The sequence below is a fragment of the Streptomyces sp. NPDC005878 genome, assembly GCF_040629815.1.
In the GTDB taxonomy this organism is placed as follows: domain Bacteria; phylum Actinomycetota; class Actinomycetes; order Streptomycetales; family Streptomycetaceae; genus Streptomyces.
Window position 1 is genome coordinate 57,672 of sequence record NZ_JBEXWK010000014.1, and the last position, 114,309, is coordinate 171,980.

The window sequence follows — 114,309 nt, forward strand, 5'->3', positions numbered from 1 at the left end:
GTGTTGGAGGTGCCGCGCGCGTAGTAGTTGGACTCGGTCTTGTACGTGTACGTCGTCACGTTCTGGTTGGGGTCCACGACGAAGTCGAGGGACCAGTGCCACGCCTGCTGGCACCAGGAGGTGTCGAACGTGTCCCCGTGGCAGGGCTCCCCGGTGTTGTTGCCGAAGACCGGGGCGGTCCAGGTGGAGTTGGTGGTGGGCGTGGTGGTGCTGCCGGGCGCGTGGTTGAGGCCGAAGTAGTACTGGGTGCCGTTGGTCGTGGTGACCTTCCAGTACTCGCCGTTCTGGGCGCCGTTCGTCGCGCCGGTGAGGCGCTCCACCCGTGAGCCGTCGTCGCCGCTCTCACGCCAGATGCCGGTGGTGTCGTCCTTCACAAGCTTGACGGTGCGACCGCCGAGCGACAGCGTCGCGTTGTCGGTCGCCCAGCAGTTGTCGCCGACCGTGTTGGGCTGGCCGTCCTTGGAGCACGGCTTGTACGAGCGCTCGACGTAGCCGGGCTGGTAGTCCCAGCCGTCGCCGATCCATGAGGCCTGGTTGTTGGTCGCGGCGGTACGGCCGTCGATGCTGGAGGAGTCGTACGACAGCGCCACCGAGGGTGCGGAACCGCCCAGCGGCGGGGGCACGCCGATCGGGTACGTCCAGGTGAAGTCGCCGGAGGAGGTGCCCGCGCTCCAGCTTCCGGAGGGGGAGAGCGCGGTGGCGCCGTAGGTGCCGCCGGCTCCGGCGGGGCCGGCCGTCGCGGCGAGCACGAGGGGCTGGGCGCTGCCTGTCGTGGCGGCGCCGGGCAGCGCGACGTCGGCCACCAGGCGGTGGTTCTCGAAGTCGTTGCGGAAAGGCAGGGGCTTGGACGTGCGGCATGCCGGGGAGTGCGGCGTCGTCATGGCGCAGGCGGGCAGCTGGACCAGCTGGAGGCGGGCCGCGTAGTCACCGCCGTAGGCGTCGGCGAAACCGGCGTAGTCCAGACCGACCGAGGCCTTGCCGCCCGTCTGGCGCGGCGCGCTGTCGGTCAGGGAGAACATGGCGCCATTGACCCCGGCGCGCTGGGCGGCGGTACGGCCCGCGACCGCAACGGTGACGGCTGTGGGTGTGGGTGTGGTGCCGGTGGCTTGGTTCGTGCGCTGTTTGGTCAGCGCGCCCGGGCGGCCGACCCATACCGGGGTTCCGGCCGCGTGGGCCGGGCCGGGCTCGGCGTAGGGCAGCCGCGTGACCGACTGCCGCGAGGGCGCCTGCGGGGGCGCGCTGTTGTCGGCCGCCGGGTTGACCTGGACACGGGTCGCGGACGGCCAGGTCACCGACAGCGGCCGGTACTTGGCAGGAGACGACCCGCGAGCACCGGAGGGCGCGACGGCCTGATGCGGCTCGACGTCGTGCCCCGGCACCGAGTGCGCCTTGTCCAGTGGCCGCGGCGACCACTGCTTGGGCAGATGGTGCCCCTGAGCGAGCACCGGCGCCCCGGACAGCAGCGTCAGAACCAACGCGAAACAGGCGGCCAATGCCACCGTGTCCCGGGTTCTGCCCGCACGTCGAATCCGGCCAAAAAATTGCGAGAAATACCCGCCCCTGCTTCTCACTACAGTCCCCACCCCAGCAAGCAAAAGAGACCGGAAAACTAGCAGCGGAAAGGTTCTGCCCACCCCATGCGAGCGCAAAGAGTGAGCAAATTAAGGACTCAAATCCCTTACTGAGGCGCTAGATGACCCAGATCGGACACTTCACAGAAGGTCCACCAGCCCACCACACAACAGGCAGGACAATTCAGGACGTTAGCCTCTACACCTGCACGATGAAGCCTGAGGCGTCCGTGCCACTCCCCATGGAGCGCAAGTCCGACTTAGCCGCTATACATCCATTCAACCCGTTGACGATGCAGACCGTCATGAAACCACGCGCTGAATGTCTGACTCCCCGTATATGCTCCCCGGGCGCTCGCTGAATTAGCGGGCTGAATTCCATATTCCGCAGCCATACAGGAGCAGCATGGGGACCGAAAGACGGCGTCGGCGAAAAGCGATCGCCTCGGCCTGGAGTGTGGCGGTGAGCAGCGCCCTGATATCCGTCGCATTCGGCGCCGGCCCGGCAGCGGCCGGCGGGGGGGACGCTCCCGCTCCTGTGAAGCCGAACCCCGTCGAGCACCCCGCCACCGAACCATCGACACCGCTCACCGGTCCGCAGGCCGCCGAAGCCGAGGCCGCGGCGCAGGCCAAGGCGACCGGCTCGGCCGTGCCCGTGCAGAGTGCCACCACCCCGACCAGTACGCTCACCGCCAACCCGGACGGGAGCTTCACCCAGAGGCAGAACGTCACTCCCGTTCGCGTGCGGAAGGACGGTCAGTGGACGCCGCTCGACGCCACTCTCCGGCGCGGCGACGACGGGTCGCTCACCACCACCGCGACTCCCACCGCGCTCGCGTTCTCCCCGGGCGGGACAGGCCCGCTCGCCAGGATGACCACGCCCGAGGGCAAACAACTCGCGCTCTCCTGGCCCGATCCCCTGCCCGCGCCCACCGTGTCCGGCAGAGCCGCCCTGTATCCGAACGTCCTTCCCGACGTCGACCTCCGCGTCACCGCCCAGGACCAGGGCGGATTCGCCCAGGTCCTGATCGTCAAGACCCGCGAGGCCGCCACGAATCCGAAACTGGCCACCGTACGGCTCGCCACCTGGACGACGAGCGGACTGACGCTGTCGGATGACGCACACGGCGGCCTGAGCGCCAAGGACGCCACGGGAGCCGCGGTCTTCTCCGCACCCACTCCGACGATGTGGGACTCCAGCACCGCGTCCGGCTCCGCCACGTCCGGCCTGTCGATGGCCCGCAACAGGGCCCTGGTACAGGAACGCACGGCCGCCGCGGGCGAGACCGGCTCCTCGCCCGACGGGCCGGGGGCCGGTGCCAAGCAGGCCGACCTGCGGGCCCGGACCGCCGAAGGAGCCATTACCCTCACCCCCGACCAGCACCTGCTCACCGCCGCCGACACGCACTACCCCGTGTACATCGATCCCAACTGGGAACCGGGCAGGACCGACAGCAACACCTGGGGCGCTGTCTGGGAGGCGTACAAGAACAGCGCCTGGGACACCGGAAAGTGGGGCAATCCGGGCGTCGGCTACCAGGGGTACCAGACCGACACCGGCATCGAGCGCGTCTACTACAAATTCAACACGTCCCCGTACGTAGGAAAGGTCGTCCACTCGGCCACCCTCACCATGACGGAGACGTACTCCGCCTCGATCGGCTGCGAGAAGTACGGGCTCAACGTCTACCGCACCGACTCCTTCAGCACGGGCATCACCTGGAACACCGCGCCCAGCGCCCACGAGAGGATCGGCAGCGCCTCGGTCACCGGCACCCGCAACAACGACTGCCCCGGCAACCAGCTCGCCGAGGCCGACATCACCTCGGCCGTCGACAACGCGGGTTCCAGCCTGGCGGTCGGCGTCTTCGCCGCCGACGAGAGCAACCGGGACGCCTTCAAGCGGTTCTCGACCAGCGCGTCCCTGGTCGTGCAGTACAACACCGTCCCCAAGGTGCCCACGTCACCCGGGACCACCCCCGCCTCCGTCTCACCCACCACGCCCGACTGCGGGGTGAACACCATCGGCTGGATCGGCGCGACCAACGCGGCCGGTGACGGAATCCACCTCCGGGCCACGGTCGCCGACGCCGACTCCGACCAGCAGGTCCGCGGACAGTTCGGGATCTGGGACGACTCGGACGGCAGCAGAAGCGTCATCGGCATGGGCGACAACGGCTCCAGTACCGCCTGGGTCTCCAGCGGCACCACCGTCGACAAGGCGGTCGGCACCCTCACCGACGGTCATCTGTACGGCTGGTACGCCCGATCCGACGACGGCATCAGCCACTCCGCCACCACACCCGTCTGCCACTTCCGCGTCGACGGGACACCGCCGTCGGAGCCGGCGGTCGCGTCGGACGACTACCCCGCCTCCGGCTCCACGGTCACGACGCATCACGCGGACGACCGGTTCGGCGGCACGTTCCGGCTCAGCGCCTCGGACGGCGGAAGCGGCGTCGACTACTTCGAATACTCCTTCAACCGGTCCCTCCCGGTCGGCGGCGCCACGACCGTCGACGCCGTGAACGGGACGGCTTCCCTGAACCTGACACCCGGCCACTGGGGCACGAACGTGCTCTACGTGGACGCGGTCGACAATGCCGGAAACCGCTCCCGGACGTACGAGTACGACTTCTACGTGCCGGGCAATCCGAACGCCAAGGCCGTGGCGGGGGATCTGACCGGTGACGGCCTGCCGGACGTCGCCACCGTGGACGGCGGCGGGAACATCCGCATGTACCCCGTCGGCACGGACGACCCGGCGCGCGGCGGTACTGTCGCGGCCTACCAGGCGCCCAGCAAGCTGCCGGCCACCGCCACGTGGGCCGGGGCCATCCTCGCCCACCGCGGCTCCCAACACGGCGGGCAGACCGTCGACGACCTGTTCGCCTACAAGGGCGGAGAGCTGTACCTCTACCTCAACCCGACGAACGGCGACTTCACCAAAGCACAGCTGGTGACGGTGACCCGGCCCGACTGCGCCTTCGATGCAGCCAAGTGCCGCAGCTATGGTGACAACTGGCAGCAAGTCACCCAGCTCATCGCGCCCGGCGATGTGGACGGAGACGGCGGCAACGACCTGGTCACCGTGGAGAACGGTGTGCTCTGGCTGTTCCACGGGGCCGGCAACGGCCGTTTCGTCAATCCGGTCCAGATCGGTGCCGGCGGCTGGCAGAGCATGACCGTCCTCGCCCCCGGCGACATCGGCGCCGCCAGCGGCGCCTCCCGTGACGGCCTGCCGGATCTGTGGGCGCGCGACACCACCACGGGCGCCCTGTACGCGTACTACAACCGCGTGGGCGACTCGACCGGACTGGGCGACATCACCACCCGCCAGCAGATCGGCTCCGGTTTCTCCGTGCTGGCCCATCCGTCGCTCACCTCCGACGGTGACCTCGACGGCGACGGCTACGCCGATCTCGTCTCCACCACCTGGGGCGGAAGCCTGATCGAGTTCCCCGGCCGGGCACCCGCGGCGGGCCAGTACCCGTTCACCGCCGCCGCGGACATCAGCCAGCGCGTCTGGGGCAAGACCATCCAGACCCTCGAGGGCTCTGCCTACCGGCCATACGCCAAGAACGACTACGACGGTGACGGCAGGAGCGATCTCACCGCCATCTCCGGCTCCGGCACCCTCTACTACTGGCACGGCAACGGCAACGGCAGCCTGCGCAACGGCGCCCGCTTGTGGCCGGTTGACGGCGACTACCTCACCTTCCGCGACCTGGCCCCGGGCGACCTCAACGGGGACGGCAAGACCGACCTCGCGGACATCAGTGGGGTGGGCACGCTCTACTGGAAGCCGGGTGACGGCAACGGCGGTCTCGGCGGTTCGGAGAAGCTGTGGCTCACGGAGGAGGACTTCAAGACCTTCCGGGATCTGACCTCCAACGACTTCAACGGGGACGGCAAGTCGGATGTCGCTGTCATCTCCGGCTCCGGCAACCTCTACTGGTGGGCGGGCGACGGCAACGGCCACCTCGGCACCGCCCAACGCCTCTGGCCCAACGAAGGCGATTTCACCACCTTCCGCGACCTGACCTCCGGCGACTTCAACGCAGACGGCAAAACCGACATCGCCGCGATCTCCGGCGCAGGCAACCTCTACTGGTGGGCAGGCGACGGCAACGGCCACCTCGGCACCGCCCAACGCCTCTGGCCCAACGAAGGCGATTTCACCACCTTCCGCGACCTGACCTCCGGCGACTTCAACGCAGACGGCAAAACCGACATCGCCGCGATCTCCGGCGCAGGCAACCTCTACTGGTGGGCAGGCGACGGCAACGGCCACCTCGGCACCGCCCAACGCCTCTGGCCCAACGAAGGCGGCTTCGCCACCTTCCGCGACCTCGCCTGACCCAGCCGCAGGGTGTCCCGGCCCCCAAGGGCCGGGACACCTGCTCCACCCCCTGACCAGCCCCCCCGGAAGGCCTCCCCACGTGCCTATCAGTCATCGTCACCGCGTCGCGCTGGCGATCGCCGCGCTAAGTACCGCAATCGGCGCTACCCCCGTACAGACGGCCATGGCTGCCGACGCCGGCGCCTCCGAAGCCGGACTGGATCTGAGCACCCCCAGCACGGTCTACGTCAACGGCACCCCCGGGGACGTAGACCTCACGGTCACCCGCCCGCCCGCCGGCGATACCTATATCCGGCTGGACCTCCACGGCGCCGGACTGGACCACATACGCATCGTGGACGATGCCGGTACCGACGTGCCGTCGCACTACGACGCGTCGGATGAGTCCAGGAGGATCTTCGAGATCGGAGCGGCCGACAGCGATCACAACGGTGTACCCGGAGCACCTCTGGCCGAAGGCACGACCCATCTGCACGTGGCCGCTGAATACGGCGTGGGCAACCACGTCTCCCTGTACGGCCGCCTCGTGGACGGTGCCAGCGGACAGTTCCTCGACAACGCCCTGGAGCAGGGCCCGATAATGATGCCTCTGTCGTCGCCGTCGTTCACGAGCAGTTGGGTTTCCCCGGGGCACGGCACCGGTACCAACGCGACCATCGTCGTCAGCGCGGGTTACCCCCAGCCCGCCCACATGCGACTCACCACGCACATGGGGGCCATGCCTTCGCCCCCGACGAAAACACACACCCAGCTGCGATTCACCGCGCGGCAGCTGGCAGCCGCCGGCTACAGCGCCACGAAGCTGACCGAGGGGGTGAGGGTCGAGTACTCGACGGACGGCTCGCAGTACGCCCGGGTTCCCTGGACGACCGATGCCAGTGGCGCCGCCGTCCTCGACTTCCCCGCGCGCTCGTGGGGAGCCGACAAGCCGGTCGAGGCAACCGAGGACCTGCGTCTGTCTGCCTCCTGGGGGCTTCCGGCCAGCTTCCTCAACGGCGCTTTCTGCACGTTCGCCGACGAAGGAAGAGAGGTACTGAGACAGGACCAGGAGTTCCAGTTCGAACACGACTACGTCCCCGCCTCCGCCAGGCACTCCTTCTACGGCAGGGACGCAGCCGGCGTCCTGTGGCAGTACAAGGAGGGCGAGTACCCCGAATACCACGGCCAGTACTACACCCCCCGCACCCGCGTCGGAGGCGGCTGGCAGGCGTACGACCTGCTGACCAAGGTCTCCACCTTCGGCGTCCAGGGCAACGGCGACCTCGTCGCCCGCGACCGCTCCGGCGTGCTCTGGTACTACGGGGGCAGCGGCGACAGCAGCGCCCCGTTCCTGTCCCGCAGCCGGGTCGGGGGCGGCTGGCAGATCTACGACACCCTTCTCGGCGCGGGCGATGTGACCGGGGACGGCAGGCCGGACCTCCTCGCCCGCGACCGGGCCGGCACGCTCTGGCTGTACAAGGGCACCGGCAACCCGAGCGCGCCCTTCGCCACCCGCACCCGCGTCGGTGGCGGCTGGAACACCTACACCATGATCACGGGCGGCTCCGACCTGACGGGCGACGGACGCCCCGATCTGATCGCCCGCGACCACAATGGTGTGCTCTGGCTCTACCGGGGCACCGGACGGGCCGCCGCCCCCTTCAGCGACCGCACCCGCATCGGCGGTGGCTGGAACATCTACACCGCCCTCTCCACGCCCGGAGACCTGTCCGGGCACGGCCACGCAGGCAGTCTGCTGGCCCGTGACCACGAGGGCAGGCTCTGGATCTACTTCGCCACCGGCAACGCCGACACCCCGTTCGGGCCACGGCTGCAGATCGGCGACGGCTGGAACACGTACAACGCCCTCATCTGAGCAGGCCACCGCTCCAGGTTCTGACTATCCAGGGGATACCGAGGCCGTGGGTGTTCCGACACCCACGGCCTCCTGCTGTCAATGGCGCTCGTACGGGACGGTGGGCTCCACCTCCCGGCACAGGGCCCGGAACGGACCGCCCGGCTGGTCGCCCCCGCACACTCGCTCTTCACCATCCGCACCCGCACGGATGGTTCCTTCGGTGTCTCGGAAGTCCCGTCTTCCGCCTCCCGGAGACAGTCGGGCCGTACCAGGGGGGAAATGAGCCATATGAGGCTGGGCTGCTGTGGATCTTTGCGAGTCACACAAGTATTGCGGGTCTGGCTCAAGCGACTTGGCATCAGTGGAAGGAACAGGCAAGTGGCAGAGACCGTGCGCTCACGGCGCCGACTCGCAGCTCACGCAGTCCTGACCGCGCTCGCGCTCTCCATTTCGGCCATGGCTGTCACCGGCTGTGACGCTTCCACGCCGAGCCGGTCGGCCTCATCGTCGACGCTTTCCAGCGATCCGCCCAGCGTGGACACGCCCATCTCGGAAGCGGGCAAGAAGGCCGAGCAGGTACAGAGCGCTGTCAACGAGGGGCTGACCCACTACTACAACAGCTTCGGCGAGGGGATCCACTCTCCCTGTACGCCGGCCGCCAGAACACTGTTCAGCGATAAATGCCGCAAGGCAGGGGAGGCGATCCAGTCCGTTGCCCGCGACGCTCTCAAGGACATCGGAGGTAGCGAGGGCTTCCCTACCTTGAGAGAGCAGGCCCAGATCACGATCGACGCCTTCAGTGGGTACCGGGAGACCCGCTGTGCCGGCAACCCGCAGGCGGCGAAGCCGCGATCACTGTGTGTGCATTACGGAAGCGTTCTGGCGCAAGCGCCGTCAAATCTGCGTGATGGGGTCACCCTGGGCCTCGCCGGAAAGTGAGGAGCCTCCGGCGGGGGCTTACTGGCACTGGCAAAGGCGTTGAACGTGGCGGTGGGTGGTCAGGCAGACGGCGGCGAGGCCGAGGAAGGTTTCGTGGATGTCGTCGCGTCGTTCCCAGCGGATCCGCAGGCGGCGGAAGCCGTGGAGCCAGGAAATGGTGCGCTCGACGACCCGGTGGAAGGCGCCCGGGCCGGTGCCGTGCGGCTCGCCCCGTCGGGGGATGACGGGACGGATCCCGCGCTGTCACCGGAGCCGGCGGTGTGTGTGCGTGGTTGTGGCCGCGGTCGGCGAAGAGCATGTCGGGCCGATGCCGTGGCCGGCCGACAGCACCGCAACGCGGGGAACTTGTCCAGCAGCGGCAGCAGCTGGGTGATGTCGTTGCGATTTCCGCTGGTCAGCGACACCGCGAGTGCGCAGCAAGAGAGAACAAGCACTGCCCGCCCGCAGCGCGTCCACACCGGCCGCGGCTACGACCACGCCATTGTGACCGGGTCCATAGGTTCGAGAACACGTCGGCGGCTGCCCGGCGCGGCATCGAACACGGCTCCGGTCTCGAGGTCTACCGCTGGGACAGACGTGGAGGGCAGCGATTGTGCTGTTGCGCTGGTTCCGGTGCCTGCGGATGCGCTGGGAGATCCGCGACGACGTCCACCGAGCCATCGTCACCCTGGGCCGCGCCGTCATCCGCTGGCGCCGGCTGGAGACCTCGTTGCGTACCCGGTCCTAGCGCTGGGCGTCGTTGGGGCCGTCGAAGTCGGGTATGTCCGTGGACAGCAGGTGTTCGGCGGCGTGTTCGAGGGCTTTGGCCGTCTCGGTGGAGCGGGGGAGCATGGTCTTCTCGTAGGTGCGGATGGCGTCGTCGACGGTGGCGGCGTTCGCGAGGGCGAGGGCTAGTTCGCTGGCGTCGAGCATGGCGAGGTTGACGCCGACGCCGAGCGGGGGCATGAGGTGGGCGGCGTCGCCCAGCAGGGTCACCGTCGCGCTGTGTTCCCAGGTGTGCGGGACCGGGAGGGCGAGGATCGGGCGGTCGATGTAGGGGCCGTCGTTTTCGGTGATCATCCGGCGCATGCGGGGTGACCAGTGGGCGTATTCGTCGCGGAGCACGGCGCGGACGCCGTCGGTGTCCTCGGCGGTCAGCCCGTGGGCGCCGATCCAGTCGGCCGGGACGCGTTGGATGATGTAGACGCGGATGTGGTTTCCGCTGTTGCGCTGGGCGAACAGCGCGCGTGCGCCGTCGGCTGCGTGGGCGCTGCCCGAACCGACCAGCTCGGCGATCTCGGGGTGTCGCTTCTCGACGTCGGAGAACCGTGCTTCCAGGAAGCTGACCCCGGTGTACTCGGGGACGGCGGGGGACACGGCCGGGCGCACCCGGGAGAAAGCGCCGTCGGCGCCGATGACCAGATCGGTCTCGATGCTCGTGCCGTCCGCGAAGTGCAATCGCCGCGGCCCGTCGGCGGGCCCGCTGATCGTGTCGAGAGCGCGACCCCACTGCACGGTACCCGGCTGCACGGAGCCGAGCAGCAGGTCGCGCAGCTGGCCGCGGTCGATTTCCGGCTTGAAGAGCTCGTCGGGCGCCGGGACTTGGTGGGACGTGATCCTGCCGGTGGGGTCCATCAGGCGCATCTCCTGCCCTTCGGGACGGGCGAGGGCGAAGAACTCGTCGAGCAGGCCGGCTTCGCGCAGGGCGACCTGGCCGTTGTCGGCGTGCAGGTCGAGGGTGCCGCCCTGGTTGCGGGCGTCCGGGCCCGGGTCGCGGTCGTAGACGGTGACCGCGATGCCGCGCTGCTGGAGGATGCGGGCGCAGGTCAGTCCGCCGGGTCCGGCGCCGATGATGCTGATGCCGGCACGCGCGGGGGCTGGGGAGTTCATGGTTGTTCCTGTCGGTCGGTGAAGAGGAGGCGTCGGGCGGAAAGAGCGGGACAGAGCGGGGCGGTGTGGTCCCGCGTCGGCCTCGGCCGGGTCATGCGTCGTGCGTCGTGCGTCTTTTTGATGCGCAGGAGGGCGACGGGCGGTGCGGTGCACGCGATGGCCACCGGTGAAGAGGTGCCGCTGAGGTACCCGCTAACCCACAAAAGCACAACGAGAATAAAAGTGCAACGACTCTACTTGGCGACCGGTTCGACAATCGGATACGCTCTCATCATGACCGCGCCCCCCGTCAGCCGCCGCGACCGCAAGAAGGCGGCCACCCGGCAGGCAATCGCCGACGCCGCCCTGCAACTCTTCCTGGAGCATGGCTACGACCACGTAGGCATCCGTGACATCGCCGACGCCGCCGACGTATCGACCGCCACGGTGTTCAAGCACTTCAGCGGTAAGGAAGCCCTGGTGTTCGACCAGGACCAGGACCGGGAGTCAGAACTGATCGCCGCGGTGCGGGAGCGCCCCTCGGGTCAGAGCATCCTCGAGGCTCTCCGACAGCACGTCCGCGACACCTGGCCCTCGATCGAGGCGCATCCTCAGGCGGCCGAGTTCACGCACCTGGTCGACTCCACACCGGTCCTGCGCGCGTACGCGGAACGGATGTGGACCAGGTATACCGACAGTCTCAGCGCAGCCATCGCCGACGAAGTCGGTGTGGACCACGACGACCTCGCCTGTGTGGCTCTTGCCCGATTCGTACTGGACATCCCGGCCCTCGCCCGCGGTCGGCAGGACCGCCGAGCCGCCGTCGAGGCAATCTTCGACATCCTCACCCACGGCTGGGAACCACCCACCAAGCCGCCCGCCCAGTAGCCATCGGCGTGCGTTTTCGGCCGCACACACTCCCCCGGCCGGCCATGAGTACTGACATCTTCTCGTTCAACAGGTTGGCTGCACGGGCAAGTTGGCGCTGTGCGCCCACGGGACGGGCGAACTCCTCCTGCGCATCTGACGATGCATGAGGCCGTCCGGGAACGGCTCGGGGCCGCGGCCGCGTACCGTCACCTTGAGGGTATGCATTGGTCGAACAGTCACCCAGGGGCGCACCATGGGAGCGGCCGGAACTCGGTGAGTGCTGGGACGTACCCGCTGTGGCGGCAACTCGCCGTCACCGTGGGGACTGCCGGACGAGGCACTGGCCGCTGTGATCACAGCGTCATTCGAGACTTCGCGCGTCTTCTACGGTGTCGCCGATCGCGGCGAAGAAGCGGCGCAAGAAGGCCCCCGCCGCCTCGCTACTGCCGCGGGCGACCCATCACGCGAGCTCCGGGTACGCCGGTGCCACTCACCGTCAGTGGGCCGCCGCGAGCCAGTCCTGGTAACGGGTGGCGGCCAAGCGGGCGCCGGGGCCCGGAGTGAGGACGTCGCCGGGGACGGCGGCGAACAGGCCGGCCCGGTCGTCGACGAGGACGGGGCGCCGGTCCCCGCGGGCGGCCAGCGTGAGGCGGCCGATCTCGTCGAGCGTGAACCGGTCGGGGCCGGCGACGTCCAGGATCCCGTCCAGCGGTGCACCGGTGGCCACCTCGGCGAGGGCGGCGACGACGTCGGCGCTGGCGATCGGCTGGATCGGTGTCGCGGGCAGGCGCACAGCGGTCTCGTCCGAGGTCCAGGACATGGTCGGTTCCATGAACTCGAAGAACTGGGTGGCGCGCACGATCGAGTAGGGCGTCGGGCCACCGCGCAGCAGTTCCTCCTGGAGCGTCTTGGCGCGGTAGTAGTCCAGTGCGGGGACCTGGTCGACGCCGACGATGGAGAGCGCGACCTGGTGGCGCACGCCTGCCCGCTCCCCCGCAGCCAGCAGGTTGCCCACCGAGGTGCGGAAGAAGGCGATCGACTGCTCGTCGAAGGTGGGCGAGTTGGTGACGTTGACGGCCGTGTGCGCGCCGGCGAGCACCTTGTCGAGGCCGGCCCCGGTCAGCAGATCGACGCCGGAGGAGAGTGAGGCGGTGGTCACTTCGTGGCCCCGGGCTCCCAGCTCAGCGGCGAGCTGGGAGCCGATCAGGCCGGTGCCGATGACGGTGATCTTCATGGGGTGCCTTCCCTCTGTGCACCGGGTGAGGGCGCACAGCTCAAACTCGGACATGTTCTATCCGAATAATACTCGGATATCCTTTGTCCGAGTCAATGGAGGCGGAATGAAGCTGTCGGGTGGCGTGGAGTGGGCGCTGCACTGCTGCGTGGTGCTGACCGTGGCGGCGGATCCGGTGCCGGCCGCCCGGCTGGCCACCCTGCACGACGTGTCGCCCAGCTACCTGGCGAAGCAGTTGCAGGCACTGTCCCGCGCGGGCCTGGTGCACTCGGTTCAGGGCAAGACCGGCGGCTACGTCCTCTCCAGGACGCCCGCAGAGGTATCCGTGCTGGATGTGGTGCGGGCCGTCGACGGGGCGAGCCCCGCCTTCGTCTGCACCGAGATCCGCCAACGCGGTCCGCTGGGCACTGCGCCGGAGCAGTGCACGGCGCAGTGCCCCATCGCCCGGGCGATGGGCGCCGCCGACGCTGCCTGGCGCGCATCACTGGCCGCTGTGACGATCGCCGACCTCGCCGCCTCCGTGGAGACGGACAGCGGCCCCGAGGCGCTGCCGACCGTCGCGGCTTGGCTCGCCCGCGATCCTGACTGAGCAGCCGTCGAAACCCTGCGGCGCGCGGTCGGCCGGAGCGGGTACTCGCCGAGCACTGGCCCGGGAGCCCGGCAGCGCCCGGTGCCCGACCGCCATGCGCGCCGACTGACCGACGTTGGGCATCTCCAACATCCAGGCGATGCGCGACCGGATGGGGATCAACGCCACGCAGCTTCGGCAGGACCGGTTCCTCGATGGGCAGGTACGGGAGACCGCGGACCCGGTCCGGCTGATCGGCCCGGCTGATGCGCTTGTTCGGCATCACCCAGCCCGCCCACGGCGATCCATTACGTCCGCCACCCACCCCGGGTACCTCACCATCGAACCCACCCAGGCATAGAGACCTCGAGCGGAAGGCCTTCCGCTATCGCGGTGCGATGGCTTTGAGCCAGTCCTCGACGGCGACGACATCGGCCCACTGCGGGAACAGCTTTTCGGTGAGGAACCGGTGCACCTCGGGGTCGGTGTCGAGGCAGGCATCCGCCAGGACGGTGAGGCCGAAGTCCAGGTCGATAGCGCGCCACAGAGTGGACAGCACTACAGCGCTGGTGGCGATGCCGGTGAGAACAAGGTTATTGATACCGCGCGCTCTGAGTACCAAGTCGAGGTCGCTGCCCGAGAACGCGCTCCCCCGCCTCTTGGTAACCACGATGTCCCCCTGCTGGGGCGCGACTTCGTCATGGATCTCGGTACCAGGCTCGCCCTCGGTGAACAGGCCGGCCCGCACGACGTTCATGATCACCTTGTTGCGAGGGCTGACTTCAGGATCACCCGGCCGTAACCCCATCACCACGTAGATCACGGGGATGCCGGCAGCCCGGGCACCGTCGATCGCACTGCGCAGGCGCGGCAGATATCCGGAACCATCGTCGGCGATGGCTACGACGTCCCGTTGGACGTCCATCACCAGAAGTGCACTGTTCGTCATGCTTGCCTTCTCTTCTCCGTGGGGAAACAAGATCAAGTCTCGTGGATCAAGCGAGCCGCGGTGGAGCTTTCGGAGATCCTCCGGAGCGTCGTGCCCGCAGTGCGCCCATGACCGGTGTCAGTTCTCATCGACACCTCATCTTCTTGCCCTGGGATCGCCAAGTGCTGGCGCTACTCGGTGATAAGCGGTGCCACATGTCAGTTGCGAGGCGCGAGATCACGTGGACACCCGTGTCCCCCCCACATGAGTCGCAGGGGTCTCTGGCTGGGTTCAACGGGATCCGTGGTCGGCGGCGAGCAGCCACAGACCACTCAGACGCTGCGCCGGAGAACTTTGCGGCGCGGACGTGTGCGCCTGAGCGTGATCACTCTTGCGCACACTCCTATACGGGTGTTATGCGTGGCCGCACCTTTTTCTGTCACCCCCCTGTTTGCGCTTGCGCACGCCCCCACCTGCGCCTTTAACGTCATTGCAGGGCGGCGGAAGAGGGTCGCACGAAACCACGGGGGATTACATGTACGCGCCGATCGCCGGCGGTTGCTGGACCAGGCGTGGCACCGTCTGTCTCTCCGCTCAGCGCCACCGTGGCATCCGCGGAGCCGACATCATCTTCATGGGCAGCTCGGGCACGGAGGGAGACGAAGACCGCCGAGGCCATGGGAGTCGGACAGGCCATGTATGTGTGGGCGGAGCCAGGAACGACGTCGTGACCCGCCTGCCGAGCAAGGAGGAATGGTGCGCCGCCACGGTCGACCCGCACGCCCCCTGTACAGCGAGGCCCGGCGCGGACCGGAGCGGTGCCATCAGTCCCAGGACCCCGATGAGAACCCACCACCGCATCGCCCTCGCGCTGTTGCTCACCACCGCCACCGGATGCGGGCTGCTCCCGCACCCACACTCCCCTGCCAGTAACCGCCCAGCCATGAACATGCAGAAGGGCGCCGATCAGGCCGACGTCATCCTGGGGCGGACCCTTGCGGCGATCAAGCCTGCGCTGCGCTGGCTGCACGGCCCCTCAACCGATGCCTCGTGCGCGGACGACCCCAGGGCTCCACAGAATTCAGGGGCCGTGGACCGCCGCATACAGATCCAGACCGTCGTCTCGGAGGTACGTCGCGGCACCCTGCTCGGCATCGTCGAGCGCGACTGGAGAACCCACGGCTACAAGGTCACCAATGTGAACTCCAACAAGCGGTTCCCCTCCATCGTGGCGTCCACGCCGGACAACTTCTCCGTAGAGGTATCGGTCGGCGGCGAAGGCCAGTTCTTCTTCAGCGTCAGCACCCCCTGCCTCACCCGGACAACCGTCGCTGCCCCCACCGCCCCGCCCAACACCCCCGAACGCGAGGGGCAATACCCTCTCCGGCCCTACATCCACGACGCCTTCTGGTCCGCCACCTCGACGCGTACGTGAACGACACACACCCCTCCCCGAAGCCCCCGGAGCCCCTGCCCCCCCATGAAGTCCTTCTTCGGTCCAGTGGCCGCATGCGTACTCCTCGCCGCGACGGCCGTCGGTTGCGGTGCGATCCCGAACAGTCAGACGAAGGGCGGCGGCACCCACGACCGCAGGAAACCGGCCATGGACATGAGCCAGGGTGCCGATCGGGCCGACGCGGTGCTCCAGCAGACCCTGGGTGCCATCACTCCGCCCCTGCGCTGGAACCACGGTCCCTCGATCGACAGTGGTTGCGGCAACATGCTGGGCAGGGACACGGGCACCGGTTCCGTCCATCGCCGCGTCATCACCCTGACCAAGGTGTCCGCCGAACGGCGGGGCAGCCTGATCGGCGTCGTCGAGCGCAGTTGGAAGACCCAGGGCTACAAGATCAACGGCGTGAACCCGAGCAAGACGATGCCCGCCGTCTACGCCAGCACTCCCGACAACTTCCACATCGCCCTGGAGGTCGGTACCACCGGCCAGTTCAGCTTCTCCGCCGTGACCCCCTGCCTCACCGAAACCCACTCCCTGCCCGCCCCCACGACCACCCCCAACACCCCGCAGCGCGACGACGTCCCCTTCCCGCCCCGCGACGACATCCACGACGACTACTGGTCAGCCCCGGTACGTACGTAGACCTCACGATCCACAGCGCCCGGCCGGCCCAGCGGGGGCCCGTTCGGTCCTCGGTCAAGGTCCCGCGGTCGCCGGGTCCTGGTCACTGAGCGAGAAGGGCGGGCCTCGCAAGCGGGCCCGCCCTTCTCGATGGCGCCTGGGGCCGGTCGGGCCCTACCCGCGGTTCAGACGGGCAAGGAGCAGGTTCGGGTCCGGCTCGGGGGCGAAGTACGAGGCGCTGGGGACGTAGACCGTATGGTCGCGTACCGCCACGGAGGTCGGGTTCGCGAGGCCGTCCTGCTGGGTGAGGACGACGGAGTGGGTGCCCTTCGGGCGTACCACCACGACCTGGTTGGCGGTGTTCACCGTGGCGAGGACCGTGTCTCCGTGGCGTGAGGTGAACGCGAAGTCGTCGATGCCGTCGAGGCCCGTCGCCCGGACGCTGGTCCTGCCCGCGGAGCCGTTGCGGCGTACGGGGATGCGCAGCAGTGTCCCCCGGTCGGTGTTGGAGACCCAGACGGCGCCGTCGTGGACCTTGATGCCGTTGGCGCCGAATCCCGTTCCGGACGGGACCGGGCGCAGGGCCTTCGTCGTGGCCCACGCCGTGCGCCTGCCCCCTGTCACCGGTGCGCGCCAGACGACTCCCAGCGCGGAGTCGGCGGCGTACAGCACGCCCCGGTGCTCGTCGAGGGCGAGGCCGTTGGGCAGCCCGTTCGGCGGCAGCTTCACGATCTGGTGGGGCCTGCCGCCGTGGGGCTTGATGCGCCAGATGCCGGTCTCGCTGGTGCCGGTGGCGTACGTGACGTAGAGGGTGCCGTCGTGGGCGCGGGCGATGCCGAGAACCAGCGCGTTGTGGACGAGGGGGGTGTTCGGGTCCGCGACGGCCGGCAGGGTGACGCGGCTGCGGACGTTCCCGTGCCGGGTGACGTTGGCGACCTGGCGGGCGAAGGCGAAGGTCAGATCGGCGGAGCCGTCGGGTTCGAGCGCGATGTTCTCGGGCGTCTCGCCCGCGGTGAAGTCGAAGTGGGCGACCACTCGCGGGTGCGACACGGTCGGCTCGTCACCGGATGCGGGAGCCGACGCGAGTACGCCGAGGGCGATGGCGGTCGCGGCGATACCGGCCAGGTACGGGCGTCGGGGCATGGGCCTCTCCTTGGGCTACGGCACGGGCCACCGGTGTGGCGCCAGGGGCAGAGTGCGGTACGCCGGGCCCCGACGGGCGGTGACAGGCGGAGTCACGGCCGGGAGATCGCTCTCGTGGGCTAGGAATCGATCGCCTGGGGGTGGGAGCGGGGGTGGGGGCGGGGACGGGAAGCGGGGCGGGGACGGGAAGCGGGGCGGGGACGGGAAGCCGAGGCCCGCTGACATGTCCGTTGTCAGTGCCCGGCCGTAGATTCCCGGCCATGGGTATCTACTTGGTCAGCATTACGCCCGACGACTGGGCCGACGAAGAAGTCCTCCAGCCCACGGCCCGCGCCCTCACCGCCGAGCTGGAACGCCTCGGACTGCCGCCGCTCATGCCCCCGCGGCGGCACGGCTTCGTCCCCGGGTCAGACACCACCTTCGAGGAGAAGCTCAACCGTCCGATGGGCAGTTTCGGCGCACTCTGCGAAAGACAGCCCGACGGCCAGGACTACAGCAACACCCTGCTCGGCTGGGACCTGCTCCTGCCGATCGCGCTCCCCCACCCCATCGAACTGCGGGTCGCGCCCCACGGCGACCCCACGATCGCCCAGTCCGCCCACACCGTCCTCGCCGCAACCCAGACGCTGGCCCGTCAGCTGGCACTGCCCCCGCAGATACCCGCGTACTGCGACAACCTCAACCTCACGAACTGGTTCACCGGCACGGAAGTCCAGCGGGCGGCCGCAACGCACCCGGGGCCCTGGCAGAACGACCTCGATGCCGCCTTCTACACGGCGGTGTACCTCCGCGCAGCCGAACACAGCCTGCGCAACGCATGCCCGCTGCACTACTCGTGACCCGTCCTCTTCCCCGGCTGCCGAGCCCGGTTTTCACCTTCGGGAGCCTGTTGGGTTCCCGGGCCTGGTCCCACAGGAGTCGGGCGGGGCACGATGCGAGGCCGCCCCCCGAGCACTCAGACGCCACACCGCAGAACTTGGCGGCGCGGACGCGTACGCCTGAGCGTGATCACTCTTGCGCACACCCGTATACGGGTGTTATGCGTGGCCGCACTTTTTTCAGCCACCCCCCTGTTTGCGCTTGCGCACGCCCCCACCTGCGCCTTTAACGTCATTGCGGGGCGACGGAAGAGGGTCGCACGAGACCATGGGGGAGTACGTGTACGCGCAGAGCTGGCAGCGGTTGCTGGACCAGGCGGGGCAGTCGGGACAGGCAGGGCAGCCGGGGCAGTCCCGACAGGCGGGTGCGCTGTCGCTCGCGTCGGCGGGACCGGCGCGTGGCGGAACCAGCGGTGGCAGTGGCGAGCTGAAGCACAGCGCCAAGCCGTGGTCGGACGCGGCGGGCACCGCCCACGCACTGCAGACGGACACCGCCACGGCCAAGGCGAAGCTCACCGCGGCACACGCCGGTGCCGAGGCGGGCACGGCCGGGCTGGCGAGTATGGCCGCGCTCACGTCCGTACTCACCTCGTGGGAGAAGCGGCTGACGGCCGTCCACACCGAGTGCGGCGCGCTGGAGCCGGTGCTGCGCCGGACGGCGTGGGCGCAGGGCGAAGTGGACGCGGGTGTGAAGTCGGCGCTGGCTCAGTTCTCCGCGCCGGCCGGCAAGGGCCGGTGACGGGGGTGCTCACCTGGCAGCAGCTGCACGACCTCAAGTGCGCCGAACTCCTCGACGCCGCCGACGGCTGGGGCGCCGTCAGCACCCAGGCCGACGCAGCCCGGGACCGGATCAGCAGCGAGATGATCCACGGTCTGGAGGCCACGCAGAAGGGCATGGCGTCCCCGGCCGCCGTCAACCGTCTGCGCCGCCTGGACCGCAACTACGACTACATCCGTACGGAGTGCGGTCTCGTCCGTACGACTGTGACCTCGCTCGTGTACGAACTGGTCGGGTTCCAAGGGCAGTTGAAGGACGCCCTGGACGATGCGGCGAGCCTCGGGTTCACGGTCGCGGCGGACGGATCGGTGAGCTACCCGGCCGGCGGCCGGAACGTGGTCACGGACCAGCCGGTCCCCGGCGGCAGCGCCGGCGCCGACACCCCGCTCATGTCCCGCCCGCCCACCCTCGGCGCGCTCCACCCCGGCCTGGCCGACCCCAACCCCAACCCCAACCGGGCCAAGGCCCAGGACATCGCCGACCGCATCCGCCGCGCACTCACAGCGGCCCGCGAGGCCGACGAACACTTCAGTACGGCCCTGAGCAGGTTGAAGGCCGAACCCGGCCTGGACGTCACCGAGGCGACCTGGAAGGACGCGGCCTCGGACCTGGCCGCGGTGCGCAAGCTCTCCGGCGACCGCCTGAAGAAGACCATCCCGACGAACGCCTCCCCCGCCGAGCGCCACGACTGGTGGACCCACCTGTCCCAGGCCCAGCGCGACGAATACCTCACCCTGTGCCCGGACGTCCTCGGCAACCTGGACGGCATCCCGGCCCTCGCCCGCGACGAGGCCAACCGCGACAACCTGCAGATGCTGATCGGCAAGCTGTCGGGCGAGGACAACGAGGCGGCGCGGGCGAAGCTGGCGGGGCTGCGGTCGATCGACGAGCAGCTCCAGGCGGCACCGGAGCCGGGCGTCCCGCCCATGTACCTGCTCGGAATCGGCGACCAGGGCAACGGGCGCGCCATCGTGTCCTTCGGCAACCCGGACACCTCCCGCAACGTCTCCGCCTACGTCCCGGGTCTCGGCACCTCACTCGACGCGGACTTCGCCCGCGGTGACATCAAGCGGGCCCGCCAGACCGCCAAAGGAGCAGGGTTCTACGACCAGTCCAGCGCCTCGATCGTGTGGCTCGGCTACGACGCGCCTCAGCTGCCGGCAGAAAAGATCGGCGATAATTTCGCCGTGATGTTCCCGTACCACGCGGTCGCGGGCTCCTCCGCCTACAACCAGTTCATGGCGGGCATCTCGGCGACGAATGAGAATGCCGATCCCCACATCACTGCCATCGGCCACTCCTACGGCTCCCTCACCGTCGGCCAGGCGGCGCAGCGGTCGGGCGGCATCCCCGGTGCCGACGACATCATTCTCGTCGGCAGTCCGGGCACCGGAGCCCGCACCGCCGACCAGCTGGGTGTCGGCAAAGACCACGTCTACGTCGGCGCCGCCAAGAACGACCTCGTCACCCAGCTGCCGAACTCAGCCGAAATCGCCAGTGCCCGGGAAGGCTTCAAGAACGGTTATAAGACCGGATCCCTCCTCGGGCCTGTCGCAGGACTGGGCTCGGGCCTCCTCGGAGCCTTCACCGGCTACGAGGTCGGTGACGCCGTGTCCGACGACAGCCAGATCTACTTCGGCACTGACCCCGCGAGCGCGGAATTCGGCGCCAAGCGCTTCACCGTGGCCGACGGCCCGCCGGTCGTGGACGCCGGGCATCTTTCCATCGGTGACATCGGGGCCCACTCGAACTACTTCAACCCGGATAAGGACGCGGACTCCGCCGACAACATCGCCAAGATCGTGGCGGGTCGAGGCAGTGAGATCAGCACTCAGGAGCCCCGATGAAACTCCATCGCCACGTCGTCACCCTGCTGCTCCTCGCGACAGTCACCGGCTGTGGCTCGCTCACTGACTCGGATATCACCGGAAGAGATCGACCCACCATGAACATGCAGCAAGGCGCCGAGAAAGCCGACGCCATCCTCCAGAACACCCTGGCCGGCATCACCCCGGGGCTCCGCTGGGTCCATGAGGCATCGGAGGACATCGGTTGCTCGGATTGGAAGAACGCCGGCACGGGCACCGGTTCCGTCATTCGCGGCATCATGATCATGACGGTCGTCTCTCCCGAGCGGCGCGGCGCGCTCCTCGGGGTCGTCGAACGCAACTGGACGGCAAGCGCGTACAAGATCACCCGGGTGAACCGGAGTAAGGAGCTCCCGTCCATCACGGCTTTCACGCCCGGGGGCTTCCAAGTACACGTGGCCGTGGGTGGCGAGGGCCAGTTCCGCTTCTCCGTCACCACCCCCTGCCTCACCGACTCTCCCGTCCAGAAGCCCACCACCCCCTCCAACGTGGACACCAACACCCCCGCCTACGAAGGCGGCAAACCCCTCCCCCGCCCCTACATCCACGACGACTTCTGGTCAGCCACGCCGACGCGTACATGAGCCGGACGGCCCGGCCGTAGCGTCCCCGCAGCCCGATACCCGACAGGCGCTGTGCGGCATCACTACGGCCCCGTGCTGGCCCCGTGGTCCCTCGAACTCGGTTGCACGCTCTTGGACATGTACATCGAAGACACCTCATAGCCGTTGCGCCGGTACAAGGCAATGGCTGCGGCGTTGCCCCCGAAGACGTTCAGATGGAGCGAAACCATGCCCTCACGGGCCACGAGTTCCTCGACGGCGGCGAGGATGGCCGATCCGTACCCATGGCGCCGGAACAGAGCGAGGACGTTGATGTCATACAGCCAGGCCGAGTCCGTGGTAGCCGCTGCCTGACGTGGGTCCGGGCCGATCCACGCGTCTCCCACGACCTGGCCCGCTGCGTTCTCCGCCACCACAAGGTGATGACCAGCGGTGTCACACCCGTCCGGGAGGAACTGGGCCGTGCCCCGGTGCGCCCGCTCTCGCGCCAGCTCTGCCGGCATGAACTTGCCCAGTTCGCGGGCCGTCTCGGCCTCACGATGCTCAGTCGCCGCTTCGTACTCCGACGGCGTCATTTTCCGCAGGGTGACCTTCGGCGCGTCCATGCCACCATCCTCAGCTGACGGCCGGTGACAGCGATACCGAGTTTCCACGCACGGCGGGTCGTAGCGGTCGTGGCCGGTACGCCACCACACGGCGCAGCACACTGCTCGACTCCACGACCGCTCGACCGCGCGCACGGCGAGCTCATGCTCCATGCGGGGGCGGTGGTCAGTACAGGGCGTGGCCGTACGCCGTGACCAGTCCGTCCAGCTCCGGGTCACCAAACGTGGCTCGCAGCTCCTCGAAGGCACGGGTCTTGTCGGGGCCGAAGCGGGCGACGTGGGCGGCGTAGCCGGCCGGGGTGAGGAATCTGGGGGGTGTGGACTTGCTGTGGAACTTGTCCGCGTACATCACCAACCGCTCCTCGGCGGATTCGGCCACGTAATCGGCGGCCGGCAGCGGCAACTGCTGGCGTTCGATGTCGTCCCTGGTCAGCCCCACACCCGTATGGCAGGAGCAGAACCGGCACACGGACTCGGGGAGCCCCTCCTCCGCGAGGAGGGCGTGGCCGAGGACGCCGTGGCGCAGGTAGTTGGCGTGATCTAGGCGGCCCGTACTGTCGTAGAGGCGGTAGACACCGATGTCGTGCAGCAGACAGCCCGCCCGTACCAGCTCGCGGTCCAGCCCCGCCCCGCAGCGGTCCAGCAGCCCTTCGGCGATCTGCCACACGATCTCGCAGTGGGTCCAGACCAGCTCGTACGCCTCCCGGGACGGGGCGTGCTTCTCATGGAGCTCGCGGCACTCGTCCACCGACAAAATGGTCATCGGTGCAGCTTAGCAATGCCGCGAGGGCGGTCACCGGAGGTGAGCGGGGCGCCCCGCTCACCTCCGGTGACCGCGCCCGCTCTCTCCGAATTCTCCCCGGGCCGTCACTCGCTCCCCTCACTCCTCCCGCAGGCTCGTGACGAGTTCGCGAGGCAGACCGTGGGTGTCGTGGAGGTACTGGAAGTCCTCGTCCCGCAGCGGACCTTGGAAACGGGAACGGGCCAGCACCTGTCGGCCCCGTACCAGGAGTCGGCTGAACCGGCGCTCCTCTTCGAGGAGCAGTCGGCGTACGTCGCCGGGGCGCACCTCCTGACGGAAGTGGTGCAGGGTGTGGGAGATCAGCTCCTCCGGCAGGTCTCCCAGGGTGCGCGACGGGTCGTCCCGCCAGAGGAGGGTGAATACGCGTCGCAGCAGGCGGCGGAGTACGTAGCCGCGTCCGGTGGCGGCGGGGCGTACGCCGTCGCCGAGTACGACGATGGCTGAGCGCAGGTGGTCGTAGACCAGGCGCAGCGACGGTTCGTCCAGCGGCCACAGGACCGGCACGACACGGCGCCAGGGGTCGAAGACATCGCACTCGAACACGGACGACTTGCCCTGGAGCAGCGAGGCCAGGCGCTCCACGCCGAGTCCGGTGTCGACGTTGCGCTGGGGAAGTGGAACCAGGGAACCGTCTTCCCGTCGACGGTGGCGCATCATCACGTGGTTCCAGACCTCCACCCAGCGGTCGTCGCGGGTGGGTGTCGACTGGGGCGGGCTATCGCCGCTCCACAGGAAGATCTCCGAGTCGGGACCGCACGGGCCTACCGGACCGTTGGACCACCAGTTGTCGTCCACGGTGAGCTCGACAGGTACGCCATGCTCCTGCCACACCTCAAGGGAAGCGGTGTCCGGGCCGGTCCGGTCGTCACCGCCGAAGACGGTGGCGTGCAGCATGCCGGGGTCGATGCCCAGTCCGTCGGTGAGCAGCCTGTACCCCCAGTCGAGGCTCAGCGAGCCCTCGTAATCGCCCAGCGACCAGGTGCCGAGCATCTCGAAGACCGTCAGGTGGGTGGCGTCGCCGACCTCCTCCAGGTCAGTGGTGCGCAGACAACGCTGCACGTTGACCAGCCGCCGGCCCAGCGAATGGGGGCGCCCCTCCAGGTACGGGGTGAGGGGATGCATACCGGAAGTGGTGAACAGCACCGGGTCGCCGGGGGGTGGCAGCAGCGTCGAGCCGCTGATCCGGCGGTGGCCACGCTCCTCGAAGTACTCGACGAACGTACGGACCATCGTCTCTGTGTCCATGGGACGGCTCCTTTGCTTCTGCGCTACTTCGCTTCTTCGCGTCACAGCGGGGAAGGCACCGGATAACGGGTCCGTGCTGGTCAACGCGTAGCGGCAGGGGGCCGAGAACGCCATGAACCACCGGCGGGCCGTTTCCGGTCGCCGGGGGAAAGGGGGGGAGGTCAGACGGCGGCAACCGGCGAGCGGGGCGCTCGCGCGGTCGCGGGGGTGGTTCGGCCGGTGACGTTCATACGAGGACGATAGCCCGCCCGGGCCGCGCGAGCGCGCGATTTTCCTTCCCGGCTGCGCGGACCGCGTACGTTTCGTGGGTACCCAGGCGCCGTGCCACGGAAGTTGACGCTCCGGACGTGTACGTCTGAGCGCGGTAGCTCTTGCACACACCCCGGAAACGGTGTTATGCGCGACCACCCGAATTTCTCCCGCTCCCCCGTTCGCGCTTGCGCATGCCCCCACCTGCCCCTTTAACGTCATTGGCGGGGCGACGGAGGAAGGTCGCGCGGGACCAGGGGGAGTACGTGTACGCGCAGAGCCGTCAACGAGGGCCGGAAACCCCTCCCTCCTCCTTGCCTCCACGACGACGTCTGGTCGGCCACGGCCGCCAGGCAGGCACCTTCATGAACGAGACGACCCGCTACATGCCCTCCCCGGAGCCCCGATGACTTCTTTCCTCCGTCCAGTAGCTGCATCCCTGCTGCTCGCAGCGATGGCCGTCGGTTGCGGCGTACTCCCGGACAGCCGCGCGGCGGGTGGCAGCGGCACCCACGACCGTAAGAAGCCGACCATGGACATGAGCCAGGGGGCCGAGCGCGCCGACGCGATGCTTCAGCAGACCCTGGGCAGCATCACCCCGCCCCTGCGTTGGTACCACGGCCCCTCGAACGACATCGCGTGCAGCAACATCCTGGGCAAGGGCACCGGGACCGGCACGGTCAAACGCCGTATCGCCATCCTGACCACGGTGTCCGCCGAGCGGCGGGGCAGCCTGCTCGGGGCAGTCGAGCGCAGTTGGAAGGCACACGGGTACAAGATCAATGGAGTGAACCCCGACAAGGAAATGCCCGCCATCTTCGCCACGACGCCCGACGATTTCCAAATCACCCTGCAGGTCGGCGCCACTGGCCAGTTCATCTTCTCCGCCGGGACTCCCTGCCTCACCCAGACCAGCAATATCCCCAAGCCCGCCACCACCCCCAACACCCCGCCACGCGACGTCCCCTACCCCGCCCCCGCCGACATCCACGACGACTTCTGGTCCACCACCGCCCCGGACGCAACGCCCTCTCAGGGGCACTCCCCCGCCGCCGGCCGCTAGAAGGCCCCCCGGGCGGAACCCGCGAACGGCGCCAGGAACTGCCCGTGTGCGCGCGGACTACGCGAAGTGCCCGTCATGCGATCCACGCCTCACCGCGTCGATGCCGGCCCAAACGCACGGCGGAGAACTCGTCCTGGTCGGGTCAGCCTCTACGCCCAGCCGTCGCAGCGCTTGAGAGATCGGGCTGCCGACAGACGAGAAGAAGGACTGACCCTCCGCCACCTCGATCGGTACCAACCCGTCCTCTCCCACTCAGCCAAACCGAACTCATGCGGCACCCCGACCCGACGGCCTGTTACGCCCAACAGCCCTCAGCCACACGACCATCAAATCGGACCGAAGCCGCAGGTCACCACGGGCCAGGCGTCCTTGAAGCGATCCGCCGTCGTACGAATCCATTCGACGGCGACGGCGATGTCGGCCAGCGGGTCCGGGGCACTTCGACGCCCGGCCCAGGCTGCCCACTGCGCGTACGGCCGGGGTCACGCGCACAGGGGCGAACACGAGGCCCCACCCCAAGGGGAGCGTGGCCGAGGGGTGCGTCACGTTCGGCAGTGCTGCACGCCGCCTGCCTCCCTTCCCCCTCCGCCACGCCAGCAGCGATGATCCCCTCATGGAAGAGATCGTTCTCATGGCAGATCCGCGCGTCGCGTCCATCCCGGTCCGGGAATGCGGCGAACGCCTCGTGGACATCCGTAGCAGTAGCCGCCTGCTCGTCGACGAACGCAAGCAGGACACCGGGGAGGCGTTCGCGTACCTGCGCAAGGGCGTTGTCGAGCGATTAGAGCAGGCCCAGTCGTCGCTCCCCGATGGGCTGCGGCTGCTGATCGTCGAGGGATACCGTTCCCCTCACCTGCAACAGCGGTACTTCGAGGAGTACGCGGACACGCTGCGCACCGACCACCCGGACTGGTCCGGGGAACGGATTCGTTCAGCCGCGAGCCGTTACGTATCCCCGCCCGAAATCGCCCCGCACAGCGCCGGAGCCGCCGTCGACCTGACACTCGCCGACGCCGAGGGAGTCGAGCTCGATCTCGGCACCCCCATGAACGCCACACCGGAGGAGAGCGCGGGCGCCTGCTACACCCAAGCGGTCAACATCAGCGCCCAGGCGTCCGAGAACCGCGACATCCTGGCCGCGTCCCTGACCTCCGCCGGGCTGGTCAACTACCCCACCGAGTGGTGGCACTGGTCCTACGGCGACCGCTACTGGGCCCTGGCCACCGCCACACCCTTCGCCCACTACGGCCCGCGAGAGATCGACGGTGACACTGGCCGCCGTATTGCCGTGCGGCAGTCCGGCCGGCCCACCGTGCCGGACGCGGAAGGATAGGAGATCGCTTACGACAATGGCAGCCTCGGCGCAGGGCGGCGTCAGGGTGACCGGACGGTCCCCGCCGCCTTGTCCCCCTCACGTACGACGGTCGACGACCGTAATGCCTACGACACGCTGCCCCGAGCCGTGTTCTGGACACCGTCCCGTCCCGCCCTCAGCCACCGCTCGATGACGGCGAAGTCGTCGTCCGTGAGGCCGTATCGGGGGTCGACGCGGTGGAGGAGGGCTCGGCCCGGGTGGTGGGTCTGCGTCCAGGACCGGTCCCTGTCCGTGATCTCGTCGTCGATCCATACGTACGGGCGTCCGGCCGCCCAGTCCCGGAGCGGGCGGGTCTTCCAGTGGAGGTGGAGGCCGTGGGGGTGGTCGTCGGCGGGGTCCGGCCAGTCCACGACGGGCAGGCGCGGCAGGCCCAGCCACGGGGCGATGCAGTCGTTCGCGTCGGACATCCACGTCGTGGCCCACACCAGGGTGCAGGGCAGCGCCAGCAGCCGTGGCCCGTAGGCGGGGTTGATCCTGGTGAGGAGCGGGTTGGCGTCGGCCGCCGGCCGGTGGTGGGCGTGCCCGGTGTCGTACGTGGGGTAGCCGCCGTGCGGGAGTTGGTCGGGTGTCGCGCCGAACGGGATGAGCGGTCCGTCGACGTCGAGGAAGAGGAGTGGTGGTTGCGGTGCGGGGGCGGTCACACTTCGCACCGTACCCGGGGGTGTGTCCGGGCAGCTTCGAAGGTGGGCACGTCCGGTTCAAGGTGGGCGCGTTCGGTGCGTACCGTGCATACGGACGAGGGCCCCGGCCTCCGCTACGGAGACCAGGGCCCTCATTCATCGAGCGCTGGGCAGGCCTTGCACCTGCATCTCCCCACAGGAAGTGGGGCGCCTTTCCTTGGACCACCAACGCGTGTCCCGCCACCGCTCTTCGCGGCCGCAAGCTCAAGATCGACTATAGCGGAACGGCGGGTGGTTCGCGAAACACGGCCTCTCCATGCGGGAGAAGTAAGCAGATGAGGTGGGAGTGAGGGCGTCGCCTTGGAACCGGCCAGCCCATGCCCTGGGCTTGCCGTGTGGCCTTGGAACTCTCCGGTGTCGATGGTGTCGACCGCTCCTCTGCTGCGGCGGGGCCGTGCCCACGCTCCCCGCAAGCGACTGCAAGTGACTGCAAGTGACTGCATCCTTTGGCCTACTGCGTACTCGGCCCGGGGGATGACGATCTTGCAGCACGTTCGCGAGACGGTTGATCCGTGCGTACGACCATCGGTTACACCCTCGAAAGCATCGGCTACGTCATAGGAGGCCAGGGGCTGGTCAGCTTCGCTTCGCAGGCCCTCTTCGGCACGGAGTGGGGCTGGTTGCACAAGGTCGTCGGCCTTCCGTCCGTCGCATACCTCGGCATCGTCGTGTTCGGTCTGGTGTGCGTCGTCGGCGGGGTGAGGATCCGGAAGGCGTCCACGCACCTGGAAACCGTGTGATCCGCGCGCGTTGCGAGCACCCTGGTGAGGCCTCTGCTGCTCCGGGCCGGACGCCAACTCCTCGTCGAGCCGCTTGGTTCGCCGGTACCAAGCCGGCTAGAAGAGACCGGCACGCACGTACTGCCTGAGGTTGTCGAGGATCTCGCGCAACCACGGGCTGCGGACGGCCGGCAGCCGGACGAGGGTGCGCTGGAAGGCGCCCGGATCGGCTCGGAACAAGTACCCGGGGCGGGGTGGGGGCGGGTCGTCCCGGAGGACGCCGTCGGGCATGCCGCCCGACGCGGGAATCGACAGGTGCGGCTTGGGGAAGGCCAGCTCCAGCCACACCCCGAACGGCAGCGGCACCGGGCAGGCCGAGGCAGCCGGTCCGGCCGGGGTCCACGTCTGTCCGGTCTGGGGATGGGTGGGTACGAGGACGATGTCGGCGCCCGTGTCGGGGACGGGGCGTCCTGGACCGGCCAGAACGGCGCGCCGTGCGGGCGGACCTGCGGGCAGCAGGGCGTCGAGGGCGCGTTGGAACACCTCCTTGCTCAGACCGTCCGGGACGGTCACCGGGGCGTCCTGCGAGGCTGCCAGCAGATGGGCGAGTGCCCGGCCGGCCGCGGCCTCCCACTGGGGGCTCCACGACCAGAAGTGGTTCCGCCCGCGCCGCGCCCCCCAGGTGGCAATGGGCTCGAACGCAGGCGTGGGGTTCTCTGCCTGCAACAGCTCTGTCCAGGTGAGCGGTACGGAGTCGGCCCCGTCGAGGAGAATGCGGCGCACGGCATTGGGTGCGAGCCACGCTGCCTGCCACAGTGAGCAGTCGTCGATCCGGCTCGCCACGGGCAAACCGCATGCAGCGCAGGCCATGTTGGGGCCGTCTGCGCCGTCGAGGCCACAGCAGTAACCGCCGGCCCTCTCCGGGATCAGCAGGGTGCCGCGGGCATCACCGGGTGCGATGACGATTGAGCCGGGGGCTCCATCGGAGAGGGCGTGAACCGGCGCGTAGATGCCGCGGGCCAGGGCCTCGTCCGGATCGACGTCCTCCCATCTCCGCCACGGCGGCCCCCAGGGCTCGGGGTCGACGGCGAACGTGCCCGACTCCATGAGCACCGGGAGCTGAAGCCCGTTCCCGTACGTCTGATGAGCGTGGGCGGGCAGGACGACCCGGGACAACGGGGTGGTCAGCTCGGCGCCGCATCCCGCACACACGAAAACGAACAAACATCCTCCGTCGGGGAGTCGGGGAGTCGGGGAGTCGGGGAGTCGGGGAGTCGGGAGCATCGTCGCAGCCTCGTCGGAGGCCGGCCAACGTGTTTTGGCTCCCCTGCGGGCGCCTCACCAACCTGTGCTGGTCCCCGGAGGCCGGGGCCGCGTCGCCCATCGGGCCCTGGGCGTTGTCGGGGTCGCGGGGGCCAGTAGTCTGTGCCGGTTCCACGGGAGGGGCTGCCTGGCGGTAGGGGGTTCCGCGCAGCGGCGGGGCGGCAGCACATGGAGCAGTGCGGGGTCGGTGTTCGGCCTCTGCTTTGTCTCGGTTGATGGGGAGGGGTGTGTGGGCGTGGTGGCCGGCAGACGTAGGGCGTGGCTGGTGTGGGCGGGTGCGGGCATGGTGTTCGCCGCCGGATGCGGTGGCGGGGATGCGTCGCACGCGGAGAGCGAGCGGGTCGGGCCGGCGGCGTACGCGAACGCGGGGGCGGTCCCCGAGCAGCTGGGCCTCGACGGTACGACCATCAGCGTGGGGGACCCCAAGGCCGCGGTGACGCTTCATCTGCTGGAGGATCCGCGCTGCCCGTCCTGTGAGGCGTTCGAGCGTACGGGCGGTGGTCCGGCGCTGGCGGCGGCAGTCGTACGGCGGGAGGTGCGGGCGCAGTACACGATGGCCTCGTTCCTGGACGACCGGCTCGGGGGCGGTGGCTCGAAGCGGGCGGTCAACGCTCTGCGGGCGGCGCTGGAGGCGGGGAAGTTCGCCGAGTACCACGCCGTGCTCTACGGCAATCAGCCCCCGGAGGAGTCGGACGGCTACACCACCGCCCGTCTACTCGAACTCGCCTCGCGGGTACCGGGGTTGCGCGGTGCCGCCTTCGACACCGCGGTCAAGACGATGAAGTACCGGGCCTTCGTTCGGGCATCCGAGGAGGCGTACGAGGCGAAGGGCACCAAGGAAGGCTTCGGGCCGGGTACCCCCAGCCTCGAAATCGACGGTTACCCCGTGCCCGAGGCGTCCAGGGGGCTTCTGTACGACGCGAAGTCCTTCACTGCTCTTCTGCGTGAACTTCGGGACGCACACGTCTCCTGACCAGGGCGATCCGAGCGGGCGATCCGAGCGGCCGCCGACGCCTCGTACTCCCTCGCGGCCCCGCCGACGGTGTGCCCGCACCGAGCAACCCTGCCCCCGCGCACCGACCGCCCCGGAGTGCCGCATAATGACCCGGCCGGCGTCGGTAGTGGTCGGCAAGGGTCGGCGAAAGTCAGCAGGGGGCGCACGTCGCCGGCGGTGCAGGAAGCCAGAGGGGTGGGCACGATGAGTGAGACCGGTGGAGAGCCGCACGCGGACGACGTGGTGCAGCTGGTGTGCCAGGCGACGGGTGAAGAGTTCCGGGAGGCCACGCAGGTCCTGCTCCAGGCCTCTCCGGCCGGACGTAACAACCGCAGGCTGCTCATCGCCTTCGGGTTGTTCCCCTTGGCGCTCAACCTCGGGATGGACCGAGGGGCCTTCGACCTCTTTCCGCTCCTGTTCTCTGCGCTGTTCCTCTCCTACGCCCTGGTGTTCGCGCCTCGCTTGCAGGCGAGGCAGGCCCACCGGCGCGCGCAGGCGGAGGGGCCGCGGTACATCACCGTGGAGCCCAGCGGGCTGACGGTGGCCACCGCGCACCAACGCCAGTGGTCCGGCTGGCCGACGTTCTCCGGCTATGTGGAGACCCCCCGCCTGTTCGTGGTGCTCAGCGCGGACAAGAAGTGCATGACGTTCCTGCCCAAGCACGCCGTACAAGCCGCCGGCGAGCCCGACGGCGCTGACCGTCTCCGCCGTATCCTCGCCCGGCACCTGCCGCCCGTCGGCCGTACCCCAGGCCAAGCCACTCATCCCGATCACGTTCACGCCCTGCACGGGTGACGCGGGTTTCCCTGAAGCGGCCTGGGAAGGCCTGAGAGGGAGGCCGACGGAGGTCGGTCCGGCCGGGTCAGGCGGGGTCGTTGTCCGCGTCCGACGGCTCATCGCCGGACGACTTGCTGTCAGGGGTGCCCTTGACCTGGTCGGTCACGTCGGCGGTGTCGCCTGCCGGGGGCGGGGTAATGGTTTTGGCACCTCCGAACCCCCGGAAGTCGATCTTGACGTGGGCGGCGCCGATCGTCTCCTCCATGCGGACGGGCAGACTGGTGCGGGGGTCGACCCACAGGGCCAGGGTGATCTCCTGGACCTGGCAGCGCCACAAACCAGTTGGTGCGGTGCGACCGGCCTCGACACCATCACTACCTGTTCGCCCGCGCGAACATGACATGGCCCCCATGTAAGGGAGCGGTGAAGTGCCTGTGTATGGTGCCAGAGACCTGAAGGCGCGGTCCAGACCAATCGCGCCTTCTCCTGACCAGCCGGGGGCCAGTCCATGAAGTTCATCCAGCGCACGCTCGCTGCCACCGCCGTCGCCACCGCGTTGGCCGCAACCGCCGGTACCGCGTTCGCGGCCGGAAACCCGGCCGACGCGGCCACCCGGGCCGCCGAGCAGCGGCAGCACGTCCCCGCCGCCAAGGGCAAGTTGGCCGCTCCGCGTGCGGCGGCCGGCTCCTGGGAGCAGACGGCCACCTTCCCGATGGCGGCCGTCGAGCGGGACGGGTGGCTGAACTGGTACTTCCCGGACGGCCGCGGCGGGTTCGAGGCATCGTGGCCCACCGCCGCCGACTTCAGCGGCTTCAAGCACCTCATCCAGGTTGACCAGGACAAGGACGGGGAAAAGGACGGTGCCTGGAGCATCCTGAAGAACGGCACGCTCTACTACGCCGGCACCAACACGGGGGCCGCGAAGACGATCGGCGGGGGCTGGCAGATCTACAACAAGGTCCTCTCCCCCGGCAACCTCGCCGGAGCCGTTGAGTCCGACCTCATCGCCGTGGACAAGTCCGGCGTGCTGTGGATGTACCTCGGCTACGCCGACGGCCGCGTCACTTCCCGTACGAAGGTGGGCGGCGGCTGGGGCCAGTACACCGAAATCGCCGGCCAGGGCGACCTGAACGGAGACGGGCGCACCGACATCGTCGCCCGCGACAAGGCCGGTGTGCTGTGGCTCTACACCGGCAACGGCAACCGCAACGACCCGTTCAACGGCCGCGTGAAGATCGGTGGCGGCTGGAACACCTACAACCGGATTCTCTCGGTGGGTGACCTCGACGGTGACGGCCGCTCCGACCTGGTCGCACGCGGCAACGACGGCACACTGTGGCGCTACTCCGGCAACGGCGGCTCCCGTGACCCGTTCGACAGCCGGGTCAAGATCGGCTGGGGCTACAACTCCCTCAACCTGATCTGATCCCACCCTCCCCGGGCCGAGGACGTCGGTCGGTCTGTGGACAAGTCGTAGGGAGGGGGGCGGCGGCGTGAGGATGGGGGCGGCGTCGTAAGGGTGGGGGCGGCCCGCTTGTGGGGCCGCCCCCAGGCGTTCCGGGTCCTCACAGACAACCGCACGCCGCGCCCCCGACCCCCACCGAGTCGTCGACATCCGTCGGCGACCTCACCGACCTCACCATGTGTTCCGCCGGTCTTCCTTGAGGTTTCGATGCGCCGCTCCCTTGTCCTCCTCACCGCCACCGCGATGCTGTGCGCCGCCTGCACCGGAGCGGGTGACGACGAGAAGCCACGTGCGGAGGCTGTCGCCGCCGTACGCGACGCGGTCACCGCGACCAGCCACACCAGCGCCCGCTTCACCTCCACGCTGACAACCCCCGTCGTCGATCCCGCCAAGCCGCCGCAGGTGAAGGCCTCGGGCAGTATTGATCTGGCCACCGGGAACGCTCCGATGACCGTCACGCACAGCTCCTCCGCCGTCGGCGCGGAGGAGATCCTTTACAAAGAGCGCGTCTACATGCGGCCCGCCGTACCCATGAATGTGGCGGTGGAGCTGGACGACCGGTGGGGTGTGGACCTCCGGCGCACCGCCGAGACCCACACCCCCTTCCGGCCGCCTCTCAACGACCCGGCCTATACCCTGCAGCAGGTCGCGCGGATGAAGGACGTACGAGCCGAGGGCACGGAAACCGTCCACGGTGTGCCCACCGAGCGCTACCGCGGCACCCTCGACCATCGCACCCTCACCCTGCGCCTGGCCACGGAGAGCCGGGAGAACGCCGACCTCCTGCGCGACGCGTACGGCAGCGACCTCCCCATCGCGGCTCAGGCCTGGGTGGATCACCACGGGCGCCTCGTGCAGGCCCGGTTCACCCTCAAGGACCGCACGGTCACGCACGCCGTGATGACACTCTCCTTCACCGATCTGGGCACCCCCGTACCGGTCACCCCGCCGTCCCACGACGAGGACACCGCACCCCTGCACGACCAGCTGCCCACGGGCCTGACCGGCTGACGTCCGCTGCACCCGTCTCCGCGAACTCGTCACGCGCGGGAGCGCCTTCGGCCGCCGCCAGGGCTCAGTACAGGTCGCGGTACGTGTTCCAGCCGTCGCCGAGCTTGACCCGGGGCTGGAAGCCGCCGTAGCCGTTGGAGCTGTAACGGAACAGCTCACCGCGGGAGTTGGAGGCCAGGAGGTCTCCGCGGCCGTCGCCGTTGATGTCGCCCGGGGCGGCGAGGTTCTTGAACTGCTGCCAGCCGGGGCCGACGTACAGGCGCGACTTGAACGGCGAGGTGGAGACGCCCGTGCCCGCGTACAGGTACAGCTTGCCGTCGCCGGTGCGCGCGACGACGTCCGCCAGACCGTCCCCCGTCAGGTCACCGGCGCCGACGATCTTGTCGTACGCGTTCCAGCCGCCGCCGACCTTCAGGCGGGAGGCGAAGCCGGTGCCGTTCCCGTTGCCGCGCTGCAACCACAGGGTGCCGGAGCCGTCGCGGGCCAGCAGGTCGCCCTGGCCGTCGTTGTTGAGGTCGCCGGGGCCGACGACGAGGTTGTAGGCGCCCCAGCCGCCGCTCACCGCGGTGCCGCGGTTGTACAGCCAGTTCTGGTAGATCTCCAGGAGCTCCGGCTGGCCGTCGCTGTCGAGGGAGGAGGCGAACCGGACGTCGGCGTGCGCCCAGCCGCCCGTGTCGCCCACCTGCTGGCGGCTCCCCAGCTGGCCGTTGTTCGTCGCGGAGTAGTAGAACAGGGTGCCCTGGGTGTTGCGCGCGAGGATCTCGCTCTTGCCGAGGAACGGGTTGCCGCCCTGCGATCCGAACCAGGAGCCCGCCTCCCAGCCTTCGCCCCAGTATCTGCGGTCCTGGAAGTTGCCGTGGCCGTCGGCGAGGTAGAGGTAGACCGTGCCGCCGGCGGTGCGGGCGAAGACGTCCGCGTATCCGTCGCCGTTGGCGTCGTCCATGCTCAGGAGCTGGTTGTAGGTGTCCCAGCCGCCGCCGACCTTGACGCGGCCCCTGAGCGGCGCCGCGCTGTCCCCGGTGCCGGCGTAGACGTACAGGTCACCGCCGGGCGTGCGGGCCAGGACGTCGGCGATGCCGTCGCCGTTGACGTCGTTCGCGCCGAGCAGCTGGTCGTACGCCCCCCAGCCGCCGCCGACCTTGATCCGGCCCGCGAAGGGGTCCGCGTCGGCGCTGCCGTTGCCGGGGTAGAGGTACAGGTCGCCGCCGGGCGTGCGGGCCAGGACGTCCATCTTGCCGTCGCCGGTGACATCTCCCGGGGTGAGGAGCTTGTTGTACGCGTTCCAGCCGCCGCCCGACCAGGTGCGGTAACCGGCGTACCCGGCGCTCGGGTTGGTGTAGAGGGACAGGGTGCCGGTCGACGACAGCGTCAGCAGCTCGGGGTGGCCGTCGCCGTTCAGGTCGCCGGGGGCGAGAACGTCCTTCTGCCACTCCGTCTGATCGGCGAAGGTGTACTCGACATCCTCCTTGCCCTTCACGAACGTCCGCAGCCACAGCTTGCCACTCGGCGTGCGGTAGAAGAGGTCGCTGTAGCCGTCGCCGTCCATGTCGGCACGGGGCTTGGCGGGCGCCGCGGGTGCCACCGCGCCCGCCTTGCGGTGGGCCGTGCCCTTCGGAAGCGTCCCGGTGGGCCGCGCGGCCTCGGGCTTGGCGGGTGTGACGGCCGTGTGCGGCGCCGGCGGCGCCCCGTCGGCCGACGCCGTGCCGGACAGCAGCATCCCGGCCGACAGGGCGAGAGCGGTGCAGGCCGCGAGACGGCCCGTACGCGAAAGGCGCACAGAAGACAAGATTCCCCCCAGGGAACAGGTGAGTGAAACCGGGTGGGGTGGGGTGCGTCGCGCCTCAGGTGGTGAGTGGAGCGCGCGGACGCTCCTCGGAGACGTTCCTCGTACGGAGCGGCGCGGCGCGCGCATGGCGCGATTCCGCGGCCGCCTGGCCATGCCGTGCATGGCCGCGCGACGAACGTCCGAGATCCCCCCCGGGATGTGGCTGAAGCCTACAGGCGGTGCATCAGGTGGTTGAAGGGAATATTGAGCCACCGGACAGGCCCGTGGTGGCCGGGCATAACTGCACATGGGGCGGGGGGTGGTTGGGGGCGGTCGGTGGCCGTCCCGCGCAGCCCATGCCGCCCGCCCGTACAGCAGCCCCTCGCATTCCGCCCCCCCTTCCGGTCGGAGGAGCTATACCTTCCTCAGCTTGTACAAGTCCCAGGAGTCGGGGTCGCCGATGTACTGGTAGAGGGTGGGCCGTTCCCGTGTGCCGCCCACGTTCCAGGGCAGCCACTGGCAGTCCTGGACGCTGACGTTGACCTCCTGGCTCCAGGTGTCCCGTCCGGCGTCGAACGTCCACGTGCCCTCGCCTGTGCACCGCGCCACCTCCGAGCCGAGGTTTTCGTCGAGCCGCTCATCCTGGACGCCGGACGCGGTGACCCTGCCGTCCGCGGTAAAGGTCAGCGTTGCGCCTTTGCCGTCGGACCAGGTGCCGACAAGGGTCGGCGCGGACATCGTCGGCGGGTGGTACGCGGGGAGGAGATGCGTCCCGAGCGCCACACCGCCGAGGACACCGACGCTGATCACAGCCAACACGCCCCAGCCGGCCACCGCGCCGAACGTTCCTCGCGGCGACCGGCCGACCAGGGCCGGGACGGTGAGCGCGACGGTGGCCACCATCCACGAGCCCCCAGCCGTCGTCCAGTCCGCAGCACCGAGGAGGGCGGCCCCCATCGCCAGGGGCGCAAAGGCCGCCGCAAGGACCAGGGGTACCCACCACCAGGCATTCCGGCCGCCGTACCGCCGCCCCAGCGCTGCGGCGACCTGGAGCGCGGGCAACACGAAGACGGCCGAGAGGGCGGCTCCGACGAAAGCGCCTGCCGCTGCCACGAAAGGCAGGGCCAACAGCCCGAGGGCGTAACCGCCGCCGGCGTTGGGCGACTCCCGCGTCTGGCCGTACACCACGGCCACCACGAGAGCGAGCACCGCCTCCAGAAACAGCACCACCATCGAGATCCACAGCATCCGACCGACAGACCGCTCGTGCGCCACAGCAAAGCCCTCTCGCGACAAGGCGTACGAGCGTGAGTCGCCCATCGGCCGATCGCCATACTGCCAGGTGTTTTGAACGCGTTCAATTCGGGGGTTCGTCGCACTGTAGCGGTGGTGCGCGGGACTGCCGTCTCCGGCCCCTCCCCCACTCCCGCACCGCAGATCCGGCGCTCCCATCCTCCTGCGATAGCCGGGGGGCACCGTGCTCCCCACCGCTCCACGGCAGTTGTCAGTGGTGGCTGCCACCATCGGGGACATGATTCGATTCGCATGGCGGCCGTTCCTCGATCGATGGAGTGGGGAATGGGCCGACGCACAGGAATTGCAGGACGAGCCCGGGGAAGGCGACCGCCAGGCTCGGGCCGCCCGCTGGCTCGGGTTCGAGCCGGCCGACGAGGAGCGCCTGCTGGCGCTGGAGGAGCGGTTGGGGCGGCCGCTGCCCCCGTCACTGCGCTCCTTCCTCCAGGTCACCGATGGCTGGCGGCACGCGGGGCACTTCGTCTATCGGCTGGCCGGGACCGAGCAGATCGACTGGTGCGGGGATCCGCACGGCATGCGCGACATCTGGCTGGAATCCGGGGAGGAGGACGAGGACGAGGAGGCGGTCCGGGAGGCCGAAGTGTGGCAGCGCTCGCTCCAACTGTCCTTGGAGTCCGACATGGTGGACGTCCTGCTGGATCCCGACGACGTCGACGAGCGCGGTGAGTGGGCCGTCCGTACGTATGCCAGTTGGCGCGGGTCCCCTCCCGACCGCTACGAGTCGTTCAAGCACTTCATGGAGGCCATGTACGAGGAATTCCTCGCCATGTCCGCCGGCCTGCCCGGTTTCGCCAACGAGACGACACGGTCCCTGGACGCCGCCGTAGAGCAGGCACGGAAGGACGCCCTCGGTGGTGCGTACGAGACGGCGGCCGAGGTGCTGGCCCAGGCGGTGGCGTGCGGGCGCCCCCGGGCCGCGCGCATGCTCGACCAGCTCCGGATGCTCTCGGGCGCGTCCGGCGGGACGACCCCCGAGCGCGGTGGTTCCCTGCACGACGCGTATGTCGCCCGCGAGGCGATGCCGCTCGACTGTCTGCGCCAGGCGGACTCGGGACGCGACGACGACGCATGGTTTCTGGAGCAGTACCCCGAAGAGGACCGCGAGTTGGTGGCGGGGGTGCTCCAGCGGATACGTGAGGGTACGTACCGGTACGAGGCGTCCGGCGCGTTCGGCGAAGCGGTCGACGCCGCCCGGGCGCTGGCCCGGCAGGCGCGGCCCGAGGCGGCATGGCGGGCCCTGGCGGCGGCCGTGCCCTCCTGGCGACCCGTCGCCACCGACCACATAGCGCCCGTGGGTCTGCTCGCCGATTCCGTCCTCCGCCCGGTGATCACCCCGGAGCGGGCGCGTGCGCTGCTGGCCACGCCTCGCGGTGGCGCCGAGGCAGTCACGGAACTCCGCAACCCCGCGGCGGCCGCCCCGGCGGGAGAGCGGACTGTGCCGGACTCAGACGGCCTGGGCTGGCTGGTGGGCCCGGAGTCCCTGCGGCACGGGTTCCGGCTGCTGCTGGTGGAAGGAGTCGATCCGGCCGAACTGCACCGGCGTTTGGGATCGGGCGGTCCGCTGCTCCCGGCCCTGACGATCTGGGACGCCGATTTCCGGTACCAGCTCCAGGGCGGCGAGAAGTGGGAGAGCAGGGCGATCGTGCGCACCGGAAGCGCGGGCGTCGGCGGGGCCAACTGGAGTTTCGCCCACACCACGGCCTGGAGAGGCGGGCGTACGGCACGTTTCGTCTCCCCCGCGGTGGCTGCCTCGCGCGGCACCCGGGCGCTGACGATCGTCGCCGACCACGCCTCCGACCACCTGGACGGCCGGCCGGAGAGCTTCTACGTCTCACTCGCCGAGGACGGCCGACTCGTGCACTCCCTCGCCGTGGACGGCGATGAGGTCACCTCCACCGGCGACACCCCCCTGTACTGGCGACCGCGGGGAGCGGCTTCACGTACGGACGACGGCGACGCGGAGGACGCCACCACCCTCATCCCGCGCCGGACGCTGGACGCGATAGCTGATGCCTTCGGGGTGAGCGTCTCGGAGGAGGCCGTCCTGCGCGGGCGCCTGGACGCCTTCGAAACCGTCTCCTGGCTGCGGGAACCCCGGGAAGGGGAGACCTGGGCGTACGCGACGTGGAGCCGGTGACGCGAGACCTCGCCTCGCGCTCTGCCGGCCGCTCGCCTTCTGCTCAGCCACCCTCCTCGCATGCCCGCGCCCGCCTGCCGGTGTGCGAGGTCGTCGTCGGCAGTTCCACCGTGACGCGGAGCCCGTCCGTCGGGCGTGGGGTGAGGGTGAGGGTTCCTTCGTGGGCTTCGGTGATGGTCTTGACGATGGCCAGGCCGAGGCCGAGGCCGTTGCCGGGGTGGTCGGCGTGGACGCGTTCGGTGCCCCGCTGGAACGGTTCCGTCAGGGTCGCGGCCAGGTCCTCCGTGATCTGTTCACCCGTGTTCTCCACGGTGAGGAGCGCGCTCCCGGGGCGCGCGGTCGTCGTGACCCACACCGCCCCGCCCTCGGGCAGGTTGTGGACGATCGCGTTGTGCACCAGGTTCGTGGTCAGTTGCAGCAGGAGCGTGGGCGAGCCGGTCGTGGGGGCGATGTCGCCGGTGGTTTCGAGGGTGACGCCTCGCTGCTCCGCGAGGGGGAGCAGGGTTTCCGTGGCCTCCTCCGCCAGCAGCGACAGGTCCACCGGTTCGCGGGTGAAGGACCGTTGGTCGGCGCGGCTGAGCAGGAGCAGTGCCTCGGTGAGATCGATCGCCCGGGTGTTGACCGTGTGGAGGCGTTCGATGAGCGCGCCGGTGTCACGGGGTGGATCCGTGCGGGCCACGTCCAGGAGCGCCTTCGAGATCGCCAGCGGGGTGCGCAGTTCGTGGGAGGCGTTGGCCGCGAATCTCTGCTGGGCGGCGACGTGTGCTTCGAGCCGTTCGAGCATCGCGTCGAAGGCGTCGGCCAGTTCGCGGAACTCGTCCCCGCGGCCCGGGAGCCGGATCCGGTGGGAGAGCGATCCGTGCGTGGCCGTGCGGGTGGCTTCCGTGATGCGGGTCAGCGGCGCCAGCATGCGGCCCGCGAGGAGCCAGCCTCCCAGGAGGCCGAAGACCAGCAGGAACCCCAGTACCGCGGCCGCCCTCGGGGCGAAGACCTCCAGGAGCGCGGACCTGATGGGGAAGACACCGTTGGTGGGTCTGTCGTCGGGGTTGATGAGCATCGCCCGGTTGGGGACGTATCTCAGGAGGAACACCCATACTGCCGCCAGCAGCATGACTCCGGCCAGCATCAGGAATCCGGCGTAGCTGAGGGTGAGTTTGAGGCGGACGCTCATACCGGGTGCCCTGTTCATGCTCTGTTCCCCTCGGTGCCCAGGGTGCCTTGGGTACCTTGGATGCCCTGGGCTCCTGCTGCTCCTTGGCTTCCCTCCGCATCCCCGGTTTCGGTACCTTCCCCGAGGCCCCCGTGTCCTGTCTCCGGCTCGGCTGCGATGCGGTAGCCGGTGCCCGGCACGGTCGCGATGATCCAGGGTTCGCCCAGCCGCTTGCGCAACGCCGAGACCGTGATCCGTACGGCGTTGGTGAACGGGTCGGCGTTCTCGTCCCAAGCCCGTTCCAGCAGTTCTTCCGCGCTCACGACACCCCCCTCGGCCGCCACCAGGATGTCGAGCACGGCGAACTGCTTCCTGGTCAGCGCGATGAAACGGCCGTCCCGGTAGACCTCCCGGCGGAACGGGTCCACCCGTAGCCCCGCGATCTCGCGTACGGGGGGACGGCTGTGGGCGCGTCGGCGGTCCAGTGCTCGGAGTCTGAGGACGAGTTCTCGCAGGGCGAAGGGTTTCGTGAGGTAGTCGTCGGCGCCGAGCTCGAAGCCGGATGCCTTGTCGTCGAGGCGGTCGGCCGCGGTGAGCATCAGGATCGGCATGCCGCTGCCGGAGGCGACGATGGTCCTGGCGATGTCGTCGCCGGACGGTCCGGGGATGTCGCGGTCGAGGACGGCGATGTCGTAGGCGTTGACGCCCAGCAGTTCCAGAGCGGTGTCTCCGTCACCTGCGACGTCGGCCGCGATCGCCTCCAGGCGCAGGCCGTCGCGGATCGCCTCGGCCAGGAAGGGTTCGTCCTCGACGATCAGCACGCGCATGGTGGCGATGCTACGAGCCGGCGCCTATCGCCCGCGTATCGAAAACCGCATACGTCCCCGCAACACGGAATCGCCTTGAGTACCGGTACCGGTACCGGTACCGGGGGCGCACACCGCTCCCGTGCCAGGACCCGACGACACGCGATGACCGGCAGTGAGCAGCAAGGAGAAGCCATGACGCAGGTGGACACGGCGCAGGCCGGGCAGGCCGGGCGGGCCGGGCAGGGCGGCGTCGACGGCCAGGTCGCGGGCGTCGGCGGGTGGCGCGCGGGCGCCCGCCGGGCAATGCGTTTCGCTTCCGGCCACCGCCCCGGCCCCGGAGCCTGGAAGCGCGGCCTCGTACTCGCGGCGCTGGCGCTGGCGCTCGGTCTGCTCATGCTGCTGCACGCGTACGTCACGGACCGGGCGGGTGTGGGCAGCCTGGTGGAGACGTTCCTGCCGTGGTTCGGCCTGTTCGTCCCGGTGCTCCTCGTCGCGGGCCTGTGGCGCCGGTCCGCCTCCGCGGTGGTCGCGCTGGTGGTGCCGGTCGCGGTGTGGCTGAACCTTTTCGGCGGGGTGCTCGGCGACAGGTCCCGGCCGGGCAGCGACCTCACCCTGGTCAGTCACAACGTCGACGCCGACAACCCCGACCCGGCCGGTACCGCCCGGGACCTGGCCGCCCGCGGGGCGGACGTGCTGGCGCTGGAGGAGATCACGGCGCAGGCGAAACCGGTGTACGAGAAGGCCCTGGCGAAGGCGTATCCGTACCACTCCGTGCTGGGCACGGTCGGGCTGTGGAGCAAACTGCCGCTGTCCGACACCCGGACGGTCGACGTCGCGACGGACTACGGGCCGCTGGCGGCCACCAAGCCGGCCGACGTCAAGCTGGCCTACAACCGGGCGCTGCGCGCCACGGTGGCCACGGGCCGGGGTCCGCTCGCGGTGTACGTGGCACATCTGGGGTCCGTACGCGTGCTGCCCAGCGGGTTCTGGACGGGCAGCCGGGACCGCGGCGCGACGGCACTCGGCGAGGCGCTGGCCGCCGAGCGGAACGAGCGGGTCGTGCTGCTGGGCGATCTGAACGGCACCACGGGCGACCGCGCGTTCGACGGCATCACGGCGCGGCTGCGCTCGGCCCAGGACGCGGCCGGGAAGGGCTTCGGGTTCAGCTGGCCCGCCAAGTTCCCGATGGTGCGGATCGACCAGATCCTCGTACGCGGGGTGGAGCCGCGGAGCGCGTGGGTGCTGCCGGCCACCGGCAGCGACCACCGGCCGGTGGCGGCCGGGGTGGACTGGTGAACCCGGCAGGCCCGGGACAGCCCCCGCCCCCGCACGGGGGCCAGCCCCCGCCCCGACCGGCCGGTGGCCCGGATGGTGGCGCCGACCTCGTACGACGAGGCTGAACGCACAAGATCCACCGAGCAGAAGGAACCCCCTGTGTTCAGCTTCAAGCCGCCGCGCCGCCGTACCGTCCGCACCGCCGCCGTCGGTGCTCTCGCCGTCGCGGCCTGCGCCACCGTCCTCGCCGGCAGCGCCGGAGCCATCGTCGGCGGTACGGACTCCACCGAGCGCTACCCGTTCATGGCGTCCATCCCGGAGTCGGCCCCGTCGCAGGGGCTGTACGACGGGAACTGCGGGGCCTCGCTCATCGACCCGCAGTGGGTGCTCACGGCGGCCCACTGCCTCAAGGGCGAGGGCCTGGAGGTCGACGGCACGGTGCGCATCGGCAGCGACCACCGCAAGTCCGGCGGGACCGTACGCAGGATCGACCGTTCCTTCGTCCACCCCGGCTATGCGAACGGCGACAACAAGGCGGCCAACACGAACGACATCGCGCTGATACGGCTGGACCGTCCGGTCTCCCAGAAGCCCATCCGGATCGCCGGACAGCCCGGGCGGCCGGGCACCCCGACGCGGTTGCTGGGCTTCGGCACCACCGTCGACACCGCGTTCGCGTTCCCGGAGCGGTTGCAGGAGCTGAACACACGCCGGGGCGCCGCGTCCGAGTGCGCGCCGGGGTACGCCGACCGCACCCGGCTGTGCACCATCACCACCGTGCCCCGGGCGATGGCGTGCTTCGGGGACTCCGGCGGACCGCAGGTCCAGAAGGGCCGGGACGGCCGCTGGGAGCTGATCGGCGTCACCTCGGGGCCCGGCGCCCCGAACGTGCCCTGCTCCGAGGGCCCCGGCCTCTACACCAGCGCACCCGCGTACGCGGGCTGGATCACCAAGACCATGAAGGCCAACCGCGTCCCCTCCACCTCCCCCTCCTCCGCCTCCGCTTACGCGCCGTCGGCCACCGCCCCGGGGTCCGGCCCCGCCACCACTGGCGGCACGGCCGAGAAGTAAGCCGTACGCGCCGATACCGGTACGACGGACGGCAACCCCGCCGTGATCGCCGGGCGGCCACCGCCCTCGGCGTCACCGGCGGCGGCACCGCCGTCGCGGTACACCACCGCCGGACGCGCGACGCCGCCTGAATCGGAAACCCATCGGCGTCACACCAGCGGTGTCCTCTACCGCTCCTTCGGACGCGTCCCCCGCCCGGTACGGGCCGTCCATGGTCCGGCCGGCAGGGCCCGGGCGGTCAGGGCCCGCAGGAGGATCAGGACCGCTCTGCACCGGCCATCGGGGCCGTTGGCGGCGGGACGCGGGCCGCGACGAGCGTTCCCTCGTGCGGCACCGCCCTCCCCGGGAAGGGCCCCACCGGTCACCCCTCCGCCGGCCCGTCCGTCACCCGTACCGTCATCGGGACCGTCACCGAACGGAGCGTCGCGTCCGGTGCGAGGGTTGTGAGCAGGGGGCGGCCGTCCGGGGTCAGGGCGAGCGACGGGCCCGTGACCGTTCGGCTCGGCAGCGTCGACCAGTGGGGGTTCGCCGGGCCGTCGTCCAGGCGTGCCCAGCTGACGGTGCCCGCGTTGTTGCGGCCCGCCAGGAGCACTCCGCCGCCCACCGCGAGCAGCGCGAACGCCCCGTAGCCCCGGCCGGGGAGGGCGGAGGAGGGCTCCGGCCGCCAGGTGCCGTCGGGGGTGAGCCGGTGCAGGAGCGGGCGGGCGGTGACCGGTTCGCGGAGGGCGAGCAGGACCGAGCCGTCCGGGCGGGGCAGCGCGGTCGGCGGGTCCGCCGACGCCGGGAGGCCGGTGGGGAGTTCGGTGAACGCGCCGCCGGGGGCCTGCTGGGTCCAGTGGTGCACCGCGTCGCGGCCCGTGGCGAAGACGTGGACGCGGCCCCCGGTGTCGGTCACCGCTGCCACACCGTCCTGGAGAGGCGGTACGGGTGCCGTCGTGCCCAGCGGGGTCCAGCGGGTCCAGCTTCCGTCGGGGTGCTGGACGCGGGTGGCGATGCCCCGCTCCCAGTTCCGGGCGAAGAGGTGCAGGGTGCCGTCGCCCGCCCTCGCCACCGCCGGGGTGCCGACGCGGCGGCCCCGTTCGGGGTCGCGGTCGGGGGTGCCCAGCGAGGTCCACGCGCCGAACGCGCCCCCGGGGCGGGTCTGGCGGGTGTGCGCGAGGTCGCGCCGGTTGTCGCGGGGGTGCGGCCCGAGCCCCGTGATCCGGGCCGCGAACAGGTGCCAGCAGCCCTGCGCGTCGAGCAGCGCGGTGAGTCCGGGCGCTATCCCGTCCCCACCGACCCGTATGGGCGCGCCCCATGTTCCGCTGCCGCGTGTGGTCTCCTGCCACATCACCGCCTGCCCGGAGAGCACCCCGAAGGCGTGCAGGCGCCCCGCCGCGTCCGGTACGACCCGGGGCGCGGCGAACGGCTGGCGCGGGCTGGTGCGCTGGACCCAGCCGGTGCCCAGGGAGTTGTCGTGGCCCACGTCGTAGTCGCCGCACCCGGCCGCGAAGCCGCACGAGCCCGGGGAGCCCCCGTACACGTTGAGGATGTGCGCCTTGCGGCGTACCAGCTGCTTCGGCAAATTCTGCGGCCAGCGCTCGTTGTAGTACCCGCGGTACGGCACGACCGCCACGGGCGGCGCCGTACGACCCCGGCGGTGGCGCTCCAGCGCGGCGAAGGTGAACAGCGCGGTGGCGGTGTGGTCGGGATGGTCGGAGTAGCCGGGCTGGTCGTGGTGCGGGCGGTTCGCCCTGTCGCGGTCGCGGCGGCCGGGCGCACCCCCGCCGCCGTTCCCGCGCCCGCCGTTGTCCCCGCCTCCCCCGTTTTTCCCGCCACCGCCTGGCGCGTCGTGGGGCTGGCGGTCCGGGTCGGGGTCCATGGTCCGTACGACGGTCGGCGCGTACCGGTCGAGCAGGTGCACCAGGGCGTCGACGAGCCCGGTCCGGGTCACGGCGTACGAGCGCGCCACCGGTGAGCCGGTGCTGACACGGGTCCGGGTGACGGCGGCGGGGTCGGCCCACAGGCGGGGCAGCACCCAGTCCGGGCCGTACTGCTGGATGCCGAGGAACACCAGCTGTACGTGGTCGTGGCCTTCCAGCGTGTCCAGCTCGGCCGCCAGACCGCCGGGCAGGGCGAGCGGTCCGGTCCGCCAGGGCGCGTCGGGGCGGCCGGTGACCATGTACGCGTACGCCTGCCGCAACCCCTGGCGCCGGGCCCCGGCGTAGCCCGGCTCGTCGGGCCGGGGCGCGGGCCCGCGGCCCGGGACCTTGTTGATGCCGTCCTTCTCACCGCAGTTCAGATAGACGCTGACCAGGCGGTCCCCCGCCGTGAGCGACTGCTCCAGGTCCGGGTTCATGAAGTACAGGTCGTCGTCGGGGTGCGCGACGATCTGCAGGACGGTGGCGGTGCCGCGCGGTCCGCCCGTGGGGGACGTGCCCCTCGGGGACGCGCCGCCGCGCCCGTCCGGGTCCGAGGCGTTCCGGCGGCCCGGCACACACCCCGCCGCGGCGACGGCGACGGTCCCGGCCATCACACTCCGGCGCGCCGGCCCCCGGCTGGGCTGCGGTATCACGGTCTCCCCCTGGCAAGACGAACATACGGGCGCCCCCGGCCCGGCCCCGGCACACCCGCCTCGGTCAGTGGCGGGTCCATCCGTCGACCCGGCCAAGATACCCGGCGCCGTTCGGGGGTGGGGTGGTTTGCCGGGTGGGGGGTGGTTTGCCGAAGGCTGCCCAGGGTGAGCGGGGCCGCGGTGCGGGGTGAGTGCCGGAGGAGGGTGGGCATTGGCGGGTGGTGACGTGGGTCGCTTCAGTCCCCCTCCCTCACCTCCGTACGTCCGTCACGTCCGTCACCTCCGTCGTCTCCGCCGCCTCCTCACCTCCGTCACCTCCCCCCTTCCGGCGCGGGCCCGGCTGTCACCCGACGTACAGGCTTTGGCCGCCCAGCCGTGCCGACGTTAAGGTGTGGCGCCGTACTCGGCGGATCGCTCCCCTGCGGGAGGTGGGAAGGGGGGCTCATGGACGCCGAACACGCTCGGCTCGTCGTCGCGGCGCAAGCCGGGGACGACCGGGCGCGCGAGGAACTCGTCGCCGCCTACCTGCCGTTGCTCTACAACATCGTCGGGCGGGCGCTGAGCGGCCATGCCGATGTCGACGACGTCGTGCAGGAGACCTTGCTGCGCGCGGTGCGCGACCTGCCCGCCCTGCGCGCCCCGGAGAGCTTCCGGTCCTGGCTGGTGTCGATCACGATCCGTCAGATCAGTACCCACCGGGACCGGCAGCGCGCCTTCGCCGGGCGGACCGCGGTCATCGACGAGGCACACGAGATACCGGACGCGGGCGCCGAACCCGAGGACGCGACGCTGCTGCGTCTGCGGATGTCCGACGAGCGCCGGCAGGTCGTCGAAGCCACCCGGTGGCTCGACCCCGACCACCGGATGCTGCTGTCGCTGTGGTGGCAGGAGCGTGCCGGGCTGCTGAGCCGTGACGACGTCGCCGCCGCGACGGGGCTCACCGCCGCCCACGTCGGCGTACGCCTGCAACGCATGCGCGAGCAACTGGAGTTGAGCCGGACGATCGTCGCCGCGCTGGCCGCCGAGCCGCGCTGTCCGGGGCTGGACGAGGCCGTCGCCGGGTGGGACGGGGCGCCTACCTCGGTGTGGCGCAAGCGGATCGCGCGACACACCCGCGGATGCCCGGTCTGCGGGGCGACGACGGCGACCCGGGTTCCGGCCGAGCTGCTGCTCTTCGGTCTCGCGCCGCTGGCGGTCCCGGCCGGGCTCGTCGCCGCGCTCGCCGCCAAGGGCCTGCTGTCGGGGACGGCCGCCGGCGCCGCCGGGCTGGCCTCCGCCCCCGTCGCCCTCGGCACGGCGGCGGGAAGCGGCGGTCTGCACGGCTCGCTGATCGGCAAACTCTCCGCGGTGACCGCGCACCCGCTGCTCGCCCTCACCACCGGCGCGGTGCTCGTCACCGGGACCGCCGTCTACGTGACCTGGCCCGAACCGGCGCACCGGGAGCCCGGTGTCAGCGCCGCTCCCACCCCCGGCCGCTCCACGACCGGCCGTCCCCCGGCCGGCCCTCCGGCGCCCTCCTCCTCGCGCCCCGCCACGCCGAGCCCGTCGCGCACCACCGCGTCGACCGGGCCGTCCCCGGCGGTCAGTGCGTCCGCTGGCACCGGTTCGGTCGCGCTGGGCGCCCAGTCGCTGGAGTCCGTGGACGCCCCCGGCCGGTACCTGACGTACGCCGGTGACCTCGCGGCGCTCGGCCCTGTCTCCGCCTCCAGCGACGCGCCGACGCGGCAGCGGTTCACCTTCACGGTCGTCAGGGGGCTGGCCGACACCCGGTGCGTCACCTTCCGCGCCGCCGACGGCCGCTATCTGCGCCACCGGGAGCTGCGGCTGCGGCTGAGCACCAGTGACGGCAGCGCCCTGTTCCGCGAGGACGCCACCTTCTGCCCGAGCCCCGGGACGGTCGCCGGATCGGTGACCCTGCACGCCCACAACTACCCCGGGTCGGTTCTGCGGTGGCGCGACGGCGGCGTCTGGCTCGACGGCTCCGACGGCACCCGCGCCTTCGCCGGGCAGGCCTCCTTCGTCCTGCGCAGGCCCTGGGCCTGAAGACCCGCTCCCAGCCGCTCCCTCCTGCTTCCCTCCTGCTCCCTGAGCAGGTCCGGGCAGGCACCTCCCCAGCCCAGCCACTCCCCATAGCCCCGCCAGCCCCGCGGCACGACCAGCCCACCGGGCCCCGCGTAACGCTTTCTTCCTGCGAGATGCATCACCGGGCGATCCGCCGCCCCGCGCCACTTTTCCGTTACGGGACCGCGGTTCCACCGGCCTCCTCTTGTGTGGGGTGCTCTCCCGCCGCTCGCCCGGCGTGCCGGCGCGGCAGGGCCAGGGCCCCCGACTTGCCCGTTGACGTATCTCCTGAAGGAATCCGCTGTCATGACGCGACACCTCCACGACCCCCGAGGAACAGCATGAAGGGCCTGCACCGGCTCAGCCGGCGTCGCCGTACCGTGGCCATCGGGGTGTCGGCCGCCGCGGTGGTGGCCGGTGCCGTGACGTTGCTCCCGAACTCCGCCGGAGCCGCCGCCCTGGGGACGCAGGCGGCCCCCTCCGGCCGGTACTTCGGCACCGCCCTGGCCTCCGGCCGGCTCGGCGAGGCGGCGTACACCGCGATCGCGGACCGCGAGTTCTCCATGGTCACCCCGGAGAACGAGATGAAGTGGGACGCGATCGAGCCGTCCCGCGGCACGTTCACCTTCGGCGCCGCCGACCGGATCGTCAGCCACGCCCAGGCCCACGGCCAGCGGCTGCGCGGCCACACCACGGTCTGGCACTCGCAGCTCCCCGCGTGGGTGCGCTCCATCCACGACGCGAACACCCTGCGCGCGGTGATGAAGAACCACATCACCACCGAGATGACCCACTACAAGGGCAAGATCTACGCCTGGGACGTGGTCAACGAGGCGTTCGCCGACGGCTCCGGCCGGCACCGCGGTTCGGTGTTCCAGGACGTGCTCGGCGACGGCTTCATCGAGGAGGCGTTCCGTACCGCCCGGACGGCCGACCCCTCGGCCAAGCTCTGCTACAACGACTACAACATCGAGAACTGGACGGACGCCAAGACCCAGGGCGTCTACCGCATGGTCAAGGACTTCAAGTCCCGCGGCGTGCCGATCGACTGCGTCGGGTTCCAGAGCCACTTCGGCCCCGGCGGGCCGCCGTCGAACTTCCGCACCACCCTGTCCGGCTTCGCCGCGCTGGGCGTCGACGTCCAGCTCACCGAGCTGGACATCGCCGGGGCCTCGCCCACGCACTACGCAGGCGCCGTCAACGCCTGCCTGTCCGTGGCCCGGTGCACCGGCGTCACGGTGTGGGGTGTCCGCGACCGCGACTCCTGGCGCGGCGGCGAGAAGCCCCTGCTGTTCGACGACAACGGCAAGCCCAAGCCCGCCTACACCGCCGTCATGAACGCCCTCAAGTCCGCCCCGGGCCCGACGCCCGGCGGGTCCACCACCCCCGGCGGAACCGGCCCCGCCCCCGGCGGGCCGGGCACCAAGCCGGGCGAGCCCGGCTCCGGCGGGGAGATCAAGGGCGTCGCCTCCGGCCGCTGCGTCGACGTCAACGGCTTCTCCACCGCCAACGGCACCCGGACGCAGCTGTGGGACTGCAACGGGCAGACCAACCAGCGCTGGACCCGCACCGCGGGCAAACAGCTGATGGTGTATGGCAACAAGTGCCTGGCCGCCGGGAACAAGGGCACCGCGAACGGCACCCCGGCCGTCATCTCGGACTGCGACGGCAGCGCCGACCAGCAGTGGAACGTCAACGCCAACGGCACGATCGCCGGCGTCCGCTCCGGGCTCTGCCTCGACGCCGTGGGCGCCGCCACCGCCAACGGCACGAAGATCCAGCTGCACTCCTGCTGGTCCGGCACCAACCAGAAGTGGACCGGCCCGTCCGGGACGCCCGCCCCGACCTCGCCCGCGCCGACCGGCGGCACCTGCGCCCTCCCGTCGACCTACCGGTGGTCCTCGACCGGAGCGCTGGCGCAGCCGGCGAACGGGTGGCGGTCGGTGAAGGACTTCACCCACGTGATGTACAACGGCAAGCACCTGGTCTACGGCTCGAACGTGTCGGGTTCGTCGTACGGCTCGATGGCCTTCGCGCCGTTCACCAACTGGTCGGACATGGCCTCGGCCCGCCAGACCGGGATGAACCAGAAGGCGGTGGCGCCCACGCTGTTCTACTTCGCGCCGAAGAAGATCTGGGTGCTGGCCTACCAGTGGGGCGCGTGGCCGTTCATCTACCGCACGTCGAGCGACCCCTCCAACCCCAACGGCTGGTCCGCGCCGCAGCCGCTGTTCACCGGCAGTGTCCCGGGCGGCGCCCCGATCGACCAGACGCTGATCGGCGACGGCCAGAACATGTACCTGTTCTTCGCCGGTGACAACGGCAAGATCTACCGGGCGAGCATGCCGATCGGGAACTTCCCCGGCAACTTCGGCTCCTCGTACACCACGGTCATGAGCGACACGGTGAAGAACCTGTTCGAGGCGCCGCAGGTCTACAAGGTCCAGGGCCAGAACCAGTACCTCATGATCGTCGAGGCGCGGGGCGCCAACGAGCAGCGCTACTTCCGCTCGTTCACGGCCTCCAGCCTCAGCGGTACGTGGACGCCGCAGGCGGCCAGCGAGAGCAACCCCTTCGCGGGCAAGGCCAACAGCGGTGCCACCTGGACCAACGACATCAGCCACGGTGACCTGGTCCGCACCAACCCCGACCAGACGATGACCGTCGACCCCTGCAACCTGCAACTCCTCTACCAGGGCAAGTCGCCCACCGCGACCGGCCCGTACGACGAGCTGCCGTACCGGCCGGGGCTGCTCACCCTGCGCCGCTGACCCCGGCACCCGGAGCACGGAGGGACCCCGGCCGGCGTACGTACGCCGGCCGGGGTCCCTCCCGCGTTGAGCGGGCGGCCGCCGCGGTCACTCCAGGTGGAGCGGGCGGCTGACGCGGTCATTTGCCGTCGCGGTTGGTGAAGTAGTACGCGACGATGACCACCAGGCTCACGCAGAAGACGATGACGACCAGCTTGGTCGTTCCCGCCGTCGCCGGGACGAGCAGCGCCTGGAGGAGACCGGGACTTCCTGTCATGGCGGCGCTCCCATGGCGGCTCCCCTCGACGGCTCGTGTCGGCGCCCGCGAACCGCCCGCGTTCACCGTGGAGTGAACGGGCCGCGTGCGCCGTGGAGTTGAGGGTGCCCCCGGGCCGTGCGTTGAATCCCGTGGTGACGCGCGCCCTTGGGGGCGGGACCGCCCGCGCTCAGCGCACCCGCTCCACCCGGCGCTCGTCCCACACCGGCTCCGCGCTCTCGCGGACCACGCCGTCCGAGCCGAAGACCAGGTAACGGTCGAAGGAGCGGGCGAACCAGCGGTCGTGGGTGACCGCGAGGACCGTCCCCTCGTACGCCTCCAGGCCCTCCTGGAGGGCCTCGGCCGACTCCAGGTCGAGGTTGTCGGTCGGCTCGTCCAGGAGCAGCGCGGTGGTCCCGGCGAGTTCCAGGAGCAGGATCTGGAAGCGGGCCTGCTGGCCGCCGGACAGCTTGTCGAAGGGCTGGTCCCCCTGGCGTTCCAGCTCGTAGCGGCGCAGGGCCGACATCGCGCCGCCCCGGTCCTTGGCGTGCTCGGTCCACAGGATGTCGACCAGGGTGCGGCCGACGAGCTCGGGGTGGGCGTGGGTCTGGGCGAAGTGGCCGGGGACCACCCGGGCCCCCAGTTTCCAGGTGCCCCTGTGCCGGACGTCCTCGCCCGCGAGCAGCCGCAGGAAGTGCGACTTGCCGGAGCCGTTGGAGCCGAGGACCGCGACGCGTTCGCCGTAGAAGACCTCCAGGGAGAACGGCTTCATCAGGCCGGTGAGCTCCAGGTCCCGGCACTCCACGGCCCGTACGCCGGTCCGGCCGCCCGTCAGGCGCATCCGGATGTCCTGCTTGCGCGGCGGCTCCGGGGGCGGGCCCAGCTCCTCGAACTTGCGCAGCCGGGTCTTGGCGGCCTGGTAGCGCGAGGCCATCTCGTCGCTGCGCGCGGCGTACTGCTGGAGGTCCTGCACCAGGCGCTTGAGCTGCGCCCGCTTCTCGTCCCAGCGCCGGCGCAGTTCGTCGAAGCGGGCGAACCGCTCCTCGCGCGCCTGGGGGAAGGTGGCGAAGCCGCCGCCGTGCACCCACACGTCGGATCCGGCCGGGCCCGGCTCGACCGCGACGATGCGCTGGGCGGCGCGGGCCAGCAGCTCGCGGTCGTGGGAGACGAACAGGACCGTCTTGCGGGTCTCCGCCAGGCGCTCCTCCAGCCACCGCTTGCCGGGGACGTCCAGGTAGTTGTCGGGCTCGTCCAGGAGCAGCACCTCGTCGGGGCCGCGCAGCAGCGCTTCGAGGACCAGCCGCTTCTGCTCACCGCCGGACAGGGTGCGCACCTCGCGGTACTGGGCCCGGTCGTACGGTGTGCCGAGCGCGGCGGTGGTGCACATGTCCCAGACGGTCTCGGCCTCGTATCCGCGCGCCTCGGCCCAGTCGCTGAGCGCCTGCGCGTACCGCATCTGCGCGTTCTCGTCGTCCACGGTCAGGATCAGGTGCTCGGCGGCGTCGACGGCCGCCGCGGCCTCCCTGATCCTGGGCTGCGCGACCGACACCAGGAGGTCGCGCACGGTGCGTTCGTCGCGGACCGAGCCGACGAACTGGCGCATGACCCCGACACCGCCGCTGGAGCTGACGGTTCCGCCGTGCGGGCGCAGCTCCCCGCTGAGCAGGCGCAGCAGCGTGGTCTTCCCGGCGCCGTTGGCACCGACCAGCGCGGAGACCGAGCCCTCACCGACCCGGAACGAGGCATCACCGAGCAGTACTCGCCCGTCGGGCAGGTAGTACTCCAGGTGCGAGGCTTCAAGATGTCCCATGGTCCCCCATCCTCGGGGGCGGCGCGGTGGGGGCACAACGCGTTTTCCGGGGGGCGGAAGAGCCGGCGAAGGAGAGGGAACCGTCCGTGGACCCCCACGAAGGCCGGCGCGCCCAACACGGATAAGGGCCCTGATTCCCGCAGTGACCGCGGGAACCAAGGCCCTTCTCCATCGAGCGCTGGGCAGGCCTTGCACCTGCATCTCCCCACAGGAAGTGGGGCGCCTTTCCTTGGACCACCAACGCGTGTCCCGCCACCGCTCATCGCGGCCGCAAGCTCAAGATCTACTATACCGGACCGGCGACACCCCCGGAACCGGCGTCTGAGTACGGGTACTCACGAGGGTGCGTTCCGCTCCTTGTAGCCTGGCGGCGGCGCAGCGCCGCAGTGACGTACGAGACGGGTGTGATCCAAGGGGGAACGGATGGGGTCGTTCGCGGAGGAATGGGCGCAGCTCAAGAGCGGTCCTTCGGGCGGCGGGGGCGGTATGCGTCTGGCCCACGCCGACGACGGCGGCGGTGGCGGCCAGGGGGACGTGCAGTCCAGCAAGGCCGCCTGGACGGCGGCCGGAAGCGCCGTCGGCGAGCTGGGCGGCGACGTGAAGAAGGCGCTCACCGCCCTGGAGACGGGCCAGCAGGGACTGGCCACCGGCGGCGGCGTGGAGAGCGCGGCGGCGCAGGCCGAGGTCTACCAGAGCTGGAAGACCTACCTCGACAAGCTGTCCGGGCGGTGCACCGCACTCCAGGGCAGCCTCCAGCGGGCGGGCAACGACCTGCTCCTGACCGACGACAACATCAAGGGCCTCTTCGTGGAGCTGGGCAAGCAGTACCAGGACACCCCAGGCGTCGGTGGCGGGGGAAAGTGACCTGAGCCGTGGACATCGAGACGCTCAAGACGCTGAAGCTGCACGAGTTCGAGGAAGCGGCCAACGGATACCGCACCACCAGTGACCTGGCGAGCGGCGCCAAGGACGCGCTGGAGCAGCGGATCACCGCCCAGATGCAGAAGGCCCTCAAGGGCGCGGCTGCCGACGCGGCGGTGGGCCAGCTGCGCGAGGTCGCCAAGGACTTCCACTACGTCCAGGTCGAGTGCGGCCTCGCCGCCACCGCCCTGACCGCGTTCGCCGCCGACCTGCGCCCCGCCCAGGACAAACTCAAGCGGGCCCTTGCCGAGGCGGCCGAGCACAAGTTCACCGTCGGCGCGGACGGCTCCGTCAGCTACCCCGCGGCCGGACAGAACCCGGGCGGATCACCGCCGGGAGCCGGCTCCGCGCACGGCACCACGGATGCGGGGGCCCGCGGCCTCCAGGGCCAGGCGGCCAGGTTCGATCCCAACCCCAACTACAAGGTCGCGCAGGACATGGCGAACCGTATCGCCGAAGCCCTGAACGAGGCCACCGAAGCCGACCAGAAGTGGGCGCCGCAGCTGCGTAAGCTCAAGGCCGACGACGACCTGGTCGTCTCCGACGGCGACTGGGCGGACGTCGCCAAGGACACCGAAGGCGTCAGCGGCGCGGGCAAGCACTACCTGGACTCCCTGCCCCAGCCCCCCAAGGACGCCACCCCCAAGGCCAACGCGGACTGGTGGAAGCACCTCAGCCCCGACCAGCAGGCCGCCTGGACCGCACTGCACCCCGACACCGTCGGCGCCCTCGACGGCCTGCCCGCCACCGTCCGCGACGAAGCCAACCGCATGGTCCTCGACGAGCGGCACGGCCAGTACCGGACGGAACTCAACGGCATCCCCAAACCCCCCGCCAACGAATGGACATGGATCAACGGCGGCGGCGGCTTCCCCGCCAAGGTCCACACCGACGAATGGACGGACTGGAACAAGAAGTACGGCGACCGCTACCGCCACCTGGAATCGTCCCTCAAAGGCATGGAGAGCATCCAGAAGCGCTTCGACCAGACCGGGGTGGAGGGGCTGCCGGAGGCGTATCTGCTCGGCTTCAGCCCCGAGGGCCACGGGCGGGCCATCGTCGCCAACGGCAACCCGGACACGGCGCGGCACCAGGCGGTGTACGTCCCGGGTACGACGTCGAACCTGGAGGGGTTCGGAGGCAGCATCGACCGGACGACGGAGCTGTGGCGCCAGACGCAGCAGGTGACACCCGACGCGTCCGTGTCGACCATCGCCTGGCTGGGCTACGACGCCCCGCAGGACATCGTCAAGGACGCGCCGTTCGAGCACTACGCCTATGACGGCGCGCCCGCCTACCGCAAGTTCATGGACGGTCTCGACGCCTCGTACAGTGCACCCGGAGAGCCGCACCGTACGGCCATCGGGCACTCCTACGGCACCACCCTCATCGGGGCGGCGGCCCAGAAGGGCGACCTCAACGCGGACGACGTGATCTTCGCGGGGAGTCCGGGGGTCAAGGTGGGCTCGGCCGACGAGATGGACGTCCCCAAGGGGCACGTGTGGAACGAGGAGGCCGATGGCGACAAGGTGCCGGACATCGGCCGCTGGGGCCACGGCGGCAGCTCGTGGAAGATGGGCGGCGGCGTGTTCCTCATCCCCAGCGACGACGCCTTCGGCGCGCACCAGATGAACACGGATCCCGAGGGCAGCGGACCGTCGGCGACGAAGGGAGCACACGGCCACAGTGAGTACTGGGGGCGGGACACCACGGCCCTGAAGAACCAGGCGCTGGTCGTGGTCGGCAAGTACGACAACGTCACCGCTCCCGAGTGATGCGCCGCACGCCCGAGGCGTACGGCGGCAACGCCCGGCGCCGCAACCCCGATCGACCCCCCGCACTCCCCCAAGGACTCGCATGCTCCGCGCACCGTTCCCCGCTGCACGCCGGCGACGCCGCCCGGGCAGCGCCCTGTTCCCCTTCGTCCTGACCGGCCTTCTTCTCAGTGGATGTGGCATGAGCGACGACGACACCTCGAACATCCCCCTCGCGGGCACCGCCGGCACCGATGACGCGGTCGCCGCCGTGAAGGCGGTCTCCAGCCAGGTCTACGAGTTCACCGGCGTGCCCGGCAAGGCCTCGCAGCCCGGGCCCGGGGTCAAGGCGTGCCCGGGCAGGGACCCGGAGAAGTACTTCCAGGTCTACCACCCGTGGAACTTCGCGCCGAAGTCCCCCGCGGACAACGACGTCGCCATGAAGCACCTCAAGGAGAAGCTCAGCACGGGCGACTGGGTGCTCAAGGACGAATACCGGGACAACAGCCGGAACAAGAACCTCAACATCGTCGCCGACAACGACGCCAAGAAGATGAGCGTCTCGGTCGTCGCGTACAGCAAGGATGACGTCCCGAGCCTCGGCATCGAGGTGGTCTCGGGCTGCTACCAGGTCCCCGAAGGCCAGACGATCAAGCACTCGTAGCGGCGGCTCGCGGCGCGGGAACCCGCGCCGCGCCGCCCGGCCCGGCCGACACCGTGGCGGCCTGGGAGGACGAGGTGACCGCCCACCGGGCAAGGTGTCGCTCCCGCGCACGCGACCCCAACCGGCGCCCGGCACCCCGGATCAAGCGCCGGCCATCTCCACCAGCTCGAACGCCGTCTTCCCGTCCAGTGACTCCCTGATGATGTCCGCGTGGCCCGCGTGGCGGGCCGTTTCCTCGATCAGGTGGAGCAGGAGCCAGCGCATCGAGACCCGGCCGTCCTTGGGGAACCAGGGGGCCGGCGGGAGCGGGAAGGTGTCGTCCAGGGACGGTACGGCGTGGATGAACTCCTCCGTCTCCTTGGCGACCGCGTCCCAGAACTCCAGCATCCCCGGCACCGTCTCCTCGCCGGACAGGGCGAAGCCCTCGTGCCACGTCGACTGCTCGCGCTGCTTCTCGTTCGGGCGCTGCTGGGCCATGCGGAGCCAGGTGAGTTCGACCTCCGCCACGTGCTTGAGCAGGCCGGACAGGGAGAGTTCGCTGGCGCTGGGGCGGCTCGCCGCCTGCTCCTCGGTCAGGCCGAGCAGGGTGCGGCGCACGCCGCCCCGCTGGGCCTCGACGAACGCCAGGAGCGCGCCGCGCTCGTCGCCGTGAGCCTCTGCCGGAACGTGAGTGACCATGATGTCCGCCCTTGGATCCGTGCGAGGAGGCCCGCTGCTTCCCCGCGCTGCCGTACACCATCCAAGTTACGGGTGAAGTAGGTCAGTTCCCGTCCTCATGGGCGCCGGGGCGGGAGGTCAGTTCTGCGCCGTGGGGCGTACGACGATGTCCCCCACGTCCACTCCCGCCGGCTGCTCCACCGCGAACGCGACCGCCCGCGCGACCGCCTCCGGCGCGAGCCCGATCTCCTCCATGCCGGGGAGGATCCTGGCCTTCATCTCGGGCGCCATCGGGTCGGCGAACTCCGTCCGCGTCACCCCGGGCGAGATCAGCGTCACCCGCAGGTCCGCGCCCGCCTCCTGGCGCAGGCCCTCGGAGAGGGTGCGTACGGCGTTCTTGGTGGCCGCGTACACCCCTTGCAGCGGCACCACCCGCAGCCCGGCCGTGGAGACGGTGTTCACGAAGTGGCCGCCGCCCTGGGCGCGGAAGACGGGCAGGGCCGCGGCGATCCCGTACAGGACGCCCTTGACGTTGACGTCGATCATCTCCTCCCAGTCCTCCACGCGCAGGTCGTCGAAGGGGGAGATCAGGCCGACGCCGGCGTTGCCGACCAGGACGTCGAGGCGGCCGTAGCGGGTACGGGCCAGGTCGACCAGGGCGGTGAGGTCCGCGCGGCGGCGCACGTCGGTGCGCGCCCAGGCCGCCTGGCCGCCCGCCTCCTCGATCCGGGCGGCCAGCGCCTCCAGGCGCTCCGTGCGACGGGCGCCCAGGACCACCTTCGCGCCGCGCGCGGCCAGCAGCAGCGCGGTCGCCGCGCCGATCCCGCTGCCCGCGCCGGTGATGGCCACGACCTTGTCCCGGATGCCGTCGCGGCCCCCGGTCATGGCGCCCCCGGTCATGGTGCCCCCGGTCATGCCGTCCCCGGTCATGGCGCCCCCGCCCACCGCCTCGTGGTGGTGCCCGCCCTCGTCGCTCTCGTACGCGGACATGGTGATCCCTCCGAAAAGGGCGCTGCCTGCCGCTACCGTATAAACGGAGGCGCCGCCGGTTAGGCCGCCACTGTAAGTGGAGACGCCTCCACTTAGCAACGCGCAGAAGGGTACGAGCCGTTCATGACCCCGACCCCGGAAACCCCCGATACGCCCCGCCCGCTGCGCGCCGACGCCCGGCGCAACCGGGACAAGGTCCTCGCCGCCGCCGTGCGCGTGTTCAGCGAGGACGGGCTCGACGCCCACTTCGAGCGCGTCGCCAAGGAGGCGGGCGTGGGCACCGGCACCCTCTACCGCAACTTCCCCACCCGCGAAGCCCTCATCGAGGCCGCCTACCGCAACGAGGTGGCCCGGCTGTGCGACGCCGTGCCCGGGCTGCTCGCCACCCTGCCCCCGCGCGAGGCCCTGCGCACCTGGACCGGCCGCTTCGTCGACTACGCCACCGCCAAGCTCGGCATGGCCGACGCCCTGCGCGCGGTCGTCGCCTCGGGCGGCGACCCCTACGGCCGCAGCCGCGACCTGATCCAGGAGGCCCTCACCGCGCTCCTGGAGGCCGGCCGGGACGCGGGGGTCTTCCGCACCGACATCCGCCCCACCGACCTGTTCGCCGCGCTCGCCGGCATCGCCCTCACCTCGGCCGCCCCCGACCGGCGCGACCAGGCCGAGCGCCTGCTGGACCTCACCCTGGACGGCCTGACCCGCCTCCCCTCCGCCTAGCCCGTCGTACGCACCGCCGCACCGCCCCCGTAGTACGCACCGCCTCGGAGTTCGGCGCTCAGCGCAGCACGCCCTCGATGAAGTCGCTCCCCAGCCGGGCCACCACCGACAGGTCCAGCTGGTGGTGGACGTACCGGCCGCGCCGGCGCGTGGTGATCAGGCCCGCCTTCTTCAGCGCCGCGATGTGCCGGGACACCTCCGGCGCGCTGATGTCGTGCGCGGCGGCGAGTTCCGTCGTGGTGTACGCCGAGCGCGCCAGATAGCGGCACATGCGGATGCGCATCGGGTGGGCGAGGGCCTCCATGCGCAGTTCGAGGAGGTCAAGGGAGCCCGGGCCCGGCAGGGACGGCGCCGCCGCCGGGTAGTGGATCACCGGGCGCCAGCGGGGTGCGTGCAGCACCCACAGATGGGGCCAGCCGAAGGACGACGGTACGAAGGTGACGCCTGTGCCGACGGCCGTGTCCAGCGCGCTGGTGCGGCCGCTGGTCAGCTTGTCGACGCTGATCCGCGTCCCGTCGCCCTCCAGCGTCAGCGCGGGCGAGACCTCGGCCAGCGCCTGGGCCAGGCCCTTGTGGCGCAGCACCTGCGTCTTGTGCCGGGCGTCGGCGGCGAGCTCCACCCGTACGCGCTGCCACACGTCGTCGAAGAACGCCTGAGCGCAGTCCTCGAAGAGCCGCCGCGTCCAGGCCCGTACGGCGGGCGGGTCGTCCAGGAGGCGGGTGGCGAACTCCACCTGGCGCGGGCCGCGCGCCGCCGCGCGTTCCAGCGCGTGGGCGCGGGCGTTCGCGTCGCGGAGCGGGGAGGGTCCGCCGCGGCCGTACTGGCTGGTGCAGGAGATCTCCAGAGCCGCGTCGACGAACACGTCGTCATCGAGGCGGTCCAGCTGGTCCAGGTCCTCGGCGAGGGTGGCGCCGGGGCGCCCGTGCGCGTCGGGCAGCGCCGCGAACGGCAGCGAGATGTCGGAGAACGACGACGTCCACAGGAAGTCCGCCTCGCACAGACGGTCCGCGAGGTCCGGCTTGAGGGCGGCGTTCGTCGCGGTCGTCCACCCGTGCAGCCCGGGGTGGTGCCCCGGTTCGGCCAGCGCGTGCAGCGCCGCGAACAGCTCGGCCAGCGGCGAGGGGCCGAACACCAGGCGCTCGGGCGGCAGACCGGCTATGTCGATGATCACGCTCATACCGCCATCCTGCCGGACTTTACGCAGGTGGGAGCCGATATGTGACGCTCGCCGCCCCCCGGGTCCGTACGAGAGCGGCGCCGCCGGGAACTCCCCGACGGTCCGCTCCGACTACTGGCAACGGGGCGGCGGAGGTCCGCCCGCGTACCGAGTGGACCTGGAGAGTTGTGATGCGTTCTCGCGTGTGGTGGCCTACGACGGCCGTGGTGCTCGGCCTCCTCGCGGCGGGCTGCGGTGACGGGGACGGGGACGACAAGGGCGCGGGCTCGGGCAAGGACGCCGCGGGCGGCGGCGCCGCCGTCTCCGCCACCGGGGGCTTCCCCGTGTCCGTCACCGACTGCGCGGGCACCCGGACCACCTTCGCCGCCGCCCCGAAGAGGATCGTCACCAGCAACGCGGCCGGGCTCGAACTGATGCTGCGCCTCGGCGCCGGGGACAAGGTGGCCGGCACCGGCTTCCCGCCCGGCAAGGGCACCCTGCCCCCCGAACTGGACGCCAGGGCCCAGCAGGTGAAGGTCCTCGGCCGGACGGTCATCGCCAAGGAGAAGCTGCTCGGCTCCGGCGCCGACCTGTACCTCGACACCTTCGCCTCGATGGCCGGTATGGGCGGCGGTATGGGGGACGCGCCCACCGAGGCCGAGTTCAAGGCCGCCGGGATCAGGCATGTGTTCCTGAAGTCCACCGCCTGCGCGGCCGGCCGCAAGAGCCCCGTGACCGATCTGTCCGCCGTCGAGGACGACATCACCTCCCTCGGCGCCGTCACCGGCACCTCCGCCAAGGCGAAGGAGCTCGTCGCGGGCATGAGGAAGACCATGGACGCCGTCCGGTCCGCCGTCGGCGGCGCCGCCCCGGACGCCCGTCCCACGTACTTCTTCTTCGACTACGACGCCGGCACCAAGCAGCCCGTGGCCGTCTGCAACCGGCAGGTCGCCCACGCGGTCATCACCCTCGCGGGCGCCCGCAACGTCTTCGCCGACTGCGACGGCGACTTCAAGCCGGTCGGCTGGGAGGACGTCATCGCCAAGGACCCCGACTGGATCCAGCTCGGCGTACGCGACCGGGGCAGCGAGTCCGCGAACAGGGCCGCGTTCGACGAGGCGCAGCGGTGGCTCCACGACAACCCGGCCACCAAGGGCCTGAAGGCCGTCAAGGAAGGCCACTTCGTCCGGATCGGCTCCGAGCGGACCACCATCGCCGGTGTCTCCAACGCCGACACCGTCCGGGACATCGCCAAGATCCTGTATCCCGGCAAGGTGGGCTGACCCGCCGTGGTGTCACTCGTCTCCTCGCGGAGGAACACACCGGACCGGGACCGGGACACGGACCGGGACACGGACACGGACACGGACGTGTATCCGGACCCGGAAACGGCCCCGGACCCGGGGGCCCGTAAGCGGGCCCTGTCCGCCCCCGCCCTCGCCGCCGTCCTCGCCCTCGCACTCCTCGCCGCCCTCACCGCCGCCGTGTCCCTCGGCTCCACCTCCATCCCGCCCGGCGAGGTGTGGGGGGTGGTGGGGCGCAGGCTGTCCGGGGACGCGCCCCGGCCGGGCACGGACGACCTGATCGTGTGGCAGTTGCGGGTGCCGCGCGCGCTCCTCGCCGCGTTCGTGGGCGCCGGGCTCGGCGTCGTCGGCACGGCCGTGCAGGCGCTGGTACGCAACCCGCTCGCCGACCCGTACCTCCTGGGCATCTCCAACGGCGCCTCGCTGGGGGCCGTCGCCGCCCTCGTGCTGGGCGCCGGGGCGGGCGGCGCGCTCGGGCTCGGGCTGTCGGGCGCCGCGTTCGCGGGGGCGCTGGCCACCTTCGCGCTGGTGTGGGCGGTGGCCCGGCGCGGCGGCGGCTTCGCGCCGCTCAGGCTGGTCCTGGCGGGGGTGGCCATCGGCCAGTTCCTGTCCGGCTTCACCAGCTACCTGGTCCTGCGGGCCGGTGACGAACAGCAGACGCACAGCGTGCTGTTCTGGCTGATGGGCAGCCTCGGCGGCGCCACCTGGCCGCTGCTGGCCGTCCCGGCGCTCGCCGTCCCGCTCGCGCTACTGGTCCTCCAGGCCCGCGCCCGGGGTCTGAACGCGCTGCTCATGGGCGACGAGACGGCGGCCGGGCTCGGCATCGACGTCGTACGGCTGCGGCGCGAGCTGTTCCTGGTCACCAGTCTGCTCACCGGGGTCCTGGTGGCCGTGTCGGGGGCCATCGCGTTCGTCGGGCTGATGGTCCCGCACGTGTGCCGCCTCCTCGTCGGCGGCGACCACCGCAGGCTGCTGCCGCTCTCGGCGCTGCTCGGCGCGCTGCTGCTGGTGGTCGTGGACACGGTGTGCCGTACGGCCATGGACGCGCAGGAGCTCCCCGTCGGCGTCGTCACCTCGCTGATCGGCGCCCCGGCGCTGCTGTATCTGCTGGACCGACGGCTGGGGAGCGGCAGTTGAGGGCCGACGCGGGGGAGCGGGAGCTGAAGACCGAAGCCGGGGAGCGGCAGTTGAGGATCGACATCGAGGACCTGCACGTCGCGTACGGCGGCCGTACCGTCCTGGCCGGGGCGCGGCTGCTCGCCGCCGAGGGCGAGATCACCGGCCTGGTCGGGCCGAACGGCAGCGGCAAGTCGACGCTGCTGCGGACCGTCTACCGGCATCTGAAGCCGCTGGCCGGGCGGGTGCTGCTGTCCGGCACCGACCTGCGCGAGCTCAGTCCCGCCCGGGCGGCCCGGCACGTGGCCGCGCTGCCGCAGGAGCGCGGCGGCGACTTCGAGCTGTCCGTGCGCGAGGTCGTCGCCATGGGCCGCACCCCCTACAAGCGGGCCTTCGCCGCCGAGGACGCCACCGACGCCCGGATCGTGGCGCGCGCCCTCGCCGACACCGGTATGGCCGGGCACGCCCACCGCCGCTTCACCGAGCTGTCCGGCGGCGAGCGCCAACGGGTGCTGCTCGCGCGGGCCTTCGCCCAGCAGCCGGACGTCCTGGTCCTGGACGAGCCGACCAACCACCTCGACGTACGCCACCAGGTGGAACTCCTCGCGCTGCTGCGCGCCCAGGCCCGTACCACCCTGGTCTCCCTGCACGACCTCAACGCCGCCGCCTCCGTCTGCGACCGGCTGCACGTCCTGCACCGGGGCCACGTCGTGGCCTCCGGCACACCCCGCGAGGTGCTCACCCCCGCGCTGATGGCCGAGGTGTTCGGCGTCCGCGCGGCGGTCGTGGACCACCCCCTGACGGGCGACCCCCTGATCGCCTTCGACCACCGGACCCCGGTGGACGCGGTGACGGAGGGGGGCGGCGGCAGGGGCACGGGGGTGGCGTCGGGCGCGGGCGCGGGCGCGGTCCCCGGCGCGGGTGCAGTCCCGGGCACGGGCACGGGCGCGGCCACGGGCACGGGCGCGAAGGCGGACTCGGCCCCGGGCGCGGACTCGGGCCCGGAGGCGGACGCGGCTTCCGATCCGGCTCCGGCAACGGACCCGGCCTCGGGCCCGGCATCCGCATCGGATCCGGCCTCCGCACCGGATCGGGATGCGGACTCGACTCCGGCTCCGGACCCGGGCCCCACCCCCCTCACGGAGATACGCATATGAGCCGCCCCCCGGAAGCCGCCGCCCCCTCCTCCGTCGACCGCTGGGCCCTCGTCGCCGTCGCCGGGCTGCTCTCCTTCGTCGCGATGCTCGACATGAACATCGTGAACGTGGCGCTCGCGGACATCTCCTCCGATCTGCACGTCTCGGCCGCCACCGCCCAGTGGGCCGTCCTCGGCTACCAACTCCCCGTCGTCGCCCTGCTGCTGCCCGTCGGCCGCTGGCTCGACACGGCCGGCCCGCGCCCCGCGCTGCTGGCCGCCACCACCGGGTTCGCGGTGTGCGGCGTGCTCGCCGCGCTCGCGCCCTGGGCGGCCTGGCTGATCGCCGCCCGGATCGGGCAGGGCGCGTTCGCGGCGGTGCTGTTCGTCCTGATGCCCCTCCTGGCGATGCGGTCGGTACGGCCCGGGCTGCGCGGCCGGGCGATGAGCGTGCCCGCCACGCTCGGCCCGCTCGGCGCGGTGACCGGGCCCGCGCTCGGCGGGCTGCTCCTGGACCAGCTGGGCTGGCGTGCGGTGTTCCTCGTGAAACTCCCCGTCTGCGCGGCGGCCCTGGCCGTGGCGTGGAAGGCGATGCCCGGGGGCGGGCGCCTGCGCGCCCCCGACCGGCGCTCGGCCGCCGACGCGCTGCTCGTCGGCACCGGTGTGAGCGTCCTGCTGGTGACGCTGACCCTGGCCGCCTCGCACGGCCCGTGGTGGCTGTCGGCCGCGCCCGCCGCCGTACCGCCGCTGTGGTGGTGGCTGCGCGGGCCCGGCGGGCGCCCGGTGGCGGGCGCCCTACGCGCCCCGAGCCTGTACCGGGCGCACGGCGCGGTCCTGGCGCTCGCGGCCGCGTTCGCCGCCATGCACTACGTGGTCGCCCTCCACCTCCAGCGCGACGACGGCCGCAGCGCCACCGCCACCGGCCTGACCGTGCTCGCCTTCCCGCTCGGCATGGGCCTGGCCGGGCCGCTCGGCGGACGCCTCGCCGACAAGTACGGCGGCCGGCCGATCGCCACCGCGGGCGCGGTGCTCACCGCGGCCGGGCTGCTGCTGCTCGTCCCCCTGGGCGACACCTGGTCCCCACCCGACGTGGCCTGGCGCCTGGCGCTCGCGGGCCTCGGCATGGGGCTGAACGGCGGCCCCACCCAGGCGCTCGTGATGGGCGCCGCCGCCCCCGAGCGGGCGGCGACCGTCGGCTCGGCCGTCCAGCTCGCCCGCAGCCTCGGCTTCACTCTGGGGCCCGCCCTCGCCACGGCCGTCTGGTGCCTCGCGGGTGACGGCGACGGCGTACGGGCCGGGCTGGTGCTCGCCGCCGTCGCCGCCTGCCTCGCCGTCCCCCTGCTCGCGGTCCCCGTCCGGCCCGTACCCCGTCCGGCGCCGGACACCGATCCGGTGCCCGCCGCCCGCCCCTGACCCCGGAGTTGCCCCCATGTGCGGAATCACCGGCTGGGTGTCCTTCCACGAGGACACCTACGCCACCCACGGCCCTCACGCCCCCTACCCATCCCGCGACACCCGCGAGGCTCGCGCGGACCGGGAAGCCCACGAAGCCCACGCGGCCCGCGACCGTACGCGCAGGCCGGTCATCGAGGCCATGACCGCCGCCCTCGCCCCGCGCGGCCCGGACGCGGGCGGTGTCTGGCTCGACGAGCACGCCGCGCTGGGCCACCGGCGCCTCGCCGTCATCGACCCGGCGGGCGGTGTCCAGCCCATGCCCGACCGCCCCGACGCCCCCACGGCCGTCCTCTGCTACAGCGGCGAGATCTACAACCACCACCAACTGCGCGCCGAACTGCGCCGGTCGGGGCACTCCTTCCACACCCGCAGCGACACCGAGGTGGTCCTGCGCGCCTACGCCCAGTGGGGCGCCTCGCTCGCCGAACACCTCGACGGGATGTTCGCGTTCGCCGTCTGGGACGCCCGCGCGCGGCGCCTGCTCCTCGTACGCGACCGGCTCGGCGTCAAACCGCTGTTCTGGGCGGCCGTGGACGGCGGAATCGCCTTCGCCTCCGAACCCAAGGCCCTGTTCCGCCACCCGCAGCTACGCCCCCGGGTGGACGCCGACGGTCTGCGCGAGGCGTACAGCCTGCTCTTCAACACCGGACCCACCCTCTGGTCGGGCGTACGGGAGGTCGAGCCCGGCGGCCTGCTGGTCCTGGACCGGGGCGGCGTCCGCGAGCACCGCTACTGGCGGCTGGAGGCGGGGGTGCACACCGACGACCGGGACACCGCCGTCGACCACGTCCGCCACCTGCTCGACACCGCCGCCCGCAGCCAGCTGGAGGCCGACGTCCCGCTGTGCGCGCTGCTCTCCGGCGGCATCGACTCCACCGTCCTGACCGCGCTGCTCGCCGACGAACTGCGCCTGCGCGAGGGCCCGGACGCACGGCTGCGCAGTTACGCCGTCGACTACAGCGACCAGGCCGAGCGTTTCACCGGCGACGTGCTGCGCACCGGCCACGACACCCCGTACGCCATCGAGGCGGGCGCCCACATCGGCACCGACCACAGCACGGTCGTCCTCGACCCGCGCACCCTGCTCGACCCCGAGCACCGCCGGGCGGTCGTGGCCGCCCGGGACTCGCCCATCGGCGTCGGCGACATGGACACCTCGCTGTATCTGCTGTTCGGCGAGATCCGCCGCCACTCCACCGTCGCCCTCTCCGGCGAGGCGGCCGACGAGGTGTTCGGCGGCTACCCCTGGTTCCACAACCCCGAGGCGCTCGCCGCCGGCACCTTCCCCTGGCTGCTGGTGACCGGCGACGAGGCCGCGATGCCGCTCAACCCGGATCTCGGCCTGCGCATCGCCGAGTTCCGCGACGACACCTACCGTGCCGCGCTCGCCGCCGTCCCGCACGCCGACGGCGAGAGCCCCGACGAGCACCGGCAGCGCGAGATGCAGCACCTGTCGCTGACCCGCTGGCTGCGCCAGCTCCTGCACCGCAAGGACCGGCTCAGCATGGCGCAGGGCCTGGAGGTCCGCGTCCCGTACTGCGACCACCGGCTCGTCGAGTACGCCTTCGCCACCCCGTGGGCCCTCAAGAGCTTCGACGGCCGCGAGAAGAGCCTGCTGCGCGCGGCCGGGGCGGGACTGGCGCCCGAGTCGGTGCTGTGGCGGCCCAAGAACCACTACCCGGCCACCCACCACCCCGACTACAACCGGGGCCTTCAGGACATGGCCCGCGACGCGCTCGACGCGTGCGGCGGCCGGGTCCGCGACCTCGCCGACGAGACGCGCCTCAAACCGTGCCTCGACACCCCGCCCGACCAACTCCCGTGGGGCCACCGGCTCCGCCTCGAACGCGTCGTCGACCTCGCCCTGTGGCTGGACCACCACCAGCCCGAACTCGCCCTCTGAGGAGCACCCTCCATGACCATCCAGGAACCGCTGCCGGCCACCGGTCCGGCCGCCGAACCCGTCCCGCTCATGGGCTGCCCGTACAAGCGCGACCCGTACCCGCTGTACGAGAAGATGCGCGAGGACGGGCCCGTCCACCGGGTGGTGTTCCCCAGCGGGGTGAACGCCTGGCTCGTCACCGGGTACGAGGCCGCCCACGCGGCCCTGAACGACGAGCGCCTCGGCAAGAACCACGACCGGGGCAACGACCGCTGGCGCGCCCGTGCCTCGATCATGCCCGAGCCGCAGCACTCCCAGCTCCAGGTGCACCTGCTGCACCAGGACCCGCCCCGGCACACCCGGATGCGGCGGCTGGTGACGGACGCGTTCACCCCGCGCCGGGTGGAGGAGCTGCTCCCCCGCTTCCAGGAGCTGGCCGACGCCCTCGTCGACGCGCTGCCCGCTTCCGGGCCCGCCGACCTGGTGGCCGCCTTCGCCGCCCTCTTCCCCTTCCAGGTCCTCGCCGAGACCATCGGCCTGCCGCCCGCCCTGGCCGCCCGCTTCGACCGCGACTGGGGCAAGGTCGTCCAGCCCGTCGGCCCCACCGACCCCGGACGCCCGGCGTACGAGGCGCGGCTGCACGGCCTCCAGAGCTACATAGCCGAGGTCGTCGCCGACCGGCGCGCGCACCCGGGCGAGGACCTCCTCAGCCGGCTCGTGGCCGCCCGCGACGCGGACGAGCTGACCCCCCAAGAGCTCGACTCCATGATTTTCCAGCTCCTGGTCGCGGGCCAGGAGCCGGTCACCAACCAGATCACCACCGCGCTCATCGCCCTGCTGCGCCACCCCGGCGAGCTGGCCCGGCTGCGCGACGACCCGGCGCTGCTGCCCCGCGCGGTCGAGGAACTCCTGCGCTACGACAGCGCCTTCGAGCTCACCACGTGGCGCTTCCTCGCCGAGGACGACGACCTGCACGGCACGCGCGTCCCGGCCGGGGACTCGGTGATCGTCTCGCTGTGCGCCGCCAACCGCGACCCGCGCCGCTTCGAGGACCCCGACGCGCTGGTCCTCGACCGCTCCCCCAACCCGCATCTGGCGTTCGGCCACGGCATCCACTTCTGCCCCGGGGCCGCGCTGGCCCGCGCCGAGCTGCGGATCGCGCTGGGCACGCTCCTGGCCCGGCTGCCCGGGCTGCGGCTCGCCGTCGCGGACGAGGAGCTGGAGTGGATCCCGGCGGTGCTGGGGCGGGGGACGGCGCGGCTGCCGGTCACGTACGACCACCGGGCCTGACACCCGACCCGGGCCCCCTCCGTCCCGTACGGCTACGGCGCCCGGCACACAACGGCCCGACCGCGCACGACCACCGCGCCTGACACCCGACCCCGGGGCCCGCCCCCTCCTCCCGTACGGCTACGGCTACGGCGCCCGGCACCCGGCCGAGGCGCCCCGCCGCCATGCCCGCGCGCCCCCGTACCGCGTGCCCCGCCCCTCACCCCACCTGGAGAACCCATGCCGCTGAAGACCGCCCCGAGCCCCCTCACCACGCCCCTGAGCGCCGCGATCCTCGACCTCCTGCTCCCCCACCACCGCACCACCGACCCCCACCCGCCCGGCCTCGACGCGTCGGCCTTCCCCCGCCAACTGCGCCGTATCCAGGCCTTCGTGGACACCGGAACACCCGTGGTCCTCACCCTCCCCGGCTTCCCCTGCAAGTCCCCCAACCCCGCCAAGGTGCTCGGCCACCTCCCCGACCAGGGCGAACGCCTCTCCCTGCGGTTCCTGGACGCCCTGTGCAGAGACATCGGCCGGATATACCCACCGGGTGCCCGGATCGTCATCTGCTCCGACGGCCATGTCTTCGGGGACCTCGTCCGCGTCCCCGACCACCACATCGACGCCTACGCCGACGAACTGCGCACCCTGATCGCCGCCGCCCGACTGGACCGGCTCTCCGTCTTCGACCTGCGCGACGCCCTGGGCGACACCCTGGGCGGCCTGCCGTACGAGGCACGGCGCGCCCACGTCCACGACCGCTACGCCCCGAGCGTGGACGCCCTGCGCGCCGAGGTCCGCAGCGACCCGCAGACCCTCGCCCTGTACCGGGGCATCACCCGCTTCCTGGTCGAGGACACGGCCGGTTTCACGGGGACGCGTTCCGCGCTGCAACGGGAGTGCCGCCAACGGGCGTACGGCGTGATCCAGCGCAGCCGCGCCTGGGGCGCCCTGATCGGCGAGCAGCACCCCGGAGCGGTGCGCCTGTCCATCCACCCGCAGCCGGTGGGCGCGGACAAGTTCGGTATCCGCCTCCTGGACGCGCCCGACGCCTGGACCACACCGTGGCACTCCAGCGCCCTGCGCCGCGCCGACGGCACCTGGACGCTGCTGCCCCGGGCGGCGGCGGCACGACTGGGCCGCCCGGTCCACCGGGACGGCCGCCCCAGCCACTTCGAGCAGAACGGGCAGAACGAGCAGGGCGCCGGAGCGACCGGAGCGACCGGGGCGAGGAAAGCGACCGGAGCGACCGAAGCGACCCGCCCCGGGAACGGATTGCCCCGGATCCGTATCTGACTGTCCGACACTGGACGTCCGACGGTCCGCGCAAGCGGAACGCCCGGACCCCTTCGGCTTCGGCATCGGCATCGGCATCGGCATCGGCCTCAGTTTCGGTTACGGCTTCGGTTTCGGCCTCGGCAGAGAGTTCGCACGGTTCATGGGTCTGACGAGTACCACCGTTCTGCTACTGGCCGTGGCCTGCACGGCGCTGCTGTTCGCCGCCACCGTCTGGCTGTGGCCGTTCCTGGCGCGGCGGGGGTGGATGCCGGTGCTGGGCAGGGTGGGCCTGGTCCTGACGATCCAGGTGCTCCTCTTCTCCTCGGTCGGCCTCGCCGCCAACAGGACGTTCCTCTTCTACGGCTCCTGGGCGGACCTGTTCGGGCGCCAGACCGGGGTGGGGGTGCTGGGCACGCAGGCCATCGGCAACCCTGGTGTGAAACTGGTGGCCCGGCAGGAGGTCGGTGTCCCGGGGGCCGGGTCGCCGCACCTGAGCGGCGAGGTGCAGAAGATCTCGGTGCAGGGCGAGCGGTCGCGGATCGTCAGCCCGGCGTACGTGTACCTGCCGCCGGAGTACTTCCAGAAGGAGTACGCGAACACGAGGTTCCCGGCGGCCGTCGTCCTCACCGGCTTCCCCGGCACCGCCGAGAACCTGCTCAAGGGGCTGCGGTACCCCAAGACGGCCTGGATGCAGGTCAAGCAGAAGAAGATGCGGCCGATGGTCCTGGTGATGATGCGGCCCACGGTGGCGCCGCCGCGCAACACGCAGTGCATCGACATCCCCGGCGGCCCGCAGACGGAGACGTTCTTCGCCAAGGACCTGCCGAAGGCCATCGCGGGGACGTTCCGGGTGGGCACCGCACCGCGCAACTGGGGCTTCATGGGCGACTCGACGGGCGGCTACTGCGCCCTCAAGCTCGCCCTCCAGCACCCCGAGGCGTACGCGGCGGGGGTGGGCCTGTCGGCCGACTACAAGGCCGAGGTGGACCGGGACTCCGGCGACCTCTTCCACGGCGACAGGCGCGAGGAGAAGCGCGCCGACCTCTTGTGGAGCCTGGACCATCTGCCGCAGGGCAACTCGTCCTTCCTGGTCACCACGTCCAAGCGCGGCGAGACCAACTACCGCGCCACCCAGCGGTTCATCGCGAAGGTGCGCGCCCCCGCCCGCGTCTCGTCGATCACGCTCGACACGGGCGGCCACAACTTCAACACCTGGCGGCGGGAGATCCCGCCGGCGCTGGCGTGGCTGAGCGGGAGGCTGGGGGGCGAGTGAGGGGCGGGGGCCGAAGACCGCCGGCTCACTCGCGGCCCCGCTCCCCGACCCGCTCGGCCCTTTCGACGCGCTCGACCCGCTCGACCCGCTCGACCCGCTCGGCGAGGAAGTCCTCCCAGGTCCGCGTACCGGTCACGGCGTGCTCCAGCGAGAGGTTGTCGCCCGCCCGGTAGGCGCGCCCCGCCTTGCCCGGCACCCGTACCGGCAGCAGGGGCCGCCGCTTGCCCCGGGCGCCGAGATACGTACGGGTCAGGTCCCGCATCCCGTACACCTCCGGCCCCGCCAGATCCGCCACCCGCCCGGCGGGCTCGCCCAGGGTCAGCTCGACGAGCCGGGCGGCGACCTCACGCGCGTCGACGGGCTGGAGGCGCATGCCCGGGACGGGGACCACCGGGAGCTTGGCCATCTTCTCCATCATGGTCAGCACCAGGTCGTGGAACTGGGCCGCCCGCAGCGTCGTCCACGGGATGCCGGACTCCTCGACGGCCCGCTCGGCGCCGAGCTTGGCCCGGAAGTAGCCGAGCGGGACGGTGTCGGCGCCGATGACGGAGATGTACACGAGGTGCTTGACCCCGGCGCGGGAGGCGGCCGCGACGAGGTTGCGGGTCGCCAGGTCGTCGCCCTTGGGCCCACCGGCCAGATGCAGCACGGTGTCGACCCCGTCCAGGGCGTCCTCGATCCCCGCCCCGGCGAGCAGATCACAGGCGACGTACGCGACACCGCTGTCGTCGCTCGGCCGCGCATTCCGGCTCAGCACCCGCACCTCGCGCCCGGCTCCCCGTACCAGGGGGACGACGAGCCGCCCGAGGGTGCCGGTACCACCGGTGACCAGGATGGGAGACGCCATGACCACACACTCCAGAACTCGCTCCACGTACCCCGCCCACTTCGAGCGGGGCGAGCCGCGCTTGGGGGCGGCTCTGCTTCTGTGAAACGTGGGGGTGGGGGAACGTGACACGATCCCGGAAGTTTTTTGTGCCAGGGGGGATCCTGGGTGGTGATGCGTCCCGTCATGTCGCGGTCGGGGCCACACGCCGCCTGTGGACGCGGGTCTGGGCGATGTGCGGCGCACTGACCGCATGGCGCTCGGGGACGATACGGGCTGCGAGGGTGACGCCACTGCCGATGCGGCAGTCGCGGCCGACGGCGACGCCTGGGCCGAGCGAGATGTTGTTCCCCGTCTGGGTCCCGTCGCCGATCAGGGCGCCGAATCGGGTGGTGCCACATCGGTAGAGACCCCAGTCGGCTCGCATGACGACTTCCCGGTCGGGGCGGCGCATGTTCTCGCACATGTTGATCGCGGCGACGGTGACGGACGCCGACAGGTGGACCCCCGCGCCGAGGATCGTGTGGTTGACGCCCACGCGGTGACCCAGGACCGTCCCCTCTCCGACGAAGGCCCGGGTCACCTCGCAGTTGAAGCCGATCAGAGCACCGTTCGCGAGGACCGAGCCCTTGCGGACGGTGGAGAACTCGTGCACTTGGACGTGGGATCCGACGATGACGTCATCGCCGATGATCGCTGTCGGGTGGATGTACGCGGTCGGGTGAACGCGTTGAGTGCCGAGGTGGGCCAGGGCAGCGGCATGCAGGCCGGGCCACCGGGCGAGGAAGTCGGCCAGGTCGTACACGGCGAGGTCGCCGTACGGGGTGGCGGCCAGGGCGCCCCTGCTGATCCCTCGGGTGTAGTCGGCCAAGTGGACGGAGGGCATGGCTGAGGTTCCTTCCGGGTGAACAGCGGCCCCGGCGCAGCCGCTAGCATCGCGGCTTCGGGGTACCGCCGAGGACGAAAGTGGAGCGTCGTGACGCGACCGCGTGTGGGTGTGGCCGTACTGACCATGGGCAACCGGCCCGCCGAACTGGCCGCTCTGCTGGACTCGGTCGCCGGACAGGACGAACCGGCGACCCGCGTCGTGGTCGTCGGCAACGGCTCGCCCCTGCCCGACCTGCCCGGCTGGGTGACGGCCTTCGAACTGGACGAGAACCTGGGCGTGTCCGGTGGCCGCAACGTGGCCATGGACCGGCTCCGCGCGTTCGCGGACGTGGACGTCCTGGTGGACCTCGACGACGACGGGCTGCTCGTGGACACGGACGTCTTCCGGCGGATCGCCGACCTGTACGAGCAGGAGCCGCGTCTGGGCATCGTGTCGTTCCGGATCGCGGACGAGGCCGGGCAGACACAGCGGCGGCACGTACCGAGGCTGCGGTCGTCCGATCCGATGCGGCGGGGCGAGGTGACCACGTTCCTCGGCGGCGGCCACGCGCTGTCCATGGCGATGCTGGAGCGGATCGGCGGCTGGCCGGTGGAGTTCTTCTTCACCCACGAGGAGACCGACCTGGCCTGGCGGGCCCTGGACGACGGATGGAAGATTCTCTACGAGCCCGCCCTGCTCCTCCAGCACCCCAGGACCAGTCCCGCCCGGCACGCCGTCTACCACCGGATGACCGCCCGCAACCGGGTCTGGCTGGCCAAGCGCCATCTGCCCGCCCCCCTCGTCCCGCTCTACCTCGGCACCTGGAGTGTCCTCACCCTGGCTCGTGCGCGATCGATCGGGGGTTTGCGGGCCTGGGCCGGCGGGTTCGCCGAAGGGATGCGTCAGCCGTGCGGCGAACGCCGGCCCATGCGGTGGTCGACGGTATGGCGGATGACCCGGCTCGGCCGTCCACCGGTCATCTAGGCGACGCGTTCGTCCAGCCATCGCGGGATCGCCTCAGGGGTCTTGCGTAACCATTCCACGTACCTGCGCACGCCGTCGGCGACGGCCACCTTCGGGGTCCAGCCGAGCATGGCCTGCATGCGCCGGGTGGCCGCGTAGCCGCCCAGCGGGTCACCCGGTGGCATGGGGGTCTCCAGGAACCGGGCGTTCGGACAGTGCTCGCGGACCAGCTCCGCGACCTCGCGAATGGTGGTCGCCACGCCCGTGCCGATGTTGACCGTCTCCGTGTGGGTCTGCGGCGACACCATCGCACGGATGGTCGCCTCGGCCACGTCGTCGACGTGGATCAGGTCGCGTACCTGGTGGCCGCCGCCGTTGAGGTGCAGCGGCAGGCCGAGTGCCGCGCGGGCAGCGAACCAAGCGACCACCCACGAATGGCTGCCGCGTTTGACGGTCTGCGGTTCTCCGTAGACGGAGAAGTAGCGCACGACCGTGTACGACGTGCCGACCGCACCGAGCGTGAGCGCGGTCTGCACCTCACCCCACGCTTTGGTGTTCGCGTACACCGACATCGGTCGCACGGCGGAGGTCCGCTCATGGAACTGGGGTGCGATGCGCCCGTACACGGACTCCAGGAGCTGGCGCATGGTCAGCAGCTGCGGATCGTGGGTGTCCTCCGGGTTCCCGTCGCCGTACACGCTCGCGGAGGAGACATACACGAGGCGTCGGATGCGCTCGCTGGCACTGACGGCGTCCAGGAGCACCTGAGTGCCGGTGATGTTGGTGTCGATGGCCGTACGGGGCTGTCGAGTGCAGGAGGCGACGTCGGCGAGGGCCGCCGCGTGGATCACGTAGTCGCATTCGGGCACGAGGCGGTCGACGACGGCCCTGTCCCGTACATCTCCGGTGATCACGTCGGGGCCGCTCGTGTCGATGCCGAACAGGTCGCGGTAGACGTGCGACGGATAGGCATCCAGCGTGCACAGGACGAGGGGACGGGCGCCGAGCGCGCGCAGGCGTGCAGCTATGCGGGAACCGATGAGTCCGGCCCCGCCGGTGATCAGGACAGTGCGGTCCGCCAGCTGGGCGAGGTGTGTTCGCGTCACGAGTGTCTCCGTTACGAAAGGTGAGGAGGACCGCGGCGACCCGCTTCAGTGGTGCAGGTCCTCGCGCAGGCGGCCGCGTCGTCACCACCGGGACAGGAGAGCCACGGCACTCGAGCCGTACCACCCGGTGGCGAATTCGAGTCAACTGCCTGCTTCCACAGGCGAACAGGACCCACGATGTAACCCCGCGTCATCCCGCGTAACCCAGCCCTGGGTGCTCCCGTCCAGAAGGGACCTGCCGGCGATGGACCAGGCACGGAACGACATCGCGCGTCGCATCCGGCAGGCGTGCGCGGAGCGCGGGTGGGGACCTTCCAAGCTCGCCCGCGCGCTCGGACTCGCTGCCCGGCGGGGTCCTGACGGCATGTCCCGCCAGTACGCCCGGAAGCTGATGGTCGGGGAGCGGACCCCGGACTGGTGGCTCCCCTACGTGATCCAGGTCCTGGACTTGGAGTCGGAGCAGGTCGCACAGACCACGGTGTCGATCGACCCCGTGGTCGATACCGTGGCTTCAGTGCTGGCTCTCGGGAGGAGCGACGTGGACCGCAGGGACTTTCTTGCCACTTCCAGCGGCGCAGCCTTGTCCCTGCTCGGCGTGCCGGACCCCGAGGCCATCACACGTCGAGTGCGCGAATCCTCTCCCACTGCCGTCCGGGTCGGTCACGGGGAAGTCTCCGCGATCCTCCGCATGGTCAGGACTCTGGGCGACACCGCGGCCGAATACGGCGGCGGTCACGTCAAGAAGATCGCCATCGACTACCTCACCGGCAGCGCCGGTCCCTGGCTGGACGGCCGCTACACCGAGGCGACCGGGCAGCAGCTGTACGCCGCCGCCTCCCAACTCTCCCATCTCATCGGCTGGATGGCCCAGGACGAGGGCGACGACGCCGGGCATCAGGCCCTCGCCCGGCACTACTATGCCCATGCCTACCGTCTCGCGGACGAATCAGGCGAGCCGGAACTCGCGGCCACTGCTCTGCGCGGGCTGACCGTGCAGGCCATCGCTCTCGGCCCCAAGTACCGTGCGGAGGCGCTTGCCCTGTCGGAGAAGTGCATGAGTTACGCCCGGAACCTCGACGCTCCCCGGGCGATCGCCTACTACGAGTCGACCCTGGCCGAGGCCGCCGCTCTCAACGGCGACCACCGGCTCGCCACCAGGTCGCTCTCCGCGTCCCAGACCCACATCGAACGTACGGTCTCTACACCGACCGGCGACTCCTGGGCCTCCCACTTCACGATCGGCCGCTGGGCCTACGCCTCCGGAACCATCCTTGCCAGAATGGGCGATCTGACCGGTGCCCGAGAACAACTCCACACCGCCTTGGAAATCCACGGTCTCGACCGTCGCCGCTCCCGCGCGGCCGTGCTCGGGCACCTGGGGGAGATCCACCTCCAGCAGGGCGATCTCGACGGCGCCCTCAGCGCCTGGACCGAGTTCCTGGACTGCGCCGAGGGCGTCCAGTCGGTGCGCATCCGCGATGCCGCCGAAGACCTGCGCGTACGGCTGGCACGCCACCAGCACGTGCCGGAAGCCCGCGAACTGTCCCAGCGGGCCTTTGTCCTTCTGAGCCGGCAATAGTGGCCCACCGTCGAGACACTGGAGACGCAGCGCAGGCCCGATCATGCGGGCTCGATAGCGGCGCGGAGTACGCGCCCAGGAGTCCGCCGTGCGTGGCGTGAGCCGGGCAAGGCGGCCTGCGCCCGGGCACCCCCTATCCGGGAAGGGCTTCGATCGCGGCTTGCCACGGGTAGGTGTCAAGGTCGCCATGCCGGGGCCGGTGGGGGATGAAGCCTCCCTCCCCCAGCAGCACCGTCACCCCGGCCTCGCGCAGCACCTCGATGTGGCGCGGGATCGCGGGATGCGCACCTTGGGCGCTGTTCCAGTGGGGCAGTGCGACGGTCGGCACGCCGAGCCCGATGCCCTCGGTGATGAGCCCCAGCGCGAGGGTGTCACTGACGGCGGTGGCCCACTTGGCAAGGGTGTTGGAGGTCAGCGGGGCGACGAGGAGGGCGTCGGGTGGCGGCAGCACATCGGCCTGCGACGGCAGCTTGTACTGGTGGCGTACAGGGTGGGCAGTGAGTGCTTCGAGGGCTGCGATCTCCCCATGGGAGTCCTCGGTGGCCCACCGGTACGCGGACGGCGTGAGGATCACGCAGACGTCCCAGCCCGCCTGCTGGGCAGCACGGACGGGGATGTCGAGGTGCCTTGCGGGCGGCGCCGCGCAGGCGATCAGATAGAGGATCCGGGTCTTGGTCACCCGGGCAGTCCACAGCGATCGGCAAGACCGCGCAAGCGGCCCTCGGCGCTGCCGGTGCCCAGCAGACGCAGATCTTCGACGAGCCCACGTGTCCGGGGTCGGCACCGGACTTCCTCGGGGGCCAGGCGCTCCGCCTCGAGCAACGTGGCGACTGCCTGCTCACCGAGTCCCGCCTGTTTCTCGCCCATAGCCCGATCGGTCAGCAGATGCGCCCGGCGCTCCGGCGGCAGCCCGTTGTAGGCGTCAGCCGGGATACCCACGGCCACGGCCACCGCGTCGGCGCCCTCGGAGAGCTGGACATGCGCAGCAACCCGGTAGAGCTGCACGTTCGTCGGGCCGAAGGAGGTCCAGAGCCTGTTGTCGTCATGCCCGAGGTGTTCGGCGTGCTCGGCAGCCTCGGCAAGGTGGTCCGGCACCGCACGAGCCAGCACGGCGGAGTGGCGGTCATCCGCTTCGGCAGCGGCGGCCTGGGCCATCGCCGCCTTAAGGAACAGCATCCCCAGCACACTCAGTCCGTCCGGGCCGCGCCGCAGAAGCTCGTCCTGGAGCCGGTCGGCGGCTGCCGTGACGAAGGCGACCGCTTTGGCTGCCTGGCCGTGGTTGGTCATCGCGTCGGCCAGATGCCGCGCGGCGGACGCCATGACAACGGCGTCTTCGGACCGCTCGGCGGCAGCGACCGCCCGGTGCCCCGCCAGCACGGCGGTTTCGGTGTCGCCCCACTTGATCAACGCTGCCTCGGTGAGTTCCAAGGACAGCGAGAGCAGCCGGAACGCCTCCAACTGAGCGTCACCGCGATAGTGATGGGCGGCCTGGGACGCATCGACGAGAAGCGCGGGAAGCAACGTGCCCAGCTGGGCGAAATGCCCGTGCTGAAAACCGTTGCGCGCGTGCACAAGTGCCCGGCTCAACAACGCGACCGGCACCGGTTCGTGGTCACAGTCGCCCCGTGCCCCGGTGATGACATCGTGCCGGTGCAAGGCGGCCCGTACCGCGTCGAGTTCGTTCTGCCCAGCGCACCCCACGGTTTCGTCACCGAGCAGCCTGTCCACAGTGATCCCGAGCTTGGACGCCGCGAGAAGCATCACCGACAGCTGAGGATTCGCCTGGACCCGCCCGGCCTCCAACTCTTCCACCCATCGTAGGGATTTCCCCATCAACGCGGCGAAGTGCGCCTGCGTCATACGACGCCGGCCCCGCCAATACGCGACCCGACGGCCGAACTGGAAGCCGCTCATGGACTCACTCATGCAAATCTCCGGTCCGGAGCGAGAACCCACAGGATGCCTGTGGCCTCCCCCCGGTATACCGCGCTTACGGTCCCGTCATGGCCGATTCCAAGAACTGTCCCCGAACCGGGCCGGTGGTGGACCGCCACCACACCGGCGGCGGGCTTGATCGCCGCTCCGTCATCGCCGGCGCCGCGGCTGGCGCACCCGCCCCTCCCCACGAGCCCGGCGACCCGGCCCAGTACCGCCCCTGCGAGGTCTGCCACGAGCCGGGGGCCGACACCGTCGTTCGGCTGTTCGTCGCCGACGGCACCGGCGGTGCCCGCTCCAGCTACGCGCACCGCGGCTGTGCCGGGGCGAGCGAGGCCGGGGTGAGCGCGCCGTGCTGAACCCGACCCGCCGGGCCGTCACCGAGTGGCTCGCCTCCGCGCACCCCGTACCCGCCCAGGCCCGGCGGGAGTTCGACGTGGGCATCGCCCTGGTGCCGACGGGGGTGCGGTTCGACGCGGTCCGCCTGCCCGCCGCGGTCGTCCACGCGGCCGCCGGGAGCGAGGACCCGGACGCCGTGGCCGCCTTCCTCGCCCGGGCGCTGGGGGACGGGGCCGTCATCCACGACGCGTACGGCGTCGGCGTCTGGTACTACGCCCTCGTCCCGCCGGGCACACACAGCCACTGGCAGGTGCCCGGCGCCGAGTGCCTGGGGCCCGGGACCTGGCTGGGCGTGCCCCGCCCGGACCTGACCGCGCGGCCCGGCCCGCACTGGGCCCTCCCGCCCGGGGCCGTGGGCACCGTATGCACGGTCGACGCCGTCACCGACCTCGGGCAGGACAGGCTCGGGGGGACGCCGAGCCCGCCGGGGCCGGTCCACGAGCACACCGCGCCCGCGCCCCGGCCAGCCCCGGGCATCACCCCGTGACTCCCCGGGCCCGCGCCCGGGCCGACCCGAGGCACCACCCCGTGACTCCCTGCGCCGACCCGGGCACCACCCCCTGCCCCCTTACGCCGCGAACCCCACATTCGTCACATACTCGTACTGCCCCCACTGCGACCCCAGGTCCTCGATGACGTCCGTCCACGCCCCGTCCAGCGCCTCCGCGTCCGCCTCGGCCCAGGCCGCCACGATGCGGTCCCAGCGGCGGACGTTCATCGTGCGGTACTCCACCATCCGCTGGCGCGGGCGCGGGACCTGGGACTGGTTGAGGGGGTGGAGCTCCACGCGGGTGCCGCCCGCCGCGTTGAGGCGGCGCAGCAGGTGGCGGGCCACGTTGTGGCGGCGGACCGTCCAGTACGCGCGGTCGATGCGCTCCAGGTTCGCCGCCGTGGGGGTGCGTCGGCCCGCCAGCCAGGCCTTGACCGTACGGTCGGTGACGGTCAGGCCCGCCTCCCGCGCCGCAGCCCACGCGTGCGGCGTACGCGTCAGGTAGTGCAGCCGCGCCATCAGGCCGCGCTTGACCGTCACCGGCGTCGCGATGCCGCCCGCGAGGGAGTCCAGGACCCGGGACACCGCCTCGCTGCCCTTGACGCCGCGCGCCCCGTACTTGCCGAACTCCTGACTGTGCTCCGGCACTTCAGCCCTCCTCGCCCTGCTCGGCCCGCTCGCCCTGCTCGGCCCGCTCGCCCTGCTCGGCCCGCTCGCCCTGGTCGGCCGGGTCGCCCGCCGTGTACGTGTCCTTGACCTTGACCTCCGTCACGCCCCGGCCCTCCGCGAACACCGCACGCCAGTCGCCGATCACATGGAGCTCGTCGGTGCCCATCGCCCGTACCACCGTCAGCCCCTCGTCGTGCGCCTTGTACGCCTTCATCCAGAGGTTGGCGAACGCCTGGGAGCGGATGATGTGCATCCAGTCCGGACGGTACAGCTCCCTGTTGTAGTTGGACTCGCCCATCGTGGAGACGAACTTGGAGTACATCGCCTTCACGTACTCCAGTGTCACCTCGTCCCCGTCCGCGAGCGCCGCGTCCCGCGCGTCCTTGAGGGCGATACGGAACTTCTCCAGCAGGTTCTCCGTCGCCCCGGACGTGAACGACTCGTGGATCTCGGGAGGTTCGCACAACCCGTAACGCGGTCCCGACAGGCGCTGCAACAGCCGCAGGGTCGGCTCGGTCACCCACAGCGGGCCCGGCTCGTCGCGGTTGCCGATCGGGTTGGGCAGGACGTCCTCGTGCTCCCACACCGGCGGCGTGATCAGATGCACGCCCGCCCGGCGCCGGTCGTGCGCGAAGCCCGTGGAATGTTCCAGCTGCCCCAGCGGCAGATGGGTCTTCAGCGCGGAGAGGTACGCGCCGTTGATGTCCAGCGCCGTCACCTCGTGCTCACCCGGGGGCAGCGCGTGCCGCGTCCACTTGGGGCGCGCCTCCCAGATCTGGTCGGCGCCCTTCGCCGTCTGCTTGCGCAGCACGTCCGGGATCCACGGGTGGGCGATGATGTCGTAACGGGCGCCCTTGCGCGTCTCGTCCAGCAGCCGCATCGCGTCCGGGATCGCCCGCTTGACCAGCGCGGCCGTCGCCGCGTCCACATCGCCCCGGTGCTCGGCGAGCGCCGCGCGCACGGCCTGCACGACCAGGTCCGAGGGTTCGGGACGGGCGGCCTGGAAGGCCCGGCGGGTGGGGGGCTTGGGGGACTGGGACTGCGACTGGGGGGACTTGGGGCGCTCGGCGGACGCGGAAGCATCCGGTTGCCGGTTCGTGCGGGGTGCGGGGGGCGGGGTGGAGGCGGCGCTGCCGTTCTCCTTACGAGCAGGGGTACGCGTACGAGAGGAAGCGGGCTGGGCCGTCGCCGCCGCCGGGCCTGCGGGAACCGGCTCGGCCACCGGAGCCCGCACACCCGGAGCGGCCGCAGCCCCCGCACCCGAAGCCGCCGCAGCACGCGCGTCCGGAGCCACGGGAGCCGGCATGCCCGGAGCCGCCGCACCCTGCCCGTGCGGAACCACGGGAGCCTGCGCGTCCGGAGCCGCCACACCCTTAGCGCCCCCGGACACCGCCTCCCCGCACTCCCCCGGATCCAGGTGCTGCGCGAACCCCGCCACCCGCTGCCGGGCCGGACGCCCGCACAGCACGCACGGCTCGGGCACGACGAGCTGCTCGACGTCCTCGATGTCCTCGATGTCCTCGATGTCCTCGGCGGCCTCAGCTACTTCCGTGCCCTCCATGCCCTCGGCACCGCCCAGCCCGCCCGAAGCGTCGCCGCCCCCGCCCTCACCCGCAGGCACGGCTTCCGCCTCCGCCTCCGTCTCGGACTGCTCCTGTCCGTACTCCTCCAGCCGCTCCCGCAGCCCCTCCAGCAGATACGCGTACCGCGTGCGCACCTCGCCCGACGGGTCGCGGCCGGTCTCCCAGCCCGTCACCGTCGACGGGCTGACCCCGAGCGCACGGGCGACCTGCGCCTTCGACAAGCGCGCCGCCTCGCGCAGCCGCAGGCGCTCCTCGGGCGGCACGAGCGCGGCCTCGGGCCCGACCGAGGCGAGCAGCGAGTCGATCGCGTCGAAGTCGCTCACCGTCCCGCCACCCCGTCCCTCACGTTCACCTTCACGTTCACGTTCGCGTTCGCGTTCCGCCCGCTCCTGCCGCCGCCGCGCCGCGTCCCGGCCGGCAGCGCCTCGCACGCCCGGGTCGGGCCGGCCAGCAGGTCCAGCGGGCCGATCCCATAGTGCGCGGCCAGTACGTCGCAGTCGCGCAGGCTCCACGCGGTGGTGCCCGCCTGACGGCGCGACACCTGGGTCTGCGTCAGGCCCAGTACCTCGGCCAGATCCCGTTGCGACTGGCCCGTCGCCTGCATCAGCGCCGCGACCGTCAGCCGCAGCGACTCCTCCAACCCCAGTCCCATACGCCCCACCCTACCAACCGGTGATGCGTTTTCCGCATGGGGCGGAGGGATAGGGACTAGCCCAGTCGTTCGGCGAGGAAGTCCTCCCAGGTGCGCTCGCCCAGCACGGCGGTGCCGTCCAGGGAGAGGTTGTCGCCCGCCCGGTAGGCGCGCCCCGCCTTGCCCGGCAGGGGCACCGGGACCAGCAGCCGGCGCGTGTCGCGGGCTTGGAGGTACGTACGGATCAGGTCCCCCATCTCGTACACCTTCGGCCCCGCCAGGTCCGGCGCCTGCCCGGTCGGGTCCCCGAGGGTCAACTGCACCAGCCGGTCCGCCACATCGCGCGCGTCGACCGGCTGGAAGCGCAGGCCCGCCGGAACGGGGACGACCGGCAACCGGGCCATTTTGCGGCACATCAGCAGGATCAGGTCGTGGAACTGGGCCGCGCGCAGGGCCGTCCACGGGATGCCCGACGTCCGCACCGCCTGTTCGGCGTCCCTCTTCGTACCGAACCAGCCCAGCGGGACGCGGTCCGCGCCGATGACCGAGATGTACACGAGGTGGCGGACCCCGGCCCGTGAGGCGGCGCCGGCCAGGTTGCGGGTGGCCTCGTCGTCGCCCTTGGGGCCGCCGGCCAGGTGCAGCACGATGTCGGCGCCCTCGACGGCGAGGTCGATGCCCTCGGGCCGCAGCAGGTCGGTGGCGACGTACTCGACGCCGTCGGCGTCCGCGCGGTCGGCGTCCGCGCGGTCGGCGTCCGCGCGGTCGTGGCGGCTGAGGACGCGCACGCGGTGCCCCGCGTCCAGCAGGCGCGGCACGACGTGACCGCCGAGCGTGCCCGTGCCACCGGTGACCAGGATCGTTGACGTCATCCCTGCTGCTCCTCGGTTCGTTGGACTCCCCCGGGTAGATGAGCAGGTCCACGGTGATCTACTTCTCTGACACACCGCGCGCGGGCGAGGGGGACCGGAGGAATGCGGCCGATGGACGAGCAGCACGAGACGCACAGCGACAGCCGGAACGAACCGGGGGCGGAGGCACAGGCGCAGATACCGACGCAGGCACCGGCTCCGGCATCTGCACAGACGCAGGCACCGGCTCCGGCATCTACACAGACGCAGGCACCGGCTCCGGTACGGGCGCAGCCACAGACCGAGGCGCAGCCCCAGACACAGCCCCACGCACCGACACCGGCGCAGACCCAGGCGCTGACCGAGCGCTTCGAGCAGGACCGTTCCCATCTGCGCGCGGTCGCCTACCGCATGCTCGGCTCCCTCAGCGAGGCCGAGGACGCCCTCCAGGACGCCTGGCTGCGCGCGAGCCGCGCCGACATCGCCGAGGTCGAGAACCTCGGCGGCTGGCTGACCACGGTCGTGGCGCGGGTGTGCCTGAACATGCTCCGCACCCGCCGCACCCGGGGCGAGGACCCGCTGGAGGCGGCCGGACCCGACGCGGAGTTCGGCCCCGGCGCTCCCACCGGCGCCCCCGACGACACGAGCCGCCCCGACCCCGAGCGGGAAGCGGTGATGGCCGACTCCGTCGGGCACGCGCTGCTCGTCGTCCTCGACACGCTCTCCCCGGCGGAGCGCCTCGCCTTCGTCCTGCACGACATGTTCGCCGTACCGTTCGACGAGATCGGCCCGATGATCGAGCGGACCCCGGCCGCCGCCCGCCAGCTCGCCAGCCGCGCCCGCCGCCGCGCCCGGGGTGCCACGCCCGCGCCCGGCCCGGACCCCTCGCGCGGACGCCGGCTCGCCGAGGCCTTCCTCGCCGCCACCCGCGACGGCGACTTCGAGGCCCTGGTCACCCTGCTCCACCCCGACGTGGTCCTGCGCGCCGACAAGGCGGTCGTGCCCAGTGCCGAGCCCATCTTCCTGGGCGGCGCGGTCACCGTCGCCAAGGCGGCGATGGCGGCGGTGGGCCGCGCCCGCTTCACCGGGGTTGCCCTGATCGACGGGGCCGCCGGCCTCGCCATGGCCCCCTTCGGCCGCCTGCGCGTGGTGCTCCGCTTCACGGTCGTGGACGGGATGATCAGCGAGATCGACGTCGTGGCGGAGCCGGACCGTCTGCGGGAGCTGGAGATCGCGGTGGCGGACGCCTGAGGGTGCGGGGCGGCTGGGCTCGCGGGGGGGCTGCGCACACGCCACCTGACCCCACACGCCACATGGCCAACGCGCCAACTGGCCGCACACGGCAACGGGCTGCACACGCCACTGGCCGGCACACGGCACCCGGCGCACGGCGGGACAGCGGGACAGCGGGACAGCGGGACGGCCCCGGAGCCGTCCCGCCCCACCGCCCCACCGCCCCGGCTAGGCTCACCGATCATGCATCTCTCGGCCGACGCCCTCCTCTTCGACAGCGACGAGACCCTCGTCTCCAGCATGCGTTCGGTCGTACGGGCGTGGACCGGCTGGGCCGCCTCGTACGGCATGACGCTCCAGGACGTCGCCCGCGTCGAGGTGCACGGCCGCCCGGCCGCCGCGATCGTGGCCGAGCTGCTTCCGGCCGATCAGGTCGCACGGGCCGTGGCCCGTCTGCAGGACGCGGAGGTCGCCGACGCGCTGGCGGGCGGCGTCGAGCCCGTCCCCGGCGCGCCCGCCCTCCTCGCCCAGCTCCCCCCGGACCGCTGGGCGGTGGTGACGTCCGGCACGCGCCGGGTGGCCGAGGCCCGCCTCGGCGGGGTCGGCATCCACCCCCGCCACCTGGTCACGGTCGACGACATCACCCACCACAAGCCCCACCCCGAGCCGTTCCTCCTGGCGGCCGAACGCCTGGGCGTCGACCCGGCCCGCTGCGTGGTCGTCGAGGACGCCCCCGCCGGCCTGGCCTCGGGCCGGGCGGCCGGAATGACGACGATCGCCCTGACCAGGACCCACCCGGCCCACGAACTCGACGCGGACCTCACGATCGAGGACCTCACCTCCGTATCCGTCCGGGTGACGCCCACGGGTCTGGAGATCACTGTCGGCAGCCCCGCGCAAACCGACGCGGATCCCACCCGCGCGTAAAGGCCCGGGAATTGGGCGGCCGTCCCGCGGGCGTGCCTTCTTCCCCGCCGCGGGCGTGCCCTCTTCCCGGTTATCGCGTTGATACGGACATGAATGTCAGTCGAGTTCTCAGTACCGCGATCGCAGGGTCGGCGTTGGTGGCCGCAATGGCGCCTTCCGCTCAGGCGCTCGACATCGGCCGGACCATCAGCGGTGCCGCGCTCACGGCCAGCGCCGCCGGGCGGCAGGTGAAGCCGGTGACCGAAGGGGTGGTCGGGCGCAATCTGGACAAGCGGGTGAACGCCGCCAAGAAGGCGGTCAAGGCCGGCAGCGACGCCGTCGAAGCCGGGCGCGAGCTGACGAGCTGACGAGCTGACCGGACCCGGGCAGTGTGTGACGAGACGCGCCCCTGCCTTCCTCCGCCCCCGGGAATTCCTCCCGAGGGCGGACTTTCCTTTTGTGCGACTTTCATGGCGGGTGGGACATTGTCCGTTGACAGGGACAGCGCGGACCGTAAGGGCGGGGCCGGGTGCGATCTCGCGGACCCCGCGTTCTGGGCGCTCCCCCGCGAGCACCGCCTGGAAGCCTTCGCCCGGCTGAGGCAGTTGGAGCGGCCCGCCTACTTCGTCGAGCGGGCCGCCGGCCGTGGGCGGCCCGAGCGCGGGTTCTACGCCCTGGTGCGCCACGCCGACGTCGTCGGGGCCAGCCGGCAGGCCGAGGTGTTCGCCAGCGCCCCCGGGGCCACCGCGCCCGAGCCGCCCCGCTGGGTACGCGCGGTGTTCGGGGACTCCATGGTCAACCTGGACGGGCCGCGCCACGCCCAGTTGCGCCGGGTCGTCTCGCGCGCCTTCACCCCTCGCGTCCTGGCCGACGCCGAGCACGGCATCCGCGAGCTCGCCGCCCGTATCGTCGACGACCTGGTGGCCACCGGGGCCGACGAGTTCGTCTCGGCCGCCGCCTCGCGCATGGCCTTCGAGGTCATCTGCGACATGCTCGGCGTGCCCGAGCCGGGCCGCGTCGAGATCGCCCGCCAGGTCGACCGGGCCTCCGAGAACGCCGGTGTCGCCCGTACGCTGCGGGCCCGTGTCCGGGTGCCCGGGCGCGGGCTGCGGGCGCTGGCCCGGATGCAGCTGACCGTCGCGGCACTCGGCCGCGAGCGGCGCCGACGGCCCACCGGGGACCTCATCTCCGCCCTGGTCGCCGCCGACGTGGACGGACAGGGCCTGAGCACCCGTCAGCTGGGCTCGTTCTTCTCGCTGCTCATGGTCGCGGGCGTGGAGACCACCCGTAACGCCATCGCCCACGCGCTCGCCCTGCTCACCGACCACCCCGAGCAGCGCGAACTGCTCACCGGCGACTTCGAGCGCTACGCGGACGGGGCCGTGGAGGAGATCGTCCGCTTCTCCACCCCCATCATCCAGTTCCGCCGCCATGTGACGCGCCCTCACGTCCTGGGCGGGCAGGCGTTCGTCCCCGGCGACCGGGTGATGCTGCTGTACGCCTCCGCCAACCGCGACGAGGCCGTCTTCGACCGCCCGGACGTCTTCGACATCACCCGCAAGCCCAACCCGCACCTCGGGTACGGGGGCGGCGGCCCGCACTACTGCCTCGGCGCCCATCTGGCCCGCGTCGAGATCAAGGCCCTGCTGCGCGAACTGCTGAGCCGCCCGCTCGCCCTGCGGGCCGTGGGGGTGCCCGAGCTGGGGCACTCCAACTTCGACAACCGCGTACGGGCCCAGCGCTGCGCCTTCACGGCCGAGGAGAGCCGCGCGACGCGCTGACCCCGTGAACCCGGCACATCCCGTGCGTCCCGCACACCCCGCACACCCGAACAGATCATCCGACTTGCGCTAGACGGGTTGCCGCACGCCCATCCGGTACGGACACGCCCACGGATACGGCCCTTCCGGTGATGCCCGGAGTATTCCTATGACGATCTGGTCTTCTCTCCGCATTCCTGTCGAAGGGTTTGTCCGGCATGCACAACATCTCTGGTTCCGTCGCCCGGGCCGCCGTGGTGGCGGGCCTGGTCACGACCCTGGGTACGGCCTACAGCGCGGCCGCCGCCCCAGGCGATCCGGCCGGGGAGCGCGCCTCGGCACAGCAGGGCACGGCGGCCCCGTCGGCCGCGCGGCAGGGCGACCGTACGGGCGACACCACCGTTGACTCCGCCTCGGGTCCCCGCGACGACCGCGACGACCGTGAGAGCGGCGGTTACGGCCACCACGCCCACCAGAGCCATCAGTCCCACCAGGGCCGTGACGACGGCGGGCACCGCGGCGACCGCGACAACCACGACGCATACGGCCGCCCCGGTCACGACCACGACCACGACCACGACCACGGGCACGGATACGACCACGGACACGGGCAGACACCCGACCACGGGCACAGCACCGGCCACCACCCCAGCACCGGCCCCGGCACCCCCCACCGAGGCGACTACGGCGAGGAGCAGCAGGGGCAGGAGCACGGCGGCGACACCCCCCGCCCGCGCCCCTCCCACCCCCACCCGCATCACCCGCCGCATCACCCCCCGCACCACCCCAAGCCCGCCCCCACCCCGCCCACGCACCCCTCCCCCGTCCACACCCCGCCTCCCGGCCACTACACCCCCACGGGTGACGACAGGCCGCCGCAGCACGGCGGGCCCCCGGAGCAGGACACGCCCCAGCAGCAGGGACAGCCGCCGCACCAGGACACGCCCCCGCGGCCCGGCACGCCGCCCCCCACCACGCCTCCGCAGATGGCGCACACCGGCAGTGACCGGCTTCCGCTCTTCCTCGGGGCGGCCGGCGGCACCCTGCTGATCACCGGTGGAGCCGTGGTGGCGCTGGGCCGGCGCGTGGCCCGGCATCAGCAGACGCAGTAAACCTCCGTTACTTCTGCACGCCGGGCGCGTTTAGCCATGACAACTGCGGCTTTGCGGTGGCCGACGGCCCTCGGGAGCCCTGAAGCGTTGGAACAAACAAGGAGAACTTGATGTCTCGTATCGCGAAGACCGTCGCCGTCCTCGCCGGAACGGGCGCGGTGGCGCTGAGCGGTGCCGGCATGGCCACGGCCGACGCGGGGGCGCACGGCGAAGCGTCGAACTCCCCGGGTGTGCTGTCCGGCAACCTGCTCCAGGTCCCGATCCACGTGCCGGTCAACCTGTGCGGCAACACCATCAACGTGATCGGCCTGCTGAACCCGGTGTTCGGCAACCACTGCGAGAACCAGAGCGGCCACCACGGCGACCACCACGGCGGCAGCTACGGGCACTGAGCCGGGCCGTCCTCGACGGCTCGGCCCATGAGCGGACGGCCCCCGGGTTCTCCCGGGGGCCGTCCGTGTGTCCACCGCGCGCGGCGGGCGCCGCCCGAGCCTCAGTCGGCGTACTTGTAGCTCCTGCCTCAGTCGGCGTACTTGTAGATCTTGCTGTGGTCCAGGAGCGCCGCCGGGGTGGTGTGCCACGGGGGCATCCGCTCGTTGAGGGCGGCCACCCGCCCGCGCTGGGGGTCGTCGCGGCCCGGCGGCCGGGCGGGCCGGTAGCCCGACTTGGGGTGGCGGGCCTGCCAGCGGGACCAGATGAGGTCGACGAAGGCGTGGTGGAGCCAGAACACCGGGTCGTTGACGGCCCCGCCGCCGATCATGGTGCCGCCGATCCAGCGGTGGACCCGGTTGTGGGTGCGCATGGTGTCGGTGCGCTTGCCGTCCGTCCAGCCCTCCATCTTGTTGCGGAAACCGGTGGGGCTGAGCGAGTTCCACGGCGCGACGTCGTAGACGGAGTCGGCGAGCGCCCGGTTGAGGTCCTCGCGCGGCGGCAGGTCCATCCGGCCGCCGCGCCCGTGGGCGTTGGCGAGGTCGCGGGTGAGGAAGGGGTCCTCGGTCACCGCGGTCTCGATCGTCCAGTTGCCGTGCCGGTGGGCGAAGGGCCCGGTCGTCACCTGGAGGTCCTCACCGCGCCCGGTGCCGCCCATGAAGTCCTCGGCCCACAGCGACGACGAGGGCGAGTTGTCGCGCGTCCAGTCCCAGTACGGGACCGTCACCTTCGGGTTGACCTTGCGCAGTTCGTTCTCGAAGTCCAGCAGGAAGCGGCGGTGCCAGGGCAGGAAGGACGGCGCCATGTGGGCGACGCGCAGGCCCTCGTCCCCGTCGCCGACGAAGTACTCGATGTGCGTGCGCACGAACCGGTCGTACCGGCCCCGGCGCTTGAGCTCCAGGACGGCGTTGACGAAGGCCCGCTTCTCGGCCTTCGTGAGGTTCTTCTGGTTCTTGCGGATGTACACCATGCGGGTTGTCTCACCTGGCCTGTCGGGTGCGGGGTCACTTGCCGTGGAGCGGGATCTCGGCCAGGCGGGCGGGCCCCAGGGCGTCGACGGCCGCGCGGACGGCCTCCAGCGGCGTGGCGTACGAGGTGTAGTGGTCCATGGCGCTGATGTACGTGCCGTCCGCGCGGCGCATCAGATGCAGCCGGCGGCCGTCGATGAGCGCCTCGAACCCCGCCCCGGCGGCGCTGGTGCCGCCCGGACCGGCGTGCGGGAGCACCGCGAGGGTGCCGGGCGGGCGCTCGGGCAGGCGGCCGGTCGCCGCGGCGGTCGTCTGCGCGTGCATGTCGGCGAGGACGGTGCGGCCCTGGATGCGCCGGCCCCGGTAGTTCTCGTCGAAGGCGGCGGGCAGACCACTGTCCTGGGCCCCCTTGTCGTCGGTGCCGGTCCACAGGTCGGCCGGATCGGCCGGGCCGGCTCCGCTGCGCTCGGCGGCGTCGATCCGGGCGAGGGTGCCGCCGGTGAAGCCGACGACCGTCAGGGTGAACAGTCCGCGCAGCACGTTGCGGCGGCTGGAGGCGGGGGCGGTCCCGTACGGGCGGCGGGGCCGGAACAGGCCGGCGCGGCGCCTCGGTACCGGGTCTTCGGTGATCACAGGGTCTCCGTTCTGCCCGGGGGCCGACCAGGTGCGTACGGGCCGGGGCTGATCGTTCACAAGGGGGCATTCGGGACAACGAGACCGGCCGGAAACCGTTCCGGTCGAGATTGATCAATTGGCGTCGGATCCGGTGATCGGCCGTGACGTCCGGGGCGGCCGGTCGTTGGAGCGGGTAGGGCAGAGGAGAATGAACGCCTGCCGGGGTCCCGGAAGTCATCACACTTCCGGGGCCTTGGTCTTTTACCCGGTCGCGGCGGGCGACGAGCCCCCCCCTCCCCCGGATGGCGCGCGGCCCGGACGCGTGCCCGGCGAGGCCCCTTCTGACAGCTGCGGCCCCTTCTGACGGCCCGGCACCTGACAGCCCGGCACCCGGCGGCCTCGCGTCCGAGCGGCCCGGCCGGTGGCCGGCTGACGGTCCGACAGCCCCCGACACTCACTTGCAGTAGCCGCGCGCTCGCTCAGCGCGACAAGTGCTCATGATCGGATTAGCGTCCTAGGTGTCCGTGTTCACCACCTCAGGAGCACCGAAAATGACGTTTCGTCAGATAGCTGTAGTCGCCGCCCTGTCCGCCGTGGCGATCCTCCCGGTCGCAGGCGCCGCCCAGGCAGCGCCCCAGACGGCCCGTACCCCGGCATCGGCGGCACTCTCGTGCGGGTACGGCGACCACTGCAACGACAAGGACCACCGGGACCACGGCCGCTACGACAACGGTGGCAGCTACGGCCACGAGGGCCGCGACGACCACCACGGCCGTTACGACCACGACGGTCGTTACGACCACGACGGCCGTAACGACTACCGGCACCACGAGGGTCTCCTCGGTGTGCTGGGGTGGCTGCTCTAGCTCCCGGCCGGTCGGCACATGAGAACGGCGTGTGCCGCGGACCTCCCGTCCGCGGCACACGCCGTTTCCGTACGCTCCCCTGCCCCGGGGGCCGGCCGGCGACTACCCGCGCAGGCGGCTGACCGGCAGAACACAGTGCCCCGCACCGGTGAGCGTCCGCTCGTCACCGACGAAGGCCCGCATCGCCTCCTCGGTGAGCCGGGTGCCCGGCACCGCCTCGGGCCAGGCGCGGGTGGTGAAGATGAAGTGCGCGGCGCCCTCGGCCCTGGCGGCCTCCATCCATTCGGGGGGCGTGACGCACTGGACGCGAAGCTGAGGCAGCGTCAGGGTCACCTGGCCGCCCTCCAGCAGGAGCGTCAGCGGCAGCCGCGCCCCCTGGGCGGCGTCGTGGACGGTCCCGGCCGGCATGCCGATCTCCTCAAGCAGTTCCCGGACGGCCGCCTCGGCGCCCTCGGCACCGCCCTCGCCGTCACCGAGCGGGTACACCAGGAGAAAGGCCACGTCGCGGTCCTCCTCGAAGTGCGGGCCACTCCACGCGAGCAGGGAGAGCGTGCCCAACTGGGCGGTCCTGGCAGGGCTTGCGGCACTGGTAGCTGAGGTCATGCCGGGACTCTAGCGACATGAGGGAGACACCAGGAACAAAGGCCACTCGTTAGGGCGAATCGGATTGCGCCGCGCTCCGGCCCGGACGCCCGGCCGCCGCCCCTTCCGGCCCGGCCCCGCGCCTTCGGCCCCGTCCGGGTCCCCACCCCCGGGCACCGGGACCGTCCGCGCTCCCAGGATTCCCGCCACCGAAATTCCGCAATTCGCCCCCAATACGGCGAAATACCGCCTCGTGTTCTCGCGAGGGAAATGCGCCGCTTTCCGCTTTCGTCAGTGGGGGATCGGAAGGCCGCCGAGAAGGGCCCCCGGGCCGATGCCATTGGTCTTGTTCGCGCTGCCCGTGGCCTGGGAGACCGTGTGGAACAGGGAGTCCTTGCTCTGCGGGTCGAGGGCGTCGGTCTGGACGACCGTCGGCGGCGCGGGGTTGGTCAGGGCCTCGTTCGCCAGCGTCTCCACACCGCCGTTGAGGCTGGTGGGGACCGGGCTGCCGCCCATGCCGCCGGCCGCGAACGCCGAGCCCGCGGACCCCACCACCGCCAGCGAACCGGCTACGACCGCGGCGACCTTCATCGACTTCATCATCATGTCCTTCCGGTGGCGACATTTCGTCGCGGTTTACCGATGGCGTGTACGCCTTTGCACCATGGGGAAGTGGCACGCGCTTCCCCTTGGCTAACGACCCCCCGGCCCGAGGGAAACCCAGCAATCCGGAAAACGTTGCCGGACCACTCGTACGAAGGGGCCGCAGTGGCGCCCTTACCGGAAGGATCCTCGTATCAGCATCCTGTAGCCACCGAGCCCCCACCCCTGGGGCCAGGTCCCCGAAAACGGCGAAACCGCCCTTTCCCCGCGGGGGAGGGCGGTCCGCACACGGCCCGGCCGTGCTGAGGCGACGCGAGGGTGCGTCAGTCGTTCTTGCACTCGATGCCGAACGCCGGGTTCAGCAGCCCGATGATGTCGATGCTGTTGCCGCAGAGGTTGATCGGCACGTGCACCGGCACCTGGAGGAGGTTGCCGGACAGGACGCCCGGGGAGTTGGTCGCCACGCCTCCCGCGTGGGCGTCGGCGGCGGCGACACCGGCACCGCCGGCGACGGCCGCGGCGGCAGCGGCGGAGAGGGCGAGAGCCTTGGCGGTACGCGACATGAAGAAGCGCTCCTCTTGATGGGGGACGGTGGCCGGGCGTTGTCGCCCGGCCTGTCTGTCAACGCAGGTCAAAGGCCCCGAGTTGTGGCCCGACTGGGTGAACTCAGTCGTTCTTGCACTCGTTGCCGAAGGCGGGGTTCAGCAGCGCGATCACGTTGACGGTGTTGCCGCAGAAGTTCACCGGCACGTGCACCGGCACCTGGATCAGGTTGCCGGACAGGACGCCCGGGGAGTTGTGCGCCTGACCCGACGCGTGGCTGTCGGCGGACGAGACACCGGCGCCGAGAGCCACGACGGCGGCACTCGTGCCCGCCATCGCCACGGACTTGACAATTCGCTTCATCACTTTTTCCTTTCAGGGCAAAGATGAGGCACTTCCCTCAACGAGACGGTTGACGACGGGATACGGATGATCACCCGATGGGACACTCCGAAACACATTCATGACGATCCCCGGCGGCAAATGCGGCTACAGTTGCTGCCCACCCATTGCCCACGTGAAACAGCAGTGCGCCGGAGGCTCGGCCATCCGGCTCAGCAATGCGGAATTGAGTGGCCGACCCGGGGGATAGACACCCGTTCGGCGGGCCGCTTATACGAATACCTTCCCATGGGCGGAGTGACCTCGCGTGCAGCCGCAATTCCCCGACACCGGACCGGAAACCCGGCCCGCGCCGCACCTCCCGCATTCCCCGCGCCCCCCGCACGTCCCGCACGTCCTGCACCTGGTGCAGCCCGTCGACGGCGGGGTGGCCCGGGTCGTCGCCGACCTGGTGCGCCATCAGCTGCGGGGCGGGATGCGGGTGTCGGTGGCCTGTCCGGGCGGGCGCCTGGGCGCGGAGGCGGCCCGGCTCGGCGCCGACACGTACACCTGGGAGGCGACCCGCTCCCCCGGGCCCGGCCTGCGCGGCGAGACCGTACGGGCCGCGCGCCTCGTCCGCCGGCTCCGGCCCGACGTCGTGCACGCGCACAGTGCCAAGGCCGGGGTGGCGGCGCGGCTCGCGGTGCGCGGCCGGGTGCCGACCGTCTTCCAGCCGCACGCCTGGTCGTTCGAGGCCGTCACCGGCCCCCTCGCGCTCGCCTCGCGCGCCTGGGAGCGGGCGGCGGTGCGCTGGACCGCGCGCCTGGTGTGCGTCAGCGAGGGCGAACTGCACACCGGCGAGCGGGCCGGGGTGCGCGGGCCCTCGGTGGTCGTCCCCAACGGCGTCGACCTCACCCGCCACCGCCCGCCCGCGCCCGGCGAGGACGTACGCGCCCCGCTGGCCGCCCTGCGGGACGTGGACGCGCACGCGCCCCTGGTGGTGTGCGTGGGGCGGCTGTGCCGGCAGAAGGGCCAGGACGTGCTGCTGGAGGCCTGGCGGGAGCTGTCGGGCGAACTGCCCGCCGCCCGCCTCGCCCTGGTGGGCGAGGGCCCCGACGAGGCGGCCCTGCGCGCGGCGGCGCCCGCGTCCGTCCTGTTCGCCGGGGCGGTCGAGGACCCCACCGGCTGGTACCGGGCCGCCGACGTCGTGGTGCTGCCCTCGCGCTGGGAGGGCATGGCACTGGCACCCCTGGAGGCGATGGCCTGCCAGAAACCCGTCGTCGTTACTGATGTGGGCGGCTCGTCCCAGAGCCTGCCGCCCGGGCACGCCCCGCTCTGCCTCGTCCCGCCGGACAGCCCGCGGGCGCTGGCCCGGGCCGTCGGCGCTCTGCTCCGCGACGCGCCGCTGCGCGACACCCTGGGCCACCAGGGCCACCAGCACGTGACCACCACCCACGATGTGCGCCGGACGGCGGAAGCGATCGCGGACCTCTACCGCGAACTGACCGGCGCCCGGCGCTCCGAGTGCAGGGAACCCACCTTCAAGTGACTGCGGACAACACCGTTCCCTCCCCCAAAGGGGGCGTTCCTTCCCCGGCGGGTCCGCGCCGGGGCGGCGCGGCCGCGGCGGGATCCGTCTCGACGGTGGCGGCGCCCGGCCGGACGCCCGTGCCGCCGCCGCTGCCGGTGCGGCGCGCGCCGCGGCCGCGTACGGACACCGCCCTGATGGCCGTGGACGGCTGCGCGGTCCTGCTCGGGGCGGCGGCGGGCGGCGCGGAGCAGGCGCGGACGGCCACCGCCGCGCTGGTCCTGGGCGTGCTTGTCCTGCACGGGCACGCCGGGCTGTACCGGCCGGGCGCCCTCGCCGCCGCGCGCGGCGCCCTGGAGGAGGTGCCCGCGCTCGCGTTCCGGGCGGCCGTGGCGTGGTGCGTGCTGGCGGCCGTGCTCCCGGGTCCCGCGCTCGCGCTGCCGGTGCTGGCCGCCTCCTGCGCCGTACAGACGGGGGCGAGCACGGCCGGGCGCTCCGCCGCGTACGCGCTGCGCCGGTGGCGCGCCGCCCGCGCGCCCCGCCCCGCCCTCGTGGTGGGCCCGGCGGGCGCGCTGCGGCTGACCGCGGCGCTCGGACGCCGCCCGAGCGGCGGGATCCGCCCGGTCGGGGTGGTGGTGCCGCAGTTCCAGCCGGTGCCCGAACCGGTCGGGGTGCCGGTGCTGCGCACCATCGAGGAGGTGCAGCGCGCGGTCATCCAGAACGGCGTCCGCGACGTGCTGTTCACCGACGCCGACGCCGCCGACCCCACCCTGCTGCTGCGCCAGCTGGAGAGCTGGGGCTGCGCCCTGTGGTACGTCGACACCCGCGCCCCGGGCGTGGCCGGGCGGGCGGTGCGGGGCGAGGAGCTCGCCGGGTTCCCGGTGCGCCGGGTGCAGGCGGCCGGGGTGCGCCGCCCGGGGTTCGCCGTCAAGCGGGTCCTGGACCTGTGCGTGGCGGTGCCCGCCCTGCTGCTGGCCTCACCGGTGCTGGTGGTGTGCGCGCTGCTGCTGCGCGCCGGCGACGGGCCCGGCGTGGTCTTCCGCCAGGAGCGCGTGGGCCGCGACGGGCGCCCCTTCACCCTGTGCAAGTTCCGTACGCTGCGCCCCGCCGACGCCCACGAGGCCGCCACCCGCTGGAGCGTCGCCGACGACGAGCGCATCGGCCGCACCGGCCACTTCATGCGACTGACGTCGCTGGACGAGCTGCTGAACCTGTGGAACGTGGTGCGCGGCGACATGAGCCTGGTCGGCCCGCGCCCCGAACGGCCCTACTTCGTCGCCCAGTTCGGCCAGTCCCACCCCGGCTACTGGGCCCGCCACCGCATGCCCGCCGGCATCACGGGCCTGGCCCAGGTGGAGGGCCTGCGCGGCGACACCTCCATCGAGGACCGGGCCCGGTACGACAACTACTACATCGACCACTGGTCGCCCTGGCAGGACGTGTGCGTGCTGCTGCGCACCGTGGCGTCCCTGGCGCGTTCGACGGGGAGCTGACGATGAGCCGGAACGCGGCGGCGCCGCCCCGCACCACCGCCCCGCCCCCGCGGGCCCCGCACCCGGCCGTGCGCCGCCCTCTGCACCTGCTGCCGCTGCTCGCCGTCCTCGTGCTGCTCGCCGCGCCACCGCCCGGCGGCGCGGGCGGCGAGGGAACGGGCACCGGAACACCCGCCGACGCGGCCTGCGCCGTCCTCGCGCTGTGGGCGCTGGGCTCCTCGCTCCGGTCCGGGGCGCGCCCCCTGGCCCCGGCCGCCGCGGTCCTGTTCGGCGCCGCCGCCGCGGGGATCGCGGTGGCCGCCGCCGGGGCCGGAGAGGCCGGGGAGGCGCTCGCCGGGCTGGCCCGCTATCTGGAGATCTTCGTCCTGGTACCGGTGTCGGTGCTCCTGCTGGTGCGCGACCGCCGCGACTTCACGGTCGTCGCCTGGGCGCTGGTGGCGCTCGCCCTGGCCGAGGGGGCGGTGGGGGTGCGTCAGTACGCCACCGCCACCGGCGCCTCCTACATGGGCGAGGACATCCGCGCCGTCGGCACGTTCGGCGCCTCCGACATCATGGGCATGGCCACCGTCGTCGCCCTCGGGCTGGTGTGCGCGGTGGGCCTCGCGCTCGCGCCCGACGCCCGCGCGGGCCGCGCCCAGCGCCCGGTGGCGCTGGTGTGCGCGGCCGCGCTGCTGCTCCCCCTCACCCTCTCCTTCAGCCGCGGCGCCTGGATCGCCGCCGCCGTCACCTGCGCGGCGCTGCTCCTGCTGGCGGGCGTGCGGCGGGCGGTGACGGTCGCGGCGGCCGTCCTCGCCCTCGCCGTGGTCGTCGTCGGCGGCGCCGGAGCCGGGACCGCGCTCCTGCAGGAACGCCTCACCAGCATCACCCGCGTCACCGACGCCCCCGACCAGTCCGTCACCGACCGGTACACCCTGTGGAGCGCCGCCGCCGCGATGTGGCGCGAGGCGCCCCTGACCGGCGTCGGCCTCAAGGGCTTCCCCGCCCACCGCGACAGCCACGCCCCCCTCGCCCTGTCCTCCGGCAGCGACACCGCGGGCGCGGGCGCCGCCTTCCGCCGCCAGCCGCTGCTCTCCCCGCACAACATGTACCTCCTGGTCCTGAGCGAGCAGGGGCTGGTGGGGGTGTGCACCCTGGTCGCCGGGTGGGCCGCGCTCCTCGTCGCCGCCCTGCGCCGGCTGTACGCGGCGGCCGCGGGCCGCCGCCGCGACCGGGACTGCGGTCTCGCCGCCACCGGCCTGCTCCTGTGGCTCCTGGTCGACTTCTTCTACGGAGACATCGGCGGCCCCTCCACCGTCCTGACCGCCCTCGCGCTCGGCCTCGCCGCCTGGTGGGCCCTCGCCCCGGACGGCGACGCCGTCCCCGAAGACGCCGTATCAGAAGACGCCGTATCCGAAGAGGCCGTACGGCGATGAGCGACGCCTCCCCCACCGCGCCGGGCCCGGTACCGGCCCACCGCCAGGACGGCGGCCCCGCCCCGGAGCCGAACTCCGGCGGGTTCCTGGCCCGGGCCGCCGCCGTCACCGCCGCCCTCACGGTCGCGGGCGCGGTCCTCGGGCTGCTGCGCGACCGGACGTTCGCGCACGTCTTCGGCGCGGGCCCCGACACCGACGCGTTCCTGGTGGCCTGGACGGTGCCGGAGGTCGCGGCCACCCTCCTCATCGAGGACGGGCTCGCGCTGGTGCTCGTCCCCGCGTTCAGCCTCGCCGCCCTGCGGCGCGACCGGGGCGGCCCCGACCCCGTGCGGGCCCTGGTCGCCGCCACCCTCCCCCGGCTGCTGGCGGCCCTCGCGGCGGCCGCGGCGCTGCTGGCGGCGGCGGCGCCCGCCCTGGTGGACCTGCTGGCACCCGGCCTGCCCGAGCGGGCCCTGGCCGTGGACTGCACCCGCGCCACCGCGACCTGCGCCCTCACCTTCGGCCTCGCCGGCTACTGCAGCGCCGCGCTGCGCGGCCACGCCCGCTTCCTCGCCCCCGCGACGATCTACGTGGCGTACAACACCGGCATCATCACCGTGCTGCTGGTGTGCGGCCGCGCCTGGGGCGTACGGGCGGCGGCGGCCGGGGTCGCGGTGGGCGGCGCCCTGATGGTCGCGGCCCAGGTGCCGTCGCTGTGGCGGGGGATGCGGCGCACCGGACGGCGCGGGGCACGATGGCGCGACCCCGGTCCCGTCGGGGACGCCTTCCACGGCCGGGGCGATCCCGGCGGCGACCGGCGGTCCGGCGCCGGCCGCGCACTGCGGCGACGGTGTGCCGCGCCGCGGGGACGCGGCGGGCTTCACCGGCGCGGCCCGCGCACCATCCCCGGGCAGCGCCGGCCGGTGAAGCGGCCGGGGCGGCCCGGGGAAGCACCCGGCGCCGTGCGCCTGGCCATGGTCGCCCCCGTCGTCGTCTTCGCGCTCGGCCGCCAGTGCCAGACCCTGATCGAGCGCCACCTCGCGGCCCCGCTGCCCGCCGGGGCGATCTCGCACCTCAACTACGCCCAGAAAGTGGCGCAGATGCCGATGGTGCTCTCCCTGATGCTGTGCACGGTCACCTTCCCCGTGGTCGCCCGGGCGCTGGCCGCGGGCGACACCGAGCGGGCCCGCCGGCGCGTCGAGGGCGATCTGCTGGTGGCGGGGGCGATCGTGCTGCTCGGCGGCGCCGTCGTCGTCGGCTGCGCCCCGCAGATCGTCGAAGTGCTCTTCCAGCGCGGCGCGTTCGGTCCCGCCGACACCGCCGCCACCGCCGCCGTGATGCGCGTGTACGCGCTGGGCCTGCTCGCCCAGACCATGGTGGGCGTCCTGGTCCGCTCCTTCTTCTCCGCGGCCCGCCCCACCTGGTACCCGGCCGCCACCATGCTGGTGTGCCTGGGGGTCACGGCCGGCGCCGGGGCGTGGGCGGCGCCCCAGTGGGGGGCGCGCGGCATCGCCGCCGCCAACGCCCTCGGCATCGCCTGCGGCGCGCTGCTGCTGTTCGCCGGCGCGGGCCGCCGCCCGGTCGGCCTCGCCCGGCTCCGCGTCGGCGGCGAACTGCTGAAGCTCACCGCGGCCGGGGCGGGCGCCGCCACCGCCTGCTGGTGGTGCGCGGCCCGCGTCGCCGACCCGGCCGCGGCGCTCGCCGCCGGCTCCCTCGCGGCCACGGCCGCCTTCCCCGTGCTGGCCCGCGCCGCCCGCGTCCGCGGCTTCGCGCCGCTGACGCTGCTGCGGGCGCTGCCGCGCCCGCTGACCCGCCCCCTGACCCGAAGGCCGAGGCATGCCCGTTGACACCCCCGCCCTGTGGGCGGCGATGTACCACTCGGTCGGCGCCCGCGCCGACGCCCGCGAGGACGACCCGTACGGCATCACCGTCACCCCCCGCCGCCTGGAGCGGCAACTGCGCTGGCTGCGCGCCCGGGGGCTGCTCGGCGTCGGCATGGCCCAGCTGCTGCGGTCCCGCGCCGCCGGCGGCGGCACCCGACTGGTGGGCCTCACCTTCGACGACGGGTACGCCGACTTCACCGAGGAGGCGCTGCCGCTGCTGCGCCGCTACGACTGCACGGCCACCGTCTTCGCCCTGCCCGGACACCTGGGCGGCACCAACGACTGGGACCCGCTCGGCCCGCGCCGCCCGCTCCTGGACGAGGAGGGCCTGCGGCGCGCCGTGACGTGGGGCATGGAGATCGGTTCGCACGGCCTGCTCCACACCGACCTCACCACCGCCGACGACGACACCCTGCGCCGCGAGACCGCGGAGAGCCGCGCCCTGCTGCGCGCGCTGACCGGCCGGGACGTGCCGGGGTTCTGCTACCCGTACGGCCGCTGCGACCAGCGGGCCCTCGACGCGGTGCGCGCGGCGGGCTACAGCTATGCCTGCGCCATCGACCCCGGCCCCCTGACCGGGCGTTACGCACTGCCGCGCGTCCACATCGGCGAGGGCGACACCAGCTGGCGGCTGCACCTCAAACGCCGGCTGCACCGCTGGCGGCGCCGCCCGCCCGGCGACGGCCCGGGCGCCGGCTTCCTGCCCGAGGACCGCCCGGCCCCCCTCGCCCCGCCCCGCCGCCCCCAGGACGGCAACACCCCCGGACCCGCCCCCGAGGAACCGGCCCAGAGCCGTCCGGCGCCGGAGCAGGAGGCACGGTGAGAGTCCTGCATGTCATCACCGGCCTCGGCGTCGGCGGCGCCGAACAGCAACTGCGGCTGCTCATCGGCGCGTTGCCCGCGTCCTGCGAGGTCGTCACCCTCACCAACCCCGGGGCCGTCGCCGAGGGCCTGACCGCCGACGGCGTACGGGTGCACCACCTCGGCATGGCCGGCAACCGCGACCTGAGCGCCCTGCCGCGCCTGACCCGCCTGATCCGCCGCGGCCGTTACGACCTGGTCCACACCCACCTCTACCGCGCCTGCCTGTACGGGCGGGCCGCCGCCCGCCTCGCCGGCGTCCGTACGGTCGTGGCCACCGAGCACTCGCTGGGCGCCGCCACCATCGAGGGCCGCCCGCTCGGCGCCGGGGTGCGCGCCCTGTACCTGGCCTCCGAACGCCTGGGCACCTCCACGGTCGCCGTGTCCGCGACGATCGCCCGGCGGCTGCGCGAGTGGGGCGTGCCCGCCCGCCGCATCCACGTGGTGCCCAACGGCATCGACGCGGACCGCTTCCGCTTCGACCCGCTGCTGCGGGCCCGCGCCCGCACCCTGCTCGCCCTGCCGCACGACGCCTTCGTGATCGGCGGGGTGGGCCGCCTGGTCGCGGGCAAGCGCTTCGACGTCCTCGTCCGGTCCCTGCCCCATCTGCCCGGCGCGCGTCTGCTCCTGGTGGGCGGCGGCGAGCAGGAGGCGGCGCTGCGGGCGCTGGCGGCGCGGCTGGGCGTGGCCGGACGGGTGTGCTTCGCGGGCGAGTGCGCGTACGAGGGAGGCGGCGGGGGCCTGGATCTGCCCGCCCTGCTCGCCGCGGCGGACGTGCTGGCCTCGCCGTCGGCCGACGAGGCCTTCGGCCTGGCGGTGGTGGAGGCGCTGGCGGCGGGCCTGCCCGTCGTCTACGCGACCTGCCCCGCCGTCGACGACCTGCCCCCCGGCCAGGCGCCGGGCGCGGTACGGGCCGACCCGGCGGGCTTCCTCACCGCGCTGCGGGCCGCGAGCCAGGCACCGCCCGGCCGTCTGCCCGTGCCCCCGGCCGTCGCGCACTACACGATCGCCGCCTCGGCGGCCCGTCTGACGGCGGTCTACGAGGCCGCCCTGCACGGCACGACCCCCGTCCTCGGCAGACAGCACCCGCCCCTCGCCGCGAACGCCCCGGCCGTCCCCGACGCCCCGGACCTCTCGGCCCGCACCGACACCCCGGACCCCACCAACACCCCTGTCTCCCCAGCCCCGTCAGACCCGTCAGACCCCTCAGACCCGTCAGTCACGTCAGGAGTGAGCGCACGATGAGCCGATCCCCCAGCCCCTGGCGCCGGACGCGGTCGCACCCCGCTGCCCGGCCGCTGCCGAGGTGGTGGCCGCTGCCGGTGTGCGCGCTGCTCGGCGCGGCCGCGGGCGGCGTGTACGGACTGGCCCGCCCCGCCGAGTACTCCGCGACCAGCTATGTCGTGGTGACCCCCACCGGCACGTCGGACCCGGCGACCGCCCTCGGCTTCGCCCAGGCGTACGGGCGGGTCGCCACCCAGGTCGCGGTGGTCGGCGACGCGCAGACCTGGGCCGGGGTGCCCGCCGACACGATCCGCCGCAAGGTGCAGACGGCGACGTCCCCGGACGCGCCGATGATCGCCATCACCGGCACCTCGGAGCGGCCGGGCGAGGCCGCCGACATCGCCAACGCGGTGGCCCGCTCGCTCACCGTCAACGGCGCGCACACCGAGGCCAGTACGGGCGTGCGCCTGGTGCAGTTCTCGCGCGCGGCCCGCCCCGTCGACCCCTCCTCTGCGCCCCCCTCCCTGACCGCCCTGGTGGGCGGCTGCGCCGGCGGTCTGACCGGCGGTCTCGTCCTGCTCGTCCGGCCCGCCCGGCGCGAGCCCGCGCCCGTACCGGCGCCCGCCCTGCCCGTCGGCGCGCCCTACGGAGGCGCCCGGTGACGGTCACGACGGCCCGGGACACCGCCCTGGTGGCCGAGGTGTGCACGGACAGCGGCCGCTTCGCGGGGCTGGCGCGCGAGTGGCGGGACCTGCACGGCCGCTGCCGCACGGCCACCCCCTTCCAGAGCCACGCCTGGCTGCACTCGTGGTGGACGTCGTACGGCGTGAGCGGCCGGCTGCGCCTGGTGCTGGTGCGCCGGGACGGCCAACTCGTCGCCGCCGCCCCGCTGATGCTGGTCTTCCGCCCCTTGCGCACCCTGGTGCCGCTGGGCGGCGCGATCACCGACTTCACCGACGTGCTGCTGGACGACTCCTGCGCGCCGCAGGCGGCACGGACGCTGGTGGCCGCGGTGCGCGAGGCGGCGGGCGGCGCGCTGGTGGACCTGCACGAGGTACGCCCGGGCAGCGCGGCCGAACTGCTGCTCGCCCACTGGCCCGGCCTGAGCGCCCGCCTGCCGGACTCGGTGTGCCTGGAGCTCCCGGCCGCCCCCATGGACGAGCTGCTGGCCCGCCTCCCCTCGAAGGCGGCCCAGCGGGTACGCGCCAAACTCCGCAGGATCGACGCGCTCGCGGTGGACGAGCGGGCGGTGGCGTCCGGGGAGGTCCCCGCCGCCCTCGACACCCTGCTCACCCTGCACCGGTTGCAGTGGCGCGGGCGCGGGGTGACCCGCGAGCACCTGCGCCCCCGGTTCGCCGAACACCTGGACCGCGCGGTGCGGCTGATGGTGGCTCAGGGAGAGGCGGTGCTCACCGAGTTCCGCCTGGACGGCACGGTGGTGGCCTGCGACCTCACCCTCCAGTCCCCGTCCCTGTCGGGCGGCTACCTCTACGGCGCCCACCCCGTCCTGCGCGCGCACAAGGTCGACGTGGCCACGATGCTGCTGCGCACCTCCGCCCGCCGCCTGGACGGCAGTGGCCGCGCCGTACTGAGCATGCTGCGCGGCTCCGAGACGTACAAGGGCCACTGGCGCCCCGGCACGGTCCGCAACGAGCGCTTCCTGCTGGCCCACGGCACCCGCGCCGCCCCCCTGCTGTGGTGGTGCGCGGGATACCTGCGGGCGCGGCGCCGGGCGGCGGTGATCGTACGGGGGCTGCGCGCCCGGCGCCCGGCGGCCACCGCCGGGAAACCGTCCCGGGCGCACGGACCCAACTCCGCGCAGAGCAGCGGGACATAGGGACCGGCGCGAAAGGGGGCTCGGGGGTACGCGGTCGGCCATGCCCGCCCGCCCGGCGCCGGAACGCACCACCGGAACGAGAGCCTCGCCCCCACAATTGCGGGCATGCTGATTCCTTCCGAACTCCTCCGGCTCGACGAGCGTGTCCACGCCTGGCTGCCTCACTCCCCCGGCACCTGGGGCATGGCCAACTGCGTGGTCGTGGGCTCCGAGTCCGACGCCCTGCTGGTGGACACGCCCTACACCGCCGGCCTCACCCACGCCCTGCTCGCGGCCGCCCGCCAGGTCCTTGCGCCCGGCGCCCGGTTCTCGACCGTCGTGAACACCCACGCCAACGGCGACCACAGCTACGGCAACGGCCTCTTCCCCGACGCGGAGATCATCAGCACCGAGGCGAACCTGGCGCACCTGTGCGCCGAGCCCACTCCTTCGCAGCTCCAGGCCGTCCTCGACGGGTGCCGGGCGGAGGTGCCCTTCGAGCGGTATCTGCTCGCGCACTTCGGCCGCTACGACTACACGGGAATCGACGTCGTCCCGCCGACCCGCACCTTCAGCGGCCGTCTCGACCTCCTCGTCGGTTCGACGCCCGTCGAGCTGTACGAGGTGGGCCCCGCGCACACCGCGGGGGACCTGGTGGTGCATCTGCCGGAGAGCGGTGTGGTGTGCGCCGGGGACGTCCTGTTCGCCGGGGACGTGCCGGTGCACTGGGCCGGGCCCCTGGGCGGGGTGATCGCGGCCTGCGCGCGGATCCTCGCCCTCGGCCCGCGCGTCGTCGTGCCGGGCCACGGGCCGCTCATGGGGCAGGACGAGGTGCGCGCGTACATGGCGTACCTGGAAGAGGTGCGCGGACGCGTCCACGAGCTGCACCGCGCCGGTACCGGAGTGGAGGAGGCCTCGCGGGTGGTGCTGCGGGAGCTGCGGCGCCCGGGGCTGGGGCTGTGGGAGCGCCTCGCCGTGCTGACGGCCGTGGAGTACCGCCATCTCGACGGCTGTGACGAGCCGTTGAACCTGGTGAACGTTCTGGACGCGGCGGTGCGGCTCGCCCCGGACTGCGTACCGGAGGCGGTCGCCGGGCGGCCGGAGCTGGTGGCGGGGCTGCGGGACCGGCTGCCGGGTGGGCAGACGGTGGCGGCCGAGAGCTGACGGACCCGCCCGGCGGGCCGCCGGTACCGGGAGTCCTCGCGCACCCGGTACCGGCCGCCCGCCCCTCCCCCGCCGGCGCTCACGCCGCGCGGCGGGCTCTCCCCTCGCGCCCGGGCGCGGCCACGCCCGGGAAGTCGAACGGGGTCAGGACGAAGGTCAGCCGCGTCAGGCCCAGCGCGTGCGCGCGGGTCGGGATCTCCTCGACCAGCCGGCAGACCTGGAGGCCGCGCCGCGGATCGGGATGGCGCAGGACGCGCAGCGGGCCTTCCGGGTGGGCGAGGTCCGCGGCGCCGTCCGGGGCGCAGCCCTCCAGCGCGTCGCGGCACAGGGCGCGCAGCGAGGGGCGGCGGTGCACATCGGCGTGCAGGGCGCGCAGCGCGGAATCGTGGGGGTACTGCTCGCGCGCCGCGGCCAGCGCGGACAGCAGGGAGATCCGCCAGTCGGCGTGGTTGGCGAGGATGCTCCCGGCCTCGGGATGCAGCAGTCCGAACCGCAGGAAGCTGACGGCGGGATCGGCGTCCGCGTGCGCGCCCAGACCCGCGAACAGGTCGTGGTAGGCGTCGTTGGCGGCCTGCACCTCCCACCGGTGGTCGATCAGCAGGGCGGGCAGCGACAGCGCGTTCATCATGACGTCGTAGTCGGCGAGGACCGCCTGGGCGGCCTTGCACGACGCCCGCCCGCCGTGGACGGGAGGCCGGCGCACCCGGGCGGGGAAACGGCCGACGGTGAGCCGGAACAGCCGCTCCACCTGGTAGTCCGACATCTCCAGGACGTCGGCGAGGGCGAGGAGCTTGCCGTCGGTCCACTCCTTGACCCGGCCGCGCTCCCAGTTGCCGTACGCGCGCGAGCTGACCCCGAGCCGTTCGGCCACGGCCTCCTGGCTCAGCCCGAGGCGGCTGCGGCGGCCCCGGATGAGCTCCTGGAGCGGTTCGGGGCGTGCGGGCCGGCCACCCGTCCCCGCCCGCGCCGGGTTCTCGAACCCCAAGACCTCACGCATACCCACCGTCATGGCCATCCCCGTCCCCGTCCCCGTGGTGCGGGATCCCCGGGCCGCTCCCCCGGGGGGCGGCCGCCGAATGAAGTCCCGCGCGGCGACGTTGTATTGACACTCCGTCACCTTTGTCGTGATCCTGCAACTCCCCCACCACCCATGTCAACCAGGCTTTCCCGCCAGGGAAAGCCGGCTTTGCCCCGGGGGGTGGGTTCAAGCCGCCGCAGTCGTTACGCTCGGGCCTTCGAGGAGCGACGGCGGGGTACGACCAGGGGGTGCCGTGACTGACGCCTGCGGGCTCGACGCGATGCTGGACCGCGTACAGGCCCTGATCGAGGAGCTGGAACGGCGGCCGGAGGACGTCCTGGACGCCGTGGAGCTCTCCTACGCCTCGGGGGTGCCCCCGGCGGACGTACGGGAGCTGCTCGCCGGGGGACGGGTCGCCGACCCCGGGGTGGCGGCCCGGGTCCAGCAGCGCCTGGAGCTGCTGATGAACACCCGCAGGAGGTGCGGCGACGGCGTCGTGCGGCCCGTGGGGGAAGCGGTGGCCCCGCACACCCAGGCCGAGATCGCCCAGGGCATCGGCGTCACCCCCCAGGCACTGCGCGCCTACCGCAAACCGGACCATCCCGCCGTCCCCAGCGTCCACACGGTCCTCGGCATCAGCGAGTGGTTCCGGGTGCACTCCGGCTGGCTCACCGAACCGGCCGACCGCGCCCTGGCCCGCGTCCTGCGCGAGCGGCTCCAGGAGCTGGAACGGCAGTCCGCCCAGCGGGAGATGGAACGGCTCCTGCACGACCGGGGCGTACGCGCCCACGCCTTCCGGGCGGTCGGCGCGCTCCCCCGGCAGAAGCTGGAGGCGCTGATGACCCTGCTCGGCTGCGACCCCGAGAGCACCGATCCCGCCGAATCCACCGGCCCCCCGCCGCTCGGCGCCACCCCCGGCCGCTGACCCACTCCCCCACCCTCCCCTCCCCCACCAGCCACTTCCACGCCCTACGCCCCGAGACGCCCCGGAAGGAAGACCGCACCCCCAGGAAACGACCATGGCGAGAACTCTCCCTCCCCCACCACGGGCGGTTGACGCTGTGTCCGCCTCCCGGTAGAAGCGGGGCGCGCGGCGTCACGCCGTCCGCCAAGTGACCGGATTTCGCTGGGAAATCCCCTTTCCGGAAGCGCCGTTTCCTGGTGGAGTTCCCGCTCCTTCGATAGGCATCGTGTCCCGCGCAGAACGCGGCAGCACGGCAAGAGCCACGAGCAGGAGGGGATCCATGCACAGCCTCGCGTCACCGGACCGGGAGATCGGGTACGAAGGCCGGAGCGTGGTGTACGAGACGTGCTGGCCGGACGGTCCGCAAGGAGAGGGCGGGCTGCTCTTCAGCAGTCTGGCCACCGCGCAGCGGCAGGCCGAGCACGCCTATCTGCGCGTGGCGGCGAACGGTCCAGGGGGCGGCGCCCCGCCCCTCGCGCCGCGCGACGACACCGGACGCCTGTCGTGGTTACGGCAGGACGCGCACGGGTCGCGGGCGTACGAGACATGGAGTCTGCTCGACGGGGGTGAGCGGACTCCGGTCTCCATCAGCGCGCGGCCCGTCCACGACGGCACGGTGGCGCCCGCGACCCTGACGACCTGGCGGACGTTCCCCCTGCCGCCCGCCCCGCCCCGCCACACCCGGGGCAGGCCCGTCCACTGCCGCGCGAGCCCCGTCCACCGCACCACCGCTCCCCCGGGTCCGGCGCCCGTCCCGTACGACTCGCACGGCTCGTATGGCTCGTCCGGCTCGCACGGCCGGGCGGTGTCGTCCGTCGAGGACCTGCTGGCCCGCTTCCGCGACCACCCGGACCTGTCCGAGTCGATGTACGCGCTGTGCGGCTTCGACATGTCCTGCCGCGACCACGGGGAGGTGCTGACGGTGCCCTCGGGCGTGCCGGTGGAGGGCTTCGCCGGAGACGACGTCGGCGGTACCTATTTCCTGTGCGGCGACCCCGGCGGGCAGCGCGCCGTGGTGTACGCGAGCCCCGAGGGCGAGGGCGGCCTGATCGCGGACAGCCTCGGCGACGCGCTGGCCGTCATCGTCGGACTGCCGGGCTGGCAGGACTGCCTGCGGTTCTCGGGCGGCGGCAGCCTGACCGCGATGCGGGCGGCGGCCGCGTACCTGGAGAACGACCTGCGCCGGGTCGAGCCCCACCTCACGGCGCGCCGCGCCCGCCTGGCGGAAGCACTCTCCCTCGACCTGCCGCCCGTCCATCTGCTGCTGGCCCGGCTGCGGGACGCGGTCGCGCGGACCACACCCGCGTACGTCCTGAAGACCGCCCGGGGCGACACCTGCACATCCCTGTTCGGCAGGCTGACGCCTGCCGACAACCCCGGCTGGAGCGGCCCGTAGCGGTCCGCGATTATCACGCCGTGATAGGTCGACGACCGCCCGCGCGGCCCGTTCGACCTATCACGGCGTGATAGCTCGCGGGGTTCCCCGACCGTGCGAGACCGCGCGGCCGTCGCCGGTTGGCCGCTGTCGGACCGGGTGTCGGGGCGACGGGGGGCCGGGTGTCAGAGAGGGCCGGTCGCCCTCGCCCGGCCCCTCCTCAGCCGGTCGTCGACGGTTCCGTCGAGGCGGCGGCCCGGTCCCGGGCGGCCTCCTCCTGGAGCCGCTCCACCATCCGGCCCCGCTCCACCGGCGTCATCCGCGAGATCGCGATCTCCGCACAGGCGACGCCGTCGGTCCAGGGCATCTTGACGACGGGCCGAGCGGCGGGGGCCTCGGGGCGCTGGGCCGGGAGGTCGCTTCCGTGGGAGGGGGACGCGGAGGCGGGCTTGGGGGCGGAAGCAGGGACCGGATTATCACGCCGTGATAGGTCGGCCTCGGGGTCCCGGCTATCACGCCGTGATACCTCGGCCACTCCCCCGGCGCCCGACCCGGCCGCGGTTCTGGCCGCCGCGGCCGCTTCCGGATTATCACGCCGTGATAGATCGGCCCCGGGGTCCCGGCCATCACGCCGTGATAGATCCGCTTCACCTTCGGGGCTATCACGCCGTGATAGATCGGCCTCGCCCTCGGGGCTATCACGCCGTGATAGGTCGGCCTCGCCCTCGGGGCTATCACGCCGTGATAGGTCGGTCTCGGGCTCCCGGCTATCACGCCGTGATAGATCCGCATCACTCGCCGAGCTATCACGGCGTGATAGCTCGCCGCGCTCCACGTCGCTCCCCCCGCCCGGATTATCACGGCGTGATAGCTCGGCCGCCCGCCTGCTCGCCTCCCGGCGTTCCTCCGCCGCAGCCGCCCGGGCGTCGGCCTGGGCCCGCTGCTGCTCGGCGTCGTACTTCGACAGGTTCCGTACGTGCTCGACCTTGCGGCGGCCCTCCAGGAGATCGGCCTGGAGTTCCGGGGCCAGATCGAGGACCGACAGCTTGGAGGAGATCGTGGACTGGGCGATGCCGAGGCGCTTGGCGGCGCGGCTCTGGGAGCCGTAGAACTCCACCAGCTTCTTCAGGGCGTGCGCCTGCTCCAGCGGGTTCATGTCGTCGCGGTGGACGTTGGCGACGAAGGCCGCTTCGAGGAGCGCCTCGTCGGTGGAGACGAGGGCGTTGTCGACGCTGACCCGGACGGTGGGGACGCCCGCGAGTTTGGCGGCGGCCAGCCGCCGGTGACCGTCGATGACGATGTAGCGGGTCTCGGGGTCGAGGTCGTCGGCCCGGTCGGGGCGTTCCCGCAGATACGCCTCGACGGAGGCGACGGTGATGGCGTTGACGAGACCGATCTCGCGGATGCTGTCGGCCAGACCGTCCAGATCCCGCAGCTGCTCGCGCGGGTTGTCGGGGTTCTGGCTGATGCGGCCGACGGGCAGTTCGGTGGGGTCGGGGACGCCGGCGGTGGGCGCGACGGTGGCGGCGCCGATGGCGGCCCGGCGTGCGGAGACCGCACGCGCCTGCCCGAACGACGACCCGGCTCCGAGGTTCTTGGCCTTGCTGCTCACTTGCTGATCTCCCGGGCGAGGGCGCGCAGCCCCACGGACTGGTCGCAGCGCGGGGCGTACGACAGGAGCGGACGCTTGACCCGTACCGCTTCCTTCTGTTCCTTCAGGTCTCCGATGACGCCGACGACGCGCGGGTCCTTGATGTCCATCCAGGACTGGAGGGAGGACGTGGCGATGTAGCCGCGCCGGGCGTCGTAGTGGTTGACGACGATGCCGAGGTAGTCGAGCTCCAGGGCGAGGTCGGTCCGCATGTCCTCTATCTGCGACGTCAGCAGGTCGTAGGCGTCGGCGCTGCTGTCCTCGGCCTGGACGACGATGAGGGTGCCGGAGTTGCCCGGTACCTCGTCGGGTCGGCGGCGTCCGTAGTAGGCGGCGGCGTCCATGCTCAGGCCGAGGCTGGGCGGGCAGTCGATGAGGATGACGTCGTAGTCGGCCTCGATGGGGGCGAGGGCCCGTTCGAGCGCGGCCTCCCGGGCGCGTACGGAAGCCAGGCGTACGTCGAGGAGGAAGGCGTCCGTGCAGGCGGGCAGCAGGTGGAGCCGGTCGCCGAAACGGTCCTCGTCGATGGGGACGATCACCTCGCGCAGCTCGCCCTTGGCGTCGCCCGCCATGTGGTTGGTGAGGGAGTCACCGCCCATGGGGAGGGGTTCCTGGCCGAGCTGCTTGGTGAGGTGGCCCTGCGGGTCGAAGTCGACGAGCAGCACGCGCTGGCCCAGACCGGGGAGGTCTTCGAGGGCGAGGGGGTCGTTGCCCCGGCCGTCCTCGCCGTCGTCGAGGAGCGCCGCGAAGTGCTTCGAGACGCGTACGGGCATGAGGGTCGCGGGGTCCTCGGCGAGGGCCTCACCCGTACCGGCGGTGATCGCGGTCTTGCCGACACCGCCCTTCTGGTTGCAGACCACGATGCGCCGCACGATCGCCGGGCGCCGCACGGCGGGGGCGGGGTGGTGGTCGAGCCAGACCTGTACGGACTGGGCGAGGCCCTGGATGAGGGAGACGCCCCGGTCCTTGCAGTCGCCTCGGAAACCGGACCACTGCTCGGCGGGCAGGAAGGTGGCGAACGACTCGGCGCCGGAGGTGTCGATGGGGGAGAGGTTCGAGCCGAGGCTGCGCCAGGTCGTGATGCCGGTCTCGACGGCTTCCTGGATGTCGACACCGAGCTGAGCCGCCCGGATCTTCAACTCCTGGCGGAGCCGCAGCGGAAGCTTCGAGACGACCTTCTCCCGGTCGCTTTTGGATGCAGGTGAGGTGGGTGAGGTCATGGAACGTAACTGTACTAACGCCGAAGATCCTTTGATGGACCGACACGTTAGCTTTCTGACTTCGGGGATGGGGGAGAGGGGGTGAAAACCACCCAAGTGGGGTGAAGTGGACGGCGGGGGAGGGTAGTTATCACGGCGTGATAGGTCGGCCGGGGCTATCACGCCGTGATAGGTGCCGGCGCGAAGGTGGCTGAGGGGCACGGATTATCACGCCGTGATAGCCGTGATAGCCGTGATAGGTGGCAGCGCGAAGGTGGTTGCGTGGCCGGACCTATCACGGCGTGATAGGTCCGGCCACGCCAGCTATCACGGCGTGATAGCTCGCAGCATCGGAGTACGGGCGGCCTGCCGACGCCGCTCGCCGGGATGGAAGACCAGGATGATCATGCGGGCGCCGGGGGACGCCATCGGCTGGGCGGCGCAGAGGGTGACCCAGCCGGGGCCGAGGGCGAGATGGTGCAGGGGGCGTTCGTCGCCGTCCAGGGGAAGGTGGGCGACGGCCCGTTCGTAGATGGGGGAGGAGACGGGGTCGGCGAGGATCTCCTTCTCGATCTGCTTCAGCGTCTCGTCGTGGGGGTCGGCCGCGAGGGCACCGCGCAGATAGGGGAGGGCGAACGGCGCCCAGGCGTTGTCCCAGTCGGTCAGGACCGAACGGGCCGTGCGGTCGAGGGCCATCCAGCGCATGACGTTGTGCGGGGCCCGGCCGCAGGGGAAGAGCGCGGCGAAGGCGGCGTTGTGGGCGAGCAGGTTCCAGGAGCGGTCATGGACGTACGCCATGTGCGCGATCCCGTCGACGGCCTCCTGCCAGACCCCGGGGATCTCCTCGCCGGAGCGCGCGTTGAGGGGATAGGGGGGATCCTGCCCGAGGCCGTAGCGCCACAGGGCGATCCACTCCTGCTCGTTCATGCCCAGCAGGCGGGCGACGTCTTCGAGGAGATCGGCGGGCGGGTTGCCGTAGCGGCCGGACTCCAGGCGCCCGTACGTGTCGGGCGCGCGGTGCAGCAGCTGGTCGATCTGGGCCTGGGAGAGACCGGGGGCGCGCCGGCCCTGCCGGGTGGGCCGGCGCAGGCCGTGGCTCTCGGGGGTGATGCGGGCGCGGCGTTCGCGCAGCAGGCCGCGCAGAGCAACCTTGTCCATGAAACGTGTTCCCCATACGTGCGCGGCCCCGTCGGAGAGTCGCGGGCGGCCGCCTCGGTGAGCTGAGCTGAGCTGGTGCCGGTACGGGGGTTCAACCTCCCCGGAGGGAGCACTGGACAGTCGAACACCGCACCTCCGTGCGAACGTTTTCGGCCTGGTCCAGAGCCCCTCATGATCCCCTCGTGAACCCCTCGTGCGGGCCGGTGCCGTACAGGCCCACCGGTACGCTGCCTGGTCGGACAGGTGGCGATCAAGCAGTGGCGGCTGCGTGTGTGCGCCCGGCGCAGACACGCAGAGCGCCGACGGGGGCGAACCAGGTGGAGAGCGACAATCCGGCGCGGCGCACGGACCGGCTGCCGCCGGAGGCGGTCGAGTTGTACGGGCGGATCACCCGCCACGAGCCCCTGACGCCCGAGGACGGCCCGGTGCTCGCCCGGCTGCGGGAGCGCGGCCTGGTGGCGGTGGACGCCGATCTGCCGGACATTCCGATAGCCCTGGACCCGCAGGAGGCGGCCCGGCGGCAACTGGACGCGGACCTGCGGGAGATGGCGGCGCGGGCGGCGCGCATGGCGGCGATACCGGAGGACGCTGACGAGCTGAGCGTGCACTTCGAGCGGGCCAAGTGGCGTTCGGGGCGCGGCTCGGAGTTCCTGACGGAACCCGGTCTGGTCAACGCCCGTATCGAGCACGCCATCAGCCAGGCCCAGGACGAACTGCTCACGGCCCAGCCCGGCGGGCCGCGCCCCCCGGAGCTCCTCGCCCTCGCCATGGACCGGGACAGCCGCGCCCTGGAGCGGGGGGTGAGCGTGCGCACCCTGTACCGCGACAACGTCCGCGACGACGAGGCGACACGGCAGTGGGCGCGGGTGATGACCGGCAGGGGGGCCCAGTTCCGGACGCTCATCGGGCCGTTCCAGCGGTGCATCATCGTGGACCGGCGTACCGCGTTCATCTCCGACCACATCGTGAACTCCGTCCCCAGCCACGCCGCCTGGCACGTCCTGGACCGGGCCGCGGTGGCGTACATGGCGGAGGGGTTCGACCAGGAGTGGCGCCGCGCGGAGATCTGGCACGGTGACCCCCGGGTCTCGGACGTGGCCGCCGGGGCGCGGACGACCCGGTTGCAGCGGGAGATCCTGCGGGACACGGCCGCGGGGATCGAGCAGCGGATCACGGCGCAGCGGCTGGGGATCGGGCTGCGCACGCTCTCGAAGGAGATCGGCAAGCTGCGGGAGCTGTGGCAGGTGTCCACGCTGGCGGAACTCACGTACCGCTGGGCACTGTCGGCGGAACGGCTGATCGACGACGTGTGAGGGCGCGCGGGGGAGCGCGGGGGAGCGGTCGCGGAGAGCGCCGCGAGGGAGTGGCGGCGTCCACTGCCCGCAACGGTTTTAGGCGGAAAAATCATCAGGAGAAAACGCGGTCCCCGCTGTTGCATGCTGTGCCCGGCCGACCGGAGAGGCCCGCGGCCTGGGGCTGTTCCGGTCCGTACGTCCGCTGTCACGGGGGACTGCCATCCGCGCGCATGCCAGAACCGGCAGTGCGGGGCCCGTCGCCGGGCCCTGCCGGGCATCGCGCGGGGCCGGGTGCCCGAGCCGGGACACCCGGACGCTGCCGAGTCTCGGCACGCCTCCCGTGCCCAGCGCCGACGCGGACGTATCCACCACCAGCCTCCCCGTGCGCGAGCGCACCGACGGGCTCAACGGACCCAACGGACCCAGGTGACGATGGAGTCGCCGACGAGCAGGGCCTGCCCGCGCGTGACCGCACCGACGCCCCCCCCCCCCATGACTTCGAACGCGCTGACGAAACGATCCGTCAGCGCGTTTAATGCGGCCCATGCGCAAACGGGGTGACGACCAGTCCACAACGGCCCGCCCAACGGCGTCCTTGCCGGCCCCGGCGACCTCGCCAGCTCTGTTGGCCCTGCTGGCCCTGCTGACCCTGCTGGCGCTCTGCACGGCCGCCTGCGGCCCCTCGGCCGCCCCGGACCCCCCGGCCTCGTCCAGCGGCCGCACCCCCGACAGCAGCCGCCCAGCGCCCCGTACGGGCTTCTCCGTGCGCTACGAGCCCCCCTCGGCCCCCGACCGCCCCGACGCCGCCTTCCTGCGCGGCCGCCGGATCCTGGAACGCGCCTCCGCCGACCTCGACGCCCTCGTCCCCGGCCAACGCCTGGACCGGGTCGTCGAGGTGGTCGCCCGCTCCTGTGACGGCGAGGGCTCGGCGTACGACCCCGAGGCCCGCCGGATCGAGATCTGCTACGACGACGTGGCCCAGGAGCGGGCCCTGTTCGTGGCGGCGGGGGTGCGCCCGGCGGACGACGAGGCCGCCGCCGTCCTCACCGAGACGGTCTTCCACGAGGCGGGGCACGCCGTCGCGGACGTCCTCGGCCTGGACCTCGGCGACCGGGCCGAGGAGGACGCGGCCGACCAGTTCGCCGCCCTGATGCTGATCCGGCGGGGCCCGGCGGGGGAGCGGGAGCTCAGGACGGCGGCCCGGGAGTACGAGCTGTCGGCGGCGGCCGGGGACGCGGACCCGGACCCGGGCGGCGCGGCAAAGGACGAAGCGGCAAAGGACGAAGCGCCGAGGGACGAACACTCTCCGGACCTCGTACGGGCCGCCCACCACCTCTGCCTCCTCCACGGCGCCGCCCCCGCCCGCACCGCCGACCTGGTCGGGACGCCTCTGCTCCCCCGTAAGCGGGCCGGTCGCTGCGGTGAGGAGTGGCGCAGGGTGCGCGAGACCTGGCAGAAACGTCTCGCTTCGGTCGCCGGGCCCAGCGACCGAGAAGCCGCCGGGTCCAGCGACCGAAGCGACCGGAGCGACTCAAGGCCGGAGAAGCCTCGGGCCAGAACAGAAAAAGAAGGCCCAGCAGGCGAGGACCGGCCGGGGTGACCCCCGGCGGAGCGACTGAAGCGACCGAAGCGACTGAGGCCCGGACCTTTTGGCGTGTCCCGGACCAGTCGCAGAGGCAGGTGCGGAACTCGGTCGCTTCAGTCGCTTGAGTAGCCGGCCCCGGAGACCTTTCGGTCGCTGCCCTTCAGTCGCTGCGGAAGCCTTCAGTCGCTGTTACGCCCGGTAAGGGTGAAGGCGATTTGGGCGTTTTGCTCTCCCAGCTACTGAAGCGAGCGACCAGGAGGGGTTCAGTAGCTCTTCAGTCGCTGCCATGAAACCGCAGGTCAGAGGCGTAGAGGCCAGCAGAACAGCGACTGAAGCGACTCTGGCTCCTATATTAGGTAGCCATTTTGGCTTTTTCCTCGTGTGCGCGTCTGAGTGATAAGTAGGGGTTTTTAGTCGCTGTCAGTCGCTAATGGATCTCCACATGGCACCTGACCTGGTGTTTTAGGCAGCACCGAAGGCAGCGACTGAAAAATCCTCAGTCGCTGCCCTTCGGTCGCTGGTCGCTCGTTGAGTAGCTGGGCCCGCTCCCGGCCCGCCCCGACACGG

At 72.0% G+C, this 114,309-nt stretch carries 99 protein-coding genes and 2 pseudogenes (1 of these 101 cut by a window edge); 60 read left to right on the plus strand and 41 right to left on the minus strand.

Annotation, left to right across the window (positions count from 1 at the left end; all coding sequences use genetic code 11):
* Positions 1-1,475, minus strand: the 5' portion of a protein-coding gene (locus ABZ404_RS21135; protein ID WP_358830986.1) for an RHS repeat-associated core domain-containing protein. It extends 5,449 nt beyond the left edge of the window; 1,475 of the gene's 6,924 nt are visible here — the first part of the coding sequence; its start codon is at positions 1,473-1,475; its stop codon lies off the left edge, out of view.
* Positions 1,476-2,109: 634 nt separating this feature from the next.
* Here ABZ404_RS21135 and ABZ404_RS21140 point away from each other — a divergent pair.
* The 3 genes from ABZ404_RS21140 (at position 2,110) to ABZ404_RS21150 (ending at position 8,710) form a co-directional block, all read left to right on the plus strand.
* Positions 2,110-5,931 carry an FG-GAP-like repeat-containing protein gene (locus tag ABZ404_RS21140; RefSeq protein WP_358830985.1) on the plus strand — a complete coding sequence of 1,274 codons (3,822 nt, stop codon included), beginning with the start codon at positions 2,110-2,112 and terminating at the stop codon, positions 5,929-5,931.
* Positions 5,932-6,097: 166 nt separating this feature from the next.
* Positions 6,098-7,789, plus strand: a complete 1,692-nt coding sequence (locus ABZ404_RS21145) for a VCBS repeat-containing protein (protein ID WP_358830984.1) — start codon at positions 6,098-6,100, stop codon at positions 7,787-7,789.
* 360 nt (positions 7,790-8,149) lie between these two features.
* Positions 8,150-8,710 (plus strand): hypothetical protein, encoded by a 561-nt coding sequence (locus ABZ404_RS21150; protein ID WP_358830983.1) that lies wholly within the window; start codon positions 8,150-8,152, stop codon positions 8,708-8,710.
* Between the two features lie 18 nt (positions 8,711-8,728).
* Here ABZ404_RS21150 and ABZ404_RS21155 read toward each other — a convergent pair.
* A pseudogene (locus ABZ404_RS21155) lies at positions 8,729-9,120 on the minus strand (transposase); the annotation flags it as partial.
* 182 nt (positions 9,121-9,302) lie between these two features.
* Between ABZ404_RS21155 and ABZ404_RS21160 the strand changes: the two are divergent.
* Complete coding sequence (locus tag ABZ404_RS21160; RefSeq protein ID WP_358830982.1) at positions 9,303-9,437, plus strand: hypothetical protein; 135 nt, start codon at positions 9,303-9,305, stop codon at positions 9,435-9,437.
* Here the strand turns inward: ABZ404_RS21160 and ABZ404_RS21165 are convergent.
* Positions 9,434-10,579 (minus strand): NAD(P)/FAD-dependent oxidoreductase, encoded by a 1,146-nt coding sequence (locus ABZ404_RS21165; RefSeq protein WP_358830981.1) that lies wholly within the window; start codon positions 10,577-10,579, stop codon positions 9,434-9,436. The genes ABZ404_RS21160 and ABZ404_RS21165 overlap by 4 nt on opposite strands.
* 273 nt (positions 10,580-10,852) lie before the next feature.
* Here ABZ404_RS21165 and ABZ404_RS21170 point away from each other — a divergent pair, with 273 nt between their 5' ends.
* Entirely contained in the window at positions 10,853-11,446 is a 594-nt protein-coding gene (locus tag ABZ404_RS21170; protein WP_358830980.1) for a TetR/AcrR family transcriptional regulator, read from the plus strand.
* Positions 11,447-11,924: 478 nt separating this feature from the next.
* On the opposite strand, the gene ABZ404_RS21175 is transcribed toward ABZ404_RS21170, so the two are convergent.
* Positions 11,925-12,662, minus strand: coding sequence for an SDR family oxidoreductase (locus tag ABZ404_RS21175; RefSeq protein ID WP_358830979.1), 738 nt, complete (start codon positions 12,660-12,662; stop codon positions 11,925-11,927).
* 106 nt (positions 12,663-12,768) lie between these two features.
* Between ABZ404_RS21175 and ABZ404_RS21180 the strand changes: the two genes are divergently transcribed.
* A complete protein-coding gene (locus tag ABZ404_RS21180) occupies positions 12,769-13,251 on the plus strand; it encodes an Rrf2 family transcriptional regulator (RefSeq protein WP_358830978.1) in 483 nt (160 codons plus the stop codon).
* Positions 13,252-13,615: 364 nt separating this feature from the next.
* Here the strand turns inward: ABZ404_RS21180 and ABZ404_RS21185 are convergent, their stop codons facing one another.
* Positions 13,616-14,179, minus strand: coding sequence for a cysteine hydrolase (locus ABZ404_RS21185; RefSeq protein ID WP_358830977.1), 564 nt, complete (start codon positions 14,177-14,179; stop codon positions 13,616-13,618).
* 922 nt (positions 14,180-15,101) lie between these two features.
* On the opposite strand from ABZ404_RS21185, the gene ABZ404_RS21190 reads away from it, so the two are divergent.
* Both ABZ404_RS21190 and ABZ404_RS21195 read left to right on the plus strand, forming a co-directional pair.
* Positions 15,102-15,593 (plus strand): hypothetical protein, encoded by a 492-nt coding sequence (locus ABZ404_RS21190; RefSeq protein ID WP_358830976.1) that lies wholly within the window; start codon positions 15,102-15,104, stop codon positions 15,591-15,593.
* Positions 15,594-15,761: 168 nt separating this feature from the next.
* Entirely contained in the window at positions 15,762-16,256 is a 495-nt protein-coding gene (locus tag ABZ404_RS21195; RefSeq protein ID WP_358830975.1) for a hypothetical protein, read from the plus strand.
* Between the two features lie 153 nt (positions 16,257-16,409).
* Here the strand turns inward: ABZ404_RS21195 and ABZ404_RS21200 are convergent, their stop codons facing one another.
* On the minus strand, positions 16,410-17,378 hold the full coding sequence (locus tag ABZ404_RS21200; protein WP_358830974.1) for a hypothetical protein: 969 nt from the start codon (positions 17,376-17,378) through the stop codon (positions 16,410-16,412).
* A gap of 260 nt (positions 17,379-17,638) precedes the next feature.
* Here ABZ404_RS21200 and ABZ404_RS21205 point away from each other — a divergent pair, with 260 nt between their 5' ends.
* The 4 genes from ABZ404_RS21205 (at position 17,639) to ABZ404_RS21220 (ending at position 21,486) form a co-directional block, all read left to right on the plus strand.
* Positions 17,639-18,217 carry a hypothetical protein gene (locus ABZ404_RS21205; RefSeq protein WP_358830973.1) on the plus strand — a complete coding sequence of 193 codons (579 nt, stop codon included), beginning with the start codon at positions 17,639-17,641 and terminating at the stop codon, positions 18,215-18,217.
* 307 nt (positions 18,218-18,524) lie between these two features.
* Positions 18,525-18,995, plus strand: coding sequence for an amino acid ABC transporter permease (locus tag ABZ404_RS21210; RefSeq protein WP_358830972.1), 471 nt, complete (start codon positions 18,525-18,527; stop codon positions 18,993-18,995).
* A complete protein-coding gene (locus ABZ404_RS21215) occupies positions 18,992-20,881 on the plus strand; it encodes an alpha/beta hydrolase (protein ID WP_358830971.1) in 1,890 nt (629 codons plus the stop codon). Before ABZ404_RS21210 ends, ABZ404_RS21215 begins: the two co-directional genes overlap by 4 nt.
* 98 nt (positions 20,882-20,979) lie before the next feature.
* Complete coding sequence (locus ABZ404_RS21220) at positions 20,980-21,486, plus strand: hypothetical protein (RefSeq protein WP_358990678.1); 507 nt, start codon at positions 20,980-20,982, stop codon at positions 21,484-21,486.
* 62 nt (positions 21,487-21,548) lie between these two features.
* Here the strand turns inward: ABZ404_RS21220 and ABZ404_RS21225 are convergent, their stop codons facing one another.
* The 3 genes from ABZ404_RS21225 to ABZ404_RS21235 form a co-directional block, all read right to left on the minus strand.
* A complete protein-coding gene (locus tag ABZ404_RS21225) occupies positions 21,549-22,070 on the minus strand; it encodes a GNAT family N-acetyltransferase (protein WP_358830969.1) in 522 nt (173 codons plus the stop codon).
* A gap of 166 nt (positions 22,071-22,236) precedes the next feature.
* Positions 22,237-22,833, minus strand: a complete 597-nt coding sequence (locus tag ABZ404_RS21230) for an HD domain-containing protein (RefSeq protein ID WP_358830968.1) — start codon at positions 22,831-22,833, stop codon at positions 22,237-22,239.
* Between the two features lie 117 nt (positions 22,834-22,950).
* Positions 22,951-24,117 (minus strand): alanine--tRNA ligase-related protein, encoded by a 1,167-nt coding sequence (locus tag ABZ404_RS21235; protein WP_358830967.1) that lies wholly within the window; start codon positions 24,115-24,117, stop codon positions 22,951-22,953.
* 655 nt (positions 24,118-24,772) lie between these two features.
* Here ABZ404_RS21235 and ABZ404_RS21240 point away from each other — a divergent pair.
* Both ABZ404_RS21240 and ABZ404_RS21245 read left to right on the plus strand, forming a co-directional pair.
* Complete coding sequence (locus ABZ404_RS21240) at positions 24,773-25,429, plus strand: hypothetical protein (RefSeq protein WP_358830966.1); 657 nt, start codon at positions 24,773-24,775, stop codon at positions 25,427-25,429.
* 613 nt (positions 25,430-26,042) lie between these two features.
* Entirely contained in the window at positions 26,043-26,762 is a 720-nt protein-coding gene (locus tag ABZ404_RS21245; protein WP_358830965.1) for a M15 family metallopeptidase, read from the plus strand.
* Between the two features lie 107 nt (positions 26,763-26,869).
* Here ABZ404_RS21245 and ABZ404_RS21250 read toward each other — a convergent pair whose 3' ends face one another.
* Entirely contained in the window at positions 26,870-27,445 is a 576-nt protein-coding gene (locus ABZ404_RS21250) for an HAD domain-containing protein (protein ID WP_358830964.1), read from the minus strand.
* A 551-nt stretch (positions 27,446-27,996) separates the two neighbouring features.
* Here ABZ404_RS21250 and ABZ404_RS21255 point away from each other — a divergent pair.
* Positions 27,997-28,224 (plus strand): hypothetical protein, encoded by a 228-nt coding sequence (locus ABZ404_RS21255; protein WP_358830963.1) that lies wholly within the window; start codon positions 27,997-27,999, stop codon positions 28,222-28,224.
* A 96-nt stretch (positions 28,225-28,320) separates the two neighbouring features.
* Here the strand turns inward: ABZ404_RS21255 and ABZ404_RS21260 are convergent, their stop codons facing one another.
* A complete protein-coding gene (locus ABZ404_RS21260; protein ID WP_358830962.1) occupies positions 28,321-29,427 on the minus strand; it encodes a hypothetical protein in 1,107 nt (368 codons plus the stop codon).
* A 328-nt stretch (positions 29,428-29,755) separates the two neighbouring features.
* Between ABZ404_RS21260 and ABZ404_RS21265 the strand changes: the two genes are divergently transcribed.
* On the plus strand, positions 29,756-30,499 hold the full coding sequence (locus tag ABZ404_RS21265) for a thioredoxin domain-containing protein (RefSeq protein WP_358830961.1): 744 nt from the start codon (positions 29,756-29,758) through the stop codon (positions 30,497-30,499).
* 225 nt (positions 30,500-30,724) lie between these two features.
* Positions 30,725-31,315 (plus strand): hypothetical protein, encoded by a 591-nt coding sequence (locus tag ABZ404_RS21270; RefSeq protein WP_358830960.1) that lies wholly within the window; start codon positions 30,725-30,727, stop codon positions 31,313-31,315.
* A 67-nt stretch (positions 31,316-31,382) separates the two neighbouring features.
* Here the strand turns inward: ABZ404_RS21270 and ABZ404_RS21275 are convergent, their stop codons facing one another.
* Complete coding sequence (locus ABZ404_RS21275) at positions 31,383-31,634, minus strand: hypothetical protein (protein WP_358830959.1); 252 nt, start codon at positions 31,632-31,634, stop codon at positions 31,383-31,385.
* A gap of 171 nt (positions 31,635-31,805) precedes the next feature.
* Between ABZ404_RS21275 and ABZ404_RS21280 the strand changes: the two genes are divergently transcribed.
* Together ABZ404_RS21280 and ABZ404_RS21285 are read left to right on the plus strand one after the other, a co-directional pair.
* Positions 31,806-32,723 carry a VCBS repeat-containing protein gene (locus tag ABZ404_RS21280; protein ID WP_358830958.1) on the plus strand — a complete coding sequence of 306 codons (918 nt, stop codon included), beginning with the start codon at positions 31,806-31,808 and terminating at the stop codon, positions 32,721-32,723.
* Between the two features lie 246 nt (positions 32,724-32,969).
* On the plus strand, positions 32,970-33,773 hold the full coding sequence (locus ABZ404_RS21285) for a hypothetical protein (protein ID WP_358830957.1): 804 nt from the start codon (positions 32,970-32,972) through the stop codon (positions 33,771-33,773).
* Positions 33,774-33,837: 64 nt separating this feature from the next.
* On the opposite strand, the gene ABZ404_RS21290 is transcribed toward ABZ404_RS21285, so the two are convergent.
* Together ABZ404_RS21290 and ABZ404_RS21295 are read right to left on the minus strand one after the other, a co-directional pair.
* Entirely contained in the window at positions 33,838-35,550 is a 1,713-nt protein-coding gene (locus tag ABZ404_RS21290; protein ID WP_358830956.1) for a VCBS repeat-containing protein, read from the minus strand.
* A 402-nt stretch (positions 35,551-35,952) separates the two neighbouring features.
* Positions 35,953-36,858 carry a hypothetical protein gene (locus ABZ404_RS21295; RefSeq protein ID WP_358830955.1) on the minus strand — a complete coding sequence of 302 codons (906 nt, stop codon included), beginning with the start codon at positions 36,856-36,858 and terminating at the stop codon, positions 35,953-35,955.
* A 211-nt stretch (positions 36,859-37,069) separates the two neighbouring features.
* On the opposite strand from ABZ404_RS21295, the gene ABZ404_RS21300 reads away from it, so the two are divergent.
* A complete protein-coding gene (locus tag ABZ404_RS21300; protein WP_358830954.1) occupies positions 37,070-38,989 on the plus strand; it encodes an SMI1/KNR4 family protein in 1,920 nt (639 codons plus the stop codon).
* Between the two features lie 43 nt (positions 38,990-39,032).
* Here ABZ404_RS21300 and ABZ404_RS21305 read toward each other — a convergent pair whose 3' ends face one another.
* Positions 39,033-40,178, minus strand: a complete 1,146-nt coding sequence (locus ABZ404_RS21305; RefSeq protein ID WP_358830953.1) for a HAMP domain-containing sensor histidine kinase — start codon at positions 40,176-40,178, stop codon at positions 39,033-39,035.
* A complete protein-coding gene (locus tag ABZ404_RS21310) occupies positions 40,175-40,966 on the minus strand; it encodes a response regulator transcription factor (RefSeq protein ID WP_358830952.1) in 792 nt (263 codons plus the stop codon). Before ABZ404_RS21310 ends, ABZ404_RS21305 begins: the two co-directional genes overlap by 4 nt.
* Before the next feature lie 285 nt (positions 40,967-41,251).
* On the opposite strand from ABZ404_RS21310, the gene ABZ404_RS21315 reads away from it, so the two are divergent.
* Together ABZ404_RS21315 and ABZ404_RS21320 are read left to right on the plus strand one after the other, a co-directional pair.
* Positions 41,252-42,244: an endonuclease/exonuclease/phosphatase family protein gene (locus ABZ404_RS21315; protein WP_358831035.1), complete on the plus strand. Its 993-nt coding sequence runs from the start codon at positions 41,252-41,254 to the stop codon at positions 42,242-42,244.
* 138 nt (positions 42,245-42,382) lie between these two features.
* Positions 42,383-43,294 carry a serine protease gene (locus tag ABZ404_RS21320; RefSeq protein WP_358830951.1) on the plus strand — a complete coding sequence of 304 codons (912 nt, stop codon included), beginning with the start codon at positions 42,383-42,385 and terminating at the stop codon, positions 43,292-43,294.
* A 361-nt stretch (positions 43,295-43,655) separates the two neighbouring features.
* On the opposite strand, the gene ABZ404_RS21325 is transcribed toward ABZ404_RS21320, so the two are convergent.
* Positions 43,656-45,806 carry a PIG-L family deacetylase gene (locus ABZ404_RS21325; RefSeq protein WP_358830950.1) on the minus strand — a complete coding sequence of 717 codons (2,151 nt, stop codon included), beginning with the start codon at positions 45,804-45,806 and terminating at the stop codon, positions 43,656-43,658.
* A 486-nt stretch (positions 45,807-46,292) separates the two neighbouring features.
* Here ABZ404_RS21325 and ABZ404_RS21330 point away from each other — a divergent pair, with 486 nt between their 5' ends.
* Together ABZ404_RS21330 and ABZ404_RS21335 are read left to right on the plus strand one after the other, a co-directional pair.
* On the plus strand, positions 46,293-47,891 hold the full coding sequence (locus tag ABZ404_RS21330; RefSeq protein ID WP_358830949.1) for a sigma-70 family RNA polymerase sigma factor: 1,599 nt from the start codon (positions 46,293-46,295) through the stop codon (positions 47,889-47,891).
* Between the two features lie 359 nt (positions 47,892-48,250).
* Entirely contained in the window at positions 48,251-50,680 is a 2,430-nt protein-coding gene (locus tag ABZ404_RS21335) for a non-reducing end alpha-L-arabinofuranosidase family hydrolase (protein ID WP_358830948.1), read from the plus strand.
* A 118-nt stretch (positions 50,681-50,798) separates the two neighbouring features.
* Here ABZ404_RS21335 and ABZ404_RS21340 read toward each other — a convergent pair whose 3' ends face one another.
* Both ABZ404_RS21340 and ABZ404_RS21345 read right to left on the minus strand, forming a co-directional pair.
* A complete protein-coding gene (locus ABZ404_RS21340) occupies positions 50,799-50,936 on the minus strand; it encodes a hypothetical protein (RefSeq protein WP_358830947.1) in 138 nt (45 codons plus the stop codon).
* Positions 50,937-51,105: 169 nt separating this feature from the next.
* Positions 51,106-52,725 (minus strand): ATP-binding cassette domain-containing protein, encoded by a 1,620-nt coding sequence (locus ABZ404_RS21345; RefSeq protein ID WP_358830946.1) that lies wholly within the window; start codon positions 52,723-52,725, stop codon positions 51,106-51,108.
* Between the two features lie 423 nt (positions 52,726-53,148).
* Between ABZ404_RS21345 and ABZ404_RS21350 the strand changes: the two genes are divergently transcribed.
* The 3 genes from ABZ404_RS21350 (at position 53,149) to ABZ404_RS21360 (ending at position 56,064) form a co-directional block, all read left to right on the plus strand.
* Complete coding sequence (locus ABZ404_RS21350; protein WP_358830945.1) at positions 53,149-53,589, plus strand: hypothetical protein; 441 nt, start codon at positions 53,149-53,151, stop codon at positions 53,587-53,589.
* Positions 53,590-53,597: 8 nt separating this feature from the next.
* On the plus strand, positions 53,598-55,421 hold the full coding sequence (locus ABZ404_RS21355; protein ID WP_358830944.1) for an alpha/beta hydrolase: 1,824 nt from the start codon (positions 53,598-53,600) through the stop codon (positions 55,419-55,421).
* Between the two features lie 181 nt (positions 55,422-55,602).
* Positions 55,603-56,064, plus strand: a complete 462-nt coding sequence (locus ABZ404_RS21360) for a hypothetical protein (RefSeq protein WP_358830943.1) — start codon at positions 55,603-55,605, stop codon at positions 56,062-56,064.
* 141 nt (positions 56,065-56,205) lie between these two features.
* Here ABZ404_RS21360 and ABZ404_RS21365 read toward each other — a convergent pair whose 3' ends face one another.
* Positions 56,206-56,742 carry a DinB family protein gene (locus ABZ404_RS21365; protein ID WP_358830942.1) on the minus strand — a complete coding sequence of 179 codons (537 nt, stop codon included), beginning with the start codon at positions 56,740-56,742 and terminating at the stop codon, positions 56,206-56,208.
* A 117-nt stretch (positions 56,743-56,859) separates the two neighbouring features.
* Positions 56,860-57,606, minus strand: coding sequence for an SDR family oxidoreductase (locus ABZ404_RS21370; RefSeq protein ID WP_358990690.1), 747 nt, complete (start codon positions 57,604-57,606; stop codon positions 56,860-56,862).
* 228 nt (positions 57,607-57,834) lie between these two features.
* Between ABZ404_RS21370 and ABZ404_RS21375 the strand changes: the two genes are divergently transcribed.
* Positions 57,835-58,428: a TetR family transcriptional regulator gene (locus ABZ404_RS21375; protein ID WP_358836368.1), complete on the plus strand. Its 594-nt coding sequence runs from the start codon at positions 57,835-57,837 to the stop codon at positions 58,426-58,428.
* 58 nt (positions 58,429-58,486) lie between these two features.
* On the opposite strand, the gene ABZ404_RS21380 is transcribed toward ABZ404_RS21375, so the two are convergent.
* On the minus strand, positions 58,487-59,605 hold the full coding sequence (locus ABZ404_RS21380) for a DUF5937 family protein (protein ID WP_358836367.1): 1,119 nt from the start codon (positions 59,603-59,605) through the stop codon (positions 58,487-58,489).
* 170 nt (positions 59,606-59,775) lie between these two features.
* Between ABZ404_RS21380 and ABZ404_RS21385 the strand changes: the two genes are divergently transcribed.
* From ABZ404_RS21385 to ABZ404_RS21420, 8 genes and pseudogenes are all read left to right on the plus strand, one after another.
* A complete protein-coding gene (locus ABZ404_RS21385; RefSeq protein ID WP_358836366.1) occupies positions 59,776-60,867 on the plus strand; it encodes an ABC transporter substrate-binding protein in 1,092 nt (363 codons plus the stop codon).
* Positions 60,868-61,005: 138 nt separating this feature from the next.
* On the plus strand, positions 61,006-62,025 hold the full coding sequence (locus ABZ404_RS21390) for an iron ABC transporter permease (protein ID WP_358836369.1): 1,020 nt from the start codon (positions 61,006-61,008) through the stop codon (positions 62,023-62,025).
* 50 nt (positions 62,026-62,075) lie between these two features.
* A pseudogene (locus ABZ404_RS21395) lies at positions 62,076-62,837 on the plus strand (ABC transporter ATP-binding protein); the annotation flags it as partial.
* Between the two features lie 320 nt (positions 62,838-63,157).
* On the plus strand, positions 63,158-64,552 hold the full coding sequence (locus tag ABZ404_RS21400; RefSeq protein WP_358836365.1) for an MFS transporter: 1,395 nt from the start codon (positions 63,158-63,160) through the stop codon (positions 64,550-64,552).
* Positions 64,553-64,568: 16 nt separating this feature from the next.
* On the plus strand, positions 64,569-66,497 hold the full coding sequence (asnB, locus tag ABZ404_RS21405) for an asparagine synthase (glutamine-hydrolyzing) (protein ID WP_358836364.1): 1,929 nt from the start codon (positions 64,569-64,571) through the stop codon (positions 66,495-66,497).
* A gap of 12 nt (positions 66,498-66,509) precedes the next feature.
* Positions 66,510-67,766 (plus strand): cytochrome P450, encoded by a 1,257-nt coding sequence (locus ABZ404_RS21410; protein ID WP_358836363.1) that lies wholly within the window; start codon positions 66,510-66,512, stop codon positions 67,764-67,766.
* 219 nt (positions 67,767-67,985) lie between these two features.
* A complete protein-coding gene (locus ABZ404_RS21415) occupies positions 67,986-69,044 on the plus strand; it encodes an isocyanide synthase family protein (RefSeq protein WP_358834307.1) in 1,059 nt (352 codons plus the stop codon).
* 142 nt (positions 69,045-69,186) lie between these two features.
* Positions 69,187-70,299 carry an alpha/beta hydrolase-fold protein gene (locus ABZ404_RS21420; protein WP_358834308.1) on the plus strand — a complete coding sequence of 371 codons (1,113 nt, stop codon included), beginning with the start codon at positions 69,187-69,189 and terminating at the stop codon, positions 70,297-70,299.
* Positions 70,300-70,324: 25 nt separating this feature from the next.
* Here ABZ404_RS21420 and ABZ404_RS21425 read toward each other — a convergent pair whose 3' ends face one another.
* Together ABZ404_RS21425 and ABZ404_RS21430 are read right to left on the minus strand one after the other, a co-directional pair.
* Positions 70,325-71,146 (minus strand): SDR family oxidoreductase, encoded by an 822-nt coding sequence (locus ABZ404_RS21425; protein ID WP_358834309.1) that lies wholly within the window; start codon positions 71,144-71,146, stop codon positions 70,325-70,327.
* Between the two features lie 163 nt (positions 71,147-71,309).
* The gene (locus ABZ404_RS21430) at positions 71,310-72,011 is read right to left on the minus strand and encodes a transferase (protein WP_358834310.1); all 702 of its coding nucleotides are present in this window, start codon (positions 72,009-72,011) and stop codon (positions 71,310-71,312) included.
* A gap of 90 nt (positions 72,012-72,101) precedes the next feature.
* Here ABZ404_RS21430 and ABZ404_RS21435 point away from each other — a divergent pair, with 90 nt between their 5' ends.
* Positions 72,102-72,977: a glycosyltransferase family 2 protein gene (locus tag ABZ404_RS21435; protein ID WP_358834311.1), complete on the plus strand. Its 876-nt coding sequence runs from the start codon at positions 72,102-72,104 to the stop codon at positions 72,975-72,977.
* On the opposite strand, the gene ABZ404_RS21440 is transcribed toward ABZ404_RS21435, so the two are convergent.
* Positions 72,974-74,062, minus strand: a complete 1,089-nt coding sequence (locus ABZ404_RS21440) for an NAD-dependent epimerase/dehydratase family protein (RefSeq protein WP_358834312.1) — start codon at positions 74,060-74,062, stop codon at positions 72,974-72,976. The genes ABZ404_RS21435 and ABZ404_RS21440 overlap by 4 nt on opposite strands.
* A gap of 244 nt (positions 74,063-74,306) precedes the next feature.
* On the opposite strand from ABZ404_RS21440, the gene ABZ404_RS21445 reads away from it, so the two are divergent.
* Positions 74,307-75,641: a tetratricopeptide repeat protein gene (locus ABZ404_RS21445; RefSeq protein WP_358834313.1), complete on the plus strand. Its 1,335-nt coding sequence runs from the start codon at positions 74,307-74,309 to the stop codon at positions 75,639-75,641.
* A 133-nt stretch (positions 75,642-75,774) separates the two neighbouring features.
* Here the strand turns inward: ABZ404_RS21445 and ABZ404_RS21450 are convergent, their stop codons facing one another.
* On the minus strand, positions 75,775-76,320 hold the full coding sequence (locus ABZ404_RS21450) for a flavoprotein (RefSeq protein WP_358834314.1): 546 nt from the start codon (positions 76,318-76,320) through the stop codon (positions 75,775-75,777).
* Positions 76,317-77,555, minus strand: a complete 1,239-nt coding sequence (locus ABZ404_RS21455) for a helix-turn-helix transcriptional regulator (protein ID WP_358990681.1) — start codon at positions 77,553-77,555, stop codon at positions 76,317-76,319. The genes ABZ404_RS21450 and ABZ404_RS21455 overlap by 4 nt, the downstream gene beginning before the upstream one ends.
* Before the next feature lie 89 nt (positions 77,556-77,644).
* Between ABZ404_RS21455 and ABZ404_RS21460 the strand changes: the two genes are divergently transcribed.
* Both ABZ404_RS21460 and ABZ404_RS21465 read left to right on the plus strand, forming a co-directional pair.
* The gene (locus ABZ404_RS21460) at positions 77,645-77,935 is read left to right on the plus strand and encodes a hypothetical protein (protein WP_358834316.1); all 291 of its coding nucleotides are present in this window, start codon (positions 77,645-77,647) and stop codon (positions 77,933-77,935) included.
* Positions 77,929-78,462: a hypothetical protein gene (locus tag ABZ404_RS21465; protein WP_358834317.1), complete on the plus strand. Its 534-nt coding sequence runs from the start codon at positions 77,929-77,931 to the stop codon at positions 78,460-78,462. The genes ABZ404_RS21460 and ABZ404_RS21465 overlap by 7 nt, the downstream gene beginning before the upstream one ends.
* 81 nt (positions 78,463-78,543) lie before the next feature.
* Here the strand turns inward: ABZ404_RS21465 and ABZ404_RS21470 are convergent, their stop codons facing one another.
* From ABZ404_RS21470 to ABZ404_RS21485, 4 genes are read right to left on the minus strand one after another with little or no spacing between them, the layout of a single operon-like run.
* Positions 78,544-79,113, minus strand: a complete 570-nt coding sequence (locus ABZ404_RS21470) for a transcriptional regulator (protein ID WP_358834318.1) — start codon at positions 79,111-79,113, stop codon at positions 78,544-78,546.
* A gap of 1 nt (position 79,114) precedes the next feature.
* The gene (locus ABZ404_RS21475) at positions 79,115-81,040 is read right to left on the minus strand and encodes a helix-turn-helix domain-containing protein (RefSeq protein WP_358834319.1); all 1,926 of its coding nucleotides are present in this window, start codon (positions 81,038-81,040) and stop codon (positions 79,115-79,117) included.
* Complete coding sequence (locus ABZ404_RS21480) at positions 81,037-81,369, minus strand: helix-turn-helix transcriptional regulator (RefSeq protein ID WP_358834320.1); 333 nt, start codon at positions 81,367-81,369, stop codon at positions 81,037-81,039. The genes ABZ404_RS21475 and ABZ404_RS21480 overlap by 4 nt, the downstream gene beginning before the upstream one ends.
* Positions 81,370-81,425: 56 nt before the next feature.
* Positions 81,426-82,220, minus strand: a complete 795-nt coding sequence (locus ABZ404_RS21485) for an NAD(P)H-binding protein (protein ID WP_358834321.1) — start codon at positions 82,218-82,220, stop codon at positions 81,426-81,428.
* 111 nt (positions 82,221-82,331) lie between these two features.
* Here ABZ404_RS21485 and ABZ404_RS21490 point away from each other — a divergent pair, with 111 nt between their 5' ends.
* From ABZ404_RS21490 to ABZ404_RS21515, 6 genes are all read left to right on the plus strand, one after another.
* Complete coding sequence (locus ABZ404_RS21490; protein WP_358834322.1) at positions 82,332-83,450, plus strand: sigma-70 family RNA polymerase sigma factor; 1,119 nt, start codon at positions 82,332-82,334, stop codon at positions 83,448-83,450.
* 225 nt (positions 83,451-83,675) lie between these two features.
* On the plus strand, positions 83,676-84,359 hold the full coding sequence (locus ABZ404_RS21495; protein WP_358834323.1) for an HAD-IA family hydrolase: 684 nt from the start codon (positions 83,676-83,678) through the stop codon (positions 84,357-84,359).
* Positions 84,360-84,505: 146 nt separating this feature from the next.
* The gene (locus ABZ404_RS21500; RefSeq protein ID WP_358834324.1) at positions 84,506-84,706 is read left to right on the plus strand and encodes a hypothetical protein; all 201 of its coding nucleotides are present in this window, start codon (positions 84,506-84,508) and stop codon (positions 84,704-84,706) included.
* A 117-nt stretch (positions 84,707-84,823) separates the two neighbouring features.
* Positions 84,824-86,119, plus strand: coding sequence for a cytochrome P450 (locus tag ABZ404_RS21505; protein WP_358834325.1), 1,296 nt, complete (start codon positions 84,824-84,826; stop codon positions 86,117-86,119).
* 197 nt (positions 86,120-86,316) lie between these two features.
* Complete coding sequence (locus ABZ404_RS21510) at positions 86,317-87,210, plus strand: hypothetical protein (RefSeq protein WP_358834326.1); 894 nt, start codon at positions 86,317-86,319, stop codon at positions 87,208-87,210.
* 110 nt (positions 87,211-87,320) lie between these two features.
* Positions 87,321-87,602: a chaplin gene (locus ABZ404_RS21515; RefSeq protein ID WP_358834327.1), complete on the plus strand. Its 282-nt coding sequence runs from the start codon at positions 87,321-87,323 to the stop codon at positions 87,600-87,602.
* A 128-nt stretch (positions 87,603-87,730) separates the two neighbouring features.
* On the opposite strand, the gene ABZ404_RS21520 is transcribed toward ABZ404_RS21515, so the two are convergent.
* Together ABZ404_RS21520 and ABZ404_RS21525 are read right to left on the minus strand one after the other, a co-directional pair.
* On the minus strand, positions 87,731-88,609 hold the full coding sequence (locus ABZ404_RS21520; RefSeq protein WP_358834328.1) for a tyrosinase family protein: 879 nt from the start codon (positions 88,607-88,609) through the stop codon (positions 87,731-87,733).
* A gap of 34 nt (positions 88,610-88,643) precedes the next feature.
* Positions 88,644-89,240 (minus strand): tyrosinase family oxidase copper chaperone, encoded by a 597-nt coding sequence (locus ABZ404_RS21525; protein ID WP_358834329.1) that lies wholly within the window; start codon positions 89,238-89,240, stop codon positions 88,644-88,646.
* Positions 89,241-89,773: 533 nt separating this feature from the next.
* Between ABZ404_RS21525 and ABZ404_RS21530 the strand changes: the two genes are divergently transcribed.
* Entirely contained in the window at positions 89,774-90,088 is a 315-nt protein-coding gene (locus ABZ404_RS21530) for a hypothetical protein (protein WP_358834330.1), read from the plus strand.
* 102 nt (positions 90,089-90,190) lie between these two features.
* On the opposite strand, the gene ABZ404_RS21535 is transcribed toward ABZ404_RS21530, so the two are convergent.
* From ABZ404_RS21535 to ABZ404_RS21550, 4 genes are all read right to left on the minus strand, one after another.
* Complete coding sequence (locus ABZ404_RS21535; protein WP_358837593.1) at positions 90,191-90,691, minus strand: DUF5949 family protein; 501 nt, start codon at positions 90,689-90,691, stop codon at positions 90,191-90,193.
* A gap of 270 nt (positions 90,692-90,961) precedes the next feature.
* A complete protein-coding gene (locus ABZ404_RS21540) occupies positions 90,962-91,276 on the minus strand; it encodes a hypothetical protein (protein WP_358837592.1) in 315 nt (104 codons plus the stop codon).
* Between the two features lie 320 nt (positions 91,277-91,596).
* Entirely contained in the window at positions 91,597-91,836 is a 240-nt protein-coding gene (locus tag ABZ404_RS21545) for a chaplin (protein ID WP_358837591.1), read from the minus strand.
* Between the two features lie 103 nt (positions 91,837-91,939).
* The gene (locus ABZ404_RS21550) at positions 91,940-92,179 is read right to left on the minus strand and encodes a chaplin (RefSeq protein ID WP_358837590.1); all 240 of its coding nucleotides are present in this window, start codon (positions 92,177-92,179) and stop codon (positions 91,940-91,942) included.
* A 376-nt stretch (positions 92,180-92,555) separates the two neighbouring features.
* Here ABZ404_RS21550 and ABZ404_RS21555 point away from each other — a divergent pair, with 376 nt between their 5' ends.
* The 9 genes from ABZ404_RS21555 to ABZ404_RS21595 all read left to right on the plus strand — a co-directional run bounded on the left by ABZ404_RS21555 (position 92,556) and on the right by ABZ404_RS21595 (position 103,497).
* On the plus strand, positions 92,556-93,686 hold the full coding sequence (locus ABZ404_RS21555) for a glycosyltransferase family 4 protein (RefSeq protein ID WP_358837594.1): 1,131 nt from the start codon (positions 92,556-92,558) through the stop codon (positions 93,684-93,686).
* On the plus strand, positions 93,683-95,158 hold the full coding sequence (locus ABZ404_RS21560; protein WP_358990684.1) for a sugar transferase: 1,476 nt from the start codon (positions 93,683-93,685) through the stop codon (positions 95,156-95,158). Before ABZ404_RS21555 ends, ABZ404_RS21560 begins: the two co-directional genes overlap by 4 nt.
* A gap of 2 nt (positions 95,159-95,160) precedes the next feature.
* Positions 95,161-96,570, plus strand: a complete 1,410-nt coding sequence (locus tag ABZ404_RS21565; protein WP_358834563.1) for an O-antigen ligase family protein — start codon at positions 95,161-95,163, stop codon at positions 96,568-96,570.
* A complete protein-coding gene (locus ABZ404_RS21570; RefSeq protein ID WP_358834562.1) occupies positions 96,567-98,396 on the plus strand; it encodes a lipid II flippase MurJ in 1,830 nt (609 codons plus the stop codon). The genes ABZ404_RS21565 and ABZ404_RS21570 overlap by 4 nt, the downstream gene beginning before the upstream one ends.
* On the plus strand, positions 98,386-99,255 hold the full coding sequence (locus ABZ404_RS21575) for a polysaccharide deacetylase family protein (RefSeq protein WP_358834561.1): 870 nt from the start codon (positions 98,386-98,388) through the stop codon (positions 99,253-99,255). The genes ABZ404_RS21570 and ABZ404_RS21575 overlap by 11 nt, the downstream gene beginning before the upstream one ends.
* The gene (locus ABZ404_RS21580; protein ID WP_358834560.1) at positions 99,252-100,538 is read left to right on the plus strand and encodes a glycosyltransferase; all 1,287 of its coding nucleotides are present in this window, start codon (positions 99,252-99,254) and stop codon (positions 100,536-100,538) included. The genes ABZ404_RS21575 and ABZ404_RS21580 overlap by 4 nt, the downstream gene beginning before the upstream one ends.
* Positions 100,535-101,179 carry a lipopolysaccharide biosynthesis protein gene (locus ABZ404_RS21585; RefSeq protein ID WP_358834559.1) on the plus strand — a complete coding sequence of 215 codons (645 nt, stop codon included), beginning with the start codon at positions 100,535-100,537 and terminating at the stop codon, positions 101,177-101,179. The genes ABZ404_RS21580 and ABZ404_RS21585 overlap by 4 nt, the downstream gene beginning before the upstream one ends.
* Positions 101,176-102,354, plus strand: coding sequence for a GNAT family N-acetyltransferase (locus tag ABZ404_RS21590; RefSeq protein WP_358834558.1), 1,179 nt, complete (start codon positions 101,176-101,178; stop codon positions 102,352-102,354). Before ABZ404_RS21585 ends, ABZ404_RS21590 begins: the two co-directional genes overlap by 4 nt.
* Before the next feature lie 105 nt (positions 102,355-102,459).
* Positions 102,460-103,497, plus strand: a complete 1,038-nt coding sequence (locus ABZ404_RS21595) for an MBL fold metallo-hydrolase (protein ID WP_358834557.1) — start codon at positions 102,460-102,462, stop codon at positions 103,495-103,497.
* Positions 103,498-103,576: 79 nt separating this feature from the next.
* Here the strand turns inward: ABZ404_RS21595 and ABZ404_RS21600 are convergent, their stop codons facing one another.
* The gene (locus tag ABZ404_RS21600; RefSeq protein WP_358834556.1) at positions 103,577-104,494 is read right to left on the minus strand and encodes a helix-turn-helix domain-containing protein; all 918 of its coding nucleotides are present in this window, start codon (positions 104,492-104,494) and stop codon (positions 103,577-103,579) included.
* 274 nt (positions 104,495-104,768) lie between these two features.
* Here ABZ404_RS21600 and ABZ404_RS21605 point away from each other — a divergent pair, with 274 nt between their 5' ends.
* Positions 104,769-105,440, plus strand: coding sequence for a hypothetical protein (locus tag ABZ404_RS21605; protein WP_358834555.1), 672 nt, complete (start codon positions 104,769-104,771; stop codon positions 105,438-105,440).
* Positions 105,441-105,759: 319 nt separating this feature from the next.
* A complete protein-coding gene (locus ABZ404_RS21610) occupies positions 105,760-106,875 on the plus strand; it encodes a hypothetical protein (RefSeq protein WP_358834554.1) in 1,116 nt (371 codons plus the stop codon).
* Between the two features lie 199 nt (positions 106,876-107,074).
* Here the strand turns inward: ABZ404_RS21610 and ABZ404_RS21615 are convergent, their stop codons facing one another.
* The 3 genes from ABZ404_RS21615 to ABZ404_RS21625 form a co-directional block, all read right to left on the minus strand.
* Positions 107,075-108,466: a ParB/RepB/Spo0J family partition protein gene (locus ABZ404_RS21615; protein ID WP_358834553.1), complete on the minus strand. Its 1,392-nt coding sequence runs from the start codon at positions 108,464-108,466 to the stop codon at positions 107,075-107,077.
* The gene (locus tag ABZ404_RS21620) at positions 108,463-109,725 is read right to left on the minus strand and encodes a ParA family protein (protein WP_358834552.1); all 1,263 of its coding nucleotides are present in this window, start codon (positions 109,723-109,725) and stop codon (positions 108,463-108,465) included. The genes ABZ404_RS21615 and ABZ404_RS21620 overlap by 4 nt, the downstream gene beginning before the upstream one ends.
* 306 nt (positions 109,726-110,031) lie before the next feature.
* Positions 110,032-110,862 carry a helix-turn-helix domain-containing protein gene (locus tag ABZ404_RS21625; protein ID WP_358834551.1) on the minus strand — a complete coding sequence of 277 codons (831 nt, stop codon included), beginning with the start codon at positions 110,860-110,862 and terminating at the stop codon, positions 110,032-110,034.
* Positions 110,863-111,179: 317 nt separating this feature from the next.
* Between ABZ404_RS21625 and ABZ404_RS21630 the strand changes: the two genes are divergently transcribed.
* Entirely contained in the window at positions 111,180-112,175 is a 996-nt protein-coding gene (locus tag ABZ404_RS21630; RefSeq protein ID WP_358834550.1) for a hypothetical protein, read from the plus strand.
* A gap of 607 nt (positions 112,176-112,782) precedes the next feature.
* Positions 112,783-113,757, plus strand: a complete 975-nt coding sequence (locus ABZ404_RS21635; protein WP_358834549.1) for a DUF4344 domain-containing metallopeptidase — start codon at positions 112,783-112,785, stop codon at positions 113,755-113,757.
* Positions 113,758-114,309: the final 552 nt, after the last annotated feature.

Bases quoted from the DNA above. Each gene is read 5' to 3' on its own strand.
- ABZ404_RS21460 (WP_358834316.1), top strand. From the start codon at position 77,645: ATGGCCGATTCCAAGAACTGTCCCCGAACCGGGCCGGTGGTGGACCGC.
- ABZ404_RS21175 (WP_358830979.1), bottom strand. From the start codon at position 12,662: ATGAAGATCACCGTCATCGGCACCGGCCTGATCGGCTCCCAGCTCGCC.
- ABZ404_RS21595 (WP_358834557.1), top strand. From the start codon at position 102,460: ATGCTGATTCCTTCCGAACTCCTCCGGCTCGACGAGCGTGTCCACGCC.
- ABZ404_RS21585 (WP_358834559.1), top strand. From the start codon at position 100,535: ATGAGCCGATCCCCCAGCCCCTGGCGCCGGACGCGGTCGCACCCCGCT.
- ABZ404_RS21620 (WP_358834552.1), bottom strand. From the start codon at position 109,725: ATGACCTCACCCACCTCACCTGCATCCAAAAGCGACCGGGAGAAGGTC.
- ABZ404_RS21430 (WP_358834310.1), bottom strand. From the start codon at position 72,011: ATGCCCTCCGTCCACTTGGCCGACTACACCCGAGGGATCAGCAGGGGC.
- ABZ404_RS21235 (WP_358830967.1), bottom strand. From the start codon at position 24,117: ATGGACACAGAGACGATGGTCCGTACGTTCGTCGAGTACTTCGAGGAG.
- ABZ404_RS21295 (WP_358830955.1), bottom strand. From the start codon at position 36,858: ATGGGCGACTCACGCTCGTACGCCTTGTCGCGAGAGGGCTTTGCTGTG.
- ABZ404_RS21410 (WP_358836363.1), top strand. From the start codon at position 66,510: ATGACCATCCAGGAACCGCTGCCGGCCACCGGTCCGGCCGCCGAACCC.
- ABZ404_RS21335 (WP_358830948.1), top strand. From the start codon at position 48,251: ATGAAGGGCCTGCACCGGCTCAGCCGGCGTCGCCGTACCGTGGCCATC.
- ABZ404_RS21240 (WP_358830966.1), top strand. From the start codon at position 24,773: ATGACTTCTTTCCTCCGTCCAGTAGCTGCATCCCTGCTGCTCGCAGCG.
- ABZ404_RS21425 (WP_358834309.1), bottom strand. From the start codon at position 71,146: ATGGCGTCTCCCATCCTGGTCACCGGTGGTACCGGCACCCTCGGGCGG.
- ABZ404_RS21480 (WP_358834320.1), bottom strand. From the start codon at position 81,369: ATGGGACTGGGGTTGGAGGAGTCGCTGCGGCTGACGGTCGCGGCGCTG.
- ABZ404_RS21195 (WP_358830975.1), top strand. From the start codon at position 15,762: ATGGACATGAGCCAGGGTGCCGATCGGGCCGACGCGGTGCTCCAGCAG.
- ABZ404_RS21445 (WP_358834313.1), top strand. From the start codon at position 74,307: ATGGACCAGGCACGGAACGACATCGCGCGTCGCATCCGGCAGGCGTGC.
- ABZ404_RS21545 (WP_358837591.1), bottom strand. From the start codon at position 91,836: ATGTCGCGTACCGCCAAGGCTCTCGCCCTCTCCGCCGCTGCCGCCGCG.
- ABZ404_RS21230 (WP_358830968.1), bottom strand. From the start codon at position 22,833: ATGACCATTTTGTCGGTGGACGAGTGCCGCGAGCTCCATGAGAAGCAC.
- ABZ404_RS21200 (WP_358830974.1), bottom strand. From the start codon at position 17,378: ATGCCCCGACGCCCGTACCTGGCCGGTATCGCCGCGACCGCCATCGCC.
- ABZ404_RS21210 (WP_358830972.1), top strand. From the start codon at position 18,525: ATGGGGGAGTACGTGTACGCGCAGAGCTGGCAGCGGTTGCTGGACCAG.
- ABZ404_RS21600 (WP_358834556.1), bottom strand. From the start codon at position 104,494: ATGCGTGAGGTCTTGGGGTTCGAGAACCCGGCGCGGGCGGGGACGGGT.
- ABZ404_RS21185 (WP_358830977.1), bottom strand. From the start codon at position 14,179: ATGACGAACAGTGCACTTCTGGTGATGGACGTCCAACGGGACGTCGTA.
- ABZ404_RS21270 (WP_358830960.1), top strand. From the start codon at position 30,725: ATGAGTGAGACCGGTGGAGAGCCGCACGCGGACGACGTGGTGCAGCTG.
- ABZ404_RS21180 (WP_358830978.1), top strand. From the start codon at position 12,769: ATGAAGCTGTCGGGTGGCGTGGAGTGGGCGCTGCACTGCTGCGTGGTG.
- ABZ404_RS21190 (WP_358830976.1), top strand. From the start codon at position 15,102: ATGAACATGCAGAAGGGCGCCGATCAGGCCGACGTCATCCTGGGGCGG.
- ABZ404_RS21385 (WP_358836366.1), top strand. From the start codon at position 59,776: ATGCGTTCTCGCGTGTGGTGGCCTACGACGGCCGTGGTGCTCGGCCTC.
- ABZ404_RS21455 (WP_358990681.1), bottom strand. From the start codon at position 77,555: ATGAGCGGCTTCCAGTTCGGCCGTCGGGTCGCGTATTGGCGGGGCCGG.
- ABZ404_RS21420 (WP_358834308.1), top strand. From the start codon at position 69,187: ATGGGTCTGACGAGTACCACCGTTCTGCTACTGGCCGTGGCCTGCACG.
- ABZ404_RS21305 (WP_358830953.1), bottom strand. From the start codon at position 40,178: ATGAACAGGGCACCCGGTATGAGCGTCCGCCTCAAACTCACCCTCAGC.
- ABZ404_RS21375 (WP_358836368.1), top strand. From the start codon at position 57,835: ATGACCCCGACCCCGGAAACCCCCGATACGCCCCGCCCGCTGCGCGCC.
- ABZ404_RS21530 (WP_358834330.1), top strand. From the start codon at position 89,774: ATGACGTTTCGTCAGATAGCTGTAGTCGCCGCCCTGTCCGCCGTGGCG.
- ABZ404_RS21300 (WP_358830954.1), top strand. From the start codon at position 37,070: ATGATTCGATTCGCATGGCGGCCGTTCCTCGATCGATGGAGTGGGGAA.
- ABZ404_RS21350 (WP_358830945.1), top strand. From the start codon at position 53,149: ATGGGGTCGTTCGCGGAGGAATGGGCGCAGCTCAAGAGCGGTCCTTCG.
- ABZ404_RS21340 (WP_358830947.1), bottom strand. From the start codon at position 50,936: ATGACAGGAAGTCCCGGTCTCCTCCAGGCGCTGCTCGTCCCGGCGACG.
- ABZ404_RS21415 (WP_358834307.1), top strand. From the start codon at position 67,986: ATGCCGCTGAAGACCGCCCCGAGCCCCCTCACCACGCCCCTGAGCGCC.
- ABZ404_RS21485 (WP_358834321.1), bottom strand. From the start codon at position 82,220: ATGACGTCAACGATCCTGGTCACCGGTGGCACGGGCACGCTCGGCGGT.
- ABZ404_RS21285 (WP_358830957.1), top strand. From the start codon at position 32,970: ATGCGCCGCTCCCTTGTCCTCCTCACCGCCACCGCGATGCTGTGCGCC.
- ABZ404_RS21170 (WP_358830980.1), top strand. From the start codon at position 10,853: ATGACCGCGCCCCCCGTCAGCCGCCGCGACCGCAAGAAGGCGGCCACC.
- ABZ404_RS21205 (WP_358830973.1), top strand. From the start codon at position 17,639: ATGGGTATCTACTTGGTCAGCATTACGCCCGACGACTGGGCCGACGAA.
- ABZ404_RS21310 (WP_358830952.1), bottom strand. From the start codon at position 40,966: ATGCGCGTGCTGATCGTCGAGGACGAACCCTTCCTGGCCGAGGCGATC.
- ABZ404_RS21490 (WP_358834322.1), top strand. From the start codon at position 82,332: ATGGACGAGCAGCACGAGACGCACAGCGACAGCCGGAACGAACCGGGG.
- asnB (WP_358836364.1), top strand. From the start codon at position 64,569: ATGTGCGGAATCACCGGCTGGGTGTCCTTCCACGAGGACACCTACGCC.
- ABZ404_RS21565 (WP_358834563.1), top strand. From the start codon at position 95,161: ATGAGCCGGAACGCGGCGGCGCCGCCCCGCACCACCGCCCCGCCCCCG.
- ABZ404_RS21380 (WP_358836367.1), bottom strand. From the start codon at position 59,605: ATGAGCGTGATCATCGACATAGCCGGTCTGCCGCCCGAGCGCCTGGTG.
- ABZ404_RS21225 (WP_358830969.1), bottom strand. From the start codon at position 22,070: ATGGACGCGCCGAAGGTCACCCTGCGGAAAATGACGCCGTCGGAGTAC.
- ABZ404_RS21245 (WP_358830965.1), top strand. From the start codon at position 26,043: ATGGAAGAGATCGTTCTCATGGCAGATCCGCGCGTCGCGTCCATCCCG.
- ABZ404_RS21360 (WP_358830943.1), top strand. From the start codon at position 55,603: ATGAGCGACGACGACACCTCGAACATCCCCCTCGCGGGCACCGCCGGC.
- ABZ404_RS21370 (WP_358990690.1), bottom strand. From the start codon at position 57,606: ATGACCGGGGGCCGCGACGGCATCCGGGACAAGGTCGTGGCCATCACC.
- ABZ404_RS21550 (WP_358837590.1), bottom strand. From the start codon at position 92,179: ATGAAGCGAATTGTCAAGTCCGTGGCGATGGCGGGCACGAGTGCCGCC.
- ABZ404_RS21165 (WP_358830981.1), bottom strand. From the start codon at position 10,579: ATGAACTCCCCAGCCCCCGCGCGTGCCGGCATCAGCATCATCGGCGCC.
- ABZ404_RS21625 (WP_358834551.1), bottom strand. From the start codon at position 110,862: ATGGACAAGGTTGCTCTGCGCGGCCTGCTGCGCGAACGCCGCGCCCGC.
- ABZ404_RS21510 (WP_358834326.1), top strand. From the start codon at position 86,317: ATGCACAACATCTCTGGTTCCGTCGCCCGGGCCGCCGTGGTGGCGGGC.
- ABZ404_RS21500 (WP_358834324.1), top strand. From the start codon at position 84,506: ATGGCGCCTTCCGCTCAGGCGCTCGACATCGGCCGGACCATCAGCGGT.
- ABZ404_RS21535 (WP_358837593.1), bottom strand. From the start codon at position 90,691: ATGACCTCAGCTACCAGTGCCGCAAGCCCTGCCAGGACCGCCCAGTTG.
- ABZ404_RS21280 (WP_358830958.1), top strand. From the start codon at position 31,806: ATGAAGTTCATCCAGCGCACGCTCGCTGCCACCGCCGTCGCCACCGCG.
- ABZ404_RS21540 (WP_358837592.1), bottom strand. From the start codon at position 91,276: ATGATGATGAAGTCGATGAAGGTCGCCGCGGTCGTAGCCGGTTCGCTG.
- ABZ404_RS21330 (WP_358830949.1), top strand. From the start codon at position 46,293: ATGGACGCCGAACACGCTCGGCTCGTCGTCGCGGCGCAAGCCGGGGAC.
- ABZ404_RS21520 (WP_358834328.1), bottom strand. From the start codon at position 88,609: ATGGTGTACATCCGCAAGAACCAGAAGAACCTCACGAAGGCCGAGAAG.
- ABZ404_RS21345 (WP_358830946.1), bottom strand. From the start codon at position 52,725: ATGGGACATCTTGAAGCCTCGCACCTGGAGTACTACCTGCCCGACGGG.
- ABZ404_RS21145 (WP_358830984.1), top strand. From the start codon at position 6,098: ATGGCTGCCGACGCCGGCGCCTCCGAAGCCGGACTGGATCTGAGCACC.
- ABZ404_RS21400 (WP_358836365.1), top strand. From the start codon at position 63,158: ATGAGCCGCCCCCCGGAAGCCGCCGCCCCCTCCTCCGTCGACCGCTGG.
- ABZ404_RS21315 (WP_358831035.1), top strand. From the start codon at position 41,252: ATGCGTTTCGCTTCCGGCCACCGCCCCGGCCCCGGAGCCTGGAAGCGC.
- ABZ404_RS21610 (WP_358834554.1), top strand. From the start codon at position 105,760: ATGCACAGCCTCGCGTCACCGGACCGGGAGATCGGGTACGAAGGCCGG.
- ABZ404_RS21325 (WP_358830950.1), bottom strand. From the start codon at position 45,806: ATGGCCGGGACCGTCGCCGTCGCCGCGGCGGGGTGTGTGCCGGGCCGC.
- ABZ404_RS21495 (WP_358834323.1), top strand. From the start codon at position 83,676: ATGCATCTCTCGGCCGACGCCCTCCTCTTCGACAGCGACGAGACCCTC.
- ABZ404_RS21220 (WP_358990678.1), top strand. From the start codon at position 20,980: ATGAACATGCAGCAAGGCGCCGAGAAAGCCGACGCCATCCTCCAGAAC.
- ABZ404_RS21515 (WP_358834327.1), top strand. From the start codon at position 87,321: ATGTCTCGTATCGCGAAGACCGTCGCCGTCCTCGCCGGAACGGGCGCG.
- ABZ404_RS21575 (WP_358834561.1), top strand. From the start codon at position 98,386: ATGCCCGTTGACACCCCCGCCCTGTGGGCGGCGATGTACCACTCGGTC.
- ABZ404_RS21365 (WP_358830942.1), bottom strand. From the start codon at position 56,742: ATGGTCACTCACGTTCCGGCAGAGGCTCACGGCGACGAGCGCGGCGCG.
- ABZ404_RS21570 (WP_358834562.1), top strand. From the start codon at position 96,567: ATGAGCGACGCCTCCCCCACCGCGCCGGGCCCGGTACCGGCCCACCGC.